The organism is Flavobacterium sp. RSSA_27 (genome assembly GCF_051547125.1).
In the GTDB taxonomy this organism is placed as follows: Bacteria; Bacteroidota; Bacteroidia; order Flavobacteriales; family Flavobacteriaceae; genus Flavobacterium.
This window is the reverse complement of sequence record NZ_JBPTTN010000003.1, coordinates 1-115343: the sequence shown is the minus strand read 5'-3', so window position 1 is coordinate 115343 and position 115343 is coordinate 1. Positions and strand designations below refer to the sequence as shown.

General features: G+C 35.7%; 98 protein-coding genes, 1 pseudogene and 2 riboswitches (1 of these 101 running past the window's edge). Of the genes and pseudogenes, 60 read left to right on the top strand and 39 right to left on the bottom strand.

All coding sequences use genetic code 11. From position 1 onward, the window contains the following. From ACSVH5_RS05480 to ACSVH5_RS05460, 5 genes are all read left to right on the top strand, one after another. Positions 1-943, top strand: partial view of a S9 family peptidase gene (locus ACSVH5_RS05480; protein ID WP_438060451.1) — the end only. Its footprint begins 1229 nt before the window's first position; only the last 943 of its 2172 coding nucleotides appear in the window; its start codon lies off the left edge, out of view; it ends in the stop codon at positions 941-943. 37 nt (positions 944-980) lie between these two features. After that, positions 981-2699, top strand: a complete 1719-nt coding sequence (locus tag ACSVH5_RS05475; RefSeq protein WP_438060450.1) for a peptide MFS transporter — start codon at positions 981-983, stop codon at positions 2697-2699. Between the two features lie 76 nt (positions 2700-2775). Beyond that, a complete protein-coding gene (locus tag ACSVH5_RS05470) occupies positions 2776-4434 on the top strand; it encodes a peptide MFS transporter (RefSeq protein ID WP_438060449.1) in 1659 nt (552 codons plus the stop codon). A 9-nt stretch (positions 4435-4443) separates the two neighbouring features. Further along, on the top strand, positions 4444-5955 hold the full coding sequence (locus ACSVH5_RS05465) for a peptide MFS transporter (RefSeq protein WP_438060448.1): 1512 nt from the start codon (positions 4444-4446) through the stop codon (positions 5953-5955). A 53-nt stretch (positions 5956-6008) separates the two neighbouring features. Next, a complete protein-coding gene (locus tag ACSVH5_RS05460; protein WP_438060447.1) occupies positions 6009-6476 on the top strand; it encodes a thioredoxin family protein in 468 nt (155 codons plus the stop codon). Positions 6477-6488: 12 nt separating this feature from the next. Here ACSVH5_RS05460 and ACSVH5_RS05455 read toward each other — a convergent pair whose 3' ends face one another. The 4 genes from ACSVH5_RS05455 to surE form a co-directional block, all read right to left on the bottom strand. Beyond that, entirely contained in the window at positions 6489-8429 is a 1941-nt protein-coding gene (locus ACSVH5_RS05455; protein ID WP_438060446.1) for a ComEC/Rec2 family competence protein, read from the bottom strand. 142 nt (positions 8430-8571) lie between these two features. Further along, a complete protein-coding gene (gene lpxB, locus ACSVH5_RS05450; RefSeq protein ID WP_438060445.1) occupies positions 8572-9684 on the bottom strand; it encodes a lipid-A-disaccharide synthase in 1113 nt (370 codons plus the stop codon). 42 nt (positions 9685-9726) lie between these two features. After that, positions 9727-10002, bottom strand: a complete 276-nt coding sequence (locus ACSVH5_RS05445) for a hypothetical protein (protein WP_438060444.1) — start codon at positions 10000-10002, stop codon at positions 9727-9729. After that, positions 9995-10774: a 5'/3'-nucleotidase SurE gene (gene surE / locus ACSVH5_RS05440; RefSeq protein ID WP_438060443.1), complete on the bottom strand. Its 780-nt coding sequence runs from the start codon at positions 10772-10774 to the stop codon at positions 9995-9997. The genes ACSVH5_RS05445 and surE overlap by 8 nt, the downstream gene beginning before the upstream one ends. 181 nt (positions 10775-10955) lie before the next feature. Here surE and ACSVH5_RS05435 point away from each other — a divergent pair, with 181 nt between their 5' ends. Then, entirely contained in the window at positions 10956-13208 is a 2253-nt protein-coding gene (locus ACSVH5_RS05435) for a carboxy terminal-processing peptidase (protein WP_438060442.1), read from the top strand. Positions 13209-13992: 784 nt separating this feature from the next. Here the strand turns inward: ACSVH5_RS05435 and rodA are convergent. From rodA to purH, 6 genes are all read right to left on the bottom strand, one after another. Beyond that, the gene (gene rodA, locus ACSVH5_RS05430; RefSeq protein ID WP_438060441.1) at positions 13993-15228 is read right to left on the bottom strand and encodes a rod shape-determining protein RodA; all 1236 of its coding nucleotides are present in this window, start codon (positions 15226-15228) and stop codon (positions 13993-13995) included. 18 nt (positions 15229-15246) lie between these two features. After that, complete coding sequence (gene mrdA / locus ACSVH5_RS05425; protein ID WP_438060440.1) at positions 15247-17199, bottom strand: penicillin-binding protein 2; 1953 nt, start codon at positions 17197-17199, stop codon at positions 15247-15249. Continuing rightward, positions 17196-17702 (bottom strand): rod shape-determining protein MreD, encoded by a 507-nt coding sequence (locus ACSVH5_RS05420; RefSeq protein WP_438060439.1) that lies wholly within the window; start codon positions 17700-17702, stop codon positions 17196-17198. The genes mrdA and ACSVH5_RS05420 overlap by 4 nt, the downstream gene beginning before the upstream one ends. Beyond that, a complete protein-coding gene (gene mreC, locus ACSVH5_RS05415; RefSeq protein WP_438060438.1) occupies positions 17695-18522 on the bottom strand; it encodes a rod shape-determining protein MreC in 828 nt (275 codons plus the stop codon). Before mreC ends, ACSVH5_RS05420 begins: the two co-directional genes overlap by 8 nt. A gap of 64 nt (positions 18523-18586) precedes the next feature. Continuing rightward, on the bottom strand, positions 18587-19615 hold the full coding sequence (locus tag ACSVH5_RS05410; protein WP_438060437.1) for a rod shape-determining protein: 1029 nt from the start codon (positions 19613-19615) through the stop codon (positions 18587-18589). Between the two features lie 44 nt (positions 19616-19659). Continuing rightward, entirely contained in the window at positions 19660-21186 is a 1527-nt protein-coding gene (gene purH, locus ACSVH5_RS05405; protein ID WP_438060436.1) for a bifunctional phosphoribosylaminoimidazolecarboxamide formyltransferase/IMP cyclohydrolase, read from the bottom strand. Between the two features lie 163 nt (positions 21187-21349). Between purH and ACSVH5_RS05400 the strand changes: the two genes are divergently transcribed. Continuing rightward, positions 21350-22597: an ABC transporter permease gene (locus ACSVH5_RS05400; protein ID WP_438060435.1), complete on the top strand. Its 1248-nt coding sequence runs from the start codon at positions 21350-21352 to the stop codon at positions 22595-22597. A gap of 125 nt (positions 22598-22722) precedes the next feature. On the opposite strand, the gene accD is transcribed toward ACSVH5_RS05400, so the two are convergent. From accD to ACSVH5_RS05385, 3 genes are all read right to left on the bottom strand, one after another. Beyond that, the gene (gene accD / locus ACSVH5_RS05395) at positions 22723-23577 is read right to left on the bottom strand and encodes an acetyl-CoA carboxylase, carboxyltransferase subunit beta (protein WP_438060434.1); all 855 of its coding nucleotides are present in this window, start codon (positions 23575-23577) and stop codon (positions 22723-22725) included. A gap of 94 nt (positions 23578-23671) precedes the next feature. Beyond that, positions 23672-24739: a class II fructose-bisphosphate aldolase gene (gene fbaA / locus ACSVH5_RS05390; RefSeq protein WP_438060433.1), complete on the bottom strand. Its 1068-nt coding sequence runs from the start codon at positions 24737-24739 to the stop codon at positions 23672-23674. Between the two features lie 63 nt (positions 24740-24802). Beyond that, positions 24803-27385: a BamA/TamA family outer membrane protein gene (locus ACSVH5_RS05385; protein ID WP_438060432.1), complete on the bottom strand. Its 2583-nt coding sequence runs from the start codon at positions 27383-27385 to the stop codon at positions 24803-24805. Between the two features lie 14 nt (positions 27386-27399). On the opposite strand from ACSVH5_RS05385, the gene ACSVH5_RS05380 reads away from it, so the two are divergent. Then, on the top strand, positions 27400-28131 hold the full coding sequence (locus tag ACSVH5_RS05380) for a TrmH family RNA methyltransferase (protein ID WP_438060431.1): 732 nt from the start codon (positions 27400-27402) through the stop codon (positions 28129-28131). Here ACSVH5_RS05380 and ACSVH5_RS05375 read toward each other — a convergent pair. After that, on the bottom strand, positions 28128-28847 hold the full coding sequence (locus ACSVH5_RS05375; RefSeq protein WP_438060430.1) for a porin family protein: 720 nt from the start codon (positions 28845-28847) through the stop codon (positions 28128-28130). The genes ACSVH5_RS05380 and ACSVH5_RS05375 overlap by 4 nt on opposite strands. Positions 28848-28868: 21 nt before the next feature. After that, positions 28869-29600: a bifunctional demethylmenaquinone methyltransferase/2-methoxy-6-polyprenyl-1,4-benzoquinol methylase UbiE gene (gene ubiE / locus ACSVH5_RS05370; protein ID WP_438060429.1), complete on the bottom strand. Its 732-nt coding sequence runs from the start codon at positions 29598-29600 to the stop codon at positions 28869-28871. A gap of 138 nt (positions 29601-29738) precedes the next feature. Between ubiE and ACSVH5_RS05365 the strand changes: the two genes are divergently transcribed. Continuing rightward, entirely contained in the window at positions 29739-30113 is a 375-nt protein-coding gene (locus ACSVH5_RS05365; protein ID WP_438060428.1) for a hypothetical protein, read from the top strand. Positions 30114-30185: 72 nt separating this feature from the next. Here the strand turns inward: ACSVH5_RS05365 and ACSVH5_RS05360 are convergent, their stop codons facing one another. Together ACSVH5_RS05360 and ACSVH5_RS05355 are read right to left on the bottom strand one after the other, a co-directional pair. Further along, the gene (locus ACSVH5_RS05360; protein WP_438060427.1) at positions 30186-30671 is read right to left on the bottom strand and encodes a dihydrofolate reductase; all 486 of its coding nucleotides are present in this window, start codon (positions 30669-30671) and stop codon (positions 30186-30188) included. Positions 30672-30677: 6 nt separating this feature from the next. Further along, positions 30678-31007, bottom strand: coding sequence for a 2TM domain-containing protein (locus ACSVH5_RS05355; RefSeq protein WP_438060426.1), 330 nt, complete (start codon positions 31005-31007; stop codon positions 30678-30680). A 233-nt stretch (positions 31008-31240) separates the two neighbouring features. Here ACSVH5_RS05355 and ACSVH5_RS05350 point away from each other — a divergent pair, with 233 nt between their 5' ends. Next, positions 31241-31537, top strand: coding sequence for an isoamylase early set domain-containing protein (locus ACSVH5_RS05350; RefSeq protein WP_438060425.1), 297 nt, complete (start codon positions 31241-31243; stop codon positions 31535-31537). Between the two features lie 24 nt (positions 31538-31561). On the opposite strand, the gene ACSVH5_RS05345 is transcribed toward ACSVH5_RS05350, so the two are convergent. The 5 genes from ACSVH5_RS05345 to ACSVH5_RS05325 all read right to left on the bottom strand — a co-directional run bounded on the left by ACSVH5_RS05345 (position 31562) and on the right by ACSVH5_RS05325 (position 36467). Continuing rightward, the gene (locus tag ACSVH5_RS05345; RefSeq protein ID WP_438060424.1) at positions 31562-32386 is read right to left on the bottom strand and encodes a thymidylate synthase; all 825 of its coding nucleotides are present in this window, start codon (positions 32384-32386) and stop codon (positions 31562-31564) included. 17 nt (positions 32387-32403) lie between these two features. Then, positions 32404-33690 carry an amidohydrolase family protein gene (locus tag ACSVH5_RS05340; RefSeq protein ID WP_438060423.1) on the bottom strand — a complete coding sequence of 429 codons (1287 nt, stop codon included), beginning with the start codon at positions 33688-33690 and terminating at the stop codon, positions 32404-32406. 72 nt (positions 33691-33762) lie between these two features. Continuing rightward, the gene (locus ACSVH5_RS05335; RefSeq protein ID WP_438060422.1) at positions 33763-34386 is read right to left on the bottom strand and encodes a bifunctional nuclease domain-containing protein; all 624 of its coding nucleotides are present in this window, start codon (positions 34384-34386) and stop codon (positions 33763-33765) included. A 246-nt stretch (positions 34387-34632) separates the two neighbouring features. Further along, positions 34633-35601, bottom strand: coding sequence for an electron transfer flavoprotein subunit alpha/FixB family protein (locus ACSVH5_RS05330; RefSeq protein ID WP_438060421.1), 969 nt, complete (start codon positions 35599-35601; stop codon positions 34633-34635). 119 nt (positions 35602-35720) lie between these two features. Further along, entirely contained in the window at positions 35721-36467 is a 747-nt protein-coding gene (locus ACSVH5_RS05325) for an electron transfer flavoprotein subunit beta/FixA family protein (protein ID WP_159687800.1), read from the bottom strand. Between the two features lie 407 nt (positions 36468-36874). Between ACSVH5_RS05325 and ACSVH5_RS05320 the strand changes: the two genes are divergently transcribed. From ACSVH5_RS05320 to ACSVH5_RS05300, 5 genes are all read left to right on the top strand, one after another. Continuing rightward, a complete protein-coding gene (locus tag ACSVH5_RS05320) occupies positions 36875-37855 on the top strand; it encodes a pyruvate dehydrogenase complex E1 component subunit beta (RefSeq protein WP_438060420.1) in 981 nt (326 codons plus the stop codon). 127 nt (positions 37856-37982) lie between these two features. Continuing rightward, complete coding sequence (locus ACSVH5_RS05315; RefSeq protein ID WP_438060419.1) at positions 37983-40484, top strand: DUF5686 family protein; 2502 nt, start codon at positions 37983-37985, stop codon at positions 40482-40484. Between the two features lie 87 nt (positions 40485-40571). Beyond that, entirely contained in the window at positions 40572-41180 is a 609-nt protein-coding gene (locus ACSVH5_RS05310; protein ID WP_438060418.1) for a DNA-3-methyladenine glycosylase family protein, read from the top strand. Positions 41181-41284: 104 nt separating this feature from the next. Further along, positions 41285-41815: an inorganic diphosphatase gene (locus tag ACSVH5_RS05305; RefSeq protein WP_438060417.1), complete on the top strand. Its 531-nt coding sequence runs from the start codon at positions 41285-41287 to the stop codon at positions 41813-41815. A 112-nt stretch (positions 41816-41927) separates the two neighbouring features. Continuing rightward, a complete protein-coding gene (locus ACSVH5_RS05300; RefSeq protein ID WP_438060416.1) occupies positions 41928-44477 on the top strand; it encodes a sodium-translocating pyrophosphatase in 2550 nt (849 codons plus the stop codon). Positions 44478-44637: 160 nt separating this feature from the next. Here the strand turns inward: ACSVH5_RS05300 and ACSVH5_RS05295 are convergent, their stop codons facing one another. Both ACSVH5_RS05295 and ACSVH5_RS05290 read right to left on the bottom strand, forming a co-directional pair. After that, a complete protein-coding gene (locus ACSVH5_RS05295) occupies positions 44638-45252 on the bottom strand; it encodes a deoxynucleoside kinase (protein WP_438060415.1) in 615 nt (204 codons plus the stop codon). Further along, positions 45252-46052 carry a hypothetical protein gene (locus ACSVH5_RS05290; protein ID WP_438060414.1) on the bottom strand — a complete coding sequence of 267 codons (801 nt, stop codon included), beginning with the start codon at positions 46050-46052 and terminating at the stop codon, positions 45252-45254. Before ACSVH5_RS05290 ends, ACSVH5_RS05295 begins: the two co-directional genes overlap by 1 nt. A 113-nt stretch (positions 46053-46165) precedes the next feature. Here ACSVH5_RS05290 and ACSVH5_RS05285 point away from each other — a divergent pair, with 113 nt between their 5' ends. Both ACSVH5_RS05285 and ACSVH5_RS05280 read left to right on the top strand, forming a co-directional pair. Then, entirely contained in the window at positions 46166-47080 is a 915-nt protein-coding gene (locus tag ACSVH5_RS05285) for a GLPGLI family protein (protein WP_438060413.1), read from the top strand. A gap of 213 nt (positions 47081-47293) precedes the next feature. Next, positions 47294-49996: a carboxypeptidase regulatory-like domain-containing protein gene (locus ACSVH5_RS05280; RefSeq protein WP_438060412.1), complete on the top strand. Its 2703-nt coding sequence runs from the start codon at positions 47294-47296 to the stop codon at positions 49994-49996. Between the two features lie 15 nt (positions 49997-50011). Here the strand turns inward: ACSVH5_RS05280 and ACSVH5_RS05275 are convergent, their stop codons facing one another. Further along, positions 50012-51775 (bottom strand): DUF4153 domain-containing protein, encoded by a 1764-nt coding sequence (locus ACSVH5_RS05275; RefSeq protein ID WP_438060411.1) that lies wholly within the window; start codon positions 51773-51775, stop codon positions 50012-50014. A 128-nt stretch (positions 51776-51903) separates the two neighbouring features. Next, complete coding sequence (metK, locus tag ACSVH5_RS05270) at positions 51904-53154, bottom strand: methionine adenosyltransferase (protein WP_438060410.1); 1251 nt, start codon at positions 53152-53154, stop codon at positions 51904-51906. 726 nt (positions 53155-53880) lie between these two features. Between metK and ACSVH5_RS05265 the strand changes: the two genes are divergently transcribed. From ACSVH5_RS05265 to ACSVH5_RS05240, 6 genes are all read left to right on the top strand, one after another. Next, positions 53881-54090, top strand: a complete 210-nt coding sequence (locus ACSVH5_RS05265) for a hypothetical protein (protein WP_438060409.1) — start codon at positions 53881-53883, stop codon at positions 54088-54090. A gap of 132 nt (positions 54091-54222) precedes the next feature. After that, positions 54223-54328: riboswitch (SAM riboswitch) on the top strand. A gap of 76 nt (positions 54329-54404) precedes the next feature. Further along, positions 54405-55382 carry an alpha/beta fold hydrolase gene (locus ACSVH5_RS05260; protein WP_438060408.1) on the top strand — a complete coding sequence of 326 codons (978 nt, stop codon included), beginning with the start codon at positions 54405-54407 and terminating at the stop codon, positions 55380-55382. 213 nt (positions 55383-55595) lie between these two features. Then, positions 55596-58007 (top strand): bifunctional aspartate kinase/homoserine dehydrogenase I, encoded by a 2412-nt coding sequence (thrA, locus tag ACSVH5_RS05255; RefSeq protein ID WP_438060407.1) that lies wholly within the window; start codon positions 55596-55598, stop codon positions 58005-58007. An 81-nt stretch (positions 58008-58088) separates the two neighbouring features. Next, positions 58089-58514, top strand: coding sequence for an OsmC family protein (locus ACSVH5_RS05250; protein ID WP_159687694.1), 426 nt, complete (start codon positions 58089-58091; stop codon positions 58512-58514). A 124-nt stretch (positions 58515-58638) separates the two neighbouring features. Then, a complete protein-coding gene (locus tag ACSVH5_RS05245) occupies positions 58639-59811 on the top strand; it encodes a trans-sulfuration enzyme family protein (RefSeq protein ID WP_438060406.1) in 1173 nt (390 codons plus the stop codon). A 153-nt stretch (positions 59812-59964) separates the two neighbouring features. Next, complete coding sequence (locus ACSVH5_RS05240; protein ID WP_159687688.1) at positions 59965-60375, top strand: RrF2 family transcriptional regulator; 411 nt, start codon at positions 59965-59967, stop codon at positions 60373-60375. Between the two features lie 59 nt (positions 60376-60434). Here the strand turns inward: ACSVH5_RS05240 and ACSVH5_RS05235 are convergent, their stop codons facing one another. From ACSVH5_RS05235 to ACSVH5_RS05225, 3 genes are all read right to left on the bottom strand, one after another. After that, a complete protein-coding gene (locus ACSVH5_RS05235; protein ID WP_438060405.1) occupies positions 60435-60809 on the bottom strand; it encodes a TM2 domain-containing protein in 375 nt (124 codons plus the stop codon). 188 nt (positions 60810-60997) lie between these two features. Further along, the gene (locus tag ACSVH5_RS05230; RefSeq protein ID WP_438060404.1) at positions 60998-61312 is read right to left on the bottom strand and encodes a DUF2752 domain-containing protein; all 315 of its coding nucleotides are present in this window, start codon (positions 61310-61312) and stop codon (positions 60998-61000) included. 2 nt (positions 61313-61314) lie between these two features. Next, positions 61315-61686, bottom strand: coding sequence for a TM2 domain-containing protein (locus ACSVH5_RS05225; protein WP_438060403.1), 372 nt, complete (start codon positions 61684-61686; stop codon positions 61315-61317). Positions 61687-61740: 54 nt separating this feature from the next. On the opposite strand from ACSVH5_RS05225, the gene ACSVH5_RS05220 reads away from it, so the two are divergent. Beyond that, positions 61741-62616, top strand: coding sequence for a hypothetical protein (locus ACSVH5_RS05220; RefSeq protein ID WP_438060402.1), 876 nt, complete (start codon positions 61741-61743; stop codon positions 62614-62616). Between the two features lie 306 nt (positions 62617-62922). Here ACSVH5_RS05220 and ACSVH5_RS05215 read toward each other — a convergent pair whose 3' ends face one another. After that, positions 62923-63705: a sulfite exporter TauE/SafE family protein gene (locus ACSVH5_RS05215; RefSeq protein ID WP_438060401.1), complete on the bottom strand. Its 783-nt coding sequence runs from the start codon at positions 63703-63705 to the stop codon at positions 62923-62925. A gap of 374 nt (positions 63706-64079) precedes the next feature. On the opposite strand from ACSVH5_RS05215, the gene ACSVH5_RS05210 reads away from it, so the two are divergent. The 11 genes from ACSVH5_RS05210 (at position 64080) to ACSVH5_RS05160 (ending at position 79129) form a co-directional block, all read left to right on the top strand. Next, complete coding sequence (locus ACSVH5_RS05210) at positions 64080-64781, top strand: phosphoadenylyl-sulfate reductase (protein WP_438060400.1); 702 nt, start codon at positions 64080-64082, stop codon at positions 64779-64781. A 92-nt stretch (positions 64782-64873) separates the two neighbouring features. Continuing rightward, positions 64874-65773: a sulfate adenylyltransferase subunit CysD gene (cysD, locus tag ACSVH5_RS05205; protein ID WP_159687674.1), complete on the top strand. Its 900-nt coding sequence runs from the start codon at positions 64874-64876 to the stop codon at positions 65771-65773. A gap of 91 nt (positions 65774-65864) precedes the next feature. Continuing rightward, complete coding sequence (locus ACSVH5_RS05200) at positions 65865-67109, top strand: sulfate adenylyltransferase subunit 1 (RefSeq protein WP_438060399.1); 1245 nt, start codon at positions 65865-65867, stop codon at positions 67107-67109. A 151-nt stretch (positions 67110-67260) separates the two neighbouring features. Next, positions 67261-69351 (top strand): nitrite reductase, encoded by a 2091-nt coding sequence (locus tag ACSVH5_RS05195; RefSeq protein ID WP_438060398.1) that lies wholly within the window; start codon positions 67261-67263, stop codon positions 69349-69351. Positions 69352-69363: 12 nt separating this feature from the next. Beyond that, a complete protein-coding gene (gene cobA, locus ACSVH5_RS05190; RefSeq protein WP_438060397.1) occupies positions 69364-70194 on the top strand; it encodes a uroporphyrinogen-III C-methyltransferase in 831 nt (276 codons plus the stop codon). 47 nt (positions 70195-70241) lie between these two features. Continuing rightward, positions 70242-70823: a precorrin-2 dehydrogenase/sirohydrochlorin ferrochelatase family protein gene (locus ACSVH5_RS05185; protein WP_438060396.1), complete on the top strand. Its 582-nt coding sequence runs from the start codon at positions 70242-70244 to the stop codon at positions 70821-70823. 195 nt (positions 70824-71018) lie between these two features. Further along, entirely contained in the window at positions 71019-72071 is a 1053-nt protein-coding gene (locus tag ACSVH5_RS05180) for an NAD(P)/FAD-dependent oxidoreductase (protein ID WP_438060395.1), read from the top strand. Positions 72072-72244: 173 nt separating this feature from the next. After that, positions 72245-72352: riboswitch (SAM riboswitch) on the top strand. Between the two features lie 314 nt (positions 72353-72666). Continuing rightward, positions 72667-73704, top strand: coding sequence for a homocysteine S-methyltransferase family protein (locus ACSVH5_RS05175; RefSeq protein ID WP_438060394.1), 1038 nt, complete (start codon positions 72667-72669; stop codon positions 73702-73704). A 485-nt stretch (positions 73705-74189) separates the two neighbouring features. After that, the gene (metH, locus tag ACSVH5_RS05170) at positions 74190-76865 is read left to right on the top strand and encodes a methionine synthase (RefSeq protein WP_438060393.1); all 2676 of its coding nucleotides are present in this window, start codon (positions 74190-74192) and stop codon (positions 76863-76865) included. Positions 76866-76952: 87 nt separating this feature from the next. Continuing rightward, positions 76953-77909, top strand: coding sequence for a methylenetetrahydrofolate reductase [NAD(P)H] (gene metF / locus ACSVH5_RS05165; protein WP_438060392.1), 957 nt, complete (start codon positions 76953-76955; stop codon positions 77907-77909). 176 nt (positions 77910-78085) lie between these two features. After that, on the top strand, positions 78086-79129 hold the full coding sequence (locus tag ACSVH5_RS05160; protein WP_438060391.1) for a glycosyltransferase family 9 protein: 1044 nt from the start codon (positions 78086-78088) through the stop codon (positions 79127-79129). A gap of 82 nt (positions 79130-79211) precedes the next feature. Here ACSVH5_RS05160 and gldA read toward each other — a convergent pair whose 3' ends face one another. Beyond that, complete coding sequence (gldA, locus tag ACSVH5_RS05155) at positions 79212-80108, bottom strand: gliding motility-associated ABC transporter ATP-binding subunit GldA (protein WP_438060390.1); 897 nt, start codon at positions 80106-80108, stop codon at positions 79212-79214. A gap of 179 nt (positions 80109-80287) precedes the next feature. On the opposite strand from gldA, the gene ACSVH5_RS05150 reads away from it, so the two are divergent. The 13 genes from ACSVH5_RS05150 to kynU all read left to right on the top strand — a co-directional run bounded on the left by ACSVH5_RS05150 (position 80288) and on the right by kynU (position 94118). Beyond that, positions 80288-81538: a dicarboxylate/amino acid:cation symporter gene (locus ACSVH5_RS05150; protein WP_438060389.1), complete on the top strand. Its 1251-nt coding sequence runs from the start codon at positions 80288-80290 to the stop codon at positions 81536-81538. Positions 81539-81549: 11 nt separating this feature from the next. Beyond that, a complete protein-coding gene (locus ACSVH5_RS05145) occupies positions 81550-82476 on the top strand; it encodes a M28 family peptidase (protein ID WP_438060388.1) in 927 nt (308 codons plus the stop codon). A 341-nt stretch (positions 82477-82817) separates the two neighbouring features. After that, positions 82818-83663 (top strand): prephenate dehydratase, encoded by an 846-nt coding sequence (locus ACSVH5_RS05140; RefSeq protein ID WP_438060387.1) that lies wholly within the window; start codon positions 82818-82820, stop codon positions 83661-83663. Between the two features lie 39 nt (positions 83664-83702). After that, positions 83703-84848: a pyridoxal phosphate-dependent aminotransferase gene (locus ACSVH5_RS05135; RefSeq protein WP_438060386.1), complete on the top strand. Its 1146-nt coding sequence runs from the start codon at positions 83703-83705 to the stop codon at positions 84846-84848. Between the two features lie 100 nt (positions 84849-84948). Beyond that, complete coding sequence (locus ACSVH5_RS05130; protein WP_438060385.1) at positions 84949-85806, top strand: prephenate dehydrogenase; 858 nt, start codon at positions 84949-84951, stop codon at positions 85804-85806. 64 nt (positions 85807-85870) lie between these two features. Then, positions 85871-86953 (top strand): chorismate mutase, encoded by a 1083-nt coding sequence (locus ACSVH5_RS05125; RefSeq protein WP_438060384.1) that lies wholly within the window; start codon positions 85871-85873, stop codon positions 86951-86953. Between the two features lie 152 nt (positions 86954-87105). Further along, positions 87106-88083 (top strand): ribosome small subunit-dependent GTPase A, encoded by a 978-nt coding sequence (gene rsgA, locus ACSVH5_RS05120; RefSeq protein ID WP_438060383.1) that lies wholly within the window; start codon positions 87106-87108, stop codon positions 88081-88083. After that, positions 88083-88535 (top strand): D-aminoacyl-tRNA deacylase, encoded by a 453-nt coding sequence (gene dtd / locus ACSVH5_RS05115; protein WP_438060382.1) that lies wholly within the window; start codon positions 88083-88085, stop codon positions 88533-88535. Before rsgA ends, dtd begins: the two co-directional genes overlap by 1 nt. Positions 88536-88735: 200 nt before the next feature. After that, on the top strand, positions 88736-89350 hold the full coding sequence (locus ACSVH5_RS05110) for a transposase (RefSeq protein ID WP_438060381.1): 615 nt from the start codon (positions 88736-88738) through the stop codon (positions 89348-89350). A gap of 59 nt (positions 89351-89409) precedes the next feature. Next, a complete protein-coding gene (locus tag ACSVH5_RS05105) occupies positions 89410-89736 on the top strand; it encodes a nucleotide pyrophosphohydrolase (protein ID WP_064714216.1) in 327 nt (108 codons plus the stop codon). Between the two features lie 106 nt (positions 89737-89842). Continuing rightward, entirely contained in the window at positions 89843-91087 is a 1245-nt protein-coding gene (gene aroA / locus ACSVH5_RS05100) for a 3-phosphoshikimate 1-carboxyvinyltransferase (protein ID WP_438060380.1), read from the top strand. Between the two features lie 196 nt (positions 91088-91283). Then, positions 91284-92333, top strand: a complete 1050-nt coding sequence (gene queA / locus ACSVH5_RS05095; RefSeq protein WP_438060379.1) for a tRNA preQ1(34) S-adenosylmethionine ribosyltransferase-isomerase QueA — start codon at positions 91284-91286, stop codon at positions 92331-92333. 489 nt (positions 92334-92822) lie between these two features. Further along, complete coding sequence (gene kynU / locus ACSVH5_RS05090) at positions 92823-94118, top strand: kynureninase (RefSeq protein WP_438060378.1); 1296 nt, start codon at positions 92823-92825, stop codon at positions 94116-94118. A gap of 91 nt (positions 94119-94209) precedes the next feature. Here kynU and ACSVH5_RS05085 read toward each other — a convergent pair whose 3' ends face one another. Further along, positions 94210-96000 (bottom strand): hypothetical protein, encoded by a 1791-nt coding sequence (locus tag ACSVH5_RS05085; protein ID WP_438060377.1) that lies wholly within the window; start codon positions 95998-96000, stop codon positions 94210-94212. A 140-nt stretch (positions 96001-96140) separates the two neighbouring features. Continuing rightward, the gene (locus tag ACSVH5_RS05080) at positions 96141-96791 is read right to left on the bottom strand and encodes a flavin reductase family protein (RefSeq protein ID WP_438060376.1); all 651 of its coding nucleotides are present in this window, start codon (positions 96789-96791) and stop codon (positions 96141-96143) included. A 246-nt stretch (positions 96792-97037) separates the two neighbouring features. On the opposite strand from ACSVH5_RS05080, the gene ACSVH5_RS05075 reads away from it, so the two are divergent. Both ACSVH5_RS05075 and ACSVH5_RS05070 read left to right on the top strand, forming a co-directional pair. Beyond that, positions 97038-99428, top strand: coding sequence for a penicillin acylase family protein (locus ACSVH5_RS05075; RefSeq protein WP_438060375.1), 2391 nt, complete (start codon positions 97038-97040; stop codon positions 99426-99428). Between the two features lie 62 nt (positions 99429-99490). Beyond that, the gene (locus ACSVH5_RS05070) at positions 99491-100837 is read left to right on the top strand and encodes an FAD-dependent oxidoreductase (protein ID WP_438060374.1); all 1347 of its coding nucleotides are present in this window, start codon (positions 99491-99493) and stop codon (positions 100835-100837) included. Between the two features lie 43 nt (positions 100838-100880). On the opposite strand, the gene ACSVH5_RS05065 is transcribed toward ACSVH5_RS05070, so the two are convergent. The 4 genes from ACSVH5_RS05065 to ACSVH5_RS05050 form a co-directional block, all read right to left on the bottom strand. Then, on the bottom strand, positions 100881-101240 hold the full coding sequence (locus tag ACSVH5_RS05065) for a cupin domain-containing protein (RefSeq protein WP_438060373.1): 360 nt from the start codon (positions 101238-101240) through the stop codon (positions 100881-100883). Between the two features lie 52 nt (positions 101241-101292). Next, positions 101293-102252 (bottom strand): quinone oxidoreductase family protein, encoded by a 960-nt coding sequence (locus ACSVH5_RS05060; RefSeq protein ID WP_438060372.1) that lies wholly within the window; start codon positions 102250-102252, stop codon positions 101293-101295. A gap of 205 nt (positions 102253-102457) precedes the next feature. Further along, positions 102458-102826 (bottom strand): DMT family protein, encoded by a 369-nt coding sequence (locus ACSVH5_RS05055; protein WP_438060371.1) that lies wholly within the window; start codon positions 102824-102826, stop codon positions 102458-102460. A 3-nt stretch (positions 102827-102829) separates the two neighbouring features. Continuing rightward, positions 102830-104347: a helicase HerA-like domain-containing protein gene (locus ACSVH5_RS05050; RefSeq protein ID WP_438060370.1), complete on the bottom strand. Its 1518-nt coding sequence runs from the start codon at positions 104345-104347 to the stop codon at positions 102830-102832. A gap of 366 nt (positions 104348-104713) precedes the next feature. On the opposite strand from ACSVH5_RS05050, the gene ACSVH5_RS05045 reads away from it, so the two are divergent. From ACSVH5_RS05045 to ACSVH5_RS05010, 8 genes are all read left to right on the top strand, one after another. Then, on the top strand, positions 104714-105541 hold the full coding sequence (locus ACSVH5_RS05045; protein ID WP_438060369.1) for a MotA/TolQ/ExbB proton channel family protein: 828 nt from the start codon (positions 104714-104716) through the stop codon (positions 105539-105541). A gap of 63 nt (positions 105542-105604) precedes the next feature. Continuing rightward, positions 105605-106222 carry an ExbD/TolR family protein gene (locus ACSVH5_RS05040; protein ID WP_438060368.1) on the top strand — a complete coding sequence of 206 codons (618 nt, stop codon included), beginning with the start codon at positions 105605-105607 and terminating at the stop codon, positions 106220-106222. 20 nt (positions 106223-106242) lie between these two features. Beyond that, the gene (locus ACSVH5_RS05035) at positions 106243-106800 is read left to right on the top strand and encodes an ExbD/TolR family protein (protein ID WP_438060367.1); all 558 of its coding nucleotides are present in this window, start codon (positions 106243-106245) and stop codon (positions 106798-106800) included. 37 nt (positions 106801-106837) lie between these two features. After that, positions 106838-107635, top strand: a complete 798-nt coding sequence (locus ACSVH5_RS05030) for an energy transducer TonB (RefSeq protein WP_438060366.1) — start codon at positions 106838-106840, stop codon at positions 107633-107635. Between the two features lie 231 nt (positions 107636-107866). Continuing rightward, positions 107867-108772, top strand: a complete 906-nt coding sequence (locus tag ACSVH5_RS05025; RefSeq protein ID WP_438060365.1) for a PstS family phosphate ABC transporter substrate-binding protein — start codon at positions 107867-107869, stop codon at positions 108770-108772. Positions 108773-108794: 22 nt separating this feature from the next. After that, positions 108795-110456, top strand: coding sequence for a tetratricopeptide repeat protein (locus tag ACSVH5_RS05020; RefSeq protein WP_438060364.1), 1662 nt, complete (start codon positions 108795-108797; stop codon positions 110454-110456). A gap of 139 nt (positions 110457-110595) precedes the next feature. Continuing rightward, positions 110596-111228 carry a 7-carboxy-7-deazaguanine synthase QueE gene (locus ACSVH5_RS05015; RefSeq protein WP_438060363.1) on the top strand — a complete coding sequence of 211 codons (633 nt, stop codon included), beginning with the start codon at positions 110596-110598 and terminating at the stop codon, positions 111226-111228. Between the two features lie 232 nt (positions 111229-111460). Next, a complete protein-coding gene (locus ACSVH5_RS05010; RefSeq protein WP_438060362.1) occupies positions 111461-111856 on the top strand; it encodes an energy transducer TonB in 396 nt (131 codons plus the stop codon). An 18-nt stretch (positions 111857-111874) separates the two neighbouring features. On the opposite strand, the pseudogene ACSVH5_RS05005 reads toward ACSVH5_RS05010, so the two are convergent. Next, positions 111875-112417, bottom strand: a pseudogene (locus tag ACSVH5_RS05005) (YfiT family bacillithiol transferase). A gap of 3 nt (positions 112418-112420) precedes the next feature. Further along, on the bottom strand, positions 112421-113125 hold the full coding sequence (locus ACSVH5_RS05000; protein ID WP_438060361.1) for a class I SAM-dependent methyltransferase: 705 nt from the start codon (positions 113123-113125) through the stop codon (positions 112421-112423). A 53-nt stretch (positions 113126-113178) separates the two neighbouring features. On the opposite strand from ACSVH5_RS05000, the gene ACSVH5_RS04995 reads away from it, so the two are divergent. After that, a complete protein-coding gene (locus ACSVH5_RS04995) occupies positions 113179-113679 on the top strand; it encodes a YkgJ family cysteine cluster protein (protein ID WP_438060360.1) in 501 nt (166 codons plus the stop codon). Positions 113680-113721: 42 nt separating this feature from the next. Further along, on the top strand, positions 113722-114948 hold the full coding sequence (locus ACSVH5_RS04990; RefSeq protein ID WP_438060359.1) for an ABC transporter permease: 1227 nt from the start codon (positions 113722-113724) through the stop codon (positions 114946-114948). Positions 114949-115343: the final 395 nt, after the last annotated feature.

Sequence of the window (115343 nt, the reverse complement as noted above, 5' to 3'; positions counted from 1 at the left end):
TTCTAAGGTTGGAACAAGTGCAGCTACTTTTAGTCCAAATTTCCAATATTTTATTACTACATTTTCAAGCGCAACTCAGCCTCCAGTTTATACTTTGAATGAAGCCAAAGCTGGAAAGCAATTGCAAATGATTGAGGAGAATCAAACCTTATCCAATAATTTAAAAGGCTTCAATTTGCCTACAAAAGAGTTCTCTGTTTTGAAAACAGAAAAAGGAATTGAACTCAATATGTGGATGATGAAACCTAAAGATTTTGATCCGAACAAAAAGTATCCTGTTTTTATGTTTCAATATTCAGGGCCTGGCTCACAACAAGTCAATAATGATTGGAACAGTGCCGATGATTATTGGTTTGCATCGCTTACGCAAAAAGGATACATTGTGGCCTGTGTTGACGGAAGAGGAACCGGTTTTAAAGGAGCGGCATTCAAAAAAGTAACTCAAAAAGAATTGGGAAAATACGAAGTAATCGACCAAATTGATGCTGCTAAAGTATTGGGTTCTTATTCTTTTGTAGACAAATCAAGAATAGGGATTTTTGGTTGGTCGTTTGGTGGATTTATGGCATCGAATTGTATTTTGAAAGGAAATGATGTTTTCAAAATGGCTATCGCAGTGGCTCCAGTAACCAATTGGCGTTTTTATGATAGTATTTATACAGAGCGTTATATGCAAACCCCACAAGAAAACCCAACAGGTTACGATGATAACTCACCAATTAATCACGTACAAAAATTAAAAGGCAAGTTTTTATTAATACACGGTTCGGCAGATGATAATGTGCACGTTCAGAATTCAATGCAAATGATGGAAGCTTTGATTCAGGCCAATAAACAGTTCGATTCACAAATTTATCCAGACAAAAATCACGGTATTTTTGGAGGCTATACCCGAATTCAACTTTACAATAAAATGACTAACTTTATCCTTGAAAATTTATAATAACTAACCTCAATCATCTAATTTAAACTAATACATTATGGTAAAAACACAAGAGAAAACAGGACATCCAAAAGGGCTTTGGGTATTGTTTGGAACCGAAATGTGGGAACGATTCAATTTCTACGGAATGAGAGCGTTACTTACATTATTCATGGTAAATTCTCTCTTAATCAAAGAAGCTGACGCAGCAATTATTTATGGAGGTTTCCTAGCGTTGTGTTATTTAACGCCACTTTTAGGAGGTTTTATTTCCGATAGATTTTTTGGTAACCGAAACTGTATTATGCTTGGTGGTCTAATGATGGCATTAGGTCAGTTTTTACTTTTTTTAAGTGCCTCAACTTTTTCTTCCAATTTAAGTGGTGCTAAAATTTTCATGTGGCTTGCTTTGTTCATTATCATTTTTGGAAATGGTTTTTTCAAGCCAAATATTTCTTCAATGGTGGGTAGTTTGTATCCAAAACAAGAAAAAACTAAGTTAGATTCAGCATTCACCATTTTTTACATGGGAATCAATATTGGTGCCTTTTTAGGGCAGTTTATTTGTCCTTATTTAGGAGATGTGATTGATCCAGAAACTGGAGTTAGAAATATTTATGCTTTCAAATGGGGATTCTTAGCGGCTTCTTTAGCAATGATTATTGGAACAATAACTTTTTATTTTCTTAAAAATAAATACGTTGTTACCCCAGAAGGTAGGCCAATTGGTGGTTTGCCAAAAAACAACGAAGCCAGCGATTTTGAAGAAGGCGAAACACAAACGGCAAATTTTTCAAGCAAATCAATTGGTATTGCTATTGCATTATTTGTGGCTTTGTTTTTTGTTTTTAGATATTTACTGGTTGGTGAATTTGGAGTTACTTCTTTAGAAATGGGTCAGTTGATAAAGGGGCTTATTTATCCTTTTATTTATGCTGCTGGTATTGCATTAGCCTTTTTGATTATGAGCTCTGCTGAAAATAAAGTAGAAAGACAAAGAATTTGGGTTATTTACATTGTTTCTTTCTTTATTATTTTCTTTTGGGCAGCTTTTGAGCAAGCGGGTTCATCATTGACTTTTATTGCGGACAATCAAACGGACAGACATATTTTTGGGTGGAACATGCCGCCTTCAATGGTTCAAATTTTTAATGGACTATTTGTAGTAGCATTGGCTTTGCCGTTTAGTATTTTATGGGATAAACTAAGAGCTAATGGGAAAGAACCAGTTTCGCCTTTGAAACAAGCAATAGGGTTGGGATTGATCGCTTTAAGTTATTTTATTATTGCTCACAATGTAAAAGATTTAGGGAACTCAGGTTTATTAGCTATCAAATGGTTAATGCTCCTATACTTAATTCAAACAATGGGAGAACTATGCTTATCTCCAATTGGATTGTCATTGGTTGGTAAATTAGCGCCTAAACGTTTTGCTTCCTTGCTCTATGGTGTTTTCTTTATTTCTAATGCAGCAGGTTATGCATTAGCTGGTTCGCTTGGGGCAATTATACCTGCAACAGGGGATAAATTTCAAAAAGCAGAAAAATTAGGAATTAACCTTCAAGATGTTTTGGATAAGAAAATAACGTTGAATGCAGAGCAAATTGCTATGTTTGAAAAAGAACAATTGCCAATAGCAAACACTTCATTCGCCGGTTTTGAAATACATAACTTATACGAGTTTTTCATGGTTTTTGTTATTCTTTGTGGTATCGCAGCTATAATTTTAGCAGTTTTATCCCCAAGATTAAAGAAAATGATGAACGGCGTAGGCTAATAGCATTTAATTTTATTTTTATATCTTTCAAACCTACATGTACTACTTGTAGGTTTATTTTTTAAAATGACTTCTTATGTGGAAAAATCATCCTAAAGCCCTGCCTTATTTGTTTTTGTCTGAAATGTGGGAACGTTTCGGTTATTATTTAATGATTGGAATTTTTACGCTTTATCTGAAAGATGTAGAAGCTGGATTTTCAATGACCGAAAAAGAAGCTTCGGATTTGTATGGAACTTTTATCGCCTTGGTATTCTTGACTCCCTTTATTGGGGGATTAATTGCCGATAGATATTTGGGTTATAAAAAATCCATTATAATTGGTGGATTAATGATGGGAGTGGGGTACCTGATTATGGGAGTGCACAGCATTCCAATGTTGTACACCGCGATGACGTTGGTCATTGTAGGGAATGGTTTCTTTAAGCCCAATATTTCTACGTTGTTGGGGAATTTTTATAACGATGAGCAATACAAAGACCGAAAAGATGAAGGGTACAACATTTTCTATATGGGAATCAATGTTGGGGCTTTCATTTGTAATTTCTTTGGTGCGGCTTTAAAAATTCTTTTTGGTTGGCAAGAAGCTTTTATGGCTGCTGGTGTGGGGATGTTTATTGGTGTTTTGGTATTTATGTTGGGCACCAAACATTATGGAGATAAAACTGAGAAAAAAGGCGTACAAGAAGGCGATATGCCTTTTTATAAAATTGTTCTTTTTATTTTATTGCCTTCATTGATTTTTGGAGTAATTGGTTGGTTGATCAAAGGAATTGCTTCGGATAGTAATATCGACAGTTCTATTTTTGGTTCGGATAGTACCGATGCTTTTGTGTTCGCTTGTATTCCAGTTGTCTTCTTTTACGGAAGCCTTTATTTTAAAGCTAAAGTTGAAGATAAACGTCCCATTGGGGCTTTGCTTTCAATTTTTGCAGTCGTGATTTTATTTTGGGCGGTTTTTAAATTGAATGGTTCTGCACTCAACAATTGGGGTGATAAATATACTGATAGAGAATTAACGGGTGTGGCACAACAAATAGGTTCAAAGTTGGTACTAACTGACACGCTAACCTATAAAAAGGACTCTGTTGCCTTGTACGATGCCGCTTTTAGAATTCAGAAAGAAGACGGAAAAGTCATCAAAGTGGTCGATTATCCTTTGTATTTTAGAAATGTAGCCAAAGAAAAATTGCCTAAAGAAGAAAGTAAAATCTATACTTGGTCGGCAAACTTGAGCCAATCGATTAATCCGGGTTGGGTAATTCTTTTGACGCCTTTGGTGGTGGCATTTTTTACTTTTTTGCGTAGCAGAAAAAAAGAACCCTCAACACCTACCAAAATTGCTTTCGGTTTGTTGATTTCAGCTTTATCGGTCTTGGTTATGGTGGCTGCGGTTCATATTGGTAATAATGGTGCAGAAAAAGTTTCCGTATGGTGGTTGGTGGCCAATTATGGAGTCATTACCATCGGTGAATTATTCTTAAGTCCGATGGGATTATCTGTTGTCTCAAAATTAAGTCCAAAAAACATTACTTCCTTAATGATGGGTGGTTGGTTTTTGGCCACTTCAATCGGTAATAAATTAAGCGGCGTTTTAGCCAGTATGTGGGATTCTTATGAAAACAAAGCTAATTTTTTCTGGATTAATTTTAGTCTTTTACTCTTTGCAACATTACTGATGTTCGCTTTGGTAAAGGAATTGAATAAGGTTATGAAAGAAAAAGGAATTAATTAAATCAAGTACATGGAATCAACTATAACATTAGAACAAATTCAGAATTTTAAAGGGAAATACCCAAAACAGTTGTGGTATTTGTTCTTTAGTGAAATGTGGGAGCGATTTTGTTTTTACGGAATGCGCGGTATGTTGGTGGTCTTTATGGTGAGTCATCTTGGGATGAACGAAAAGGTTGCCAATTTACAATACGGAGCGACTCAAGCTTGGGTATATGCGTTTACTTTTATTGGAGGTTTGTTTGCCGATAAGATTTTAGGTTTACGAAAATCACTTTTTTGGGGTGGCATTTTAATGATTATTGGTAGTGTTATTTTGTCTATAGATCCTAAAAACTTTTTCTTCATTGGTCTCGGTTTTACGATTGTAGGAACTGGTTTTTTTAAACCTAATATTTCATCGATGGTAGGGCAGTTGTACCCTGAAGGTGATCCAAGACGAGATGCTGGTTTTTCTTTCTTTTATATGGGGGTAAATCTCGGTGCTTTGATTGGTGGTTATATCTGTATCGCTGTTGCCGAAGGATCCATGTGGCAATCCATAGTTCCTGAACATTTGCGTTGGAATGTTGGTTTTGGTTTCGCTGCGATTGTAATGATTATTAGTTTATTGACTTTTACCCAAACCCAAAAAAGTTTAGGTCCAATTGGTCTTTCTCCATTAAAAGAGATGATGGTCTCTAAACGCAAGCAATTAGAAATAGTAACTTATGTAGGATCATTACTTGTTATTCCTTTGATTATTGTAATGGTCGCCAATACAGTATATACGGATTATTTTATGATTTGTATCGGACCGGCTTCGGTTTTGTATTTATTGTATGAAATGAAGAATTTTTCTTTAGCCGAAAACAAGAAGCTATTTGCAGCATTGATTTTCATTATTTTCTCCATTTTCTTCTGGGCTTTTTTCGAACAAAGTGGAGGGTCTTTAAGTTTGTTTGCTGTAAATAATTTGAATAATACTATTGCTGGTGTAGAATTGAGTCCTAATGGAGTGAACAATTCTGCGAATTCCTTTTTCGTAATTGGTTTTGCAGCTTTGGTTGGCTTGGTTTGGCTTTGGTTAGATAAAAGAAAAATAGAACCTAACACTGTAATTAAGTTTGGCCTTGCCTTTTTATTCTTAGCTGGTGGCTTTTGGGTATTTTATTATACGAAGTTTTTTGCTGATGGTTTTGGGAGAACTTCTTTGGGGATTTTTACTTTTGGATGGTTTGTAATCACTTTGGGTGAATTGTGTTTGTCCCCTATCGGGATGTCTGCAATGACGAAACTGTCACCTTCCAAAACGCAAGCCGTAATTATGGGGATGTGGTTCTTGGCTAGTGCCTACGGGCAGTATTTTGCAGGTATTTTGGGTGCTAACATTGCAGAAGCTTCGGAGCAATCGAGCAATATAGAGAAACTCAATGTTTATGCCGATGGTTATTTGCAATTAGCTATTTATGCTTTAATTGCTGGTGTGGTTTTGATTGTACTTTCACCATTGGTTAGAAAATTAATGCAAGAAGTAAAATAGCCGACATTTAAACATTATAATTTTATATATTTTTGTCAAAAATAATTCATCGTATGAAAAAAATAATTGTATTTCTGTTGTTTACATTTTGTGTTATCGAAGGACAATCGCAAGAACTGAAATGGTTTACCGATGTGAAAGAAGCTGTTGCCATTGGTAACAAAGAGAAAAAACCACTTATGCTTTTTTTTACAGGTAGTGATTGGTGTGGCTGGTGTATCCGTTTGCAAAAAGAAGTTTTAAAAACGCCTGAGTTTGCTAAGTGGGCTAAAGAAAATGTTATTTTAGTTGAATTGGATTATCCTAGAAAGCAATATCAAACCGCTGAAATTAGAAGGCAAAATGCTGAATTACAACAAGCATTTGGTGTTCAGGGTTATCCAACGGTGTTTTTTGCTAAAGGAGTAACGAAGAATGGCAAAACCAATTTTGAAGGTTTAGGAAGTACGGGTTATGTAGCCGGAGGTCCATCCGCTTGGTTGGCTGTAGCCAATGGTTTTTTAGCGCAAAAGAAAAAATAGCTTTTTAGATAATTACTCTTTAATGTAAAAATATCCCTTTTCACGAGTGGAGTGGAAAGGGATTTTTTGTTGATTACAGGTTTGTTCCCACAAGTTTACCAATGATTTGTAATTGGAAGCATCTGCCACGACTATCTTTGGCTTATTGGTTTTTATGATGCGTTCTAAATTTACTTTTGGTGATGCTGTTAGTAGTAAAATATCTGTTGCTTTATTTGGAAAATAGACGCTGCTACTGTCTAAAATGAGAATTCGATTTCTGTTAAAATAAGCCACATTTTTTAAAGGACTTTCTTTTGTAATCGCACTAAATGTCCCTGTTGCATAATTTTGTAAGATCCTATTTTTTTGAACTTCTTCACTTTGGAGGCCATTCGAAATGACTTCTATTTCATTTCCTATTCGTTGACAAATAATCGTTTTTTTTGGAGCATTCAGTACAACCCATTCCTTACTGCTGCCATAGTCTAATTTGTTTTTTATTAAAATTATTTGAACCACAATTATTGCTGAAAATACAAGTACAGTTCTCTTAAAGGATTTCTTTTTCCACCATACAACTAGTGCAATTAGTAAACAGTAAGAAGCAATCATTAAGTTAAAAGTACTTGGAATATTGGTAAAAATGAAGCTTTCAAACGAAGCGACCCAATGAATGATTGCATTCATTACTGAAATACCCCATTCTAAAGGTTTGATACACCAAATGGGTAAAGATGTGAAAGTGGCTATAGTTATCACCAACACTCCAAGAAGCATAATGACACTTAATAGCGGTAACACTAATAGATTGGTTACAAAAAATAACCCAGGAAATTGATGAAAATAATAAACACTTAACGGTAATGTTCCTAGTTGTGCGGCAAAAGAAACCGTAATAATATCCCAGAAGAATTGTAGCATTTTGTTTTTAGGGGTCCAATATTTTGCCAACATTGGTTGCAGCCAAACAATAAAAAACAAAGCCGCATAACTCAATTGAAAGCCCACATCGAATAGAAAATAGGGTTGGAACAATAGTATTAAAAATATTGAAACAACTAGAGTATGATAAATATTCGTGCTTCGTCTCCAATAGTGTCCTACGGCTACAAAAGAAAACATAGTGATAGAACGAACAACAGAGGGAGCCAATCCTGCTAAAATACCAAAAAGCGCTAAGCTAAGTAAAGAGATGGATAGCTTAAGGAATCTTCCTTTTTGGGTATTGGGTATTGGGCGCATCAAAAAATTGATAAGCAGTACTATAAAGCCAATATGCAATCCCGAAACCGAAAGTATATGTACAGCACCCGCGTATTGATAATCCTTTGTAATGTCGGGGTCTATATCTTGTTGTTGCCCCAATAGTAATGCCATCGCTACTGGCAAAGCTTTTTTGTCAAACCCACTTTGCTCAAGATGAGTTATAATGGTAGTTCTCAATTTCGAAGTATAGAACCAAATATCTTGAACGTTCTTTTTATGATAAAAAATAGCTTCAGGATTTACATAGGCTTGGGCGTAAATCTGCTTGTTTTTGAGATAAGCCGAGTAATCAAATTGATTGGGGTTTTTGGGTATTTCAGTTTTTATCAATTTGGTTTTAAATCTTAGTCTATGCCCAACTACAATTTCTTTGGCATTGTTGCTTTTTGGTATTGTAATTAAAATTTTGCCTTCAAGACTTTGATGGTTTACTTTTTGAATGTAAGCAATATACCTGTTGTTTTGAGGTGAACTTTTGAGTTTCTCTCTGACAACAACTTCTATCCAATTTGCTTTTTCATAAACTGTCGGATGATTGGAATAATTGTTTTTGCGATTACTATCGGTATGAGTTACTAAAACAACTATTCCTACAGCAAATGAAAGCAACAGAATTGCCGTTTCAAATACAAAGTTCTTCTTTGTTGTAGAAGTAGTGAATTTATTTGCTAATAGTGCAATGCCAAACGCAATTAGTATAAACACAAATGCAAAATTTGCGGATATACTTATGTAATAAGCCGCAATAAGGCCTATAATAAATCCAATAGTAATTTTAATAAGTGGGAATTGTAACACATTCATATTACTAAAATACAAATTTTAGTAAGAAATAGTGCTTATTAAATTATTTTAAGTCGGCTACAATTAATTTTGCGGTAACACTACTTGCTCCTTTTCCACCCAATTTTTCTTCCAATATTCTATAGTTTTCTAGTACAATTTTTCGATGTTCAGGCTCAAGAATTTTTTGTAATTCTGAAGCAATTCGTTTGGTGTTGCAATCGTCTTGAATCAGCTCAGTAACGACCTCTTTGTCCATAATCAAGTTGACAAGCGAAATGTATTTTAGAGTGATGATGCGTTTAGCTATTTGGTATGAAATCCAATTTCCTTTATAACAAACCACTTCAGGTACTTTAAACAATGCGGTTTCAAGTGTTGCTGTTCCAGAGGTAACAAGTGCTGCCGTAGCGTGTTGCAACAAATCATAGGTTTTGTTCGATAAAAATTTAATATTCTCTGAAGTGATGAATTGTTGGTAAAAAGAATACTCCTGACTTGGCGCTCCTGCGATTACAAATTGATATCCTTTAAATTTATCGGCTACGCTAAGCATAACACTGAGCATTTTGGTGATTTCTTGTTTGCGGCTACCTGGCAATAGCGCAATAATTGGTAAATCGTTCAATTGGTTTTCTTTCCTGAAAGTAGCATCATCGATTATGGGATGCGCTTGTATGGCATCTATAAGTGGATGTCCAACAAAAGAAACTGGAAAATGATGCTTGTCTTCGTAAAATGTTTTTTCAAACGGAAGAATCACATACATTTTGTCAATGTCTCGTTTGATTTCCTTGATTCTGCTTTCTTTCCAAGCCCAAATTTGTGGCGAAATATAATAGTGATTTTTGAAGCCTAAGCCTTTGGACCATTTTGCAATTCTCAAATTAAAACCGGGATAATCAATAAAAACGATAACGTCAGGTTGAAAGGCTAGAATATCGGTTTTGCATATCTTGATGTTGTTGAGAATGGTTTTTAAATTCATAACCACTTCAGCAAATCCCATAAAGGCTAAATCGCGGTAGTGTTTTACTAAAGTGCCACCCACTTTTTGCATTAAGTCGCCACCCCAAAAACGAATTTCGGCAGTTGGGTCTTCTTGGTAAATGGATTTCATCAAGTTAGAACCGTGCAAGTCTCCTGAAGCTTCTCCTGCAATAATGTAGTATTTCATGGTTGATGGGATGTTGATTGAGTTACAAAGATAGAAAACCTTTTAGAGCGTAAAAATTGTTGCAATGGTCAGTACAAAAACAGCTAACACTACTCCCCGTGCCATCAATTCTTTATTCATTTTTAGTAAAATCCCAAATGCTGCCAAATCTAATAATGAACCAACGGTAATTAGTTTTCCTAAATAGCCTTGTGATTTTAATATTCTGACTCCTTCAATAAATTCATAGTCCGTGAAAAAAGTCATAAACAAAAAAGAGCCGAGCAGTGAAGCAGCTAATCCGATAATGAAGCCGTATAATAAATCTATCTTATTCATTCCAATTCCAAGTGTTGAGTTGTTGTATGGTGTGATGTGCTGTCAAATCAAATTGAACAGGTACTACCGAAATATATCCATTTTCTAAAGCCCATTCATCTGTATCCTCGCCTTTATCTTGATTGATGAATGCACCACTTAACCAATAATATTCTTTTCCGAAAGGTGTTTTTCTTTTATCGAATTTTTCTACCCATTGTGCTTTGGCTTGTCGACAAATTTTGATGCCTTTAATTTCTTTTTCTTCTAATTTTGGAAAATTCACATTCAAAACAACCCCTGCTGGAAGCCCTTTCTCTAGTGTTTCGAGGGCTATTTTTTTTACAAAAGACAATATGGGCGAAAAATCAGCATCCCAATTATAATCCAAAAGCGAAAATCCAATGGCAGGAATACCTTCGATACCAGCTTCAACAGCCGCACTCATAGTTCCAGAATAAATGACATTAATCGATGAATTCGACCCGTGATTGATGCCCGAAACACACAAATCAGGTTTTTGCTTCAAGATTTCGTTAGTCGCCATTTTTACACAATCTACAGGAGTTCCAGAACAGCTGTATTGGGTGATAGCATCGCCTTCTTTCGAGAGTTTATTCAAATACAAAGTGCTGTTGATGGTAATGGCGTGTCCCATCGCGCTCTGAGGTTTATCGGGAGCAACAACGATAACATTTCCAATTTGAGTCATCACACTAATCAAGGCTTGGATTCCAGGGGCTGAAATTCCGTCGTCATTAGTGATTAATAGTAAAGGTTTTTTGGAGGCCATTTCTTTGATTTTAGATACACAAATATACTAGCGCTTTGTCTTAAAAAGTAGCTCAAGCCTTTTTTTTGTTAACTTTTTTTAGAAAAATTAAATCGTATCAACATTTTTATATCTTTAACAAAAATTTATAAAGAGACAATGTTTCTTGGCTTTATCTTTACATAAATTACACTTTTGATTGATGAATGCAATTATTACTTATATGAAAAAGAATTTTAAAATTGTACTTGCCATTTTGTGCTTGTCAGGTGCCTTGTTTGCTTTTAAAATAAATGGTTCGAAGCTGAACACCGAGGATCCCGAAAAAGATAGACTTTTGTTGGAGTTGTTGACTTTTGTAATCGAAAAAGGGCATTACGATCCTGCGGTTATGGATGACGAATTTTCAAAAGGAGTGTATAAAGATTATATCGAAGCCTTAGATCCTTCTAAGCGCTTTTTCTTGCAATCAGATATCGATGAATTTGCTAAATACGAATTGGATTTAGACGATCAAATCAACAATAAAGAATTAACCTTTTTCGAGTTAACGTATTCTCGTTTAATGGTTCGTATGGAGGAAAGCAAAAAAATCTATAAAGGCTTGTTGGAAAAGCCTAATGATTTCACCATAGATGAAAGCTTTGATACGGATTATGATAAAATGCCCTATGCCAAAAACAACAAAGAGCTAGTGGACAGATGGCGTAAGCAAATGAAGTTATCTGCTCTGTCTTCAATTACTGAACGTTTGCGTATGCAAGAAGCTAAAACCAAATCAACTGAAACTACTGAAGCCACAAAAGCGGAAGAATTAAGTTCAGACTTGGGTATGGATGCAAATTTAAAAGCAGATAAAAACATCAAAATAAAGACTTTTGCAGAGTTAGAAGTAGAAAGTAGAACCAATATTGGTAAGTCTTTAGATGAATCTTTTGGTTTTATTAAAGAATTGACAAGAGATGATTGGTTTACGGTGTATATCAATTCAATTATGACTCGTTTTGATCCGCATACAAGCTATTTTGCTCCTGAAGAAAAAGAACGTTTTGATGTAAGTATGAGTGGTAAACTTGAAGGTATTGGAGCGCGTTTGCAAAAGAAAAATGACTTCACTGAAATTAGCGAATTGATTTCTGGTGGTCCTGCTTGGAGAGGCCGTCAACTTGAAGCGGGTGATGTTGTATTGAAAGTAGGTCAAGGTAGCGCAGAGCCAGTGGATGTGGTAGGAATGCGTTTAGATGATGTAGTAAAAAAAATAAAAGGACCGAAAGGAACCATTGTTCGTTTAACGGTAAAAAAAGTAGATGGTACAATTAAAAATATTTCTATTGTTCGTGATATCGTTGAAATTGAAGAAACGTATGCAAAATCTAGTGTAGTTGAGAAAAACGGATTGCGTTATGGAGTAATCTATTTGCCTAAGTTTTATATTGATTTTGAAAATCGTGACGGACGTGATGCAGGTAAAGATATAGCTCTTGAAGTGGAACGTTTAAAACAAGCTAAAGTAAACGGAATTGTTTTAGATGTCAGAGACGATGGAGGAGGTTCTCTATCTACTGTTGTTGACATTGCAGGTCTTTTTATTCATGAAGGTCCAATTGTTCAAGTTAAGTCTTCTGGGAAGAAAAAGGAGATTTTGTATGATACAGATCCAAAAATAGAGTGGGATGGCCCATTAGTAATTATGGTGAATAGTTTTTCTGCATCAGCATCAGAGATTTTAGCAGCTGCTATTCAAGATTACAAACGCGGAATTATTATTGGAAGCAAGCAAACCTACGGAAAAGGAACAGTTCAAAATGTGATCGATTTAAATCAATTTGTACGCAACAGTTCTGTGGGGGATTTGGGCGCTTTAAAAACGACTACTCAAAAATTCTATAGAATCAATGGTGGTTCTACACAACGTGAAGGAGTGAGTAGTGATGTAGTAATGCCAGATCGTTATGCCTATTTAAAAATGGGAGAACGCGATGTCGATAACGCTATGCCATGGGATAAAATTGATGCCGCACCTTATACACCATGGAAGGTGACTCAAAATTTTGAAAAAGCCATTGCCAATAGCAAAGCTAGAATTGCTAGAAATCCTCAATTTAATTTGATTGAAGAAAATGCAAAATGGATTGATAGCAAAAGTAATGAGAACAGCTATAGTTTAAATATTGATAAATTTAGATCTGTGCAAAATGGTGTAGAAGAAACGGCTAAAAAATATAAGCCTATTTTTGAATATAAAAACCAGTTGAAGTTCACTTCTTTACCTTATGAAGCGGAGGAATACAAGAAAGATCCAACGCTAAAAGAAAAGAGAGAAAGATGGCATGAAAGTTTGTCCAAAGATATTTATGTAGAAGAAGCACTGAATATTTTAGATGACTTACAATCTAAATCGATTGTTAAAACAATGCCTACCAAAAACATGAATGGAAAATTAGTAAAATCATAAATAGTGAATATTTTCCAACGAAAAAAAGACTCGAATCACCCTTGTTTTGAGTCTTTTTTTTTGCATCATATTTGATTGCTCAAAACACCAAATTTTTTGTTGAAGAAATCCCTAAAGATGGAAATAAAGGCTTTTTGTTTCCAAATGAAAGGTCTTAAAGACCTTTGCATAAAAGGGTTGTTTTGATTTAATACCAATAACTTATTTAAACCCAGATTCCGCATTAGAAATCTACTACAACTAAATTACTTCACCATTTTTTTATTTTTTAGCGGAGTTCAGTGAATGAATTTCTTCTTCAAAACCAAGAACTTACTCCTATTTTTAAATTCAAAATACAAAAGTAGTAGCTCATTGGTTTATATTTATATAGGTATTCGCTGAACGTTGTTTCCTTCTTCAAAAATAGTCCGTGAGCCCTTAGTTTTATTGAATAATTCATTTTCGCTACGAAGTCTAATGCGGATTCTGGGTTAAAATAGTCTATGTTGTCTGTTCGAGCTGTAATTTTTACAAAAAAAAGCCATATAAATGACATTTGCTTTGTCAGGTTGAGCGCAGTCGAAACCCCTCTTAAACAAAAACGTCAATAGTAGCGCATTCGAGTATCCTTGTTACATGTCTACTGCGCTCGATATGATAAGAATACATTTGGACTAGGTTGAAAAGTGTTTGTAATAAAAAAACGAACAAGTAACAGGGATTGAATTCTTTTACGATTTTTGTAAACAATTGATAGACAATTGTAAAATAAGTAGTAAATAGGATTGGAGTAATAATTGATTTACCACTCATTCACTTTGTTTGCATCCATTTTAATGAAAATAAATAGCAAAATAGTAAATCCCCACAATCCAGAACCTCCGTACGAAAAGAAAGGCAATGGTATACCAATAGTAGGAAAAATTCCTGCCACCATAGCAATGTTTACAAAAAAGTGTAAGAACAAAACAGCTGCAACAGAGTAGCCATAAACACGACTAAATTTTGTTTTTTGTCTTTCTGCTAAATAAATAATTCTCAGCAAGAGGATGACAAAGAGTGAAATAACAACCGTCGCACCCAAAAAACCCCATTCTTCTCCAACAGTGGTAAAAATATAATCGGTATGCTGTTCCGGTACAAAGCCTCCTTTGGTTTGAGTGCCTTCTAAGAATCCTTTTCCAAGCCATCCCCCAGAACCAATGGCAATTTCGGATTGATTGGTATTGTATCCAATTCCTTTCATGTCTACTGCCTTTCCTAGCAAGATATTAAAACGATCCCTATGATGTTGTTTGAATACATGATCAAAAACATAACTCACAGAAAGGACAAATCCCGAAATAAAGGCTAATAAAATACCACTTCTTAAAATATTTCGGTCGGCAAGGCGCGACTTGAAATGAATTAAAGCTAAAACTACAGCAGCTAAAAGAATCACAACATAGGATTCTAAAACTAAGGTTAGTACAAAAAGTAGGATCGTTGAAAAACCAGTCCAAACATACCAAGCAGGAAGCCCTTCTCTATAGAGTACTATTACAAAGATGCTATACACCATTGCACTTCCAGGGTCCGGCTGTGGTAGAATTAGTAAAACGGGCAAAAACACAATAGCTAAAGCTTGAAATTGCCTGTTTAAATCTTTAAGGTTTATTTGTGGATCACTTAGGTATTTTGCAAGCGCAAGAGCAGTGGCTGCTTTTGCAAACTCAGAGGGTTGTAGTGTGAAGCTGCCTATGGCATACCAACAACGCTGTCCTGCAATAGTTTTTCCGACAGCAAACAATCCAATTAACGATAGTAGTGATACTACAAAAATCACTGAGGCATATTTTTCATAAAATTTTCCATCAACAGCTAAGACTGTAAAAATTAAAGGAATTGCACAAATGATAAAAATTAATTGCTTGGTTGAGGTTCCTTCCTCCGAAGAAAGGGAGGATGAATAAATGTTCAACCAACCTAAAATAACTAATAGGATGTATATAATTACACAGATCCAATCAATATTGCTAGTTATACTTTGGTTTTTCATTTTTAGAAAACTATGTGGTTAGGTTCTTTTGGTGCTATCTTTTTTTGTTCCAGTAGTTGATGATAGGACTTTTTTAGCAATTTTGGCTTGCTCAATAGAATCTTTAATTCTTAATTCTCTTCGTACATCCTCATTTAATCCCCCTAATTTCGCGTATTGACCTTGTAAGCTTGTGTTGAGTATTCTAGTCTCTAAATCCGTTCTAGTGATTTTTTTCTTTAAATATTTTTCAATCATCAAACTTGCAATTGGTCCTGCGATAGTAGAACCAAATCCACCGTTTTCTATCATAATGGCGATGGCAATTTTAGGATTGTCTTTTGGAGCAAAAGCTACAAAAATAGAGTGGTCTTTTAACTGAGTTCTAACCCCATTAATTTTGGCAAAATTTTCTGCAGTACCTGTTTTTCCACAAATATCAATGCCTTCCACTCTCAATCCAGCAGCTGTTCCCATATTATATACGTCAAATAAACCGCTGATAATGGGTTTAAAATGACTTTTATCTATGGTAGTAACATGTTTGGTAGTAAACTTTTTATCTATGGTTGTTCCTGCAATTTTTTTAATAATGTGAGGGGTGTAATAATACCCTTGGTTGGCTACAGTTGCCATCATATTAGCTAACTGAATTGGAGTCATTAAAACTTCTCCTTGACCAATTGCATTGGAAACAATTGCGGTACTTCTCCAGCCTCCATTTGGATACATTCTTTTATAAGTGGCTGAGGTGGGAATTTTCCCTTTACGACCAGTTGGTAAGTCATATCCCATAAACTGTCCCAAGCCAAAACTTTTTACGTGCTTACTCCATATATCTACAGCTTCACTAGGTTTGGCATATTTGTTAATGGTTTTCATATAAGCTGTTCCAAAAAAAGCATTACAAGATTCATAGATTCCGCGGTGTAATTGCAATAATCCACCTCTACAATGGCATCTCATGAAACGCCCTCTAGCATAGCTAAATCCATGATTACAAGCTACCGTAGTATTCTCATCGATTACTTGTTCTTGCAAAGCAACAAGTCCAGTCATAATTTTGAAAGGCGAACCAGGAGGGTATTCTGCTAGCAATCCTCGATCGTACAATGGCTTTGCTATAGAATCGTGGTACAATTTGGTGTAATTTTTAGAGCGTTGTCTTCCAACTAAAATACCTGGATCATAAGATGGAGCAGTGATTAAAGCAAGAATTTCTCCGGTTTTTGGTTCTAGAGCTACAATACCCCCTCTTTTATTTTTCATTAACTCTTCACCATATTTTTGGATTTCGGCATCAATGGTTAAGGTAATGTCTTTTCCCGGAATGGCAATGGTATCGAATCGACCTTCTTTATAGGAACCAATTTCACGATTGTATTTGTCTTTTTGTATGTAAGTGACTCCTTTTACTCCTCTTAAAATTTCCTCATAGCTCTCTTCAACTCCTTGTTTTCCAATCAAATCGCCACTTTTGTAATATGGGTTTTTCTTTATTAAATTCTCATTAACCTGAGTAATGAATCCAAAAATGTTGGCTCCATAATTGACTTCATAATCTCTTAGAGATCGCTTTTGGAAATAAAACCCTTCGTAATTGGTGATTTTTTCTTGAAATGCCGCAAATTCCTCTTTATTCAATTGTGATAAAAATACGGAAGGAAGTCTCGGGCTATACACTTTTGCTTTTTCAATGATTTTGATAAAATCTTCTTTTTGAATATTTAAAAGTTGACAAAATTCGAGAGTGTCTAAGTTCTTAATTTCTCTAGGGATTACCATAATATCATAAGAAGCTTGGTTGGCTACCAATAATTTTCCAAAACGGTCATAGATATAGCCACGCTCCGGATAATCATATTTTATCTTTATAGCATTGTTCTCAGATTTTAATTTTAAAGAATCATCAATGATTTGAAGATAAAAAATGCGAATTACAAGCAGAGAGGCCGCAATAATAATTAAAGCAGGCAACAAGACTTTTCTCATCGTTTATTTGGCTTAATAAGGTATATGATGGTAATTGATAGCAATAAGGTAAATGCTGTGCTTAACAAGGTTCGTAATAACACTTCTAAAATAAAGCTAAATTCAAATGCTTCGAGTGTGAACAATACTAAATGATGCAATAGTGTTGCAATTAAAAGAAAAGAGAATCGTTCGGGTGTCAATATATCATTTAGTTTAACCGTTTGATATTCATAACTCAATCCAAAAGAAAACTTGAAAATATAAGGTCTAAAGTAAGCTAAGATTAGACAAGCAGTTGCATGAACTCCTCCAGAATTGGAAAACATGTCTAAAACCAATCCTAGTAAAAAACTTGAAACAACCAAAGCGGTTTTGTTTCCATTCACCGGAAAAAGAATGATGTAAAGAATATAAGGAAAGGTACTAACATAACCGTAGAAGTTCATATTATTAAAAACAACTACTTGAATTGCTAGTAATAATATAAAGCGAAAAACATTGACAATTAAGGTACTATTCATCCTTTTTTCTTTGGTTTTCTAATTTTGTCATTTCTTCGTTTCCTTTGTTTTTTAGGATATAGACGTGACCCAAATTAGTCATGTCATTAAATAATTTTATGTTTAAAGTATAATAATTGGTTTGTTTATCAATGTAGATTTTGTCTATTGTTCCAATATTTATATTTTCAGGAAAAATTACTGATTGTCCGCCCGTTACTATGGTATCTCCTTTTCGAATAGCTGCTAATCGAGGTAAATCTATCAGTTGTACAAAACCTGTACTTTTTCCATCCCAAACTAATGATCCAAAATGATCGGATTTTTTAATCTTGGCATTAATTCTAGATTTTTTGTTTAAGATACTGGCAACTGTGGCGTAATTTTCAGAAGTATCATCAATAATTCCTATAATTCCTAGGCTATTAATTACGCCCATATCCGGTTTTATGCCTTGTTTTGTGCCTGCGTTTATGGTTAAGTAATTTTCATAAACATTATAGGAATTTTTGATTACTTTGGTCACTACAATATCCGAAGGTTTAACTCCCTTGATGCTGTCTAGTTTAGACATAAAAGAAGAGTCTTTAACTTGGAAAAGAAGGCTTCGTAACATGGCGTTTTCTAAGGCTAAATCGTCGTTCTCTTTTCTTAAATTTAGATATTCTTGAGCGTCATGTATTTCTTTATAAACTCCACCACTGATAACATTAGCCGAGCTTATAAGCTTACTCCTATGGTAAGAATGAAATTGAATAGTAAGTGTTAATGATATACCCAAAAGCAACAAAAACAGAATTCTATCACTGTTTCTAGAAATAAAATTAAATATTTGCTGCATTTTGTATTGGTATAATTAAGTGGTTATTAGCGAATGGTTTTTAATAGGTAACTTTAGAAAACGCTTACTTAATCAAGATACTTTTAAATTTAGTAATATTTTTTAAAGCCATTCCAGTACCGCGTACTACTGCTCTTAAAGGATCTTCAGCAATGTATACGGGCAAATCAGTTTTTTGAGAAATTCGTTTATCAAGACCTCTCAACATAGATCCACCACCTGCAAGATAGATACCAGTGTTGTAAATATCAGCAGCTAATTCAGGTGGGGTTTGAGACAAAGTCTCCATCACCGCATCCTCAATTCTTTGAATGGATTTGTCAAGAGCTTTTGCGATTTCACGGTAAGAAACCTCTACTTGCTTGGGTTTACCGGTTAATAAATCACGACCTTGTACAGACATGTCTTCTGGTGGACTATCTAAATCTTCTATTGCTGCGCCAATTTGAATTTTTATTTTCTCAGCGGTACTTTCTCCAACAAAAAGGTTGTGTTGGGTACGCATATAATATACGATGTCATTGGTGAAAACATCTCCAGCAATTTTTACTGACTTGTCGCAAACAATTCCACCCAACGCAATTACTGCAATTTCAGTGGTACCTCCACCAATATCAACAATCATGTTTCCTTTTGGTTGCATAATGTCGATGCCAATACCAATTGCAGCAGCCATTGGCTCGTGAATTAGATATACTTCTTTACCGTTTACTCGCTCACAAGATTCTTTCACAGCACGCATCTCTACTTCTGTAATTCCTGATGGGATACACACAATCATTCGTAAAGCTGGAGTGAACATTTTTTTGTTCAGTGCAGGGATACTTTTTATGAACATGCTGATCATTTTTTCAGAAGCATCAAAATCTGCAATTACACCATCTTTCAATGGCCTAATTGTTTTGATATTTTCATGTGTCTTTCCTTGCATCATGTTGGCTTCTTTACCAACGGCAATAATTTTGCCTGATATTCTGTCTCTAGCAACAATCGAAGGACTATCAATAACTACTTTATCATTGTGAATGATTAAAGTGTTTGCGGTACCAAGGTCTATCGCGATATCCTCAGTCATGAAATCAAAAAATCCCATATGTTTTTATGTATTGTAAAAATTATTTAACAAAGTTAAACAAATTAATGTTTAAAATGACGTGTCCCTGTAAATACCATTGCCAAATTGTTTTCGTTGCAATAATTGATGCTTAGTTCGTCTTTTATAGATCCACCTGGCTGAATTACAGCAGTTATTCCGGCTTTTTTGGCAAGTTCTACACAATCTGGAAATGGAAAAAAAGCATCACTTGCCATTGAAGCTCCATCAAGACTAAATCCAAAGGCTTTGGCTTTATCTACCGCTTGCATTAAGGCATCAACTCTAGAGGTTTGTCCAGTACCTGATGCAATAAGAGTACCGTTTTTTGCAAAAACAATGGTGTTCGATTTGGTATTCTTACATATTTTGGAAGCAAAAATTAAATCCTTTATTTCTTGTTCTGTCGGTGCGGTTTTAGTTACCGTTTTTAAATCTGATGCTTGATCAGTAATGTTGTTTCGGTCTTGAATCAATAATCCGTTTAAGCAAGTACGTACTTGTCTTTCTGGTAAGGCTACCTCGTTTTGAACCAAAATAATTCTGTTTTTCTTTTCTTGTAAAATAGTTAATGCCTCTGTATCATAAGCTGGAGCAATCACAACCTCACAGAAAAGTTTGTTGATTTCTATAGCAGTAGCAACATCTATTTTTGTGTTAGAAATAAGAACGCCACCAAAAGCAGAAGTAGGGTCGCAGGCCAAAGCAGCAGTATATGCTTCACGGATTGTGGTTCTAGTTGCTAGGCCACATGCATTATTATGTTTTAAAATGGCAAATGTCGGTCCATCAGTTTTGAACTCATTGATTAAGTTTACTGCTGCGTCAACGTCTAATAAATTGTTGTAGGACAATTCTTTTCCGTGAACTTTATCAAACATTGCTTCAAAATCACCAAAGAAGAATCCTTTTTGATGGGGGTTTTCTCCATATCGAAGCACTTGGCCATTGGCAATGCTTTCTTTGTAAATGGTTTCGTCTGTGTTGAAATAATTGAAAATGGCCCCATCATAATGAGAAGAAACATGAAAGGCTTTGGTAGCCAAAAGTTTTCGATCCTCAAGTGTGGTGGTTCCATTTTGGTTCGTAATCATATCTAAAAATAAACCGTATTGATCCATTGAAGAAACAATTACAGTGTCTTTAAAATTCTTGGCTCCAGCACGAATCAATGAAATTCCGCCAATGTCAATTTTTTCGATGATGTCTGCCTCACTAGCTCCAGAAGCAACGGTTTTTTCAAAAGGATACAAATCAACAATTACTAAATCTATTTGTGGAATCTTATATTCTTGCATCTGCTGCACATCACCTTCATGGTCTTGACGATTTAAAATTCCACCAAAAACTTTTGGATGTAGTGTTTTTACTCTACCACCTAAAATAGAAGGGTAAGAGGTTACATCTTCAACTGGGATAACGGGAATTCCTAGGTTTTTAATGAATTCTTCTGTTCCTCCTGTGGAATAAAATACGACATTTTGTTCGTGTAATTTTCTAACAATCGGCTCAAGTCCTTCTTTTGAAAATACTGAGATTAAGGCAGATTGTATTTTTTTAGTAGTGTTCATTTGTAGTAGTTTTTTGAAAGTGCAAAAATAGTTAATTTTTATAAATAAATTCATCTGAAATGATGTAACATTTTTATTTAAATTCGTACTTATTGCAGTATAATTTTCATTAGGTTTTTGACATATATTTAATCAATTTTAGCCTAACATAATATTTAAGTCTATGCTAGTATATCTTCGGTTGTTGAAAGAGAGTTTTAGTTTTGCAATGAATGCTTTGCTGGCTAATAAATTAAGGACTTTGCTTTCCTTGTTGGGTGTGACTATTGGTATTTTTTCCATCATTGCCGTGTTGGCCGCTGTGGATTCCTTGGACCGAAAAATTTCTAAAGATTTAAGTAGTTTAGATAAGAACACTATTTATTTGATGAAATTTTCTTTTGGACCCACCGATATTCCACAATGGAAAAGAGAGCAATTCCCTAATGTAAAATATGATGAATACATTTACATGAAGGAAGCAATGACCAATACGGAACAAATGGGCTATCAGATTTTTACCAAAAGAGAATCCATTAAGCATGAATCTAAAACGATAAGTGATGTAAATATTGTACCAGTTTCCCATGAATTTATCGATATCCAAGGATTAGAGTTTGAGCGTGGTCGATTTTATAATGAGTCGGAGGCTAATTCTGGTGCTGCAGTGATTGTTTTAGGTGATGAAGTTGCTTCATCCTTATTCGAAGGTAGTGATCCAATTGGTAAAACGGTACGTTTGTATGGTAAGCGTTTTACAGTAATTGGGGTGTTAAAGAAAAAAGGTTCTGGTATTTTTGACGAAGACGATACTTCTGCTTTTATCCCTGTGAATTTTGTGCGCCAATTGTATGGTGATAATAATGATGGTTTAACGAATGTTATTATTCTTAAGCCTGTGAGTGGAGTAGATATGGAGGCGTATAAAGGGGAAATTACTCAAAAATTAAGGGCTTTTCGAGGTTTAAAAGCGGGTGAAATTGATAACTTTTTCATCAATGTTTTTTCTGGGTTTACAGATTTTATCGACGGAATTATCGGGCAAATGAATGTTGTTGGCTGGATAATAAGTGGATTTTCGTTATTGGTTGGTGGATTTGGAATTGCTAATATTATGTTCGTTTCGGTAAAAGAACGAACCAATTTAATCGGAATACAAAAATCTTTAGGAGCTAAAAATCGATTTATATTATTTCAGTTTTTATTCGAAGCGATTATTCTTTCGTTAATAGGTGGAATTATAGGTTTGCTCTTTGTTTGGATTATTGCCATAGTCTTGACAAAAGCACTTGATTTTGAATTTGTTTTAGGGTTTGGAAATATTCTTTTAGGTACCAGTTTGGCAGCCTTTATTGGGTTGCTTTCTGGGATTTTACCAGCGATTTCTGCTGCTAATTTAGATCCAGTAGAGGCTATTCGAACAGGAATGTAGTTTGGATTAGTATACCAAATACACTACTTTTTAGTTCAAAAAGTTCGATAAGTTTTGATTTCAAACATAAAAAAATCCCAAGAATATAGTATTTCTTGGGATTTTGTATTTAAAAGTAGAGCGACTTATCGAATATCGTTGTTTTGGATTAAATCGATATACAAGTTGATTTTGTCTTTCAATTCTTTTCTTGGAGTAATGAAATCTAAGAAACCATGTTCTAATAAAAATTCTGCAGTTTGGAAGCCTTCTGGTAAGTCTTTTCCGGTTGTATCACGAACTACTCGTGGTCCTGCAAATCCGATTAGCGCACCAGGTTCAGAGATGTTGATGTCACCTAACATTGCATAAGAAGCTGTGGTTCCTCCAGTGGTTGGGTCTGTACATAACGAAATGTAAGGCAAGCCCGCTTCAGCTAATTGTGCTAATTTTACGGATGTTTTAGCTAATTGCATTAATGAATACGCTGCTTCCATCATACGTGCTCCTCCAGATTTTGAAATCATTACAAAAGGTAATTTGTTTTTGATGGCATAATCGATTCCTCTTGCAATTTTCTCCCCTACAACGGCTCCCATAGATCCGCCAATAAATGCAAAATCCATGCAGCAAATAACCAACTCCTTACCTTTGGATTTTCCAACACCTGTTCTTACAGCATCTTTGAGTTGTGTTTTATCCATCACATCTTTTAAACGTTCAGAATATTTTTTGGAGTCTACAAAATGCAATGGGTCTTTTGAGGTCATGTTTTTGTCCAACTCCATGAATTCGTTGTTGTCAAACAAAATTTCAAAATAGGTAGCACTACCAATTCGAACATGAAAATCATCTTCAGGACTTACAAATAAGTTTCTTGCAAGCTCATCCGCATCGATAATTTTTCCAGTAGGTGATTTGTACCAAAGTCCTTTTGGAACATCCATTTTGTCTTCGGTAGCAGTAGTAATTCCTTTTTCTTTTCTTTTAAACCAAGCCATTTATATAGTATTCAGTGTTCAGTAATCAAGTGTTCAATGTTCAAAATTCGCTTTACTATGCCTATTTAGAATAGTAAAGCGAAAAAAGAATCACTTATAGTGTATTTACATTATTTAAGTCAGCAAATGCTTGTTCTAATCTTGCATTAAAAGTCACTTCGCTTTCTCTTAACCATTTTCTTGGATCATAGTATTTTTTGTTTGGAGCATCAGCGCCGTCTGGGTTTCCAATTTGAGTTTTTAAGTACTCTAAATTGTTAACCATATAATCGCGAATTCCTTCTGTGAAAGCAAACTGTAAATCCGTATCGATGTTCATTTTAATTACACCGTATCCAATTGCTTCTCTGATTTCTTCTAAAGTAGAGCCAGAACCACCGTGGAATACAAAATCAACTGGATTGTGTCCTGTGTTGAATTTTTCTTGTACATAGTCTTGAGAGTTTTTCAAGATTTTTGGAGTTAATTTTACGTTTCCTGGTTTGTAAACACCGTGAACGTTTCCAAAAGAAGCTGCAATAGTAAAACGTGGGCTTACTTTTGACAATTCTTCATAAGCATAAGATACTTCAGAAGGTTGAGTGTATAGTTTTGAGCTATCAACATCAGAGTTGTCTACACCATCTTCTTCTCCACCTGTAATTCCTAATTCAATTTCAAGGGTCATTCCCATTTTGCTCATACGAGCTAAATAGCCTTTGCAGATTTCGATATTTTCTTCAATTGGTTCTTCAGACAGGTCAATCATGTGAGAAGAAAATAATGGTTTTCCAGTTGCTGCAAAATGAGCTTCAGATGCGTCTAATAAACCGTCAATCCAAGGTAATAATTTTTTTGCACAGTGATCAGTATGTAAAATTACAGTAGCTCCATAGGCTTCTGCTAAAGTGTGAATGTGTTTTGCACCAGCGATTGCACCAGCGATTGCTGCTTTCTCACCTGCATTTGAAAGTCCTTTTCCAGCGTTAAATTGTGCTCCACCATTAGAAAATTGAATGATAACGGGTGCGTTTAATTTTGCAGCTGTTTCTAATACTCCATTGATAGTATTTGATCCAGTTACGTTCACTGCAGGAAGCGCAAAGCCTTTTTCTTTCGCATATTTAAATATCTCCTGTACTTGGTCTCCTGTAGCAACTCCTGGTTTGATGTTATGTGCCATTTTACTTAATTTTTAAGTTATTTATTTTTTTATATCAGTTTGCAAAATTAATCATTTCTAACATTAGAAAGGGTAATTAATTCCAAAATTTAAGACTGATTTTGTGAAATTTAAATCTTTAAACCAACGACTTCCAGATGAGTAGGCAGGATTGTAGGTTTTGAACCCTAGGTCAAATCGTACAACAAAGAAATCAAGATCGTATCGAATCCCAAATCCAGTACCCAATGCCATTTCTTCTAAATCTTTAAGACTTGTAAACGATGCTTGTTCGAACTTAGTTGCATCAAGTACATTCCATATATTTCCAGCATCTGCAAAAAAGGCTCCTTTTACACTACCAGCTATCTTAAAGCGAAATTCAGCACTCAAAGCAATTTTCATATTGGCTTCATTGAAATCTAGAATTGAACCCGTACTTCCTGGCCCCAAGCTATAGGGTTGCCATGCTCTATTGTCATTGGTTCCTCCAGAAAAATAACTTCTAGAAAAAGGCACATAGTCTGCATTGCCAAAAGGAATTGCAATTCCGAAGAAGCTTCTAAAAGCGAGAATATTTTCTTTAGAAAAATCCCAATGCTTAATATAGTCTAACTCAAGTTTTACATACTCTGAATAGGGCAGGTTGAAAATTTCATAGTTTCCATTGGCATTTTTGGGGAGGTTAGTTGCTTTGGCTAGCACACTCAATAATGTTCCTGCAGATTCAATTCTTGTTTTAAATTGATAAAATGCATTGTCTTGTAAATCTTTTTTGGTGGTTTGAGTAAAAGTGTAACTAGTGCCAAGAATAAAGTCGTTTTCTGTTAAGCGTTGTCTACGTTCTTCAATACTCAAAACTTCTTTATACTCTTTGGAGTTGGGAAGAATAGTGGTTTGTGCAGTTAAAACATCGTATGTAAAACCTGTAGTTCCTGAATTTATAATTAAGTTTTGGGTCTTACTGTCTACATATGCTGGATTTGTATTGAAATTTTTTGCAATTTCATTTAAAGCTTTGTAAGAAGAACCATATACATTAAAGTAGTTGTCGGGATTTAAATTTCGAACAAATTGAATGTTTAATAAATCTAATCTAACGTTGTTATTTCGAATGGGATTCCAATTATAAGTCATCAACCCCGTAAAATTTTCTTTGTCTAAACCAATATTTCTTTGTTTATTAAAACCCGATGAGATTTGGGTATAGGGAATCATTCTTTTCGGAATAATTTTGTCCGTATTAATTGGGGAAAGTATGCGAGGAAAATTGAGTTTCAAATTAATCCCGTATTCCGTAACATTAAAAAAAGCATCATTTGGATTCGCAAAATCTTTTGAGGAACCCACATTGCCTCTTAGACCAATTTCTAATGTTTCGGCTTTGTTGAAAACGTTTCTAATGGTTTCTGTTACACTTGCTCCAATTCCAATATCTTGAATATTGGAATGGGTTAAGTCTAAAGTGGTGCTAAAACTATATTTTTTCCTTGGAGTAAGATATATTTTTGCAATGAGAGACCTTGCTGTACTGTCTCTTTTGTCTACTTCGTATTGTATAGTTGGATAACCAAAAATTTTCAAGTTATTCAAGGATCGATTCGTTAATACGGTTTTATTATCAGCAAAGATATTTCCTTTTGTAATAAAAACAGCGTCAGTAATTGCCGAGGGTTTGTATTTCAATTTCCCATGACTATACAGCTTAAAGTCTTTATATTCAGTGCTGTCAGTAACGGTTTCAGGAGGGTTTGCCTGTGAAAAATCAGTGTATATTTTTACATCACTTATTTTGAATAGTTTAAAAGGCACAGTATACGTACTATCATTTTCTTGATAACTATAATTTTTTATTTGCATATTCACATTGGCTCTGTTTTTTTTGCCAATAGTATCAATTTCAAAATTGATATTATTGGGTTGAAATTGAAAGGCGCCATTGTTTCTAAAAAGAGAAGTGATTCTGTTCTTTTCTTCTTCAAAATCACTTGTTTTGTATGGCTTTCCAGATTGAATTAAGCTGCTGGCAATTGCGGTATTGTATAACGAATCTAATTCAGGCGAAGTGATTGACTTTGAAATGGTGTCTAAAATGAATGGATCTGAAAGCATAATTTTGTAGTACACTTTTGCTTTTTTTGTGCCTACTGTATCAATCGAGTAAGTAGTTTTGGCGTTAAAATAACCCCTATTGAAATATAAATTATCCAATCTGTTGGCTGTTTTTTTTGTTTTTATCGTATCTATAATTACAGGAGGTTCCCCAATTTTTTTTAGAAATTGATGAATACCTTTGTAATAAAAAGATTCCCCAAGACGATCTACTTGTTTTGCAGACAACCACTTGGACATTTTTTCATATTTGCCTGGTTTTGAATCAAATTTTGCTTTATAGGTAGAGTCAGGATTCAAATTGGCAAGGTTGTATAAGGCAAGTCTAAGTTTGAATCCTCCAAAAGTTCCATTTGGGTTTTGATACATTTGATCCAATACAGTTTGATCCTTGATGGCTTTTTCATTTACTAGAATTTGGTTTTTGGTTAGTAAAAATTTGCCTTCAGGAACTCGCTTTACAGCATTACAAGCTGAAATAAATATTGCAATTAGAAGAAATGCAACTACTTTTGTGGAATTCTTTTTCAAGTGATCTTTATAAATATAATTCAAAAGTACATTTTTTTATGGTTAGTAAAAACCAAATAAAACTTATATCGAGTTTGCATCAAAAAAAACATAGAATAGCACATCAATTGTTTATTGCCGAAGGGGTAAAAGGGATTCATGAGTTGTTGAATTCTAATTTTGAATTAGAACATTTATATGTAACTGTTGATGATTTTGTAACTGTTGCTTCAACGAAAAAAACGGTAATTTCTGATGTAGATTTAAAAAAAATTAGTGCTTTAACTACACCTAATACTTGTTTGGCGGTATTCAAAATGCCAAAAGAAAGGGCTGTAGAGAAAGAAGGATTGATAGTGGCCTTAGATAGTATTCGGGACCCTGGAAATATGGGAACCATTTTAAGATTATGCGATTGGTTTGGGGTGAGTCAAGTGATTTGTTCCAAAGAAACCGTGGATTTGTATAATCCAAAAGTTGTGCAAGCTACGATGGGTTCTATAGCAAGAGTGACTGTAAATTATTTGGATTTAAAGGAGTTCTTGAGTACGACAGACTTACCTGTTTATGGTACTTTTATGGAGGGTGAAGTTGTTTACCAATCCAAACTTTCAACTTCTGGAATTGTTGTTTTAGGAAACGAAGCCAATGGGATTTCTCCTGAAATTGAAGCTTTAGTGACCCAACGAATTAGCATTCCTCGTTTTGGTGATTTACAACAAACCGAAAGCTTAAATGTTGCAACCGCAACTGCAATAGTCTTGAGTGAATTTAAAAGAAGGGTTTATTAATGAAAAGTAAAATTGATAAAAATAGCCCTGCTTTTTATCGATTCTATATTGCCAGTCCAAGGGCTATTGGGATCTTTGTCTCGAATTAATTCGTCATTGATTCCAAAAACCCCACGAACAGAGGGCGAAAAAATAAAGTACTCCGAGAAAATATCTATACCAAATCCTACTTCATAATTAGGTGTCCAAGTTTTCATTCTGAATCTTCCTTCAGCATTGTCTTCCAAAGATTTCGCATTACTTGATAAATTTAGAGTATAGGAGCCTCCTCCAACCAAATAAGGTCTTACATTTCCAGTTCGTAATGCAGAGAATTTTACTAATAGGGGAAAATGAATATAGGTGCTGTTTACTTCTCTTAAGAGATCATTTGTGTTTGGAGTGGAAGGGAAATAACTATTAGGAAAGTACAAGTCTCTTTTAGTATGATACAGCCCAGGTTCAAATCTCAAATGAATATATTCTTGTAATCTTAAATCAGAAACAAGCCCTACATTAAACCCTGTTGATCGCTTTACAAGGATATCAGGGACATTGTTTCTATAGTCAATTTTAAAATCATATCCGTTAAAGCCTAAATAGAATCCAAAATGAATTTTTTGTTTTTGGAAGTTTTCTAGGTTAATAATGGGGTCTTTGCTAAATAGATGTTTGTTGCTTTGAGCATTCAAGAAAATGGTGCAAAGTAAAAAAAAGATAACGGTTGTTTTTTTCATAGGAAACAGAGAAGTTGCTTATTATTTTTTAGAAGCACTATAAATAGTGGCCACACCGAATGTTTGTGGCATGTTCTTTACTTCTATAAACCCAGTTTCTTTCAAAATATTGTTTAAACGTTCGCCATATGGAAAAACTGCGGATGATTCCGATAAATAACCATATGCAGTGGTGTCTTTAGAAAATAATTTACCTATTAGCGGTAAAATATTTTGGCTGTAAAAACGATATCCTTGTTTGTAAGGCGTCTTTTCAGGCACTGAAGTTTCTAAAATAACAAAGGTCCCGCCAGGTTTCAAAACTCTGAGAATTTCCCCCAAACCTTTTTCAAGGTTTTCAAAGTTTCTTACTCCAAATGCTACAGTAATAGCGTCAAAATAATTATCTTCAAAAGGCATATTTTCGGAGTCGCCCAAAATCATTTCAATACGGTCTGATAATTTTTTTTCAGCTATTTTTTGAATCCCTATTGCAAGCATTCCTTCTGAAATGTCTAATCCAACGATTTTTTGGGCTTTTGTTTGAGCCATCAAAATAGCCAAATCCCCTGTTCCTGTTGCTATATCAAGAATTTTTTCAGGTTTTGATTTTGCAACAAGATCCAAGACTTTTTTGCGCCATTTGATGTCAATACCAAAAGAAATCACACGGTTTAAATTGTCATAATTACCAGAAATGGTATTGAACATAGTAGCCACTTGTTCTTTTTTACTTAATGGAGAATTTTTATAGGGAGTAACTTTTTCAGACATTGTTTTTTAGTTTTTACAAATATACTATAAAGTCGTTTAACACAGCAATTGATTTGGTTTTGAACCTATTTTTTTGTTTTGGGAGTTTTTTTGTGTTTGTTTTTAATTTTAACAAAAAAAAACAAAATATCACTAAAAGTGGGTATTGTACAGTATCAAAATATTATTCAATTTTGCCTTGTAAAAGAAGAAAAAATGGTTAGTATTACCTTAAAGACTCAAATCAAATGGTTTATTATTGCGCTGATAGTCGCATTTGTTCTTGTAAGTAGTTTTGAAAACATCGCTTTCACAAGCGGTACTTTTTTTGAAGCGCATACTACGTTCTTAGGATTAAATTTGTTTTTGGAAATAATAATTTTTTCCGTCTTTAGTATCTTTGTGGTATTTGGTATTAAAGGCTATTTTGAGTTGTACTCAAAAAAAATATCAAACATTATAATTTCAGTCTCTGGATCGATTTTGTTTCTTGGTATTTTATTATTGTTGTCTCAAATACTATTGCAAGAGTAAGTCGTCAACTAACCCTCTTTTACAAAAGAAAACATCCTGAAAAGGATGTTTTTTTGTTTGGAATCATTACTATTATTTAATTTTCAAATATGTTTCAAAACTATAATCATAGAGGTGTTTTTCGTCTTTCAAATGTTTTTCGGAAGCTGATAATTGCCAAATTTTGGGATCAATTTCTGGGAAAAAAGTATCGGCTTCAAAATGATGGTGTACTCTTGTTATGTCGAGTTGATCCGCAAATGCCAAAGCCAAGTTGTATATTTCTCCTCCCCCTATCACATAAATAGTTTCTGTTTTAGGACAGGCTTCAATGGCTTTTTCAATAGAATCTACTACAATACAGCCTTCGGGCTGGTAGTTTTTTTGCCTAGTAATGATTACATGAGTTCTATTTGGCAAGGGTTTTGGAAAACTTTCGAAAGTTTTTCGCCCCATGATAATGTGGTGTCCTGAGGTAATTGCTTTGAATCGTTTAAAATCATTAGGGAGGTGCCAAATTAAATCATTGTTTTTGCCTAAGGCAAGATTATCAGCCACAGCTGCAATAAGTGTAATCATGAGTTTTTATTTGTTTTCTTTTTCGATTTGGCGTTCCAATTGACTTATTTTTTTTTGCTGCAAAGCCATCAAGCGGTCAATTTGATCTCTTTCCCAATTTTTATCCATAAAACGATCCGTAATAAATACTTTTATAAAATGAAGGACGAATAAAAAAGCCCAAAAAGTAATGACCCATATGCACCAATTATTTTCTACGCCAATAGAAAAGAAGCGATGAGCTATAAATAAAAAAATACTAGTCAATGCAAAAAGGACAAAGTGAAAATACAATCTCTTTTTTTGCTTGATTCTGCGTCTGGCATATTCGTATTGTTCGTGATTGGCTTGGTCCATATTTTTTTGTAGATAAAGATAAAATTTATTTTGTAAATGTGATAATCTATATAATGATTTGGCTGCTATTGAGGATTTTTAAATTTTGAATTTGAATTTTTATGTACCCTAAAATTATGGTTTTATTTATTTTTTAACATTGATTGGCGTTAAGTTGTAAAAATGAATATACGGTATTTGTCTTTGTGTATTAAATACTTAACTTGGTATAAAATTATAAAAATCATAGCATTATGGCAATTAAAAAACAATTCGTAAAGACAAAACCAGTGTGTAAAGTTACCTTTTCTATTTTGGCAAAAGATGCTGTTTCTGCGGCAGTAGTAGGGGATTTTAACAACTGGAATATAGAAGAAGGTTCAATGGCAAAATTAAAAAACGGTACTTTTAAAGGTGTATTTGATCTACCAAAAGATGCTACCTATGAATTCAAGTATTTGGTTGATGGTAATTATTTAAATGACCCGGAAGCCGATGGTTTAAAATGGAATGATTTCGCTGCTGCTGAAAATTCTGTGATAGCAGTATAAAAAAAACCGCAATTGCGGTTTTTTTTATACTGCTACGCTCCCTTTTATAGTAGGATGCGGATCGTAATCTTCTAGAGTGAAATCTTCATAAGTGAAATCAAAGATGTTTTTTACATTGGGATTTAGTTTCATTTTTGGCAAAGGTCTTGGCTCTCTCGAGAGTTGCAATTCAATTTGTTCAAAATGATTGTTATAGATGTGAGCATCACCAAATGTATGAATGAACTCACCTGGAGCTAAGTCACAGACTTGTGCAATCATAAGTGTTAGTAATGCGTAGGAGGCAATATTGAAAGGCACTCCTAAGAAAATATCAGCACTGCGTTGGTACAATTGACAGGATAGTTTTCCATCAGCTACATAAAATTGAAAAAAAGCATGACATGGAGGTAATGCAGCTTTGTTGTTGGCTACATTTTCTTCAAAGGATTTCTTAGTATCTGGTAATACCGATGGATTCCATGCCGAAACTAATAGTCTTCGGCTATTGGGATTGGTTTTTAGTTCCGTAATTAAATCGGAGATTTGATCAATTTCTTCACTGTTCCAATTGCGCCATTGGTGGCCGTAAACTGGCCCTAAATCTCCATTGCTGTCTGCCCAAGCATCCCATATTTTCACACCGTGCTCTTGTAGGTAAGCAATGTTGGTTTCTCCTTTTAAAAACCATAGTAACTCATGTATAATGGATTTCAAATGGAGCTTTTTGGTGGTTACCATTGGAAATCCTTCGGCTAAATCAAAACGCATTTGATACCCAAAAACACTTTTGGTACCCGTTCCAGTGCGATCGCCTTTTTGTGTGCCGTTTTCCAAAACGTGCTTAACTAAGTCATGGTATTGTTTCATAGTATGGACCGCTTGTTTTATTGATTTTTATAAATTTTTCCGTCTTTCATTACAAAAGAAACGTCTTCTAATGTTTTAATATTTTTGAGAGGGTTATCATTTACAGCGATAATGTCTGCCCAAAAAGATTCTTTTAGTTGACCAGCTTCTTTATCGATTCCAAGTAATTGAGCATTAGTGATAGTTGCAGCTTGAATAGCTTCTATTTCAGGCATTCCTGCTTCTACCATGTATCCAAATTCTTTACCATTTATACCATGTGGAAATACACCGGCATCGGTTCCAAAGGCAATTTTCACCCCTTTTTTGTAAGCTTTGGCAAAAGTTGCTTTAATTTGTGGACCTACTTCACGTGCCTTTGGTACAACAATTTCAGGGTAGAATCCTGGTACTTCAGCGTTCTTTTCCACTTCTTTTCCAGCAGTAAGCGTTGGTACTAAATATGCATCATGTTTTTTCATTAAATCCATGGTTTCTTCACTCATAAAAGTGCCGTGTTCGATGGTTTTTATTCCTCCTAAAATGGCTCTTTGCATGCCTTCGTCACCATGAGCATGTGCAGCGGTTAGCATGTTGTAATCTTTGGCAGTAGCTGTAATGGCTTTTATTTCTTCAATAGAGAATTGTGGGTTCTTACCGCTTTTGGCTACACTTAAAACACCCCCAGTTGCAGTGATTTTTATTACATCTGCTCCTTCTTTATAGCGTTCCCTAACAGCTTTAACAGCATCTTCGGGTGAATTGATTACGCCTTCATGTGGTCCTGGGTCGCCTACTAATTTTCTATTACTTCCGTTTGTTGGGTCGGCATGACCTCCAGTTGTGGCAATAGCTTTTCCTGCGGTATAAACTCTAGGGCCTTTGATTAATCCTTTGTTGATGGCATTTCGTAAAGAAACATTAACTCCCGTTCCTCCTAAGTCTCTAACTGTAGTAAAACCAGCCAGTAAAGTGATTTCTGCACAATTCACGGATTGAAAAGCGATATCGGCCTCATTGTCAATATATTTTGAAACGTAACTTTTGGAATTAAGCTCTCCTTCAATATGAACATGAAGATCAATCAATCCAGGCAATACGTATTTATTTTTTAAGTCAACTTCAATATCATTTGGATTGGCTTTTGTGACAAAACCTTCTTGAATTTTTACGATTTTATTTTTGGAAACAACAATGGTTTTGTTGGAATGTATTTTGCCTGATTGGGTGTCTAGTAGGGATCCACAATGCAAATAATAGTCTTGGGCCATTACAACTTGAGAAAGTAGCATGGCAAAGCCAAAAAGTAGTTGTTTTAGTTGCATAGGGATACAGTTAGAGGAGCACGATTCATGATATTTCATTGGAATTTTTCCTATGTAGATACAGAGTGATGTTTACCGTTTGGAAATTTCATCTCTTATTTTAGCAGCTTTTTCATAGTCTTCATTGTTTACTGCTTGGTCTAAAAGATCATTTAGTTCTTGTAGGCTATAATTGGCATAAGTTGGTCCCGAAAGATTGGTTTCTTCTTCATGACCAAAAGTTTGAGGATTAGACAAAATACTGTCGATTTCTTCTGCCCCTGGATCGGTAGGGTTTGGGTTGGATTTTAAGTAGATACCTGCCTTATCTAAAATATTTTTATAGGTGAAAATTGGTGCATGAAATCGAAGTGCCAAAGCGATAGCATCCGAAGTTCTAGCATCAATAATTTCTTCAATTTTATCGCGCTCACAGATGATACTAGAATAAAACACACCATCAACCAACTTGTGAATGATAACTTGCTTCACTACTATATCAAAACGTTCTGCAAAGTTTTTAAATAAATCATGTGTTAACGGACGAGGTGGTTTGATTTCTTTTTCTAAAGCAATAGCGATAGATTGAGCTTCAAAAGCACCAATAACAATGGGTAACTTTCGATCGCCATCTACTTCATTCAAAATCAAAGCATACGCTCCATTTTGTGTTTGACTGTAGGATATTCCTTTTATGGTTAATTTTACTAAACTCATTTATTTTTTATAGAAAAAACAACTATTGATTTTGGTAGCTATTTGGTTTTTAAAGGTGCAATTTTAAACAAAAAAAGGCATAAAAAAAAGCTACCTAAAGCAAAGATACGATTATCTTGTTTTTGGGTAGCTTTATTGTGATTTAAATTTGCACTTAGTTACTGTTCCTTAGTGTTTCGTTATTTTTATAAGTGGTATACAATAACAAATTTATAAAGCTAAGAACTTAAAGTTGGCTACTAAGAACTATGAATGTTGTGCTTTGAAAGCTTTGAATTTTTCAATTAATTGAGGTACAATTTCAAACGCATCACCAACAATTCCATAATCAGCCACTTTAAAGAAAGGTGCTTCTGGATCGCTATTGATAACTACTTTTACTTTTGAAGAGTTAATACCTGCAATGTGTTGAATCGCTCCAGAAATACCTACCGCAATGTATAAATTAGTAGCAACTGGTTTTCCTGTTTGCCCTACGTGTTCTCCGTGTGGTCTCCATCCTAAGTCGGAAACTGGTTTTGAACAAGCTGTTGCAGCGCCTAAAACTCCTGCTAATTCTTCGATCATTCCCCAATTTTCTGGACCTTTCATTCCGCGTCCTGCTGATACTACAATATCAGCATCGGCAATAGCAATTTTTCCTGAACTTTTTTCAACTGAAGTCACTTTTACACCAAAATCGTTTGCATCGATTGTTGGATTAAAAGCTTCTTCTGTTAACGAACTTGCATTTTCAAAAATACCATAAGAATTTTTAGCAATTCCTAATACTTTTACTTCAGTGCTAATTTCGGTTGTATTGAAAGCTTTGTTTGAAAAAGCAGTTCTTTTTACTTGAAAAGGAGCTGTACTTACTGGCAAGCCAACAACGTTCGAAGCAAAACCTGCTTCTAAACCTACAGCTACTAATGAAGACAAATAGATGCTATCTGTTGTAGATGAAAGAATAACCACTTTTGAACCTTCTTTTTGAGCGGCTTGCTTGATTACATCGGCATAGGCTTTTGCTGAAAAAGTTGCTAATTGGTCATTAGTCACTTTTAAAACTTTATCTACACCATAATTTGACAATTCAGAAACATCCCCAGCATTTACAGTTACAGCTGTTACTGTAGTACTTAACGTTTCTGCTACTTTTTTAGCATAAGATGCAAGCTCGAATGCTACTTTTTTGAATTTTCCTTCTGCAGATTCTGCGTATATTAATATTGACATGATTTTTTTGTTTAAGAGTTTAAAGCTTAAGATTTAAAGTTTTGCAACTTAAAAACAGATACTAAAAACTGAATTATTTTAGATTTTTAAACTGAACACTAAAAACTGATAACTGAATACTAAATTACTTTAGCTTCGTTATGTAATAAACTGATTAGTTCATCCAAGTTATCAGCTGCTACCAATTTAACTGCAGATTTTGGAGCTGGTTTATCAAATTTTACTGCTTTAGTAGCTACATTAGCATCTACAGGCTCTAAAATAGTTAACGCTTTTGTTCTTGCTGTCATAATTCCTCTCATGTTTGGAATACGCAAGTCTTTCTCCTCAACTAATCCTTTTTGACCTCCAATGATTAATGGTAAAGTTGTAGCTACAGTTTCTTTACCTCCGTCGATTTCTCTAGAAGCAGTAACGGCATTTCCGTCTACGGTTAAGCTAACGCAAGAGTTTAAAAAGTTGTACCCTAAGATTCCAGCAATCATTCCAGGAACCATTCCACCGTTGTAATCTAATGATTCTTTTCCAGCGATTACTAAATCGTATCCGCCATTTTTAATTACTTCTGCCAATTGTTTGGCTACGAAGAAACCATCCGTTGGATTAGCATTTACACGAATTGCTTCGTTGGCTCCAATAGCTAATGCTTTTCTTAAAGTAGGTTCTGTGTCTGGCCCACCAACATTTACAACAGTTACCGTTGCGCCTTGTTGTTCTTGAAACCAGATGGCTCTTGTTAATCCAAATTCGTCATTTGGATTGATTACGTACTGAACGCCATTGGTGTCGAATTCTGAATCACCGTTAACGAAATTGATTTTTGAAGTAGTATCAGGAACATGACTGATGCAAACTAATATTTTCATAAGACTTATTTTTTTTGATAAAGCTTGACAAATTTAAAATAATAATTGGATTATTTACTATGCGTGCATAATATTTTTTCAAAACTATTTCGATTTCGCTGAATACGGAAAATTCTCTTGTTAAACTTAAATAAAAACAATTCTTATGGATTTATAGTTGAATGCTTATGGTTTGAATTTCACTTTTTTGGGTTAAATAGCTTTTTGTTTCGAAAGCAAAATGTGTCTTTTGACCCCATTGCCTTAGCCCAGATAGGAGCGGCATCCTCCAGTGGCGGGGTTCGCCACTAGAGATATAGCGGATAGCTGGAACTAGCTCCTAATAATTTTAAACCTATTTTATGCTTTAAAGTAGTTTAAAATATTTATTTTTGCTGTTCGAAAAAAACACACTTAGATATTATAATATGAGAACGATACAATTTAGAGAGGCGATTTGCGAAGCGATGAGTGAAGAAATGCGTCGCGATGAGTCCATATACTTAATGGGTGAAGAAGTTGCTGAATACAATGGTGCCTACAAAGCATCGAAAGGAATGTTGGCCGAATTTGGTGAAAAACGAGTAATTGATACTCCTATTGCTGAGCTAGGTTTTACAGGTATTGCAGTAGGTTCAGCCATGAATGGATGCCGTCCGATTGTAGAATACATGACCTTCAACTTTTGTATGGTAGGTATTGATCAAATTATAAATAATGCTGCCAAGATGCGTCAAATGTCTGGTGGGCAATTCAATATTCCAATTGTTTTTAGAGGACCAACAGCTTCTGCGGGACAACTAGGAGCAACGCACTCTCAAGCTATCGAGAATTGGTTTGCGAATACTCCAGGTCTAAAAGTTGTAGTACCTTCGAATGTATATGATGCCAAAGGATTGTTGAAATCAGCCATTCGTGATAACGATCCAGTTATCTTTATGGAATCAGAGCAAATGTATGGCGATAAAGGCGAAGTGCCAGATGGAGAATACACTATTCCGTTGGGAGTAGCTGATGTGGTGAGAGAAGGAACTGATGTAACAATTGTTTCTTTTGGTAAAATTATCAAAGAAGCTTTTAAAGCAGCAGATGAATTGGCTAAAGAAGGAGTTTCTTGTGAAGTAATCGATTTGAGAACCGTTCGTCCAATGGATACAGAAGCGATTTTGAATTCGGTTAAGAAAACGAATCGTTTGGTAATTTTAGAAGAAGCTTGGCCTTTTGCTAGTGTTTCTTCAGAGATTACCTATTTGGTACAAGAGCAAGCCTTTGATTACTTGGATGCTCCAATTCAGCGAATCACTACAGCTGATACACCAGCACCTTATTCTCCAGTTCTACTTAAAGAATGGTTACCTAACGCTGATGATGTAGTAAAAGCAGTTAAAAAAGTATTGTATAAAAAGTAACAGATGTTAAAAAGCATAAAATAGCTTTTTTTAACATTCGTAGTAGGGGTTTAAGGCTCCAACTTATCTTCTAATTATTATATTTGGGGCTTCATCGATACGCATTCGATGGAGCCCTTTTTTTATTATGAAAAAATCAATTTTATATCTCTTTATACATCTATTTATATTAGTCACTGTCACAAAAGCGCAAACCAAGGTTAGCGGTATAGTGGTAGACAAATCCAATCAGCCCATTCCGTATGCCAATGTTGTTTTTAAAAATTCCAATATTGGAATCGTAACCAATGAAGATGGTCGATTTTATCTGGAGTCGCCAAAAACATATACGGTCTTAGTAGTTACTTCTGTTGGCTTTACGGATAAAGAAATTATCTTAGAAAAAGCGGTGAATTACAATTTTAAAATTGTACTGAAGGACATGCTTGAATTGAGCGAAGTGGTAGTTTTTGCAGGTAAAACGTCAAAGAAAAACAATCCTGCCTTAGATATTTTGCGCAAAATTTGGGAGCGAAAGCGAAAGAACGGGCTGTATCAATTCAATCAATACCAAATGGAGAAGTATGAGAAGATAGAATTTGATATGAACACTATCGACAGTGCTTTTATGAAAAATAAAATTTTCAAAGGCATGGAATTTATTTTCAAGCAGGTAGATACCTCAAAGATTACGGGAAAAACCTATTTGCCCATTTTTATCAACGAAGCGTTGTATGATGTGTATGGAGACAACACCATCAAGAAAGTCAAAGAAATCAATAAAGCCAATAAAACCTCTGGATTTAATGGAAATCAGCAAATCTTAGCTTTTGTCAAAGATTTGTATTCTGATTACAATATCTATGACAACCACTTGACTTTTTTTGACAAAAGTTTTACCAGTCCCCTTTCTAGAACAGGGATAGATGTCTATAATTATGTATTGCGTGATAGCGCATTAATCGATAACAAATGGTGCTTTAATATTGTTTTCTATCCAAGACGTAAAAACGAATTGACCTTCAAAGGAGATTTTTGGGTAAACGATACCACTTTTGCCATCAAAAAAATCAATATGGCGGTTACCAAAAGCGCCAATATTAACTGGGTAAAAGACATTTATATCGAGCAAGAATTTGAGGTGATGAACGACTCTGTTTTTCTCTTGACTAGAGATTATTTAATGTCGGATTTTGCTTTGAACAAAAAAGAAAAATCAAAAGGAGTGTATGGCAAAAGAACCTCTTTTTATCGCAATCACGAGTTCAATAAACCCAAACCCACAGCTTTTTACAAAGACGAAGTCAATTTTATAGACAACGAAGTCTACAACAAATCCGAAGAATATTGGGAAGAGAATCGTTTTGAAAAACTCTCCAAAGACGAAAAAGGCGTTTACAAAATGCTAGATACTTTGCAAACCGTCAAAAAATTCAAGCAGTTGTATAGCTTGGTTTCCATCTTAGGAAGTGGCTATGTAGAGTTCAATAATTTTGATTTTGGAAATATTTTTTCAACTTTTGGTTTTAACGAAGTTGAAGGTATTCGACTTCGTTTGGGTGGGAGAACGTATTTTGGGCCTAACGATCCTTGGCGTGTCCAAGCTTTTACGGCTTATGGTTTTGAGGATCAAAAATTCAAATATGGCGTTTCAGGGAAATGGATGGTCGATAAGAAAAACCGAATCATCCTTTCGGGAGGAAATCGACGGGACATTGAGCAAATCGGTGCCAGTTTGACCACAACCAATGATGTCTTGGGACGAAGTTTTGCGTCTTCAGCTTTGTTTACTACAGGAAGTAACGGAAAGCTCACGAATATCAACTTAACCAGTTTCTCCTTCGAGATCGAACCTTTTAAGAACTGGACCTTTCAAACCGGAATATCGCATCGCACCTTAGTTTCGGCTTCGCCAACCTTTAGTCTAGATTATTATACCACTTTGCCCACGGCTTCGAATCCTGCGGGTGTTATCAAGAGTGAGGTAAAACAGTCCGAAGCAAATCTTCAAATTGAGTACACTCCCAACCGAAAAACTATTGGTTTTGGGGTAGAACGCGATATTGTAGACAGTCCTTATAGTCGTGTTTTTGTAAATTTCAGCCACGGATTCAAAGGCGTTCTAAACAGCGATTTCAGGTATGATAAAATTCAGGTGTATTACAAACAGCCTTTCATTATCGGGCCACTCGGAAGAACCAATTTAATTTTAGAGGCAGGAAAAACATTTGGCACCATTCCTCTAGGCTTGATGAGTGTCATTCCTGGGAATCAAACGTATTTCAGTATTGAAAATACCTTCAATAATCTGAATTTCTACGAGTTTATAAGCGATCAATACGTAACCTTGCAATGGAATCACAACTTCCAAGGGCGTTTGTTTGCTCGTATCCCATTTATGCGAAAACTCAATTGGCGTGAGGTTATGGGGGTAAAAAGCGTTTACGGAACCATTTCGGATGCCAACAGAGCCATTAATGCTTCAGGATTGCCCTATGTTGCCCCAGAGAACATTTATTGGGAATACAGTGCCGGAATTGGGAATATTTTCAAAGTATTTAGAATAGATTTTGCGTGGCGCGGTAATTATCGCGATGTGCCTGATGCGCAAAATTTCACTGTAAAAGGAACTTTCGGGTTTAATTTTTAGGAGCCTTTTCCAGCTGTCCGCTGTATCTCCAGGGGTGAACCCCACCCCAGGAGGATGCCGCTCCCATCTGGGCTAATAAAATCGATTATGCAAGAACCTTTTTCGTTATTAATTCAGCAAGAACCCGTTTTCAAAACTATAGTTGAGAACTACGGTTTACCTACTATTCCACAACGCCCTGAAGGTTTTGAGACACTCGTGCTTTTAATTCTTGAACAACAAGTATCTATTGATTCGGCCAAAGCCACTTTTTTGCGACTAAAAGAACTTGTAAAATCCTTTTATCCTGAAACAGTTGCACAACTAAGTGACGAGCAAATAAAGGCAGTGGGTGTTAGTCGTCAAAAAACAACCTATATCAAAGCTTTGGCTGCTGCACTCCTTTCAAAAGAATTGGTTCTTGAAGAATTGTCCTCACTTTCTGCTGCCGAGGTTCGTGAACAATTAATCAAAATAAAAGGCATCGGTCATTGGACTATCGATATTTATTTGATGTTTTCTTTACAAGCACCTGATTTGTTACCTCTTGGCGACATTGCAGTAGTAACTACCTTCAAAGAACTCTTTAATTTACACGAAAAAGGAGAGATGGAAAGCCATGCTCAATCATGGAAACCTTACCGTTCTTATGCTACCTATCTGCTTTGGCACCATTATTTAAGGAAGCGCAACCGCAAAATAGAGTACAATCCATGATCATGAATAAAGATATCATGATATAAGGTCATTTTTTTCTTGTATAAACGTTCGGTTTGTCTACTTTTGCAAAAAATTTATAAAAAGCTAAGACTTAGTAAACAATGACTGCAGACAAATTAAAAACTTTCGATGTATTGATCGAAATACCAAGAGGAAGTAGAAACAAATACGAGTACGATTTTGACATCAAAAGAATGCGTTTCGACAGAATGTTATTTTCGTCTATGATGTATCCCGCAGACTACGGGTTCATCCCAGAAACGTTAGCTTTAGATGGAGACCCGTTAGATGTTTTGGTTTTGATTAATGAGCCAACTTTTCCTGGTTGTGTGATGGAAGTAAAGCCAATTGGTGTTTTTCACATGGCAGATGATAAAGGACCAGATGAAAAAATAATTTGCGTTCCTGTTTCGGATCCAATTTGGAATAAATTGAATGATCTTTCGGATGTAAACACTCATTTGATCAAAGAAATTGAACACTTTTTTCAAGTGTACAAAGATTTGGAGCACAAGCAAGTGGATGTAGAAGGTTGGGGAGACGTGAATGAAGCCTATGCGATCATCAGAGAATGCAGCAAGCGTTTTGACGATATCGAAAATAAGCCTGAGGGATTATTTAGTATTAAATAATTTTAACTATATAATTTTATAAAAAAAGCAATACTTGGTTATGAGTATTGCTTTTTTTGTTTAAATTCGTTTCCAACAAGTTTTTTATAATAATTAAAAAATAACATTTTTTATGAATACATTTATGATTTATGTGCCAATTGTTATGGCGCTTATTGGACTTCTGTTCATGTTCGCAAAACGAGCTTGGGTGCTCAAACAAGATGCTGGTGACGGCAAAATGAAAGAAATATCAGATTATATTTATGAAGGGGCTCTGGCCTTTTTAAAAGCAGAATATAGATTATTAGCTGTATTTGTCCTTTTAGCAAGTGCAGTATTGGCAGGGATAACTTTCTTGCCTGGTGTAAAAACCCATTTGTTAATAGTTATCGCCTTTATTTTTGGTGCTTTTTTCTCCGCTTTGGCTGGAAATATGGGAATGAAAATCGCCACTAAAACCAATGTAAGAACTACACAAGCTGCACGTACTAGTTTGCCTCAAGCTTTGAAAGTATCTTTTGGTGGAGGAACAGTAATGGGATTAGGTGTCGCCGGTTTAGCTGTTTTAGGGTTGACCGGTTTTTTTATTGTCTTTTTCAGAATCTTTATGAACGGAGCATGGACTTCTACTGAAGACATGACAGTTGTTTTGGAAACCTTAGCTGGATTTTCTTTAGGGGCTGAATCTATCGCTTTGTTTGCTCGTGTTGGTGGTGGAATTTACACCAAAGCAGCCGATGTAGGTGCCGATTTGGTTGGTAAAGTAGAAGCAGGAATCCCTGAAGATGATCCAAGAAACCCAGCTACAATCGCTGATAACGTTGGGGATAACGTAGGTGACGTTGCCGGTATGGGTGCGGATTTATTTGGGTCGTATGTGGCGACTGTATTGGCAGCAATGGTTCTTGGTAATTATGTAATTACAGATATGGGTGGTAAAATTGAGGATGCCTTTGGCGGAATCGGTCCAATTTTATTGCCGATGGCGATTGCTGGTTTTGGAATTTTGTTTTCTATTATCGGAACGATGTTGGTGAAAATTAGTAGTGATGATGCCAAAGAAGCTCAAGTGCAAAAAGCCCTAAACATCGGTAACTGGGTGTCTATTGTTTTAACCTTGGTGTCTTGCTACTTCTTAGTACAATATATGTTGCCTACGACCATGAAAATGGAGTTTTATGGCGAAGGAGTTAAAGACATCGATTCTATACGTGTTTTTTATGCTACAATTGTAGGATTGTTTGTGGGTGGAGCTATTTCTTCAGTTACTGAATATTATACTGGATTAGGCACAAAGCCAGTTTTAGCTATCGTACAAAAATCTTCTACTGGAGCTGGAACTAACGTAATCGCTGGTTTGGCAACGGGTATGATATCTACTTTTCCAACAGTATTGTTATTCGGTGGTGCCATTTGGGCTTCTTATGCTTTAGCTGGATTTTATGGTGTGGCTTTAGCTGCTTCTGCGATGATGGCGACTACTGCTATGCAATTAGCAATTGATGCATTTGGACCTATTTCAGACAATGCTGGTGGAATTGCTGAAATGAGTGAATTACCAAAAGAAGTGCGTACCAGAACCGATATTTTGGATTCAGTAGGAAATACAACTGCAGCAACTGGAAAAGGTTTTGCGATTGCTTCTGCAGCACTAACTTCGTTGGCTTTGTTTGCGGCTTATGTAACGTTTACAGGAATTGATGGCATCAATATTTTTAAAGCGCCTGTTTTAGCTATGTTATTTGTGGGTGGAATGATTCCAGTGGTTTTCTCGGCTTTAGCAATGAATTCTGTGGGTAAAGCAGCTATGGATATGGTGTACGAAGTACGTCGCCAATTCAAAGAGATTCCAGGTATTATGGAAGGAACCGGAAGACCAGAATACGGTAAATGTGTGGAAATTTCAACCAAAGCCGCTTTACGTGAAATGATGTTACCTGGTATTTTAACCATTGGTTTCCCAATTGCAATTGTGTTATTAGGAAAATTAGTTTACGGTGATAACAACCAATTGATTGCCGAAATGTTAGGTGGTTATATGGCTGGTGTGACAGTATCTGGTGTACTTTGGGCCGTTTTCCAAAATAATGCTGGAGGTGCTTGGGATAATGCTAAAAAATCTTTCGAAGCGGGTGTAATGATTAATGGAGAAATGACGTACAAAGGTTCTGACGCACACAAAGCGGCGGTTACTGGAGATACCGTGGGAGATCCTTTCAAAGATACTTCTGGACCATCTATGAATATTTTAATCAAATTAACTTGTTTGATTGGATTAGTAATTGCTCCGATTTTAGGAAGTGGACATGCTGATACCGCTGCTGCAGCTGCTTGTTGTAAAAACGGTGCTAAAACCGAAATGATGTGTGAAGCCAAAAAATGCGACCCAGCAAAAATGGCTACAATGACCAAAGACGAATGCGCTGCAATGTGCAAAGAAAATGGTTGTTCTGAAGAATGTACTGCCAAATGTTTGTCAATGTACGATGCCGATGGAAAATATGTTGGAGAGAAAACGGAGATTAAGTTGACTACCATGAAAGATATTCGTGTAGAAATGACTAACGAAAATGGTAAAGCTAAAGCTACGGTAACTACTACAGCTAATGGCGCTACTACTACCCAAACTTTCGAAGGAACTCCTGAAGAAGTAAAAGCTAAAGTGCAAGCTTTGAAATAATTGAATAGACTAGGTCAAAGTAATTACTTTGGCTCATGCACAAACCAAAAATACCTCACAACATTATTTTGTTGTGAGGTTTTTTTTAGAGTAAAACAAACAAAAAAGCCTTGCATCTGCAAAGCTTTTGTTTTTTATAAATCTGAGGTAATCTGTCTTTCTAAAACAATCCGTTCAATTCTGCGTCAATTCTGTTGATGATGTTTCCTAAGTCTTCTGGATTATCCACAAAATTGATGTTATCTACATCAATCACCAAAAGTTTTCCTTTGGTATAACTTTGAATCCATGCTTCGTAACGTTCGTTCAAACGGCTCAAATAGTCAATCGAAATGGAGTTTTCGTATTCACGGCCGCGTTTGTGTATCTGACCCACCAAATTGGGAATGGAACTTCTTAAATAAATCAACAAATCAGGGGCCTGTACCGTGGTTTCCATCAACTCAAACAAAGAAGAGTAGTTTTGGAAATCGCGATTAGTCATCAATCCCATGGCGTGTAAGTTGGGAGCGAAAATATGCGCATCCTCATAAATCGTGCGGTCTTGAATGATTTTTTTACCGCTTTGACGGATTTGCATGATTTGACGGAAGCGACTATTTAAAAAGTAAATCTGTAAATTAAAGGACCAACGTTCCATTTGGTGGTAAAAATCGTCCAAATAGGGATTGTCTACCACATCTTCGTAATGCGGTTCCCACTTAAAATGTTTTGACAATAATTGTGTTAAGGTAGTTTTTCCTGAACCTATGTTTCCTGCTACGGCTATGTGCATTACGGTAGTATGATTTTAAAATTATAAATTCCTTCGGTGGTAAAAATAGTTAAATTTTGGCCTTGATAATAGAATTTTTCAAACCTTTTTTCAGCTATGGATAGCTTCCTTTTCACCCATGAATTGTCTCTTTGTCGTGTGGCAATATATAATTCTTCTTTCTCAGAGAGCAACACTGTAGTAGTCGAGATAATTTGAAGTTGGTCACCCGTAGGATAGGCTCCTAAAGACGTGATGTTTCCAAAAATAGAACAAGAATAGCCTTGGTTGTTTTCGTCAATCCATGTAAAGGTGTTAAAGTCAGAGGTGTAGTGTTTTATTTTGGCCGTAAGTGGTGTACCCACAGTTTTGTAGGTGTTTTTTAGGTAATCATACAAGCCTAATTGTTGGTTAAGGGAATTGTAAATCCAAAGTTGATTTAATGAAGCTATACCAATAGCTGTGACATTAATCGGCGTTTTTTCTAGAGAAAAATCGATTCTTTGTGTTTCGTTTAATTGGTTGTCGAGTAAGATTACCGTGTTGAAATCTTCATAATACAGCAATAATTTTAGTGGATTTTGAATATCAACTTTGGTGATCTTGCCTAAAGATACGTTTTTGTATTCAAAGTATTCTTTATCGAGTGTTTTCCTAAAAACATGGGCTTGAACGGAATAACAATATTGAAAAGGATCCATAGCATAAAAAGAATAATTGCCCTTTAGTAGGGTACTTTGTTCAGTTGCTACACTGTTGATTTGACCTTGAACGAAGGGACAAACCAAAAAAAAAGGAATCCAAATCAAATAATGTTTCATTTTGCTAATTTACAATTAAACCTTTTCAATGTTCTATGGTCTTACATTATTTTTCTAACTACTTGTGTAACAAAAGGTGTTGTATTTAGTCTTATTACCAAAATCTAAAAATCATGTATAAAATTATTTTGTTGTTGACTGCGCTGGTTTTGACCAGTATTGGGCTTAAAGCTCAGGAATTTCAAGGTATGGCGGTGTACGAGTCCAAAACAAGTACAGCCGATTTTAAAACCCGAATGGAAGGGAATAAAAACATGACTCCCGAGATGATGAAAAACATTGAGGAAAGAATGAAAAAAATGTTTGAGAAAACATTTATACTGAATTTTGACAAGACAGCTTCTATTTACAAGGAAGAAGAGAAATTAGAAACACCCGGCCAAGGCGGAGGCGGCGGAATGCGAATGATGATGTCATTTTCTGGTGGTGGCGGAACGTATTATAAGAATGTGAAAGACAAAACCTATACGGTTGATAAAGAATTCATGGGTAAGGAGTTTTTGGTAAAAGACACCCTAACCCACATGAAATGGAAAATGGAAGGCGAAACCAGAGTAATTGGGGGGTACACTTGTTATAAAGCTACTGCAGTTGTACCAATAAATAAATCGGATTTTAGAAATTTTAGACCAAAAGTCGATAAGAAAACCAAAGAAGGAACGGATAAAGACAAGAAAGAAGCCTCGACGGAGAAGAAATCTAGCATTATGGATATGATCGAAATGCCAAAGGAACAAACCATCACAGCTTGGTACACTCCCGAAATTCCGGTAAACCAAGGTCCAGAAGGCTATTGGGGATTGCCGGGATTGATTTTGGAGGTAAACGATGGAAGAACGGTGATTTTATGTTCTAAAGTAGTGTTGAATCCAAAAGAGAAAGCCGCAATAAAACCAGCTACCAATGGGAAAGTGGTGACCCAAAAAGTGTTCGACGAAACGATGTTACAGAAAATGGAGGAGATGCGAGAAATGAATCGCGGTAGAGGCGGTAATGGTGGGCAATTCATCATTAGATCTGGAGGTTGATGATAAAATCACTTTTAGTTTCGGTTTTCGAACTGAAAATGTAAACTCATAAAAACAATGCCGCCTTCTAGCCCCGGTGGGAGCGGTATCCTTTGCCTTTTTTCTTTACAAAAGGCAAAGATATAGCGGACGACGGGACTTTGTTGTCTCAAAAAGCCTATTGTTGCTGCTCCAAAATCATGTACTACAACTAACCCATTCAATAACCATTGTATGAAAGCATTGCTTCGAATTGCTCTTTATCTTTTTTCCATGGTATCTTTTGCCCAAACCATCAAACTCGATGGTTTGATTACCGATTCTAAAAATGCAGGATTGGAAATGGCGAACGTAATGGCGGTGAATAAAAGCACCAAAGCCATGGATGCGTATGCCATAACGAATGACAAAGGAAAATTCAGCCTGAATTTGAAACCCAATACTACCTATTTAATCAAAGTGAGTTTTTTGGGGATGCAAAATAAAGAGGTCGAAGTTACAACAACGGCCGCCAATATTGTCAAAAATATTGCTTTGGATGCGGGTGGAATTGAACTGGATGGAGTAGAAATTGTTCGCGAAATGCCTGTTTCTATCAAAGGTGACACGATTGTGTACAATGCGGATTCGTTTAAATCCGGTACCGAACGAAAACTGGAAGATGTGTTGAAAAAATTACCGGGAGTGGAAGTCAATGCTGATGGAGAGATTGAAGTAGAAGGCAAAAAAGTAACCAAACTGATGGTGGAAGGGAAAGACTTTTTTGACGGTGACACCAAATTGGGCGTAAAAAATATCCCTGCTGATGCGATTGATAAGATTCAAGTATTGCGCAATTACAACGAGAACTCGATTCTGAAAGGTGTGGAAAACAATCAAGATAATATTGGAATGAATATTAAATTGAAATCTGGGAAGAAGAACTTTTGGTTTGGGGATGTCAACGCGGGTGTGGGTATTGCGCACAAAGAAAGCCGTTATGTCATCAATCCCAAGTTGTTTTATTACAATCCAAAATACAGTGTGAATTTTATTTCCAATTTTAATAATATTGGAGAATTGCCTTTGACCATTCAGGACTATTTTAAATTTACAGGTGGATTTAGAGGCTTAGGAGCCAAGGGAGGCTCTAGTTTTAATGTGGCTTCGAATGATTTAGGTTTATCTGGAGCCCGAAACAATAGAGCCAAAGAAATTGATACTAAGTTTGGTGCGACCAATTTTTCCTATAATGTGAACAAAGCCTGGAGTTTTAGTGGGTTTGGAATTGTTTCTTCTTCGATCACCGATTTAGAAACGATTTCGCAAAACAACATTCTGAAACCCAACTCTTCAGAGGTGTTCTCTACTGAAAACCGTAAAGAAGTAGTGCGTCAGAATAGCAATTTAGGATTGTTTAAGTTGAGTACATCTTATAAACCCAATGCTAATTTTCAATTGGATTATGATGTATTGACCAAACTCTCTAAGCAAGATGAAGACAATTCTTTGTTACGGGAATCCATCGTTAACGGAATTGCCAATCTTGAAACGATTGCTACCAATAAAAACCAAGAACCGATATCGGTCAATCAAAATTTGAGTGCCTATTTTACACTAAGCGAAAAGAACGTTTTTGCACTCGAAATGCAAAGTTTGTATCAAGAAGAAGATCCCTTTTATCAAGCCAATTTAAAGACACAACCTTTTAATTTAGCAGGATATATTGCTGGACAAAATAGAAACGATATCAATCAAGATCGTTTTGTAAAAACCAATAAAATTGATGCTAAAGTAGATTACTACTATATGCTAAATAACAAAAGCAATATTAACATCACTTTAGGTAACACCTATTCTTACCAAAATTTCAACTCGTCTATGTTTCAAATTTTGGACAATCAAACCGTAAATAATCTTACCGATAAAGCCAATACCAACGATGTGGATTACCGTTTTAATGATGTGTATTTGGGGTTGCATTACAAATTGCTTACAGGAAAGTTTACGTTTACACCAGGGGTGAGTCTGCATAGCTATGACATGACCAATACACAATTAGGGTCTAGTTTTAATTTGAAGTTTTTCAGAGTTTTACCCGATTTCTTGGCCATCTATCAAATCAAAAAGGCTGAGAATTTGACATACAACTATTCGTTAACCAATAATTTCACAGACATAAATCAATTGGTCGAAGGCTATGTTTTTTCAAATTATAATAGTTTGGTACAAGGAAATAGAACATTGGAGAATGCTACTGCTCAACAGCATTCCTTGCGATATTTTAAATACAACATGTTTAATCTTGAAAACATTGCAGCTTCCTTAAATTATACCAAGCGTCTTGATGCTGTCAAAACAAATGCCGTGTTTGATGGAGTAAATCAAACATCAAGTCCGTTTAATTCGCCTTTTGCTGACGAAACGATTTCTGGTTTTGGTTCATACGGCCGTTCGTTTCTCAAACGATACAAAGCTTCACTTAATGCGAGTGTGAATTGGTCAAAATTCAACAATATTCAAAATGGGGAATTTGCTGCGATAGAGAGTTTGACGCAAAGTTATACGCTTAGAGCTTCGACCAACTATAAAGATTTACCCAATCTAGAAGTCGGGTACAATATTGTCATCAATGATTTGAATAATAATACTTTTTATACCGATCGCCCTTTTGCTAAATTGGATTATTTTTTCCTTAAAAACTTTTCATTTGTGGCGGAGTACGAATTTTATCATTATTACAACACCAACAAAACAGTCGATAACGAATATGATTTCTTAAACGCGAGTATCATTTTTCAAAAAAAGGACAGCAAGTGGGAATACAAAGCAAGTGGCACCAATTTACTCAATACGACTTCGCTCAATGACGATAGTTTTACGCAATTTGCCACGCGCACCTCGCAATATACCGTACAGCCTCGTTATTTGATTTTCTCTGTTAAGTATAATTTGTAATCAAAAAACAGCTAATTATTTTATTTTAATCAATAGTTTAATCCTAAAGTTGTTGATTGTCTTTTTGTTGTCGCTAATTTTCCCGTCTATTTCTAGATAAATGATTGTGATTTGGTAGTTTTTTGAATCAATTGTTTGTGTGATTTTCTTTTGCTTTTCAATGGTGTTGTCAAATTGCTTTTGGTTGTTGACAAAATCATTTAGGAGTAAAGCAATGGTTTCATTATTGATGGTAAGGTCTATTCCGTAGTCTTTTTTTTCTGTGAGGAAGGAATAGTTTTTAGCGTTGAGGTTGAGGCAATTTTTACAGTTAATGACAGCGTCTTGGGTTACCACCATAGAAATATCATATCCCTGAATGTTATCTATGTATTTTGAATCCGAATCTGGATAGGCATAGTTAAAATAATTGGATGAGTTGTCATTCCACATATGGTATTGAACCCCTAGTGCTTTTAGAATTTCAGTTGAAGTGGGTTTTTTTTGGGAAGAATATAAAGCGGTTAGTTGGTCTTTGGCTACTGGAAGTACAATTTCTGCAGCATAATTAGTGAGAATAAAATCAACAATACTGCTCATGTTTTTTTCTTCAGCAGTAGTCAATTTTTGTGTTTTTAATTTTTGGACATAACTTGTTAATCGATTCATTTGACTCCATTTCGAAATGTTGTGTGCACTTTGTGGGCCTACAAGTGAAAATAACCCAGCAAAACATAAACTCATGGGAATAAACTTGATTTTCGGATTTTTGCTGCCTAAAAAATACAGTACCAAAAGGGTAAGCCAAACAGCTAAAAGCAGCACATAATAGCGTTCATGAGTAAAGCCATAGCTGTAAATTCGGTACAAAATTGCCCAAAACAACAAACCTAATAAAGGAATTAATAAGTAATAAAACCAGCGATTGAAGGTTTGCATCCACAAGTTACCCGCCGATGTTGCGATGGGCTGTACCAGTAAAAAAGATAAAATACCAATAATAGCAAAAACTAAAACCAAATACGAAACCCAGCCAATGGGTAGCGATAAAGTAAAAATGATTTTTGCCTCATAACAAAGTAGAATAATCAAATAAAGGCTGATTAAGGGCAGCAGTACATATTGTGTGAATTTCTTGAGACCAACAGGGTAACTAAGCGCTAATGTGTTTTTTGAGTTTTGGATTTCGGGAACACCATTCAAAAAAAACAGGGTATTGAATGGTCCGGCAATGGCAATAAAAAGGTACCCAAATATCTTTTCGTTCAGCTCAAGATCGAAAAGTTCTTTTACAGCGACTATGGCCAATGCCAGCCCTGCATAAAGGACATTGCTATACAAACCTGCGGTAATAATCCTTAAAAAAAGTTGTTTGTTGAACTCCCAAAACTCTTCTTGATGGTATTTTTTGGGGATAAATCCAGCAAATGCAACCAGTAAGTGTAGTGCAATACTAAGCACTACAAACTGTTGCGCTTCTACTTCAGAAATGTCATCCTCAAAACTATAGACAAAAGCAATAGCAAGTCCACCTAAAATGAAACTCGCAAGTAATCGGTACATGTAGCCCTTTCTGCTTGCTGAAAAATACAGACTTACTGAAAGGAAAGCTACTAAGCACAATAAACTTGAGAGAATGGCTTTGGTGTAAAATGCAGTGTTGGGGTCGCCATATTCCTTTGAGACAAGAAAGATGGCGAAAACAGATCCTGCCAAGGTTGCAATTGTCTCTAAAGGAAAACGTTGAATTGTATTTCGTGTAGCAGTAAATACGTTTTGAAGCGAAGGAAAATTTGCCATAGTATTGAATTGTTACTACTAATTAAAGAAAAAATACAATACAAAGCCAAAAGAAAAGCCCCGACTTCTTAAATCGGGGCTTAGAACTATACAATGATAATTATATTTTGAAAAGCAGTAATTTGATCTTACAATCCAAAAGCAGCTTTTACTTGATCTACAAAATCTAATTTTTCCCAAGTAAACAATTCCACTTCAACAGTTTTAGTTAAACCGCCTGGAGCAGCAAAGGTTTTGGTTACGGTTTCTGGAGTACGCCCCATGTGTCCGTAAGCCGCAGTTTCGCTATAAATAGGGTTTCTTAATTTCAAACGTTGTTCGATGAAGTATGGACGCATATCGAAAATTTCTTCTACTTTTTTAGCGATTTCACCATTTGTCAAATTCACTTTTGAAGTTCCGTAGGTTTCGATGAAAATCCCCATTGGTTTAGCTACACCAATCGCGTAAGAAACTTGTACTAAAATTTCATCAGCTACACCAGCAGCTACTAAGTTTTTAGCAATATGGCGCGTAGCATAAGCTGCACTACGGTCTACTTTACTTGGGTCTTTTCCTGAGAATGCACCACCACCGTGAGCGCCTTTTCCACCGTAAGTGTCTACAATGATTTTTCTTCCAGTTAAACCAGTATCACCGTGAGGTCCTCCAATAACGAATTTCCCAGTTGGGTTGATGTGGTATTGGATTTTATCATTGAACAAATGAGCGTGTTCTGGATTTTTAGCGATAATTCTAGGAATCAAAATGGCAACAATGTCTTTTTTGATTTTAGCTAACATAGCTGCTTCATCATCAAAATCATCATGTTGTGTAGAGATCACAATCGCATCGATACGTGTTGGTTTATTATCATCGCTGTATTCTAAAGTTACTTGAGATTTAGCATCAGGACGCAAATACGTGATTTCGTTGTTTTCACGTCTCAAAATCGCTAATTCTTGTAACAATTTGTGCGATAAATCTAGTGCCAAAGGCATGTAGTTTTCGGTTTCGTTGGTAGCGTAACCAAACATCATTCCTTGGTCCCCAGCTCCTTGCTCTTCCTTACTCGCTCTGTCAACGCCTTGATTAATATCAGCTGATTGTTCGTGAATAGCAGAAAGAATACCACAAGAATTGGCTTCAAACATGTATTCGCTTTTGGTGTATCCAATTTTTTTGATTACATCACGAGCAATTTGTTGTACATCTAGGTACGTATTTGATTTTACTTCACCAGCCAAAATTACTTGACCTGTAGTTACTAAAGTTTCACATGCTACTTTGGAGTCTGCATCAAAAGCTAAAAAGTTATCAATTAATGCGTCTGAAATTTGATCAGCAACTTTGTCTGGATGTCCTTCACTTACAGACTCTGACGTAAATAAATAAGCCATAATAAATAGTATTTTAAAATTAAGCGAGGAAAGAGAAATTGCTGTAAAAAACTAAAGGGAAGTGTTCCTGCTTTAGCATTTTTTTATATCGAAGTTTGTTTTCGATATTCACAATGAAATATTTCATTATGAAGAGGTTGCAATCAGTTCAAATTTTTCCTCTGTATTCGGGCGCAAAGGTATGAAACCATTTTTAATTTCAAATTAATCTTAACTTTTTTTTGGAATTATGTTAGGATAATCCGCTTATTATCGCGAATTTGTTATTTTTTGACTAAACATTTCTTAAATGCTTGCTAATTGTTTGTTTTTTTGGAATTTAGTTTGCACATTTGTGAAAACAAAACAGAAAAAAATGAATATAGTCTCTTGTAAGTTGATGAAAGCCATTCAGGTTACTACCTGAGGGATGCCTATTGCATGTATTTAAACTCACTCAAAATATAGCAAAAGCCTCCCGCTAAAAAACGGGAGGCTTTTTTATTTACAACAAAAGAAAACAATACAAAAAATTTGAATCTAATGATAAAAATCAATCAATCTCAGTCCAAATCTTTACATGTCAAGTCTAGTAAGAATGCCAAGGCAATGGTTATGGGTATGTGTATGATTGAGATGTGCTGATTCCGAAAGTAAGTTTATAAATAACTTTTTAAACCCTTTTGGATCTATTTCTAAAAGGGTTTTTTGTTACCAATTCGATAAAAATTATTAAAAACAATCACCATGAAAAAAAATAAAACCTTCCGCGCTTTAGTTTCTTTCTTTAGTAGAAAAAACATCAAAAATAAATTAGAAAAAGTAGATCAAACGGTTCATGAATTGATTCATCCGCGTTTTATTATGGATAAATCTTCAGAGACTACCAATAAAAGTACTAAGAAATCAATGTTGTTTCATTTGTATTCTAATGAAAACGATACACTTTTCATTTAAAGAATATCCTTTGCAAAGAACTAACAATAACCAAGTCTGCAATAGATTTGTGACTTGGTTGTTGTATTAAAAATTTGTGTGTTAAAAAAATAAATAGTTACTTTGCGGCTTTAAGTTCACAAACGTATTGAAATGTTATAAAGAAAGGCGGAGGGATTAGACCCAATGAAGCCTTAGCAACCCTTCGGAAATCGAAGAAGGTGCTACATTCTATTCGCCTCGGCGGAAAAGATAACGCAACAAATACCTCTAGTCTCCACTAGTTTTTCTTTCTAATATTCCAAATACAAATCAACAACATCAAAGATTTGAGATTGGAAAATAAACCCAACATTCTTACCCTTACAAATTTTACCACCGAAAGTGGTGCTTTTTATGCTACCCTAAACTTAAGTTATCAAGTTTTTGGACCTACTTTGCACACCGCTCCAATTGTGGTAGTAAATCACGCGTTGACAGGAAACTCACAAGTGATTGGCGCAACAGGTTGGTGGAACGATTTAATTGGACCTGCAAAAACTATCGATACTCAAAAATATACCATTCTCGCTTTTAATGTACCTGGCAATGGTTTTGATGGTAGTGTAATTGACTCCTATTTGGATTTTACCGCTCGCGATGTGGCGCAGCTTTTTAATTTAGGTTTGGAACAACTCGAGATTAAAAGTGTTTATGCTATTATTGGAGGCTCTGTTGGTGGAGGAATTGCTTGGGAAATGGTTGCTTTATCGCCACAACTCGCACAGCATTTAATTCCAATTGCAACGGACTGGAAGGCGACCGATTGGTTGATGGCCAATTGCTATTTGCAAGAACAAATTCTGAATCACTCTTCTCGCCCGATTGAAGATGCGCGAATACACGCTATGTTGTGTTACCGTACTCCAGAATCGTTTGAAGTTAAATTTAATCGAACAGTTAATGACAAATTGGGTGTTTTTAATATCGAAAGTTGGTTGGCACATCACGGAGAGAAATTGCAACAACGGTTTCAATTGGCTTCATATAAATTGATGAATCAGTTGTTGAAAACCATTGATATCACTCGTGGGAGAGGTTCTTTTGAAAGTGTGGTAGCACACATAACGGCCAATATTCATATTATAGGAATTAATACTGATTTGTTTTTTACCCCAACGGAAAACCGAAAAACATATTTAGAATTACAACAATTACAGCACCAAGTTTCGTATCAAGAAATTGAATCGATTCACGGACACGATGCTTTTTTAATAGAATTTCAACAGTTGAATCGTTTGCTTGCAACGGTTTTTGAATCGTTGAAGAAATGAGATTCCACTAAAAGTTCTTGTGGAATTTTGCGTGAGGGATAGCAGCTGGCTACCGAAGTAGCGCGTATAGCCCGACCCTGTTACAAAAAGGGGCTTTGTAAACGGCGCTGTAAATAAGCCCCTTTTTGTAACAGGGTCACGCCCTAATTAATGAGGGGAAACAGAAAAATAAAGTAAATAAAAGGAGTTGAATGACTCGTAAAATAGAATAAAATGAAGATAGTAAAATTCGGAGGAAAATCATTGGCCAATGGAGAAGGACTTCAAAAAGTTTTGGCAATCCTTACTGATAAAGTGTTGAAGGGAGAAGAATTTGCCGTTGTAGTTTCGGCAAGAGGCAATGCTACAGATGAATTGGAAGATTTGTTAGCGATTGCGTCTAAGAATGAAAATTACAAACCTTTGTTCGAGAAGTTTAAGGCCTATCAACAAGCGGATTATCCAACGGTGGATTTGTCAGAGGAATTTACCGTGCTCGAAAAATTGTTTGAAGGGGTAAGTTTGATTGGCGATTATAGCGAAAAAATCAAAGACCAAGTGTTGTCGCAAGGCGAATTACTGTCGGCCAAATTAATCACAGCTATTTTGAAGCAAAAAGGAATCAACGCCAATTTTGCTGACGCTAGAGAATTGATAAAAACCGATGGAAAATTTGGTGATGCGCAGCCTATTGACTCAGTTTCTAAGAAAAATGTGGTACAGTTTTTTAAACAACACAGCGATAAAGTCAATATAATTACAGGTTTTATTGGTTCTAATAACAAAAACGAGGCGACGACTTTGGGTAGAAACGGAAGTAACTACACAGCATCGCTATTTGCCAATTATTTGAATGCATCCGAATTGCAGAATTTTACGCACGTGGACGGAATTTATACCGCCAATCCCGAATTGGTTGAAGATGCTAAAAAAATAGACTTTCTATCGTTTAACGAAGCCAATGAGCTAGCCAATTTTGGTGCTACTATTTTGCACGCCAAAACCATTATTCCGCTTTTGGAAAAAAATATTCCGTTACGAATTTTAAATACGTTCAATCACGAAAACAAAGGAACTTTAATTACTTCGAATGCTGGAAAAGAAGGGATTAAAACGCTTTCGGTATTGGAGAATGTGGCGTTGGTGAATTTAGAAGGTCGTGGTTTGCTTGGAAAAACAGGTGTCGATGCGCGTATTTTTAAAGTGATGGGCGACAATGACATTAGTGTAAGTATAATTTCGCAAGGGTCTTCTGAGCGAGGCATTGGCTTGGTGGTGGCCGCAGACAAAGCCAGTAAAGCGATGATAGAATTGGAGAAAGAGTTCGAAAATGACTTTTATTCTAAAGATGTCAATAAGATTTCGGTTACCGACAATGTTGCTGTGATTTCGATTATCGGACAGGATTTGAGTACGTTTCACAAACCTTATACGGCTTTAATCAAAAACAAGATTGTTCCGATTTTGTTCAACAACACCGTGACGGGGAAAAACGTGAGTTTGGTGGTGCATAAGTCTGAATTGAACCGTGCCTTGAATGTTATCCACGGAGAAATTTTTGGTGTTTCGAAGAAAATTAATATCGCGATTTTCGGACACGGATTGGTAGGTGGAACCTTGATTAACCAAATTTTGGAATCGGCAGCTACCATTGAAAAACGTAAGGACATCCGATTGAATGTTTTTGCGATAGCCAATTCTAAAAATGTCTTGTTGAACAAAAATGGGGTGTCACCGAATTGGAGAAATGAGATTCAAACACACGGACATTCTTATACTATAGATGAGATTATCGCCTACGCGAAGGAGCATCATTTAGAGAATTTAATTGCTATCGATAATACGGCTAGTGCTGCTTTTGTTGAAAATTATATTCCATTGGTTGAAAGTAGTTTCGACTTGATTTCTTCGAATAAAGTGGCCAATACGTTGAGCTATAGTTTTTATAAAAAATTGAGAAAGGTTTTGGATGAGAATCAAAAAAGTTATTTGTACGAAACAAATGTGGGCGCAGGTTTGCCTTTGATTGATACCATCAAATTGTTGCATTTGTCAGGTGAAAACATCACTAAAATCAAAGGAGTGTTTTCAGGTACATTAAGTTATTTGTTCAATAATTTCTCGGCCAAAGACGTTCCTTTTAGTGAAATTTTGAAAGAAGCTATCGACAACGGTTATACCGAACCCGACCCAAGAGAAGATTTGTGTGGTAATGATGTAGGTAGAAAACTATTGATTTTGGCCAGAGAATTGGATTTGCAAAACGAATTTGATGAGATTGCTATTCAAAATTTAATTCCAGAGCATTTGCGTGAAGGCGATGTATCGACTTTCTTGAATAAACTAAAAGAGTTCGACCCTATTTATGCCAAAATAAAAGCAGAACAGCAACCCAACCACGTTTTGCGCTACATTGGAGAACTGTCTGGCGATTTGCAAAACGACAAAGGAAATCTAGAAGTAAAATTAGTTTCCGTACCTTCGGATACTGCTTTGGGAGGTTTGAAAGGTTCGGATTCGTTCTTCGAAATTTACACCGAATCCTACGGCGACCGACCTATTGTGATTCAAGGAGCAGGAGCAGGTTCGGCAGTAACGGCGAGAGGTGTGTTTGGAGATATTTTGAGGTTGTCGGATAAAGGATAAAATTAGTCATCAGTTGTCAGTTTTTAGTAATCAGTTTTTTTAAAATTAAATTCGCGTCATCCGCGTTCAAAAAAGACAGTAATGAAAGTAACATTAAACAGAGTAAACGAAAATTTCCATTTCGAGTTAAAAAATGACAGAGGTCATCTAGTAAATGTAGATGCGCGTCCTGAATTTGGTGGAAATGATATGGGACCAAGCCCAATGGAATTAGTATTGATGGGTGTGGCAGGTTGTAGTGGAATCGATATGATTTCGATTTTGAAGAAACAACGTCAAGAAATCACCTCTTTTAAAGCTGAGGTAGAAGGAGAACGTGTACAAGTGGGCGAAGCCAAACCCTTCAAAGACATTCATGTAGTGTTTTATTTGGAAGGTGACATTATCCCCGAAAAAGCGGCTCGTGCAGCACAACTTTCTTTTGAGAAATACTGTTCTGTTTCCAAAACATTAGAACCAACCGCAACCATTCACTACAAAGTGGTTTTGAACGGAGAGGAATTATAAATTATTCAAGCAAAAAAAATACAGATTGCACAGATTTACACAGATTTGTCAGTTTGTTTTTGAAATTTAAAACAATAAGAATTTGTGCAAATTCGTGCAATTCGTGTTAAAAACAAAATAATAAATGAACGAACAAGATTTTGGTTTTGAAACCCAAGCCATTCGAGGTCAGATAGAACGATCACAATATTTAGAGCATTCGGTGCCTTTATACTTAACGTCAAGTTTTGTGTTTGTGGATGCCGAAGATATGAGAGCTTCATTCGCAGAAGAAAAAGAGCGCAATGTGTACAGTCGCTACAGCAACCCCAACACCATTGAGTTTATTGATAAAATTTGCAAAATGGAAGGCGCTGAGTCGGGTTATGCTTTTGCATCAGGAATGGCGGCCATTTACTCTACGTTTGCAGCTTTACTGAAGTCGGGCGATCATATCGTTTCGTCGAGTAGTGTTTTTGGGGCATCGCATTCTTTGTTTATGAATTATTTCCCAAAGTGGAATATTCAAACGACTTATTTCGATATTAATCAACCCGAGACGATTGAGAGTTGTATTCAACCCAACACCAAAATTCTTTATGCGGAATCTCCAACAAATCCAGCCATCGATATTATTGATTTGGAAGTATTGGGGACAATTGCCAAAAAGCACAATTTGATTTTGATTATCGATAACTGTTTTGCTACACCCTATATCCAACAACCGATCAAATGGGGAGCGGATTTGGTGATACATTCAGCTACCAAATTAATCGATGGACAAGGCAGAGTGTTAGGAGGCATTACCGTTGGAAGATCGGATTTAATTAAAGATATCTATCTTTTTTCTCGTTTGACAGGACCTTCTTTGTCGCCATTTAACGCTTGGGTATTGTCTAAAAGTTTAGAAACTTTGGCGGTTCGTGTCGATAGACATTGTGAAAACGCTTTGAAAGTAGCCGAGTTTTTAGAAAATCATCCGCAAGTCAATAAAGTGAAATACCCTTTCTTGAAATCGCATCCGCAATACGAAATTGGCAAAAAACAAATGAAATTAGGAGGAAACATCGTAGCGTTCGAAATCAAAGGTGGACTAGAAGCAGGAAGAGCCTTTTTGGATAAAATAAAATTATGTTCGTTATCGCCTAATTTGGGAGATACTAGAACTATTGTAACGCATCCAGCTTCAACCACACATAGTAAATTGTCTGTAGAAGAGCGTTTGGCGGTGAGCATCACCGATGGTTTGGTACGTATTTCCGTAGGATTAGAAACCGTAGAAGATGTGATTGCCGATTTGAATCAGGCGTTAGCATAAAAAAGTTTAATTATTGATTCATATACAATAACCCACGGTTTCAACTGTGGGTTATGTGTTTATATTGTTAAAAAGTATATTTTTGTTACTATAATAAAGTAAAAATTGTTGTAGGTAAAAGCTACAATCGTTATACGTCAACCCAAATTCACTATGCTTTCAAAAAAAACGAAATACGGAATCAAAGCGCTTACTTTTTTGGCACGTCAAAAGGACAATACGCCTGTGCAAATTGCCGAAATTGCCAAAGCAGAACATATTTCTTTAAAGTTTTTGGAGAGCATTTTATTGCTTTTGCGTCATTCCGGTTTTTTGGGTGCCAAAAAAGGTAAAGGTGGCGGCTATTATTTGATTAAAGAGCCCAAAGACATCAATATGGCTAAGGTCTATCGCATACTTGAAGGCCCCATTGCCTTATTGCCTTGTGCCAGTCATAATTTTTATGAACCCTGCGATGACTGCAACGACGAAGCCACTTGCGCCGTTCGTAAACTGATGATGGAAGTGCGTGACAATACCTTAATGATTTTGGAGAATAACACCTTGGCAGACATTGCTTTTTGATAAAAAAAAAATGACTGCAGGCGCAGTCATTTTATGTATGTTTTCTAATTATTTAATTACTAGAAAGTTTTGGAATAACTTCCCCCTTTAGGCTGTAAATCACCAGTAATAATTCTGATAAGATCGATTAATGTCCAGATTCCAAATAATCCCAAGGTAAGTAATTGAACAATTCCTTGCCAAGTATAGCCTAGATAAAAACGATGAATACCTATTACTCCTACAAAAATACAAAGAAGTAAGGCTACAACTTGACTTTTCCCTGAACCTACTATCGCAGGTGAAGTAAGTTCTTCTTTTTCATTAGAATTTGTAATTGTGGTTTGAGTTGTTCCATTAGTTGTTGCTCTATTTTCAACAGGAAAAGAGGCGTAAGAGCTAAATGACGAAATGAAAAATAATGCAATCAAAGAAAGTAAAAAATGTTTTTTCATAAAGGTTTTGTTTAAGGTTAATTAATACATCTAATTAACAACAAATAACTTAGAAAAACAATTCTTTTTTTTTTCAAATAATTTTAAAATTTTGCTTCGAATTGAAAACTAAATTTCATTACTCAACTTTTTTTATATAAAAAAAAGCACCCTATTTCTAGAGTGCTAATTATGTTTTGAATGATATATTAAGTTAGTCTACCTAATACACCAGGCATTTTTTTACCCTGTATTTCATAAATAGCTTTTGCCCATAATGGGACTAACATTGGCACAACAATAAATACTAATTTATTGTAATCCCAAGCTTTTTCAAATTCAAAATGAATAAAATGCATAGTGGCTTTTGTTAATCCACAAGCATAACACTCATAGTTTAGAAGCATTTTGGACAAACAAATACTATCACCTTGATCAAAAAAATTAGCGGGTAATAAAAATAATACAAAAGGAGATAGAATTGTAATAATGACTCTAGTATAAAACACAGTAGCTTTTATCATTACTATAGGGTTTCGGTATAGTTACCATTTTTTGGTTGGAGGTCACCCGTGATGATTCGTATTAAGTCAATTAAAGACCAAATACCACAAGCTCCCAAAGTTAATAATTGAACAATTCCTTGCCAAGTGTAGCCTAGATAAAAACGGTGAATACCAATAGCGCCAACTAATAAAGCAAGAATTAAAGCGATAACTTGACTTTTGCCTGAGGCTGCAGCTGCTGGAGAGGTGAGTTCATCATCATTAGTAGATTTAGAAATGGTACTCTGAGTTGTGGCTCCTTTTGGTGCTTGTTGAACCGGAAATGAGGCATACATTGAGAGCGATGTTATACAAAACAAAGCAATCATTGATAATAAAAATTTTAGTTTCATTTTAATATTTAAAAATTAAGGTTATACTTGCAAATATAAATTTATTATTGAGTTATGAAAAAAATTTGTCTTTTAATTCTTTTATTATTTTGTTTTAAAAATTATTCCCAAAAGAAATTTGAATTTTTTGGTGGTTTGAAGTTAAATGGAAATGACAAAACTATTATTACTTATCGTTTAGTGTTTGAATGGGCGGGTACTACTATAAAAGGGTATTCGATAACTGATTTGGGTGGTGATAACGAAACTAAAAACTCTATTTCTGGAACTTTTGATAATAAAAACAAGATTTTAGTTTTTAAAGAAGATGATATCTTATACACGAAATCTACTTTTTCTGAAAAGAGTTTTTGTTTTGTCAATTTTAATGGAAGAGTAAAACTTAGTGATAAAACACCCAAGATAGACGGAAATTTTTCTGGTCTTTATAAAAATAAAAAAAAGTGTATTAATGGTACTATTACATTAGTCGGGTCAGAGAAAATCTATAAAGTTCTTAACAAAGTGAATGACAAAATACAGAAAAGTAAGAAGATTGATAATGAGACCAAATCCAAAGCTAATCCAATTAATTTGCTTGATAGTTTGAAAGTCAATAATTTAACCAAAGATCAAAATTTAAATGTGTTTGTTAAATCTGATGCAGTTGATATCGAAATTTTTGACTCTGAGACAGAAGATGGAGATAAAATAAATTTATACCATAATGATAGAATTATCTTGTCCAATTATACTATTTTGAATTCTAAGAAAAAAATAGCTGTAGTTATCGAAAAAGGGAATAACATTTTTAAAATAGAAGCTTTGAATCAAGGGGATAAAGGATTGAATACTGTAACCGTTAAAATTATTGATAATGAAAGAGTATTTGATTTGAAGACAAGCTTAAAGACAAATGAAAAAGCGGCGATAACATTTATAAAAAATTAGCGTAGCAGTTATTTATAATTCGAATGAGGCGGTATCGTCTAATCATTTTAGAGTGCTCTTTTTCAATGTTTTATGGATTTTTTTATCTAAATCATTCCATTGTAGTCGTTCTTTCAGTGATGATGGAAGTCCGTGACAATACCTTAATGATTCTGGAAAATAACACTTTGGCAGACATTGCTTTTTAAAAGTAACCGCAAATTCGCAAATTTTAAACTGGTTTTGAAATTTGCGAATTTGCGGTTCTTTGATATGCTTTCAGTTACCGTTTCGGTTTTAGAAAGTTTATTTAGTGGTGAGAGGGGATTAAAAAATCAATTTATATCCCACAAAAAACAACATCACTGCAATGGAGTTTCTAAGTAGTAAGTCGGGAACTTTACCGCTAAGGATGCTGCCGATGTAGATGCCAGGAAGTGAGCCCATAAGTAATTGGCAAAGTAATGGCCAATCCATATTACCCATCGATGCGTGCCCAAATCCAGCCACTAGCGTTAAAGGCACGGCGTGCGCAATTTCAGTCCCAACTAATTTTGGTGTGGGTAAAAGAGGGTACAAAAAAAATAAAGTTACAGTACCCAAAGCTCCAGCGCCGATAGAAGTAAGTGTAACCGTTGCTCCTAATACTACACCAATAGCAACCGTCAACAAATTTTGAGTTTTGCTTTCGCTGTGAAATTTATCTCCCGCGTGTTTTTGTGAAAATACCAATAATTTTTTTTTGAAAACAATAGCTATTGAGGTAACCAATAAAGCCCAGCCTAAACTGTATTTAATAATTGTATTCAATCCTGTTATATCTGCCTTAAAGCTTTCTAAAATCCATAGGGTTACAGTTGCGGCAGGCACACTTCCTAGCGAAAGCCAACCCACAATTGTCCAATTGATATTCCTCTTGTTTTGATGAACAAAAACACCTCCCATTTTGGTAAAAGCAGCATACAATAAATCGGTACCAACCGCTGTACTAGGAGGGATGCCAAACCATAACAAAATGGGAGTCATCAATGACCCACCGCCAACACCGGTCATTCCGACCACAAAACCTACGACCAAACCTGCAATTACAAATCCTATATGAAAATCCATTGAAACTTTTTCTTGCAAATGTAAAACAATTTTACAATAATCCTATGGATTAAGTAGAATTAAAATTTTTTGGAGCACAAATTGTTTTTTTTCCCTCAAGTTTCCTCCCGTGATTCGCTATATCTTTGTTGCCAACCCCGGCAACAAAGGATGCTGCTACTCCCGGGGCTATAATAGAAGTATTTTTTTTTCAATTCACTTTTTTAATTCTTTTTTGTCCTCTTCAATCGTTTAATTCCTTAATAGACTGTCATTTTTGATAAAAAAGGCACCACTGTTTTTTTAAAAATAAATTTTGTGCTTTAGAAAATAATAGTATTTTTGCAAAGTAATCTACAAAGCCGATAGGGTAATAGATTTTTAAATTAAAAAATATGAGTGCTTTACTAGTAGAGGAGTTACTACAAAAAACCGAAAACCTTTCCATTGAGGAAACCTTAGCTGTATTGGCTAATGAATTTCCAGAAAAAGTAGTTTTTTCGACTTCTTTCGGACAAGAAGACCAAGTAATTACGGCTTTAATTGCAATCGATGAATTGCCGATAAAAATATTTACCCTCGATACAGGAAGGTTGTTTCAAGAAACTTATGATGTTTTTCATAAGACGCTAAAGAAATACAAAGTGACTATTCAGACTTTCTATCCAGAAACGAGTCAAGTAGAAAATTTGTTGAATACCAAAGGGCCAAACAGTTTTTACGAATCGGTTGAAAATAGAAAAGAATGCTGTTTTATCCGAAAAGTGGTGCCATTAAAAAAAGCATTGTCAGGGAATCAAATTTGGATTACAGGATTGCGAGCGGAGCAGTCTGAGAATAGAAGTGACTTAGCCTTTTTTGAATACGATGCCCATTTTGATATCATTAAATTCAATCCTTTGTTGAAGTGGAGTTTAAAAGAAGTTCAAGACTATATTGATGCCAACAATGTGCCACAAAACGCATTGCATAAAAAAGGATTTGTGAGCATCGGTTGTGCGCCTTGCACGAGAGCGATCGTCGAGGGAGAAGACATCAGAGCCGGAAGATGGTCTTGGGAATCCAGTCACAAAGAATGTGGGTTGCACCAAAAATAGAAGGCAGATTTTAGAAAATAGAATAAAGAGAATAGATTTATAATTCAGAGAATTTTACAATCATTAAATCTTTCAATTTTTAAATAAAAAAAATGAGTTCAGTATTAAAAACAAATGCTTTAGAAAGTGAAGCTATTTACATATTCAGAGAAGTAATTGCTCAATTTGATCGACCAGTTTTGCTTTTTTCGGGCGGGAAAGATTCGATTACCTTAGTGCGTTTGGCACAAAAAGCCTTTTTTCCAGCCAAAATTCCTTTTCCGTTGTTGCACGTAGATACCGGACATAATTTTCCGGAAACCATTGAGTTTAGAGATAAATTGGTGGCCGAATTAGGTTTAGAATTAATCGTTCGCAATGTACAAGATGCCATTGACGAAGGTAAAGTTGTGGAAGAAACAGGAAAATATTCGAGTAGAAATACATTGCAAACTACTACACTTTTGGATGCTATCGAAGAATTCAAATTCGATGCTTGTATCGGTGGAGCCCGTAGAGACGAGGAAAAAGCCAGAGCCAAAGAGCGTATTTTCTCGGTTCGTGATGATTTTGGACAATGGGATGAAAAAAACCAACGTCCTGAATTGTTTGATTTGTTGAATGGTAAAATTGAAAATGGTCAAAACGTACGCGTTTTTCCAATTTCAAACTGGACCGAATTGGATGTTTGGAGTTATATCGAACAAGAACAAATCGAGATTCCATCGATTTATTTTTCACACAAAAGAAAAGTTTTTTTGAGAGACGGTTTAATTTGGTCACACTCTCCTTATGTGTACCAAGAAGAAGACGAACAAATCGAAGAACGAATTGTTCGCTTCCGAACCGTTGGTGATATGAGTTGTACCGCCGCAGTAGAGTCGTATGCCGCCACTATTGCTGAAGTAGTTGGAGAAATTCGTTCTTCCACCATTTCTGAAAGAGGCGCCAGAATCGATGACAAACGTTCGGAAGCCGCTATGGAAAAAAGAAAACAACAAGGGTACTTTTAGAATAGCAATTGAAAGATTAAGGATTTAAAAATTAAAAGATTTGAGGAAGAGATTAAACAACTTTAAACCTTAAACTTTAAACAAAAAATAAATGGAAGTTTTAAAAATAGCAACAGCAGGAAGTGTAGACGACGGAAAAAGTACGTTAATCGGAAGATTATTGTATGATACACAATCCTTGACGACTGATAAAATTGAAGCAATAGAAAAAAGCAGCAAGCAAAAAGGATACGATTACCTGGATTTTTCTTTGGCGACCGATGGTTTGGTGGCCGAGAGAGAGCAAGGAATTACAATAGATGTAGCGCATATTTATTTTTCTACTGCCAAAAAAAGTTACATCATTGCAGATACACCCGGTCACGTAGAATATACTCGTAATATGGTAACAGGCGCTTCGACTTCGCAAGTATCGATTATTTTGATTGATGCTCGAAAAGGAGTAATTGAGCAAACGTACCGTCACTTTTTTATCAATAATTTGTTGAGAGTAAAAGACGTGATTGTTGCCATTAACAAAATGGATTTGGTGGAGTATTCAGAGGAAGTTTTCAATAAAATTAAAGCTGACTTTCAAGCCTTGAACGCGAAAAGTGCATACAAGGAACAAAATGTAAGTTATATTCCGCTAAGTGCCATCAATGGTGGGAATGTGGCTCAAAAATCAGAAAATATGCCTTGGTACACTGGGCAAACCGTTTTGGAACATTTGGAGTCTTTGGAAACTAATGATATTTATGAAAATGGAATTACACGTTTTCCAGTGCAAACCGTTATTCGTCCAAAAACAGAGGAGTACCACGACTTTAGAGGATATGCTGGGAAATTATATGGGAATTCCATTAAAGTGGGCGATGCGGTAACCGTTTTACCTTCTTTAACAGAATCTAAAGTAACCAACATTCACTTTTTCGATAAGCAATACGATGAAGCCATTGCAGGTTCCTCTATCACAATCGAATTGGAAAATGACATCAATGTGACTCGCGGTGATATGATTGTTAAATCTAGCGAATTGCCTAAAATCGAAAAAGAAATAACCACAACCATTTGCTGGATGGACAGCAAAAAATTAGTAGGTGGCGCCAAATATTTAGTGCAGCATAACACCAACCGAGTTTTAGCCAAGATTGACAGTGTGAAAAATGTAATCGCTACTGATTATTCAGGGGTAACTCCAGCAAGTCAATTGGCTATAAATGAAATTGGTGAAGTAACCATCAAATTAAGTAAACCAATCTATTTTGATAGTTACACAGATAACAAATCAAATGGTGCCTTTATTTTGATTGATCCTGCTACTAATACCACCGCTGGAGTTGGATTTATAAAATAGGCAAGCCCCCTAACCCCCAAAGGGGGAATAAACTAGGGTATAACATTGCAATGTTATTTTTTCAAACAATAAACTATTAACTAACAATTTAAACTTAGCTGCTTTTCCTAGCTCCCCCTTTGGGGGCTGGGGGGCTATTGGAGAAAGGATTATGGAAAGTTTTAGAACCGAAATAGAAAACCCGATTGTCCAAAAGGACATTATCGATTTAGAAAGAAAAATTGCTTTATTCCGCGATGGAAAAATCGACGAGGAGCGTTTTCGTAGCTTGCGTTTAGCACGTGGTGTATACGGACAGCGTCAAGAAGGCGTGCAAATGATTCGTATCAAATTGCCTTTTGGTAAAGTGACAAGCGAACAATTGCACCGTATCTGTAAAGTGTCCGAAGAATATTCTACAGGACGCCTGCACATCACTACACGTCAGGATATTCAAATTCACTATGTGAGTTTAGACAGAACACCACAACTTTGGGCTGAGCTAGAGAAAGATGATGTTACGCTTAGAGAAGCTTGTGGGAATACAGTTAGAAATATTACGGCAAGTGAAACTGCGGGTATCGACCCAGACGAACCTTTTGATGTGTCTCCATATGCACACGCATTATTCGAATTTTTCTTGAGAAATCCAGTGTGTCAGGAAATGGGACGTAAATTCAAAATGTCTTTTTCTTCTTCTGATAAAGATACGGCTTTGAGCTATTTGCACGATTTAGGATTTATTCCAAAGATTGTTAATGGTCAAAAAGGATTCAAAGTGTTGTTTGGAGGCGGTTTAGGGTCACAACCTAGTCACGCCGAATTATTGTCTGAATTCATTCCAGCCAATCAAATTATTCCAACCACAGAAGGAATATTGAGAATTTTTGACCGTCACGGCGAAAGAGCCAAACGTTTGAAAGCGAGAATGAAGTTTTTGATTAAAGAAATTGGGAAAGAGGAGTTTTTACGATTGGTGGAAGAAGAGAAAAAAGCCTTATCGCATCAAGTAGTTGAAATTGATACTACTCCTTTCGAAAATGCCATTCCAACGCCAATATTGGATGCTCCACAAGTTGTGATTGATGATGTCGCTGCCTTCGAAGCTTGGAAAAAAGCCAATGTTATTCCACAGAAACAAGCGGGTTATGTGGCTATCGGAATTAAAGTAGCGCTTGGCGATTTTTATATTGATAAAGCCCGACAATTGGCCGATTTAATCAAAAATTACGCGACTAATGAATTGCGTTTTACGTTACGTCAAGATATTTTAATTCGTCATATTAAGGAAGAAGATTTGCCTTTCTTCTACCAAGAATTGGCCAAATTAGATTTTGTTACGTTGGGCTACAACAGCACTGCTGACATCACTGCTTGTCCAGGAACGGATACTTGTAATTTGGGAATCGCGAGTAGTACCGGAATTGCCGTAGAACTAGAAAGAGTGTTGGCGACAGAATATCCACACTATGCCAATTCAAACGAGATTACAATTAAAATTAGTGGTTGTATGAACGCTTGTGGCCAACACAATATGGCCGAAATTGGTTTCCAAGGAATGTCTATCAATGCGGGTAAACTGGTGGCACCAGCCTTACAAGTATTATTAGGTGGAGGAAATTTAGGAAACGGACAAGGACGTTTTTCGGATAAAGTAATCAAAATCCCAAGTCGTCGTGGTCCAGAAGCCCTACGATTAATCTTGAATGATTTTGAAGCCAATGCCAACGGACAGTCTTTCTTGAAGTATTATGATGCTAAAGGCGAGAAATATTTCTACGAATTTTTGAAACCCTTAGCCGATGTGACCAATTTAACCGAAGCTGATTTTGTAGATTGGGGCAACGCCGATAACTATGTAAAAGCAGTTGGAGTGGGTGAATGTGCGGGTGTAGTAATCGATTTGGTTGCAACCTTGTTGTTCGAAGCGAAAGAAAAATTAGGTTTTGCTCAAGAAGCTTACAACGATAAAAAATGGTCGGATGCGATTTACTTAGCTTACGCAGGATTAGTGAATGGAGCTAAAGCATTGTTATTGGCCGAAAACCAAAAAACAAATCATCACGCTGGAATCATCGATTTGTTTGACACTGTTTTTGTGGAAACGAATAAAATTCAATTAGCTAGTTCTTTTAAAGAATTGGTTTATCAAATCAGAGAAAACGAACCTTCTGAAACTTTTGCCAAAGCATACATTGCTACAGCAACTGCGTTTTTTGAAACGATTGAAACATACAGAGCACTAGATTTATCAAAAGCATAAAAGCGGAAGCGTATGAGCTATAAAATAACAGTTAATAGTTCCTCCTCCTTCCCTATTAATGAAGTGAGAAGTGGGGCTCCAAAAGTAACCTTAGTAGGTGCAGGTCCTGGTGATCCAGATTTGTTAACCATCAAAGGAGTAAAAGCTTTGGCCGAAGCGGATGTCGTTTTGTATGATGCTTTGGCTAACGAAGAGCTAATGGAGTTTGCGCCAAAATCTTCAATAAAAATATTTGTAGGCAAACGCAAAGGAAGTCACGCTTATTCGCAGGAGCAAATCAATCAACTAATTGTTGATAATGCCTTGACTTACGGTCACGTTGTTCGATTAAAAGGAGGTGACCCATTTATTTTTGGACGTGGAAGTGAAGAAATTGAGCACGCTGAAAGCTTTGGAATTCCTACCTTTGTAGTTCCAGGGATTTCATCATCAATTGCAGTTCCAGCTTATCAAGGGATTTCGTTGACAAAACGTGGGGTATCTGAAAGCTTTTGGGTAATTACTGGCACAACGTCCGCAAGAAAATTATCAAATGATGTTCAGCTAGCTGCAAAATCAACTGCTACGGTGGTGATTTTAATGGGAATGAGTAAATTGTCGCAAATTGTAACATTGTTTCAAAATGAAGGCAAAGGAGAAACACCGATTGCCATCATTCAAAACGGAACAACTCCACAAGAAAGAATTGGAGTAGGAACTATTGAAACGATAGAAGCTGTTGTAGCAACGCATAATTTGAGTAATCCAGCCATCATTGTTATTGGCGAAGTGGTAAAAGAAAGCAATAAATTAAAAGGATTTTACGAGGAATTCATCGTAGGGTCAGGTCGCGACCTGACCTAAATAAACAAAAACCCTCAGGTTTTAACCTGACCCCAACAAAATAAACAATGGAAAGAAACGAATTATATCCCGTGTTTTTAAAACTACATCAATTCAATGTTTTGATTGTAGGTGGCGGAAATGTGGGTTTAGAAAAGTTGTCTTTTATGTTGAAATCGAGCCCAAATGCGAATGTTGAAGTGGTCGCACCGCGATTTCTTCCCGAGTTGGAAGCTTTGGCTGAAAAACATCCTTCAGTAAAATTGACGCCCAAAAAATTCAATCGTTGGATGCTTCGAAAGCGTAATTTAGTAATAGCTTGCACGGATGACTTGAAGGTAAACAAGCGCGTGTATGATTTGTCCAGAAAGCGTTATTTGCTTTGTAATATTGCCGATACGCCCAATTTATGCGATTATTATTTGGGTGGGATTGTGACCAAAGGCAATGTGAAAATCGCCATTTCAACGAACGGGAAATCACCAACAACCGCCAAGCGATTGCGCGAATTTTTTGAAGAGGTAATTCCAGAAGATGTGAATACAATGGTCGAAAACCTGAATGAATATCGCAAGACGTTAAAAGGCAATTTTGAAGAAAAGGTGCAACGTATGAACGAAATCACCGAGGCATTAAAAAATAATAAATAATACACGTAGGGACAGGTCGCGACCTGTCCGTACACTGTCCATGCGCTGTCCGTACATAATAAAAAAAACACCCAAGTGATAATTATCACGAATCATTAAATGAATTAATCGTTTATTTGAACACCGTAGGGACAGGTCGCGATCTGTATGAACAAAATGAGTAAAAACAAGAAGTAGTAATTATAAATAAAAAAAATGGTTAAAACAGATATATTAATAATAGGAGCAGGACCCACAGGGCTTTTTGCGGTTTTCGAAGCGGGATTATTAAAATTAAAATGTCATATTTTGGATGCCTTGCCACAGCCAGGCGGACAATTATCAGAATTGTATCCTAAGAAACCTATTTATGATATTCCAGGATTTCCAGAAGTATTAGCTGGAGATTTGGTAGATAATTTAATGGAACAAATCAAGCAATTTGAGCCAGGTTTTACTTTGGGTGAGCGTGCAGAAACCATCGAAAAACAAGAAGATGGTACTTTCATTGTAACTTCTAACAAAGGGAAAAAATTCCACGCTCCAGTTATTGCTATTGCAGGAGGCTTAGGAAGTTTTGAACCCAGAAAACCTTTAATCGAAGACATCGAGTTTTACGAAGACAAGGGAATCAAATACTTTATCAAGAATCCAGAAAAATTCCGTGACAAGAGAGTGGTGATTGCTGGTGGTGGAGATTCTGCTCTAGACTGGAGTATTTTCCTGTCGAATGTTGCATCAGAGGTAACCTTGATTCACCGACGTAACGAATTCCGCGGCGCATTAGATTCGGTGGAGAAAGTGCAGGAACTGAAAAACGAAGGTAAAATCAAAATGATTACGCCAGGAGAAGTGGTTGGATTGAATGGAGCAGAGCGTTTAGAATCAGTAGATGTAGACATCGAAGGGGCTCACCGAAAAATTGAGTGCGATTATTTTATTCCACTTTTCGGATTGACACCCAAATTAGGACCTATCGGCGATTGGGGATTAGAAATCGAAAAAAACGCCATCAAAGTAAACAATGCTTTAGATTATCAAACCAACATTCCTGGGATTTTCGCCATTGGTGATGTAAACACCTATCCAGGAAAATTAAAATTGATTCTTTGCGGATTCCACGAAGCCACGTTAATGTGTCAAGCGGCTTACCAAATTATCAATCCAGGTAAAAAATATGTGATGAAATACACCACCGTTTCAGGTGTAGACGGCTTCGACGGTACTCGTAAAGAAGCGCCAAAAGCAGTAGTGAAAGCTATTGTGTAAAAAAAAGTTGCTGAGTCATCAAGGTTCTGAGTTGCTAAGTTCAATAAAAGCTTAGTAATTCAGAACCTTTTTCGCATAGAAACTTAGCCGCTTAGCTACTCAGAATCTTTAAAAAAAACACTTGCAATTGTTAGCCTTATGTCGTTACTTTGCACCGTTCCTATTTTTATTGAAAGTTATCACGAAAGGCGGAGGGAAAAGACCCGATGAACCCTTAGCAACCCTTTACTTTTCTAAAGAAGGTGCTACATTCTACCAAGCATAGCGCGGATAGATAACAACAAAATACAGACTCGTATTTTTTCAAACCCCTTTCCCGATACATTTTTAAATAATTGAATGAGCGAATCATTGGCGCATTTTTGCCATCAACGTTCCCGCTTTCCGCTATATCTTTTTTTATTTTACCCTGTCAGGGTTCAAAACCCTGACAGGGTAAAATAAAAAAAGGATGCCGCTGCAATCGGGGCTAAGGAGTTGGCAATAGGCTTATTTAGAAACAAAAAAAGCAATGTATTCCCTCAAACATTAGGAGTAACAGAAAATATAAATAAAAAAAGCTTTGTGCTCTAGTGCCTTAGCAGAAAATGAAATTATGTCAAAAGATTCAAAAATAGCAGTAGAAACTCCCCCTTCGGGGGTTTGGGGGGCTCTTAAAAAAAGAATTCTCGTACTCGATGGAGCGATGGGAACAATGTTGCAACGCTACAATTTCTCCGAAGAAGATTTTCGTGGCGAACGATTCAAAGATTTTCCGCATCCGTTAAAAGGGAACAATGATTTATTGTCCCTCACGCAACCACAGGCCATCAAAGCCGTGCACGCCGCCTATTTTGAGGCAGGAGCCGATATCGTAGAAACCAACACTTTCTCAGGAACCACCATCGGAATGGCAGATTATCATTTGGAGGATTTGGTATACGAACTCAACTACGAATCCGCTAAACTAGCCCGTGAAGTAGCAGATGAATTCACCGCCAAAAATCCGGACCAACCGCGTTTTGTAGCCGGTTCTATTGGACCCACGAACAGAACCGCAAGTATGTCACCCGATGTGAATGACCCAGGATACCGTGCCGTAACTTTTGATGATTTACGTATCGCTTACAAACAACAAGTCGAAGCCTTGTTGGACGGTGGTTGTGATATTCTTTTGGTAGAAACCATTTTCGATACGCTGAATGCCAAAGCCGCACTTTTTGCCATCGAAGAAGTCAAAGAAGAACGTAATATCGATGTGCCTATTATGGTTTCTGGAACCATCACCGATGCATCTGGAAGAACTCTTTCTGGACAAACCGTTGAGGCTTTCTTGATTTCGGTTTCGCACATTCCGTTGTTGAGTGTGGGATTCAATTGCGCTTTGGGTGCCGACTTGCTCAAACCGTATTTGCAAACTTTGTCGCATAACACCTCCTTCAATATCTCGGCGCATCCTAATGCAGGATTACCGAATGCCTTTGGAGAATACGACGAAACGCCTGAGGAAATGCAAGCGCAAATTCGTTCTTATTTAGAAGATAATTTAATCAACATCATAGGAGGCTGCTGCGGCACCACCCCAGAGCATATCAAATTAATTGCCGATATCGCTAAGGAGTATAAGCCGAGGGTTTCGACTGCGGTGATGTAAAATATTGTTCCTGTTTTTGTCATTCCGACGGAGGAGGAATCTCCAGCTAGCGCGAGCGTCACGCTCGTGCATATACTACAGGCAGGAAAAATATTTTAAGAAAGAAGAAGCACGAGCGGGACGCTCGCGCTAGCAGCATAAGTTCCATAGGAACGAATCATTTTGTAGCAACGGATTTTAATCCGTTGGATGTAAGAGGAAAATTCATTCCGTTGTGAAGTATAAAAACGGAACCGTTTCATTGAAACAAAAAGGTGTTGTATTGCACAATGCCCGCGTGAGGGATAGTAGTGGAGCTCTTTTTTCTTGATTTTTTTATCAAGAAAAAAAGCGGGAACGGATAGCCCGTTCGCCGCGGCGAACACGCCCAAAATAAAAAAAGAAAACCCAGTTTCGTTTTGAAGCACGAGCTGGATATAAATGATAGAATAGAAAATCACTTAGTGTCTAAGCCACTTAGCCACTGAGTAACTCAAAATAAAGAAATGGCAGAAAAAAGAAGAAACCTAGTATTATCAGGATTGGAACCCCTAATCATCACGCCCGATAGCGTATTTGTAAATGTAGGGGAACGAACCAATGTGACGGGTTCGCGAAAATTTCTTCGATTGATAAAGGAAGAGAAATACGATGAGGCATTGGATATTGCGCGCCAACAAGTAGAAGGTGGCGCACAGATTATCGATGTCAATATGGACGAAGGAATGTTGGATGGCGAATATGCTATGACCAAATTCCTGAATTTGATTGCAGCCGAACCGGATATTTCGCGTGTGCCGATTATGATTGACAGCTCGAAATGGGAAATCATTGAGGCGGGTTTGAAAGTGGTGCAAGGGAAATGTGTCGTGAATTCGATTTCTTTGAAAGAAGGCGAGGAGCGATTCATTCATCACGCGAACTTAATCAAACGGTATGGTGCGGCGGTGATTGTGATGGCTTTTGACGAAGTGGGTCAAGCTGATAATTACGAAAGACGTATCGAAATTTGCCAGCGTTCGTATGATATTTTGGTGAACAAAGTACATTTTCCACCACAAGATATCATCTTCGATTTGAATATTTTTCCAGTAGCAACAGGGATGGAAGAACACCGTTTGAATGCTTTGGATTTCTTTAGAGGGACTAAATGGGTTCGCGAAAATTTACCGCACGCGCACGTTAGTGGTGGGGTGAGTAATGTGTCGTTTTCGTTTAGAGGAAACGATGTGGTGCGAGAGGCGATGCACTCGGTTTTCTTGTACCACGGTATTCAACACGGAATGACGATGGGAATTGTTAATCCCGAAATGTTGACGATTTATGACGATATTCCAAAAGATTTATTAGAGCACGTAGAAGATGTGATTCTGGACCGACGTGATGATGCTACTGAGCGTTTGTTGGACTTTGCAGAAAATGTAAAAGGTGATGTAAAGAGCAACGAGAAAGCGGTACAAGAATGGCGTTCGGGTTCTTTACAAGACCGTATCACACACGCTTTGGTCAAAGGTATTGATGAATTTATAGAAGCCGATGTAGAAGAAGCACGTTTGGCCGCCGAAAAGCCCATCGAAGTAATCGAAATCAACTTGATGGCTGGAATGAATGTCGTGGGCGATTTGTTTGGTTCGGGAAAAATGTTTTTGCCACAAGTGGTAAAATCGGCACGTGTGATGAAAAAAGCAGTGGCGTATCTTTTACCTTTCATTGAAGCCGCCAAGCAAGTTGGCGATAAACAAGGTAATGGAAAAATTCTGATGGCTACCGTAAAAGGAGACGTTCACGATATTGGTAAAAATATTGTTTCAGTCGTATTGGCTTGTAATAATTATGAGATAGTTGATTTGGGTGTGATGGTGCCTCCAGAAAAAATTATCGCATCAGCTATTGAACACGAGGTAGATATTATTGGTTTGAGCGGTTTGATTACGCCGTCTTTGGACGAAATGGTGTATTTAGCCAAAGAGCTTGACAAACGCAATATGAAAATCCCTGTAATGATTGGTGGAGCCACTACTTCGCGCGCGCATACCGCCGTGAAAATTGCGCCTCAATACAGAGAAACGGTAATTCACGTCAACGATGCTTCGAGAGCAGTAACTGTAGCGGGTAATTTATTGGACCATAATCGAAAAATATATGCGGCAGATATTCGTGCAGAATACGATGCCTTTAGAGAAACGTTTTTGAATCGTTCACGAGATAAAAATTTCTTGTCTATCGAGGATGCTAGAAAAAACAAATTGCTATTGGATTGGGATAATTTTACACCAGTACAACCCAAAGTAATTGGCAAACAAATCGTAGAAGTCGATTTAGAAACATTAGTGCCTTATATCGATTGGACGCCTTTTTTCAGAACTTGGGAATTATTTGGCAAATATCCTGCAATTTTAACCGATGAGGTAGTGGGTGAACAAGCCGCTTCGGTTTTTGCAGATGCTCAAGCCATGCTGAAAGTCATTTTGGAGGAGAAAAAGTTAAAAGCAAAAGGCGTTTACGGAATTTTCCCTGCGAATCAAATCAACGACGACGATATCGAATTGAAAGATGAAAATGGAAATCCATTACAAACATTTTTGACTTTACGTCAGCAAGCTCAAAAAACCAAAGGGGCGCCAAATATCGCTTTGTCTGATTTTATTGCGCCAAAAGAAAGTGGGAAAGTGGATTATATGGGAGCGTTTTGCGTAACCACTGGTTTTGGAGTAGAGGAATGGGCTGCCGAATTTGAAGCCGCATTAGACGATTATAATTCGATTATGGTGAAGGCCTTGGCCGACCGTTTTGCAGAGGCATTTGCCGAATATTTACACGAGAAAGTGCGTAAAGAATTTTGGGGTTATGCCGCTGATGAGGACTTAAGTAAAGAGGACTTGATTGAAGAATCGTATAAAGGAATTCGACCAGCACCAGGATATCCAGCTTGTCCAGACCATTTAGAGAAACCGACTATCTGGAAATTATTAAACGTTGAAGAAGAAATCGGGGTGACTTTGACGGAAAGTATGGCGATGTGGCCTGCTTCATCTGTTTCTGGATACTATTTTGGAAATCCAGAAAGCAAGTATTTTGGACTTGGAAAAATAAAAGAAGACCAAGTAATTGATTACGCCAAACGAAGAAATGTTTCGACCGATGTAGCCATGAAATGGTTGAATCCGAATATAGCTGATTAAAAAATGTTTATAGTTGTTGGTTTATAGTTTATGGTTTTGGAATCAGAACTAACAACAACAACAAACAATGAACAATAAACTTGTAGTATGAAAGTAACACAACATATAGAAAACGCCAAAGGAGAAACTTTGTTTTCTTTTGAAATTATTCCGCCACAAAAAGGCAAAAGCATTCAGGAATTATATGACAACATCGATCCGTTGATGGAGTTCAAACCGCCATTTATTGATGTGACCACTTCTCGTGAGGAGTTTATTTACGTTGATAAAGGGAATGGATTATTAGAAAAGAAGTTGACAAGAATGCGCCCAGGAACTTTGGGAATTTGTGCATCTATTAAACATAAATACAACGTAGATACCGTGCCGCACGTACTTTGTGGAGGATTTACCAAAGAAGAAACCGAGTATTTGTTGGTGGATTGTCATTACTTAGGCATTGATAATGTGATGGCTTTGCGTGGCGATGCAATGAAAGACGAACAATCGTTTGTGCCCACCAAAGGAGGCAATAAATACGCTTCAGATTTAGTAAGCCAAATTTATCAATTGAACCAAGGGAAGTATTTGCACGAAGTAATGGATATTGATAACAAAGCCGATTTCTGTATTGGGGTGGCAGGTTATCCAGAAAAGCATTTGGAAGCACCTTCTTTGCAAACCGATTTGAAACGGCTTAAAGAAAAAGTAGATGCAGGCGCGGATTATGTCGTTACTCAAATGTTTTTTGATAATGCTAAATATTTCGAATTTGTAGCCAAAGCCCGAGAAATGGGCATTACAGTTCCGATTATTCCTGGGATAAAACCTATTGCGGTAGAAAGACATTTGCAAGTGTTGCCACAAATTTTCCGTATCGATTTGCCTGAGGATTTAATTGCTGCGGTAGAAAAATGTAAAAACAATGCCGAAATCCGCCAAGTTGGAATCGAATGGGCGATTCAACAATCTATTGAATTAAAAGCCGCTGGTGTACCCGTTTTGCATTACTATTCTATGGGGAAATCAGAAAACATCAGACAAATTGCTAGTCACATTTTTTAATTAAAGGATTATAGTATTTCAATTGAAAGTACTCGATGGGCTTTTTGCTTGTCGGGTATTTTTTTAGTATTTAAGTAACGGTTAATTTTTTATTTAATTCTAAATATTGTTAAGTAAGAGTTCTACATTTGCAGTTCCAAAAAGAGGTGTTCTTTTTGACTAAAACTTACTTTTCGATGAGTCTAAAAATAAAAATCAATAGGATAAGAAGAAGCGTTATGCAAAGCCTAACAAGTGGTCTTGGCAAATCTTCGAATGTAAATAAAGGAACAATTGATCCTCAACAAGTAAAAAGAGTCTTGATTTCGAGACCTAACCACCGTTTAGGGAATTTGTTGCTAATTACTCCTTTGGTTCAAGAAGTACAAACGCTTTTTCCAAATGCAACTATTGATATTTTTATCAAAGGGAATCTAGGTCCTATTGTTTTTGAAAATTTTACGGCAGTAAATCAGATTATTCGTTTGCCTAAAAAACATTTTGACGAATTAGGAAACTATATGAAGGGCTGGTTGAAACTGAAGAAAAACAAATACGATTTGGCCATCAATGCTGATAAAAACTCTTCGTCAGGTCGCTTATCTATTCAACTTGTAGACGCAAAATTTAAGTGTTTTGGTGAGCTAGAAACTGATCTTTCCAGTCAATTCTCTGACTATGCTCATATTGCAAAATATCCTGTGTATGATTTACGTCATTTTCTTGCTTCGGCAGGAATGAAAGTGCCGAACACACCAATTCCTAATTTGCTTTTGCAATTAAGTCCTGAAGAAATAGCCAAAGGTAAAGCACTTTTGGACGCCATTGTTCCCTCATCTAAAAAAACGATTTGTCTTTTCACTTTTGCTACGGGTGCGAAATGTTATTCGGTGGAATGGTGGGCGGTTTTTTATGAAAGAATCCTTAAAGAGTTTCCGGATTACAATATTTTGGAAGTGTTGCCTGTAGAAAACGTGTCGCAAATACATTTTGCTGCACCAACCTATTACAGTAAAGACATCAGAGAAATCACAGCATTTTTTAAAAACACAGCTGTTTTTGTGGGCGCTGATAGCGGAATGATGCACTTGGCTAGCGCCGCTCAATTACCAGTAGTAGGTTTGTTTTCGGTTACCAAAACAGATAAATATGCGCCTTATGGAGCAAAAAGTGTCGCAATCAATACCAACGAGACTACTATTGAGGATTGGATTCAAGCGATAAAAGATAGTTTGGAGTAACTAGTGAATAGTAATTAGTGATTAGTTCTTAGTTCTTAGTTTTTTTGCTATTCACTAATTACTAATCACTAGGGACTAACCACTACTTCGTAATCTCCCTAAATACCGCTTCTAAGTTTTTATTTTTCTGGTTGAGTTGCAAGGTTTTTAAACCATTGTCGTGGGCGAAATCAAATACGGTTGGACGCATATCTTGACTCGATAAAAAGGTCAATTCCCATAGGTAATCACTGTTTTTGATGAATGATTGTAAATGTGGAATGGTATTGATTTGGTCTTCGGTTACTTTTAAATCAAATTCTACTTCGATGACTTGTTCTTTGTCGGCTGCAATCAAAACTTCTAATTTTTTGTCAGCAACAATTTTTCCTTTATCAATAATAATGACACGGTCACAGATTGCTTCTACTTCTTGCATAATATGAGTAGATAGAAAAACAGTTTTGTCTTTACCTACGTTTTTAATCACATTTCGAATCTCAACCAATTGATTTGGATCTAGACCAGTAGTGGGTTCGTCAAGAATGAGTACTTCTGGATTGTGCAATAAGGCATTGGCTAATCCCACACGTTGGCGGTATCCTTTAGAGAGTTGCCCTATTTTTTTATGACTTTCGGGAGTTAGTCCCGTCAATTCAATCACTTCTTGAATGCGAGAGGAGGGTACTTTGTACACATCGGCATTAAAAGCCAGATACTCTCTAACATACAAATCCAAATACAAAGGATTGTGCTCTGGTAAATAACCAATGATTTTTTGGACTTCTTTGGTGTCTGAAATGACATTTTTATCATTTACCAATGCTACGCCTTCATCAGCCGCTAGATAAGTGGTTAATATTTTCATCAAAGTAGATTTTCCTGCTCCATTTGGGCCAAGAAAACCAACGATTTCTCCTTTTTTTACAGAAAAAGTAATCGAGTCTAATGCTTTTTGAGCACCATAGCTTTTGGATAAATTTGTAACTTCTATAGACATAAGAATGGTTTTGTTGCAAAAGTAAACAGAAAAACCAAGCTATGGAAGTTTCTATATTAGCTAAAAAAAATAAATAGGAATTGTTTAGGTTGCTTTGTAGCGAAATTATTTCTATTTATTTCAAATCAATGCGGTAAGATTTATATATTTACTTCTGAACTATAAGTAAACTATAATCAATGAAACCATTACAAACCTATTCTTTTTTAAAAAATTACAGCAGTATTTTATTGCTTTTGGGCGGAATCCTTTCAGGAAGCCTTGCTGGATTACTATTTGGTAAAGACGTAGCAGTAATCAAACCTTTGGGTGATATTTTTTTGAACCTTTTATTTACGGCAATTATTCCTTTGGTTATTTTTACTATAGCGGATTCGATTGCCAATTTAGAAAAGACCGAAAAATTAGGAAAGCTTTTCGGAATTGTTTTGTTGGTTTTTGTAACAACTGTTGTTATTTCGGCTGTGGTAATGGTAGTGGGGATGTTGCTTTTTCCTATTGATACTTCTGTTTTTGTATCTCAAAATCCTGTTACTTCTGTTCACGAAGTGGGTTCGGGTTCCGCTTTGACCCAATTGCTAACAGTAAATGATTTTTACGAGATTTTATCCCGAAAAAATATGCTGGCGCTAATTCTTTTTTCTTTTTTAATGGGTTTTGCCACTTTAAATGCAGGGGAAAAAGGAAAAGATTTTGCTCGATTTTTACGATCGGCTAATGAGGTGATGAAACAACTTTTGCACATCATTATGAAAGGTGCGCCCATTGGTTTAGGCGCTTACTTTGCTTATCAAGTGGGTATTTTTGGGCCACAACTTTTTGGTGCTTATGGCAAACCTTTGGCGGTTTATTATGGAGTAGGTGCCGTTTACTTTGTAGTTTTTTTTACGTTGTATGCCTTTTTTTCCAGTGGTAAATTAGGCGTACAAACATTTTGGAAAAATAATATTACGCCTGCATTTACAGCAGTGGGTACTTGTAGCAGCATTGCAACGATTCCAGCTAATCTTGAAGGAGCTGAGCAAATGAAAATTCCTGCCTATATTCGAAATGTCGTCATTCCGTTGGGTGCACCATTGCATAAAGACGGTTCGAGTATGTCTTCGATAGTTAAAATAGCCATTATGTTTGCTATTTTTGGAAAAGATTTTTCGGATCCATTGACAATCCTTACCGCCATTGGGATAACGATAGTGGTTTCGGTAGTGGAGGGAGGAATTCCAAATGGAGGGTTTATTGGTGAAATTTTGGCCATAACGGTGTATGGCTTTCCCATGGAACAAGCTTTGCCCGCGGCAATGATTATAGGAACACTAGTGGATCCAATGGCTACCTTGCTCAATGCCAATGGCGATTTGATATCGGCAATGATGGTCACGCGAATCGTAGAAGGTAAAAAATGGTTGTTACGACAAATTGAAATCAATTAAATCGAATAAGTATGAAAAGAATTAGTCTAGGATTGTTGGTGCTTTTCGGATTCACGGCTCAAGCTCAGAGTGGGATTCAACAAAGCGAGGTTACTCGAATAGAAACGGAATTGTCTTCGGATGCCATGGAAGGGCGTGCCTTGTTTACACCAGGTATTGAAAAAGCTTCAGCTTTTATCGAAGGAGAGTTCAAACGAATTGGATTGACTTATTATAAAGAGTTACAATCCTATCGTCAGGATTTTTTGATTAAAGGGAAAAATGCCAATAATGTGATTGGAATTATTCCTGGCAAATCAAAACCCAACGAGTATGTGATTTTTTCTGGTCATTACGATCATTTAGGAATGAAAGAGTCTGGCGATGACAAAGTTTTTAATGGAGCAAATGATGACGCTTCTGGAATTACAGCCGTAATTACTTTGGCTGAATATTTTAAAAAGAAAAACGATAACGCACGAACACTTATTTTTGTGGCATTTACGGGTGAAGAAACGGGAGGTTACGGTGCTGCTTTTTTCTCAAATTCTATCAATGCAGACGAAGTGGTAGCGATGTTCAATATAGAAATGATTGGAACCGATAGTAAATGGGGCAAAAATTCAGCATACATTACAGGATTCGAGCGCTCTGATTTTGGAACTATTTTGCAAAAGAATTTGGTAGGTTCAGGATTCAATTTCTATCAAGATCCGTATCCACAAGAACAATTGTTTTACCGATCAGATAATGCTAGGTTAGCGGCTTTAGGAGTTCCAGCACATACCATTTCTACCTCTAAAATGGATATAGAACCCAATTATCATAAATTAAGTGACGAAATAAGTACTTTGGATATGGATAATATGACGGAGATTATTAAGTCGATTGCCATCAGTTCACAAACTATAATTAGTGGAAAAGATACACCATCGCGAGTACCAAAAATGAAAAAATAGGCTTTTGGCTTTCAAAACAGAAGAAGTATCAATAAAAAAACAGACTTCACTATAGACTTTTTTATCGAATTGTTAATTGAAAATCAATTTCACAAAGAAATCCTTTTTTGTTAGGGATTAATGCTGTTTTTTTTGACACCTTTAAAATAAGTTTTTATCTTTGCCAAAGAATTTACTGAAAATCAGAACACAAAATGTTGAATAACCGTTTTTACTTTAGCTATACTTTTTATTTCTTCTTTGAGAAGTAAGGATTGTGCTATGGTTATTTGAAAGAAAAAAAAGAAACAAATAAAACTACAATACAATCCTGATGAAAATCAGGATTTTTTTTTGAATATATGAGAACAAAAATTGCAATTCAGGGGATAAAGGGGTCATTTCATCATCAGGTAGCCAAAGATTATTTCTACCAAAATGTGGCTGTAGATGAATGCTTGTCTTTTGAAGAATTAGTAGATAGCTTGTTGAAAGGAGATAGTGACCAAGCGGTAATGGCTATCGAGAACTCCATTGCTGGACCGATTATTCCAAATTATGCATTAATCGACAAGAATAATTTGCACATTATAGGGGAACATTACTTGGATATTATTCAAAATTTAATGGCCTTACCTGGACAGAAAATCGAGGATATTCAAGAAGTACATTCTCATCCGATGGCATTATTGCAATGTATGGATTTCTTGAAAAAATACCCTAACATCAAATTGGTTGAGGATAAAGATACGGCAGAAACCGCACGCAGAATCCACGAAAATCAAATCAAAGGAATTGCGGCAATCGCTAGTGAAACGGCTGCTGAGATGTATCATTTAGAGATTATTGCACCTTCGATTCAAACCATCGAGAACAATATGACTCGATTTGTGATACTCAAGAAAGAGAATTCTTTTGTTTCCGAAGACGAAATCAATAGAGCCTCCATTAAGTTTGAATTGGACCATAAACGCGGAAGTTTAGCCGCTGTTTTGAATGTGATGAGCGATTGTAAACTCAATTTAACCAAAATACAATCTTTGCCAAAAATAGAAACACCTTGGAAATATTCTTTTTTTGTAGATGTGACTTTTGACAAGTATGAAGATTACGCCAAGGCGAAAGCATTAGTTTCGATTATGGCGCATTATTTTAAAGTTTTGGGTGAATATAAAAATACAAAGCCATTACTTGAATCTCCAAACTAGAAAATAAAAAATTCCAATTTAGAATAAAGCTAAAAAAAAATGATAACAACTGCCCAACGTTTAGCGATAGTTGAAGAATATTACTTCTCCTCAAAGTTAAGAGAAGTGCGCCAATTGGCCGCCGAAGGAAAACCTGTAATCAATATGGGAATAGGTAGTCCTGATTTAAAACCTGCTCCTGCTGTGATTGCCGCAATGACTGCTGCGATGCAAGACGAAAATGCACATCAGTATCAAAGCTATCAAGGGTTGCCAGAATTAAGACAAGCTATGGCTGATTTTTATGAGCGTAATTATCAAGTGAGCCTAAATAGCACTACTGAAATTTTGCCTTTGATGGGTTCTAAAGAAGGAATTATGCACATTTCGTTAGCCTTTTTGAATGAAGGCGATGCTGTTTTGATTCCAAATCCTGGGTATCCGACCTATACTTCGGTGACGAATTTAGTAGGTGCGGTGCCACTATATTATGACTTGAAAGAAAGCACCAATTGGGAACCAGATTTTGAGGCTTTGGAAAAAATGGATTTGTCTAAAGTAAAATTAATGTGGATTGGTTATCCGCATATGCCTACAGGTGCCAGAGGAAATTTGGCTTTGTTTGAAAAACTGGTGGCTTTTGCTCAAAAACACAATATTCTTTTGGTCAATGATAATCCGTATAGTTTTGTTTTGAATGACCAACCTATGAGTTTGTTGCAAGTTGAAGGGGCAAAAGAAGTAGCGTTGGAGTTGAATTCGTTGTCCAAAACATTCAATATGGCAGGATGGCGTGTAGGAATGGTTTCTGGAAATGCTGCCTGCATTGATGCCGTATTGAAAGTAAAAAGTAATATGGATAGCGGAATGTTTTACGGCATTCAAAAAGGGGCTATTGCGGCTTTGCAGAGTGAGGCTTCTTGGTTCGACGAAATGAATGCGATTTACGCAAAACGCAGAATTTTAACCGAAGCATTGGCAGAGAAATTAGGTTGTGAGGTGTACAAAGAAGGCGTTGGATTGTTTGTTTGGGCGAAGCTTCCAGCAGGAATTACATCGGCGGAGGATTTTATTGATAAGATACTGTATGAGAAATACATCTTTATTACACCAGGAACTATTTTTGGTTCGAATGGTGAAGGGTACATCCGATTTGCTTTGTGTGTAAAAGAAGAAAAAATTGAAGAAGCGATTCGTCGTTTTTAGCAGATAATACCTAGCCCTGATAGTAGAGGCATCCTATTGTGGCGGGGTTCACCACAATAGATATAGCGGATAGCAGGATTAGCTAATAATAAAAATAATAATGAATATACACGTAATAGGAATAGGTTTGATTGGAGGTTCGATGGTGTTGGATATAAAAGCGGTACACCCAGAAGCGACTATTTACGGAATGGATAAAAATGAAACCCATTTGCAAGAGGCGATGGCGCTTGGGGTTGTGGAGAAAGTGGCTACGATGCAGGATTTGGCCGATGCGGATTATGTTATTGTTTCGGTTCCTGTGGATGTGGCGTTGCAAGTGTTGCCCGAAGTTTTAAATCATATTGGCGAAAATACCATTGTTTTTGAAGTGGGTTCTACCAAATTGCCTATTTGTGAGGCGGTAGCGAATCATCCAAGAAGAAGAAATTATATTGCCACGCATCCTATTGCAGGAACGGAATTTTCGGGACCATCAGCGGCTATTAAAGGATTGTTTCAAGGAAAAACAAATATCATTTGTGAGGTGGAGAAAACAACCTTTAAGCTGCAAGAAAAAGCCATCGAATTGTTCAAAGAGTTAGGAATGCGCATTCGCTATATGGACCCAAAGTCGCACGATAAACACATTGCTTACGTATCGCATTTGTCGCACATTAGTTCGTTTATGTTAGGAAAAACGGTTATCAATAAAGAGAAGGACGAACAAGATATTTTTGATATGGCGGGTTCTGGTTTTGAGAGCACCGTGCGTTTGGCCAAGAGTTCACCAGCGATGTGGACGCCAATTTTTAAACAAAACAAAAAGCACGTAGTGAAAAGTTTGGAAGAGTATATTGCTAATTTGACGCAGTTCAAAGACTTGTTGAAAAGCGAAGAATACGATGCGATTTTTGATGAAATGCAGAGTGTCAATAAAATTAAAGCCATTTTGAATGGAATGAATATCAAAAAATAGGTAGTGAAGTACAGAATTAACACAAGAAACTATAGAATAATTTTAAAGATTAAAAACTAAAAAAATGGAAAACAAGAAAGAAATGAGAAATTGGTTGGAAGCGTTCAATTTGACGCATCCATTGGTGATAGCAGGACCTTGTAGCGCCGAAACAGAAGAGCAAGTATTGAAAATTGCACACGAATTGAAAGATTCTGATGTAAGTGTGTTTAGAGCTGGAATTTGGAAACCAAGAACACGTCCAGGTGGATTTGAAGGTGTTGGAGAAATAGGATTGAAATGGTTGAAAAAAGCCAAAGCTGAAACAGGTTTGTTAATGGGAACCGAAGTAGCTACTGCTGCTCACTGTAAATTGGCTTTAGAAAATGATATTGATGTTTTATGGGTTGGGGCACGTACTACGGCCAATCCGTTTGCGGTTCAAGAAATTGCTGATACCTTGAAAGGCACAGATAAAATCGTTTTGATTAAGAATCCAGTGAACCCAGATTTAGCTTTGTGGTTAGGTGGTGTTGAGCGTTTGCATATGGCTGGCATTGAAAAATTAGGGGTGATTCACCGTGGTTTTTCTACTTACGAAAAAACAAAATACAGAAACATTCCAGAATGGCAAATCGCGATTGAATTGCAAAACAAATTTCCAGATTTGCCATTGATTATCGATCCTTCTCACATTACAGGGAATCGTGATATGATTCTTGAAGTGACGCAAGAAGCTTTGGATTTGAATTATGACGGAATGATTATTGAAACTCACACAGATCCTGATAACGCTTGGAGTGATGCTGCACAACAAGTAACGCCAGACGCTTTGAAACAAATTTTCAAAGACTTAAGAGTGAGAAAGCAAAGCGATGTTTCGGATGAGTTTATGACTAAAATGAGTAAGTTAAGAGCGAATATCGATGTGTTGGATGCTAATTTATTAGAGCTTTTGAGCAAAAGAATGAAAGTGGCCGTAGAAATTGGTCAGGTGAAAAAAGAAGCGAACGTAGCGGTTTTGCAAAACAATCGTTGGAACGAAATTTTAGGGAAAATGATTTTGGAAGGAGAAAAGAAAGGACTTTCGGAAGAGTTTGTTTTAAAAATGTTCAAAGCCATTCACCAAGAAAGTATCAACAAACAAGATAAAGTCTTGAATTCGTAAAGATTTCTGACTTTAGATTTTATTAAATCCCAAGACCTTTGTTTTGGGATTTTTTTGTTTTTTTCTAGTGTTCTAAAATCATAAATATAAAATCGTTACTCTTCAATCATAAATCATTTATCTTTGCAAACATTTAAAACTAAAATCTGAAAATGACAGGAACCGTTTATAAATCTACAGGAAGTTGGTACACTGTAAAATCCGAGCAAGGCGATTTTATGGAGTGCAGGATGAAAGGGAAGTTCCGAATGAAAGGCATTAAAAGTACCAATCCCATTGCAGTAGGCGATGTAGTAGATTATGAATTGGAACAAACCTCCGATACCGTTACGGGTACTATACATCATATTCACGACCGTAAGAATTACATTGTTAGAAAATCAGTGAATTTGTCGCATCAAATGCACATTATTGCCGCCAATATTGACCGTGTTTTTCTGTTGATTACCATCAACAATCCTCCAACTACGTTTAGTTTTATCGATAGATTTTTGGTTACTGCCGAAGCCTATGGTATTGAGACTATTTTGGTTTTTAATAAAATTGATACTTTAGACGATGTTACCTTAGATGAACAATTGTATATGCAGCACGTTTATCAGGAAATTGGGTATCAATGTTTGCGCGTTTCAGCAGCTGAAGGCAAGGGAGTTGAAGATTTGAAAGCATTAATGATTGGTAAAACGAGTATGTTCTCGGGGCATTCAGGTGTAGGTAAATCGACTTTGGTTAATGCTTTGGAGCCGAGCTTGGATTTGAAAACCAAGAATATCTCCGAGCAAAGTAAGCAAGGTCAGCATACCACCACTTTTGCAGAGATGTATGATTTGTCTTTTAATGCTAGTATTATTGACACGCCAGGTATCAAAGGATTTGGAATTGTAGATATGGAGCCTCAGGAAATTAGCGATTATTTCCCTGAATTTTTTAGATTAAAAGAACAATGCAAGTTCAACAATTGTTTGCATAAAGAAGAACCACATTGTGCTATAAAAGCAGCTTTGGAAAAAGATGAAATTGCTTGGTCGCGTTACAATAGTTACCTTAAAATCCTTGAAGGCGACGACGAACATTACCGCACGGATGTGTACGATGAAGATAGAAAAGCTAGCGATAAAACGAGGGAGTAATGAGAGTCGTAATCCAAAGAGTAGCGAATGCCTCAGTAACAGTTGAGAGCAAAGTAGTAGCCGAAATCCAAAATGGGCTGTTGGTTTTTGTGGGAATAGAAGAAGCCGATACCCAAGAAGATTTGGATTGGCTAGTGACCAAAATTACGCAGCTTAGAATATTTAATGATGAAAATGAGGTAATGAACCTTTCTGTTCAAGATATTGGTGGCGATGTGCTTGTGGTCAGTCAGTTTACACTTCACGCGGCAACCAAAAAAGGGAATCGCCCTTCGTATATAAAAGCCGCAAAACCCGATATCGCCATTCCTATGTATGAGCGTTTTGTAAAAGCCTTAGAGAGTAAATTAGGAAAAAAAGTGCCCACAGGTGTTTTTGGTGCGGATATGAAGGTTTTATTGTTAAATGATGGGCCAGTAACTATCCAAATTGATTCAAAAAATAGAGAATAATTTGTAGCTTTTCACGAAACGTTGTTTTCTTTTACAACAAGCAATTCTTTATATATGTTGAAAAGCTTCATCATGATTATACAAAATTACTTATTATATTCTGAGAATGTTGATAATGTAGTTGGGAAGATTCAATATGAAATTAACCCTGTCAGAGTTCAAAACTCTGACAGGGTTAAATAAATTATAAAAGTTGTATAATGGAAATAAAACAACCTATCCTTCATGGCAATTACTATCACATTTATAATCGTGGTAATAATGGAATTGATATATTTTTTGAAAACGAAAATTACTATCATTTTCTAAGGTTGTATGCTAAATATATAGAGCCGATTGCTGAAACATATGCCTGGTGTTTGTTAAAAAACCATTTTCATCTTTTGGTGCGAATCAAAGAAAAAGTTGAAATAGTGCAAAATGAATTAACGTATTCTACAACTGAAAAGCCAAAAACGATTGACCCTTCCAGGCAGTTTTCTCACTTGTTTAATGCCTATACACAGGCGGTAAATAAACGTCATAACAGAACTGGAAGTCTTTTTGAAACCACTTTTGAAAGAAAATTGGTTTCTTCTGAAAAGTATTTTCAACAATTAATTTTTTACATCCACAACAATCCAGTTCATCATGGTTTTGTGAACCAAATGAGTTTGTATCCTTGGTCTTCCTACGAGACCATAATTTCGAATAAACCAACAAAGCTGAAAAGATCAGAAGTGATTGAGTTATTCGGTGATGTAGAAAACTTTCTTTTTTATCACAATCAGCAACAAAATTCAAACGAAATTATTAATTTAATAATCGAATACTAATTTTTACACCATCCCTGACAGGGTTTAAAACCCTGTCAGGGTTAAATAAATAAAACCCAATGAACTTAAAAAACGCACAACTAGACGTAGATAACTGGATTAAAGAACACGGTGTTCGCTATTTCAACGAATTGACAAATATGGCGCAACTCACCGAAGAAGTAGGCGAGGTAGCCCGAATCATTGCTCGTCGTTATGGAGAACAATCCGAAAAAGAAAGCGATAAAAACAAAGACTTAGGCGAAGAATTGGCCGATGTAGTTTTTGTAGTCTTGTGTTTGGCCAATCAAACAGGAATTGATTTGCAAGCCGCTTTTGATAAAAAAATGGATTTGAAATCTGAGCGAGATAAAAATCGTCACAAAAACAACGAAAAACTCAAATAATTAGACAATTGTAAATTGTGAATTGTGAGTTGTGAATTGTAAATTGCAGCCCTTAATTATTGGAGCGGCAAGACAAAGCACGACTCACAACCTTTTTTATACAGCCATGAATTTACAACTACATACTGCAATTTCAACCCTTAATGCGACTATTTCAATTACTGGTTCCAAAAGTGAAACCAACAGATTGTTATTGTTGCAAGCATTGTATTCCAATCTAGTTCTAGAAAACACTTCCAACTCTGATGATTCGGAAGTGATGATCAAAGCATTGCAGAATACACAATTTTCAAATTCGGATTTCCAACTTATTGATATTCATCACGCTGGAACTGCCATGCGTTTCTTAACAGCTTTTTTTGCAGTAAGCGAAGGAAAAGAAGTGGTTTTGACAGGTTCTCAGCGCATGACGGAGCGCCCTATAAAAGTATTGGTTGAAGCCTTGCAACAATTAGGCGCCCAAATAGCTTACGAAAAAGAACCGGGATTCCCACCTATCCGAATCAAAGGCCAAAAAATAACGCAATCAAAAGTGAGTATTCCAGCCAATGTAAGTAGTCAATACATTTCGGCACTTTTGCTAGTAGCTCCAAAACTAGAAAACGGAATCGAATTGACATTGGTTGGCGAAATCACTTCTGTTCCTTATATCAAAATGACCTTGGCTTTGCTGAACGAAATTGGTGTCGAAACCAAATTCGAAGAAAATGTCATCACAGTCAAACCATTAACAACAAAATCAAAACAACAAACGCTAACAGTCGAATCCGATTGGAGTTCTGCGTCTTACTTTTTCAGTTTGGCTGCTTTGTCTAACGAAGCTGCTATCGTATTGAGCAGCTATAAAGAATCAAGTTTGCAAGGCGATTCGGCTTTGGTTGAAATCTACGCCAAAATGGGAGTCGAAGCTCGTTTTGAAGGAAACAACTTGACTTTGATGAAAAAACCTAATTTCGAGTATCAATCGGTTGCTTTCGATTTGAATAACACGCCGGATATTGCGCAAACCATCGTCGTTACTTGTTTAGGATTGGGTATAGGATGTCATTTAACGGGATTGCATACCCTAAAAATCAAAGAAACCGACCGCTTGGAAGCGCTACGAATTGAACTAACAAAATTAGGCGCAGCCATTACTGTTACTAACGATAGTTTGACCCTAGAACCAACTCAAGAAATACTTGAAAATATCGCAATAGATACCTATAACGACCATCGTATGGCTATGGCTTTTGCTCCTTTGGCTTTGCGTGTTCCAATTATCATCAACAACGCTGAGGTCGTTTCTAAATCGTATCCCGATTTTTGGACAGATTTAAAAAGTTTAGGATTTCAATCTGCTCAAATTTAGTTTCAACTCTATTTTCTTATTCTTTGTGTAAGCTTTGGTATAGATAAAAGGCTTGTAAACGCCCGTCGTTGTAGTAATAAACAAAATAAACACCAAAACACTTGACAACGCCTATCTCGTAATCGTATATTTGCAGCCAGTTTTTTAGTAAGGCAGCAAGTCTTACTATTTACTTCTAATATCTTAATACTCAAATATGAAATTATCCCACTTTAACTTCAATTTACCCAAAGAACTTTTAGCCGAATTTCCTGCAGAAAATAGAGACGAATCTCGTTTGATGGTAATCGATAGAAAAAAACAAACGATTGAGCATAAAATGTTCAAAGACGTAATTGATTATTTTGATGATGGCGATGTTTTAATCCTAAACAATACCAAAGTTTTTCCAGCACGTTTGTATGGTAACAAAGAAAAGACTGGTGCTAGAATCGAAGTTTTCTTGTTGAGAGAATTGAATGCTGAACAAAGATTATGGGATGTATTAGTAGACCCAGCGCGTAAAATCCGTATCGGAAACAAATTGTATTTTGGTGACGACGATTCTTTAGTGGCTGAGGTGATTGATAATACCACTTCTCGTGGTAGAACCCTTCGTTTTTTATATGACGGTTCTTACGAAGAATTCAGAAATAAATTGACAGAATTGGGAGAAACCCCAATCCCAAAATACATCAACAGAGAGGTAACTCCTGAAGATGCAGAGCGTTACCAAACCATTTACGCCAAAGAAGAAGGAGCTGTAGCTGCACCAACTGCAGGATTACACTTCTCAAAACACCTTTTAAAACGTTTGGAAATCAAAGGAGCTAAATTTGCCGAAGTTACTTTGCACGTAGGTTTAGGAACTTTCAATCCTGTTGAGGTAGAAGATTTATCCAAACACAAAATGGATTCTGAAGAGTTAAAAATTACTCAAGAAGCTTGCGATATTGTGAACGAAGCCAAAGCCAACAAGAAAAGAATTTGTGCTGTAGGAACCACTTCAATGCGAGCTATCGAAAGTTCAGTTTCTTCTCAAAATACTTTAAATCCTTACGATGGTTGGACCAATAAATTCATCTTTCCACCACACGATTTCAGTATTGCTACCTGTATGATTACCAATTTTCATACGCCAAAATCAACGTTGTTAATGATGATTTCTGCTTTTTGTGGTCACGATTTAATGCGCAAAGCCTATGACGAAGCCATCAAAGAAGGATACAAATTCTACTCGTACGGAGACGCAATGTTGATTCTCTAATTGAAACTTATAAAATTTTAATCTCGTCAGTAAAGGCGAGATTTTTTTTTTTTTGGGCGTATTACGGGCTGTACATTACAATAAAGAGCGCGGCACTAACTATTGCTCCTACTGCGGGTGCTTCCGTTGGTCGCTTCCTCGTTAGGGCAATACTAAAGTGCCAGCGCTCTTTATTTCCATTACCATCCCTAACACGACTCCTTTTCAAAACACTTTTTGGCTTTAAAAGTTTACTTTTTAAACACAGATTTTCACATATAAAAGATAATTAAATTTCCGCAGCTACATACAATAGCAACAACTTATAGGTTCTTTAATGCTTTATCTGGTTCCATAATTATCCAGTTAAAAAACTTCTATGGCTCATATGTTTAAATTTTCCAATCTAAAAGCACGTTCAATTTTAGCTAAAATCATTTTTATAGATTTTTTCACAAATATGTAATCGAACATAGGTTTTTATTACATTTACCCCTCAAAACAACTCTTATGAATTTCAAAAATACGCTCGAATTTGCGCAACAATTAGATGCACAAGATCCGTTGAGAAGCTATCAAAACGAATTTATTTTCCCGCAAGTCAATAACCAAAAAGTAATTTATTTTACCGGAAACTCTCTTGGACTACAGCCCAAAAGAACCAAAACCTATGTTGATGAAGTAATGAACGACTGGGCCAATCTTGCCGTTGAAGGTCATTTCTATGCCGACAAACCTTGGTGGGATTATCATGAACGCTTTGCAGCGCCATTGAGTAAAATTGTGGGCGCTTTGCCTAGCGAAGTTACGGTGATGAATACCTTGACGGTCAATCTTCACTTGTTGATGGTTTCTTTTTATAAGCCTACTTCCAAAAGGTATAAAATCATTTGCGAAGAAAAAGCCTTTCCTTCTGACCAATACATGTTTCAGAGTCAAGTGCAATTTCACGCTCAAAACAGCGGCATCAATGCAAGCGATGCCATAATTGAAATTAAACGTCGCGAAGGAGAACACAACATTCGCCTCGAAGACATTATTAGCAAAATAAACGAAGTAGGCGATGAGTTGGCGTTGGTTTTAATCGGAGGAGTAAACTATTACACCGGCCAAGTTTTTGATATCAAAACCATCACTGCTGCTGGTCATCGAGTAGGAGCAAAAGTAGGGTGGGACTTAGCACACGCTGCAGGAAATATCAAACTAGAACTACACGATTGGAATGTGGATTTTGCCGCTTGGTGCAGTTACAAATATATGAACTCAGGCCCAGGAAATGCTTCGGGTTGTTTTGTGCATCAAAAACATCACAACGATAGTAACTTGTCGAGATTCGCGGGTTGGTGGGGACATAACAAAGAAAGACGTTTCAAAATGGAACCTCAATTTGATCCTGTTCACGGAGCCGATGGTTGGCAAATCAGTAATTTACCTATTTTATCCTTAGCACCTTATTTGGCTTCGGTTCATTTATTTGACGAAGTGGGTATGGAGGCATTGATTAAAAAACGTGACCATATCACTTCTTATTTAGAATTTATATTGCACGAAATAGACAAAGAAGTAGACAGCACTTTTGAAATAATTACTCCGAGTAATCCTGAGGAGCGTGCTTCGCAGCTTTCCGTTTTTTTACACGGTGAAGGACGTAGTTTGTTCGATTACTTGATGAAAAACGGCGTAATCACCGATTGGAGAGAACCCAACGTGATTCGTTTAGCACCTGTTCCATTATACACTTCCTATGAAGATATGTACCATTTTGGACAAATTCTAAAACAGGGTATTTTGGAAAAAAAGAAGTAAAAATATATTCTATAAATCAAATAAGCCGACAAAAGTCGGCTTATTTGATTTACTAAATGAACGATAAAAAGTTGATTGTTTTTTACCCCTCTTATTCACAAGTATTTAACGCTATTTCGTACTTAAGCAAATACATTTGAATGTCTTCTCCTATAGATTCAAAGGCTGCTGCAAGAGGCAGTACACTTTGATAATAGTTAATTCCCTCTAATAAATTTTTCTTAAAAGTGGCAAGTTTTTTTAGTTGCGATTGTGACTGTTCTAAAGCTGCTTGCTTGATCTCGTTTTTATAATAATCCACATACATTTTGAGCTCATTGATGAAAACATTAGGACGGTAGCCTTTCAAAATGGTATCATTGCCATAAATGTGTTGGACCATTTTCTTTAGAGTAATTTCTTGATCAAAATAAGCTAAATTCGGTCCAGGACATACTACAATTCCTTGGTCTTGCCCTTTTATTGGGATATTGTTCTCCAAGTAAGATGCATTAGCTAACCCCACGCATAAGCAAGATTTTTCGGTGATGCTGTTTTTGCAATTTTCATATTGCTCTTGAGTAAGCGTTTGTTTTTTCTCCTCAAGAGTAGCCAATTTTTCATCTTGATATTTTTTAGAAGCCGTACAAATGCCTTTACCCTCTGCGTCCTTGTGTAAGGCCAAGAATTTTTTAGGACACGAACTGCCTGCTTTATTGGCTTGAATTCGTTTCTCTTTTACAATTTCATTTGTGGTTCCTCTTAAAGTATTAAATGGTACACCCAAAGGAGAAATATGACTCAAGTATAAATCATTTTCTTTGGCTTCAGCCAATAATTTTCGGGTAGTGTTGTCTACAGAAGTAGCCTCAGGGACCAATAAAAATGGGGAACCCCATCCAACAGAGTCTACCTGATAATGCTCTAATAAAAAGTTATGTTCTGCAGCTGTTCCTACACCTCCTTGAACCGTAATTTTTAGTTCTAAAGGAGATTCTGGAACAGGAAGTTCTTTTTGTTCTAAGGCTTTTACCATTAAGTCATGGGCTGATTGGATGAGTTGCTCTTTCTTTTGTTTGAATTCTTCCAAAATGGGGCCTAACAGAAAACCATCTGTTGCAAATGCATGTCCTCCGCAGTTCAACCCTGATTCTATACGATATTCTGAAACCCAAAGCCCTTTTTTAGCCAAAAAGTTACCTTGAATCATTGCGGATCTAAAGTCACTTACTTTTAATGTTATTTTCTTTTTTAGGGCACTTTTTGCATCAGGAAAGAAACATGAAAAATTTTCAAAATAGCTGTACAATCTTGGATTCATTCCTGCACTCAATACTACAGATGAAGATAATGTACTGTTCGCAAATCCTCTAAGTGCTGCATGTGCATCATTGAATTCAATAGGAAGAGGTTTTTTACCACTATAATTGTCCTTGTCTAATTTGGTCATGATGTTTACATCAATGGCACCAGGAGCCAATTGGTTTTCAAGGTAGTGTTGCAACTTTTCTTTGAAGACCAAGCCATCCTCCATCAATTGTAGAATGCCTTTTTTTAGATCGGAAGTATTGGGTAATTGAGCGATGTAGTTGTCCAATGCCTGTTTGCTTTCAACTAATTCTGTTTTGAAGTTTTCGAATTTTTGCTTTACAATACGATCTACTAAATTGAGATAGGAAGTAATTCGTTCGGCTCTATAATCATGGATTTTCTGAGTGATTTCTTTGTAAGGAATCTCAAATTTTTCGCTATAAAAAGCATTCATCTTTTCTATCAAATCATCATCAGCTATCGAAATTACAGATGAAATTCCATAATGTGCCACACGAATGGGGCTGTCTATGGTATAAGCTAATCCCATTACGGGTATGTGAAAGGTATGAGGGGATTTTTTGTTGGTCATATATTGCAGCTTTAAATATCTGCAAATGTTATGAATAGTATCGAGTAAAAACCTGATAAATATCATGTTACAACAAAAACATAGTCTTAACGTAACTCATTGATAGTTGTTAATCGTACTCCTTTTTAGGAATGGACGTACTAAAGCAGGGGTTGGTCAAGTAAAGAGTTTGTGGGTTGTTCTTTACGAGCATATTCAAAACGATCAATTAATGTTGGCAAACAATAGCCATCCAAACCATTCATTGCAAGAACTTTGGCTTTATCAAGTTGCAGCCAACTGTCTTTGTGTTGTAATTCTTCTTCAAAAAATAAATGTTCAATAGAAGCAATTACATGTATGGTATCATTTTCTTTGATAAAATATTCATTCACAAATTTGCAGTACAATTGAACGGGACTTCCTTTAACGAATGGAATCGGTAAATTGTTTTTGTATTCCTCGGTTAAATTTGTTTTATCAAATTCTGAAACCCCTGTGTCGTAGTTGGCTGATGTATGATGGGCGTCGGCCATCATGTCAACGGTGATGTGGTTTACAGTGAAATAGCCTGTCTCCATAATGTTTTTGTAAGTGTCTCTAGGAACTGTCGTCGGGCGCATGATGAAACCAAGTAGAGCCGGACTACTTCCTAAGTGGGTGATGCTGCTAAATACCGCTACATTTGTAGCGCCATCTATAGATTTAGTGGCAATTAAGTTGGCAGACTTATAACCAGTACAAGAATTGATAAGGTTTAGTTTCGAAATCTTATCCATTTGTACAATATTTTCTTTGCTTAAATGCTTCATGGCTTTTTTTGTCAAAGATAATTTTTGTTTATCTATTTAGAATATTTATTAAACAAAATTTGCATATATTTATGATTTTTTTGACAAAAGATTCCTTTGTTCGTTTGTTTCTTTGATGAATGTCATTAGGATTCCTTTATATTTGTTTTTCTTATTTGTTAAAAATGAATTGCGAATGTCTTTCTTGATGTTTGTAATCAATGATAATGATTCAATTAAATCATAGCCTAAAATAATAGTCACACCATGAGAGTAGTTAAAAAAATTACCCTATTTCTTTTCTTGTTTTTAATAGTGCTTGCATTGGCTTTACTAGGCTATGCTTTTTACACCAAACCTAAATATGAAGGAGAGTTGTCCTTGCAAAATTTAGATAAGACCACCACTGTTTATTTTGATGATTTTGGTGTACCTCATATATATGCCAGTAGTCAAAAAGATGCCATGGTAGCTTTGGGTTATGTGCATGCGCAAGATCGTTTATGGCAAATGGAATTGATGCGACGCATTGCACCAGGGCGATTATCTGAGATTTTCGGTTCTGTTGCTTTAAAAAATGATATGTTTTTTGCGGGTTTAGGTATCGAAGAAGCTTCTGAGATTGCCATTGCCAAATTGGATAAAAATGGAAAGGATTATCAATTGGCAATGGCTTATTTAGACGGTATTAATCAATATTTGGAAGAAGGTAAAACACCTATTGAGTTTCATTTAGTTGGGGTTAAAAAAGAAAAATTCACACTCAAAGATGTCTATAATATTTTTGGATACATGTCATTCAGCTTTGCTATGGCACAAAAAACAGACCCATTATTGACTGATATTCGTGATCAACTTGGAGCGGAGTATTTAAAAGATTTTGGTTTGGACGGTTCTTTGGGAACTACTAGAATCAAAAATGCGAAAGAAAAAATAAAGGAATATTCGGAAATCGCAAAATCAGTTACAGCATTGCTTGACCAATCTCCAATTCCACCTTTTATTGGAAGTAACAGTTGGGTTATTGCGCCGCCAAAAACTGAGAATGGTAAAGTTATTTTTGCTAACGACCCTCATATTGGATTTTCTCAGCCAGCTACTTGGTATGAAGCGCACATTGTCACACCTGATTTTGAATTGTATGGGTATTATTTAGCAGGAACACCTTATCCGCTTTTGGGACACAACAGGAAGTATGCTTATGGGTTAACGATGTTCGAAAATGATGATTTGGATTTGTATAAAGAAGAAAATAAAGTTGATGATGCCAATAGTTATTTAAGTCCAAAAGGGTATCAAAAATATACCTTTCAGAACAAAATTATCAAAGTCAAAGATTCCTCTTCGGTCAATTTGAAAGTGAAAATTAGCCGTCATGGTCCAATCGTAAATGATTTAATCCAAGGATTGAAAACTAAGCAGCCAATTGCACTTTCTTGGATTTATACGCAACAACCCATTCAGATTTTAGAAGCAGTGTATCGATTGTCTCACGCTCAAAATATAGCTGATTTTCAGAAAGGAGTTGGAATAATAGCCGCTCCTGGATTGAACGTTATGTATGGTGATGCCAAAGGGAATGTGGCTTGGTGGGCAACAGGTAAACTGTACAAACACCAACCTGGGGTAAATCCAAATTTTATCTTGAATGGCGCATCAGGGAAAGAAGATATTTCAGAATATTTGGATTTTTCTAAAAATCCATCCGCTGTAAACCCATCGTGGAATTATGTCTATTCGGCCAACAACCAACCCGAAGCTGTTGATGGTTTCCTATATCCAGGATATTATCTACCAGAAGATAGAGCCAAACGAATTACTACGCTTTTAGATGCCAAACAAAAATGGAACAAACAAGCCGTAAGTCAAATGATAGTTGACAATACTTCTTCAACAGTAACCGAGACGCTTAAAGTGATGTTGGCTTCTATTGCTTCGGAATCACTTTCAGAAAATCAAAAACAAGCTTTTACTATCTTAAAGGATTGGAAAGGTGATAGTAATCTCAATCAAGTGGCTCCAACAATTTACAACAAATGGCTCTATTTGTATTTAAAGAACACCTTTGAAGATGAATTAGGTAATGATAAATTCGAGCAGTTTTTAGGAACACATATCGGGAAACAAGTGGCTACAAAACTACTTGCCAATCCTAACTCGATTTGGTGGGATGATACCACTACAAAAGGAACCAAAGAAGCACAAGCTTTTATTTTGCAAAAGTCGTATAAAGAAGCTGTAGTGGCTCTCGAGAAGCAATTAGGGAATACTGTCGCATCTTGGACTTGGAACAAAGTACATACAGTAGAACACCAACATCCATTAGGTAAGGTCAGTGCATTGCAACCAATTTTCAATGTGGGTCCTTTTGAAATCGCGGGTACTAACGAAGTGATTAACAATTTGATGTTTAGTTTGAATGATTCTGGTAAATATAATGTTACTGCTGGGCCATCCACAAGAAGAATTATTGATTTTTCAGATGTAGAAAATAGTTGGAGTATTATCCCTACTGGCCAATCTGGTAATCCAATGAGTGCTCATTATGCTGACCAAACCCAATTGTATAATGAAGGCAAATTCAGGAAAATGAAAATGAATAAAGCAGAAATCGTTACAACTTCAACAAAATTAATCTTTAATCCCATTAAAAAATAGATTTTTATAAAGGGATACCCGTATTAATCCCTAATTTTGCTTAACTTTTTTATATTCTTTGAATGCAAACACCTCAAAAAATAGCCGTTGTAGGTTCTGGTTTAGTTGGAACTTTATTGGCAATTTACCTGAAAAAATTAGGGCACACAGTGCATGTCTACGACAGAAGTCCAGACATCAGAACTGTTGAGTTTTCTGGACGTTCTATTAATTTAGTGATGTCTAATCGCGGTTGGAAAACTCTTCAGGACATTGGACTTGAAGATGAAATTAAAAAAATCGGTATTCAGGTAGATAAAAGAGGAATTCATCTCAAAGATGGAACTTTTACGACGCAATTTTACGGAAAAGAAGGAGAATCTATCTTTTCACTCTCACGTGGCGTTCTCAACAGAAAAATGATTGATTTGGCGGAAGAAGCTGGAGCTGAATTCTTTTTTAATAGAAAAATTTGGGATGTTTCTTTGGCGAATGCTTCCCTTTATGAAGGAGAAACCGAACAAGGGGAATGGAAGGAATTAAAGTATGATATAGTTTTTGGAGCCGATGGTGCTTTTTCAAGAGTACGTCATCGTATGCAGCGTCAATCTCAATTTGATTATTCTCAAGAGTTCATGAAGATAGGTTATAAGGAATTGCATATTCCAGCGAATGAAGACGGAACTCATAAAATCGATAAAAACTCACTGCACATTTGGCCTCGTGGCAATTTTATGTTGATGGGCTTGGCCAATTTAGATGGAAGTTTTACTTGTACGTTGTTCATGCCTTTTGAAGGTGAAAATTCGTTTGAAAATTTAAAAGACGAAAGGGCTTTAGTTGATTTTTTTGCAGAATACTTTCCCGACACCAAAGATGTAATACCAGATTTAGTCGAAGATTTTTTTAGAAACCCAACTAGCTATTTGGTGATGACCAAATGTTTTCCTTGGACGCACAGCGATAAAGTGGCCTTAATTGGAGATGCTGCTCATGCGATAGTCCCTTTTTACGGTCATGGAATGAATGCAGGTTTTGAAGACATTACCACGCTGAATGAAATGATTTCGAAATATGGCGACGATTGGAAAACTATTTTTTCTGAATATCAAAAGTCAAGAAAACCCAATGCGGATGCAATTGCCGAACTTTCAAGACGAAATTTTGAAGAAATGAGCTCCAAAACTGCCAACCCCAAATTTTTACTGCAAAAGAAAATCGAGAAATGGTTTTCGGATAAGCATCCAGACAAATGGATGCCCTTGTACAGCCGTGTAACATTTAGTTTACAACCTTATGCTGAAGCTTTGGCTATTGGTGATTTTCAAAATAAAATTATGGAGGAAATCATGCAGTTTCCTGATATTGCCCAAAAATGGGACAGCCCAGAAGTAGAAGAAAAAATTATTCAGTTATTGAATCTAAAATAAAAAAATCCCAAATCTACTTGATGCTAGATTTGGGATTTTTGTTTTATTCGCGATGGACTTTATTGAAATCAAAAGCGGGAGTGCAAATAGCAATATACTCACAAGGCTCCTCAAATGGATTCGAATATTGAACACGCGTATTTTTTTGAATATGTATCGATTGTCCAGCTTCCAGAATTACCGTTTCTCCTTCGATTATAAATTGCTTTTTTCCTTTGATGATATAGGTGTATTCGTCAAACTCCGGGGTTTGAAAAGGTTCACTCCATTTAGGAGGCGCAATCATATGCGCAATAGAAACGTCTCTATTTTGTGTAGTTGGGATGCCGTGATGTTCTTCGATTAGTTTCCCGTCGGTCGTAGGGACAATAAAGGGTGATTTTTGTAAGGTGTATTTTTTCATTTTTTCAAAAGAATAATTTAGTGATGTATCGCTGTACTTGAATTTTGTTGGCTTAAGGAATCAATAATATTTTACTGGAACTTTTTCCTTTTTCTAAATAATCATGTGCTTCTTTACCTTGAGATAAAGGGAAGCGTACAGGTTCGGCAACAGTAATTGCCCCATTTACTATCCAATCAAATAATTGGCTTGATCTTGAGATTCGTTCTTCATGTGAATTAATATAACTCCAAAGATCGCCTCCCGTTAAGGTTTTACTGCTATCCATTAGCATTCTTGGGTCTATAGGATCGGGGTCGCCACCACTCATTCCATAAAAGACCACGGTTCCACATTCTTTAGTTACCTCAAAACTTTGTAATAAAGTAGCTCCAACACTATCAAAAACTACATCTACTCCTTTTTGGTTTGTGATTTCTAATACTTTAGTTGTCCAATTGTCATTTAGAGGTATCGCATAATCAGCTCTGTTACTTTGAATAATCGCTAATTTGTCTTCGTTTCTAGATAAACCAATAACAGTGGCCCCTTTCATTTTGCAAATCTGAGTCAGTAGTTGGCCAACCCCACCTGAAGCAGCATGGATTAACACGATATCATTATTTTTTACTTTATAACTATCGTTAGCCAAATAGTGTGCTGTCAAACCTTGAAGTAAAACAGAAGCGGCCAATTCAAAACTTATACTTTCATGAAGAGGAATAACATGTGCGGAGGGAACAGTTACCAATTCTGCATTAGCAAAAGGTACATCAGTAAAGGCTACACGGTCCCCAATTTTAATGGATGAAACGTTTGATTCGACCACAATTCCGGCTCCTTCGTAACCAGCAATATAAGGAGGATTTCCTTTCAAGTGGTAATTTCCTTTTCTGCGGTAAATGTCTGCATAGTTTAAACCAATAGCTTTCATTTTTACGAGTACTTCATTGTCTTTGATAGTTGGATTGGGAATTTCGATATATTCTAATACATCAGATGTGCCGAATTTGGAAAAGGTCAAGGCTTTCATGTTTTTATTTTATGAGATTTGTGTCGAGTAAATATTGTTTTTAGCCTGCAAATGTATTTTAAATTATGAAATAGAATACCGTGTTTTTTTGATACAATTTAAATTCATTGCAGCTTGAATCTCATAATTTAAAAAAGGAGATACTATAGTTTAATTATAGGTGATAATAAAAACACTCTTTTTTGGTATTTAAAGAACGAAAACGTTACTTTTTAAAAATAAAATAAACGGCTAGCACTAGAAACAAAAAGCCAACAGCATGATTCCATCGAAAGCTTTCATTTTTGAAAAAAAGCAAAGAGAACAAAACAAAAATGATCAAAGTGATGATTTCTTGAATTACTTTTAACTGTACCAAACTAAATGGTCCTCCGTTTTCTTGGTACCCAATTTTATTGGCAGGTACTTGAAAGAAATATTCAAAAAGAGCTAGTCCCCAACTAATGAAAATGATGGTGATAAGTCCTGCATTTTCAAACCATTTGAGTTCTTTGAATTTTAAATGTCCATACCAAGCTAAGGTCATAAATACATTGGACAAAATTAGCAAACCAATAGTTAGTGCACCTTTCATAGCCTATTTTTTGAATAATTTGGACAATATTCCAAAGGCTCCGCGAATGAAGGTAGCACTTGTTACTACTTTCAAAACAGATTTTGTGACTACTTCAGTTGTACTTGGTCCAGAAGAAGTTTTTTCTTCTTTAGCTTCCGTCGCTGCTTGTGTTGCTTGTTCTTGTGCGGCATTTATTTTTTGATTAAGCAATTCGTAAGCGCTTTCTCTATCGATGAGTTCGCTGTATTTTTTGACCAATTTGGATTTAGAATTTATAGCTTGTATTTCACTTTCGGTCAAAACATCCATTCTGCTTGTTGGAGTTCGCATCATCGTTGCTGCTAGTGGAGTAGGAATCCCTTTTTCGTTCAAAGCAGTGACCAAAGCTTCTCCAATTCCTAAACTGGTTAAGAGTTCTTCTGTAATGTAAAACTCGCTTGACGGATAATTATCAGCAGTTTGTTTGATGGATTTACGGTCATTGGCTGTAAAGGCTCTCAAAGCATGTTGAATTTTTAATCCTAATTGTGCCAAAACGCCACTTGGAATGTCCATTGGGTTTTGGGTGATAAAGTATATTCCTATTCCTTTAGAACGAATTAGTTTTACAATAGTTTCAATTTGATCCAAAAGTGCTTTACTGGCTTCATTGAAAATTAAATGTGCCTCGTCGATGAATAAAACCAATTCGGGTTGTTCTGAATCTCCTTTTTCGGGCATCTGTTGGTAAATTTCTGCCAAAAGACTAAGCATAAATGTGGAGAATAATTTGGGTTTATCCTGAATATCATTGAGGCGAAGGATGTTGATATACCCTTTTCCAGTTTCGTCAATTCGCATTAAATCATCAATCTCGAATGATTTTTCTCCAAAAAACAAATCAGCGCCTTGTTGTTCTAATTCGATAATTTTTCTGAGGATTGTACCAGTTGTAGCTGTCGAAATTTTCCCATAAGCATTGGCAATTTCTTCTTTTCCTTCTTCGGTAATGTAATTGATGACTTTTTTGATGTCTTTCAAATCCAAAAGTGGCATTTGATTGTCATCACAATATTTAAAAATTACCGAAACTACACCCGCTTGAGTGTCATTTAAATCCAGTATTCTAGAGAATAGCACTGGACCAAACTCAGAAATTGTTGCTCTTAGTCGAACCCCGCCTTGTTCAGACAGTGAAAGTAGTTCTACAGGGTAACTTGAGGGACTAAATGGAATGTTTATTTTTTGGTGACGTTCTGTTATGAAAGACTTTTCTTCACCAGGCATTGCTACACCACTAAAGTCACCTTTGATGTCCATCATTAATACTGGAATTCCTTTAGAAGATAATTGTTCAGAAAGTATTTGTATCGTCTTTGTTTTACCTGTTCCAGTCGCGCCAGCAATTAATCCATGCCGATTTAAAGTTTTTAAGGGAATTTTTACAAAAGTATCAACTAAGGGTTGCCCGTCTAAAATTGCTCCTCCTAATAGTATACTCTCACCTTTAGTGGTATAGCCCTCAATAATTGTGTTTTTAAAATCAATTTCTCGCTTCATTTTTGATAGGTTTTTGTAACTGCAAGTTATTGTTTTTTTGAAAACTTTCAATCTAGTTTTTTTAATAAAAAATGAGCATTAGTCATAAATTTGTAGGAATCCTGATTTTTTTAACGCTTTTTTAAAGTTAGTAAATTCTTATTTTTGAGTTGTTTTGAAGTTTATTTTTTGAGAATAAAATGTTAAAAAAGTCTTTTTACTAACAATTATGTGTAATTATGAATTAATGCACTAGTTTTTCAAATCAGAACATCAAATTTTACCACTAAAAAAGTTTTTTTATTTCAACTAAACATATAAATTTGCCATTCTACAAGTTTATTATAACGAAAAATAAATTATTTAAAATTTTTAAAATTAAAAAAAATGGCAAACGTTAAAGCAAAAAAAGAAAGCACTTCAAATGGTGGAGGAATGGTTTCAGGAATTATTATCTTATCATGTGTATTTGTAGGATGGTTAGTATGGACTTTTATTATGGGAGATGGTGCTAATTTTGAAGGAGGCGTAAACACAGGTCATCCACTACCAGGAAATTATTTAGCAATGGTTTATAAAGGTGGTCCTATCGTTCCAGTTTTGATGGGATTATTATTAATGGTGATCGTATTTTCTTTTGAAAGATACATGGTGATCACTAAAGCTGCTGGAAAAGGTAACTTAGATACTTTCATGAAAAAAGTACAAGGAGATATTAAAGAAGGTAAAATTGATGAAGCTATCGCTGCTTGTGACAAACAACAAGGTTCTGTAGCTAATGCAATTAAATCTGCTTTAGTGAAATACCAAGACGTTAAAAAAGAAGGATTCAATTCTGAAGAAGCTTCTGAAACGATCCACAAAGAAATCGAAGAGGCTACTTCATTAGAAATGCCAATGCTAGAGAAAAACATGACTATCATTTCTTCATTAGTATCTTTAGGAACTCTTGCTGGTTTGTTAGGAACAGTAACAGGGATGATTAAAGCATTTGGTGCGTTAGCAACTGCAGGTACTCCTGACCAAGCTGCTCTAGCAAATGGTATCTCTGAGGCACTTATCAATACAGCTACGGGTATCTCTACTTCTGTATTAGCAATTATCTCTTATAACTTCTTTACTTCTAAAATTGACGATTTAACTTACTCTATCGATGAGGCTGGTACTACTATCGTTAATACTTACAGAAAATTTAGAGGTAGCTTAAAACAATAATTAATATTAAATTAGAGTTGTAAAATTAAAACTCTAGGTTTAATTTAAAATAAAACAAAGAAAATGGCAGAATTAAATACTAAAGGAGGAAAAAAATCCACATCCATTGATATGACCGCGATGTGTGATGTTGCGTTCCTTTTGCTAACGTTCTTTATTTTGACTGCTACCGCTAAAGCTCCTGAAGTTTTACCAGTGGATACGCCACAGTCTACCGTGCAAACTAAATTGCCAACGGATAACTTGGCTACCATCACAATTGGTAAAGGAAAAGTGTTTTTTGATTTAAAAGGAAGAGAAGTTCGTAAAAAAACCCTTGAATTAATGGGGCAAAAGTACGATTTAGAATTTTCTGATGATGATACAAACAAGTTTGCGATCATGGAAAGTTTTGGTGTGCCAATTCAAAATCTAAAGCAAATATTAGATATGAAGGCAGCTGATAGAACGAGAGCAGGTCAACCAGGTATTCCTAAAGACTCTTTAGATAATCAATTGAAAGAATGGCTTTTAAATGCAAGACGTGCTAATATTGATATCAATGATAAAGAATTAGAGATAGCAATCAAAGGTGACGCTAAAGAAGAATACGGTACAATTAAACAAGTAATGGATATTTTGCAAGATCAAAAAATCAACAACTTTAGTTTGGTTACTGGTTTAAGAGGAAAGAATTTTTAATTAAATAAAGACACACTATAATGGCTGAATTAAATACCGGTGGTGGAGGCAAAAAAGGTGGTGGAAAAGTAAGAAGTAAAAAGCAAAATTCAAAAGTAGATTTAACTGCTATGGTGGATTTGGCCTTCTTATTAATTACCTTCTTTATGTTGACTACAACACTATCAAAACCTCAATCTATGAATTTGGGGTTGCCAGATAAAGAAGATAATCCCGAAAAGAAACAAGATATCAAAGTAGATGAAAATCGTACAATGACAATTTTGCTTGGGGAGAATGGAAAGTTAGTATCTTACATGGGTATGATCAGTGCGCCACTTGCTGCTCCTAAAGATTTTGCATATGGAAAAGAAGGTATTCGTAAAGAATTGCTTTCTAGAAGAAAATCAGTTTTAGAATATTCTGCTGCAAAAGGGAAACCTAAAAATGGAATCATTGTAATTATCAAACCAAGTAAAAAAGCAACTTACCGCAACTTAGTGGATATATTAGACGAAATGGCTATAGTAGAAGTGCCTACTTATGCTATAGTAAACGAGTTTACGCCAGAAGAAACAAAATTGTTAGCGGCAAAATAGTATAGCTAATTTGTCTATAACCTAATAATTAAGAAAAATGAAATTAGATATATTAAAAAATCAATGGCTTGATATCGTTTTTGAAGGACGTAACAAACTGTATGGTGCTTATGAATTGAGAAAATCAAATCGTAAGACTTCAATGAGAGCACTTGTTTTTGGTGCAATCGTTTTCAGTTTGGCAGTTAGTGCGCCACTTATTGCAAGTTTATTGCCTAGCTCTTCTGATGAAGATGAAAATCTGGATGTGAAAATCACAGCAGTTAAGTTGCCTCCAAAAAAACAAGAAGAGAAAAAACCAGATATTCCTCCACCACCTCCACCACCAAAAGTGGATCAAGTGAAGTTTGTGAAACCGGTTGTAGCAAAAGCAGAAGACGTTGTTGAGGAAATCGTGGAAGTAAAAGAAATCAAAGACAAGAAAATCGGAGCTGAAACTATAAAAGGTGATCCTGATGCAGTATTGACAGTTGATGAGCCAGTTGGCACCGGTACTGCAGCTGTTGTTGAAGAGGATAACACAGTATATAATACTGCAGGTATTGAGCAAAAACCTGAATTCCCAGGAGGTATGGATAAATTCTACAAATTCGTAGGTAATAATTATCAAACACCTGAAGAAGAAGGTTTAAAAGGTAAAGTTTATGTAACTTTTGTTGTTGAAAAAGATGGTTCGTTAACAGATATTAAGGTCTTAAGAGATATCGGTTACGGTACAGGAAAAGAAGCTATTCGAGTATTAAGCAAATGCCCAAAATGGATACCTGGAGAACAAAATGGTAAAAAAGTTAGGGTATTATACTCTCTTCCTATTACTATTCAATCAGCAGAATAATGAATGTAAATTTAGTTGATAATATGAAGAAGAAATCGCCTAAAGAGCGATTTCTTCTCGTTATAGGCTTGTTGTTTTTTCTAGTCTATCTGTTTTTAGGTTTAATGGTTATTTTTTGGAAAGATTTTCCATTGCAAATGGAATATAATTACCGAATCGCTTTGGGATTAGTATTGATTGTTTATTCCATTATCCGTTTTTTTAGATTTTTTCAATCGAATAAATAAAGTCATGAAATTAATTAATTTGGCACCCATTTTTTTTGCTTTTATCAGTTTGCAATCATGTAAATATGATAGAAATGAAGAGACTATTTTGAAGGGAAATGTTGAAGTTACTGTTGATGAAACTGTCTTGCCTTTGATTCAAGATCAGGCCGATGTTTTTCAAAGCAAGTATGATGCCACCATTAAGTTAACTCCAAAATCAGAGGGAGAAACTTTAAATGATTTATTTAAGGGTAAAACAGGTGTAGCCATTTTAACTAGGGATTTAAGTGATCAGGAAAAAAATAACTTTGCTCAAAAAAAAATTATACCAAAAATCACTAATTTTGCTATTGACGCAATTGCTTTTGTAGGTAATAAATCCTCCAACGATACATTACTTTCTTTAAAGGATGTTGTCGATTTTATGAAAGGAAATGGTAATAGTGCCATTAAAGGACTAGTGTTTGATAATCCTAATTCAAGTACAGTGAGTTGTATTAAAAATTTAGCAAAAGTTCACTCACTACCTGAAAAAGGCGTTTATTCCTTTCGATCCAATGAAGAAGTAATTAAGTTTGTTTCAGAAAATACTGGATTGATTGGTGTAATCGGGATGAATTGGATTTCGGAGCCTACTCCAAATATGATCAAATATTTGAATAATGTAAATGTTTTAAGTGTTAAAGGATTGAATAGTAAACAGTATATTAGTCCAACACAAAATAACATAGCGGAAGGAACTTATCCATTGGCACGTGATTTGTATATTGTAAATTGTCAAGGTTATAGTGGGCTAGGTATGGGATTTGCCTCATTTATTGCTGGTGACGTTGGTCAAAGAATCGTTCTTAAGGCTGGTTTGTTACCAGTGCGTGTACCTGGACGGAAAATAATCGTAAGAGATCAAATTGAGAATACAAAAGAATAGAAAATAAATAAATTTATAGAAGATGAATAAGTTAAAAATTTTTAGTGTTGCGTTTTTTGCTTCAACTGCTCTTGTTAATGCACAAGATATTGATCAGGCTAAAAAGGCAATTGATGCTGAACAGTTTGAAAAAGCTAAATCGATGTTGAAATCTGTTTTGCAAGCTAAACCTTCCAATGGAACTGCTTCCTTTTTATTAGGAAATGTTTATATGCAGCAAAAAGAAACGGATTCTGCAAAAATTTATTATCAAAAAGGAATTACAGGCTCTGAAGGTGCGAAGCTAAATTATATTGGTTTGGGACAAATTGATTTAGATGCTGACAATAAAAGTGCTGCACAAGCTAATTTCGATTTGGCAATTAAAGAAGCTAAACGAAAAGACGCTACTGTACCTACTTATATTGCCCGCGCATATATGAATAGTACCAAACCTGATACTAAAAGTGCGATTGCTATTTTAGAAAAGGCAAAATTAGATAGTCCTCAAAATGCAGATTTGTTTTTAGCGATTGGTGATGCTTATTATTTGGATAACAAACAAAATGAAGCTTACTCTGCTTATAGAAACGCATTCCAAATTGATCCTACAATGTTACGTGCTAAGATGCAATTGGGTGTTTTATTAAAAGGAGCTAAGTCATATGATTTAGCAATTAATGCATTTAATGAAGTTATTGCTATTAATCCTAATTATGGGCCTGTTTATAGAGAATTAGCTGAAACCTATTATAAATGGGGAAGAAATAAACCGTCAAAAGCAACAGAAAATATGCAATTGGCATTGACAAATTATGATAAGTATATGTCTTTGACCGATTACTCTTTGGCATCAAGAATGAGAAGAGCAGATTTTTTGGTATTACTTAAGAATTGGACAGAATTAGAAAAAGAAGGTAACAAAATGATTGAATTAAATAAAGTTAATCCAAGAATTTATCGTTACCTAGCTTATTCAGCATTTGAAAATGGGAATGTTGATTTAGCAATGAAATCTTTAGAAAGTTTTATGGCTAATCCAAATAGTAAAATTATCCCTAAAGATTATATTTATTACGCTGAGATTAAATTTAAAAAAGCAATTGCTGCTGATGGTTTGTCAATGGATCCAAACTTATACAATTCTGGTTTGGCAGATTTGAATAAAGCTCTTGTTTTAGAACCCTTAGCTACTGAAGACTTGAATGATATAGGTAAGAAATTATTCTCTAAGAAATTTTACAAAGAGGCAGCTGGTATTTTTGAACTAGGTACTAAAAAATCAGAAGACAAGAATTATGTAGATGATAATATTTATTACGGTTTGTCTATATTTTATGCAAATAGTAAAAAGGATACTAAACCAGATTTAGTACAGTTGCAAAGCGCCGAGACTGCTTTTGATAGAGTACTCGTAGCTGCTCCTTCTTACCAAGACGCTTTCCTTTATAAAGCACGCGTTAATAGATTGGCTGAGAAAGAGGATTTAATTATCAAAAATTATGAAGCTTATATTGCTAAATTAACTGAAAAAGGTGACTTAAATAATGCTACTCACAAAGCTAAAATAATTGAAAGTTACAACAATTTAGCAGCTAGCTATGCTAATAAAGATAAAACTAAAGCAATTGAATATTTTACTAAAACTTTGGCTGTTGATCCAACCAACGAATATGCAACCAAATCATTAGCTACATTAAAGTAATTCAATTAGTGTTATAAAAAGCGATAACTAATAAATGTTATCGCTTTTTTTTTAGTACATACTTCTATTACTAGTAACTTTTAAAGCAATTTTAGCCTTAGTTTTTAAAATAGTATCTTTGCATTTATAATAGAAAAAAATGTTATCAAAAGAAGTTCAGTTAGAAGTGAATAAAGGGGCAATGTTGCCACTGATGGAAGAATTTTATACCATTCAAGGTGAAGGCAGTCATACAGGTACTGCAGCTTATTTTATTCGTATTGGAGGCTGCGATGTTGGCTGTCATTGGTGCGATGTAAAGGAAAGTTGGAATGCAGAATTACATCCCCCCACTGCTGTTAATCGTATAGTTGAAAATGCGTCAAAATTTGCAGATACTGTCGTAGTTACTGGTGGAGAACCCTTAACTTGGGATATGACTTTACTAACTTCAAAGTTAAAAGAACGAAATTTGAAAATACATATTGAAACCTCTGGCGCTTATCCACTTTCTGGGACTTGGGATTGGATTTGTTTGTCACCAAAAAAAAACAAATTGCCTACTCAAACTGTATATGATAATGCAGATGAACTCAAAGTAATTATTTTTAATAAACATGATTTTATTTTTGCAGAAGAGCAAGCTCTGAAAGTTAATCATAAAGCGCTTCTTTTTCTTCAGCCAGAATGGAGTAAAAAAGAAGAAATGACACCTTTAATTGTAGAGTATGTCATGAACAATCCCAAGTGGCGTGTTTCTTTGCAAACCCATAAGTACTTAAACATACCTTAAGTTGTTTCTTTTCTTTAATAAAAGAAAGGCAATACATCTTTTTTAATCTTTCATATTTTTATGCTTGTTTTTTTAAGGCATTAGTATTTAATATGTTGCATTTTTTAATTGTTAAATTCTGAAAAACAATATTGCTTTTTTAGAGTATCTGTTTTTTTTTTTATTGATTTTGGGATATATTTACAATTCAGCTATACATAGTAGTTGATTTTTTTTATTAAATCCCCAAATGATGAAAAGAATTTTATTTATTGCAATGTGGTTTTTTATGTTTTGTACTGGTCATGCACAAGATCTTAGCATGGCCAACGATGAAATTGTTCCTTACAATGATGTTGAATTAAGACCTGAATTACCGGGTAATTATTCTAGTTTCATGGATTTTGTTTCAAAAAATTTTTCAATGCCTGAATATGAAGGCCCTACTGGTTATTTAAAAGTAGGTTTTGTTATAGAACCAAATGGATTAGTATCGAATGTAAAGGTTTTAAAATCTCTAGATTCAACTTCATCCGAAGTAATTAAAAAAGTGATGACTAAATGCCCGCAATGGAAACCAGGAGAGCATAATGGTAAGCCAGTGAGGGTTTATTATGAGTTTTCATTGAAGTTAATGAATCAGAGTTAATAAAAGAGGAAAAAATGATTACCATTTTTTCCTCTTTTTTAATTCAGTAATATGTGCAAGATGATGTTTGCAATGCCACGCATAGGTACATATTATTTCTTTTATAGAAATTGTCTTATCATATTCAGGGTGGATAAATGTCTTATTTAATTCCTCTTCATTCAGATTTCTTAACAGGTAGCCCAAACGAAAGTGAAGTCCTTTTAGTAATTCTAAAGTAGGTATAATTGGCATTGTTGTGTTGTCAAAACCTTCTCCCCATAAACTCTCTTCTTAATATTTAATAGTTGGTTTGTTTTCTGTTAACGCCCATTTAATTCTAATGAAGCAGTTCATATGACTGTCGGCACAATGATGAATTACCTGTCTAATTGTCCATCCTTGCGGGCGATAAGGGGTGTTCAATTGTTCATCATTTAATTCAGAGACTTCATTTTTTATTTGTTCTACAAAAAGTTCAATCTCTTCTATTTTTTCATTTAGAAAAGTTTTTGTGAATTGATCTGGAACTTTAAATTTTCCTATAGGATATTGAAGTTTTTCAATTTCTTTATGGTCCATGGCTTAAAGAGTTAGTTTGGCTAAATAATCAAAATGCTCTCCTTCTATTATTAATTCGCATTTTAATTCGTTGGCATGTGCAATATTTTGTAATGTATTGTAATCAAGGTAAAGCCAAGGAAATGCATCTTCAGTTTGGTTTTTGTAGCTTAATTTGAAAGTTAGTTCGCCATAGTAGTTCGAACCAGGTATCCATTTTCCTCCATCATCATCTTCATCGAACATATAAATGATGTCAGAGGAGTCTATAAGAATTTGTCCTCCAATAGAAAGGAGCTTTTTTAGTTTTGTTAAGTATTTAGGGGTTTCGTCTAGTGTGCCAAAAATACCTGTACCATTCATTATCAACAATATGGTGTCATATTTAGTGTTTTCCTCTAATTCTAAAATATGGCAAACTTTAGTTTGTTTGACGCCTCTGGCTTTGCATGTTGCTATGGCTTTTTTGGATATATCAACAGCCGTGATATCTAGATGATTTTTTTGTAAAGCTAAACTATGGCTTCCTGCACCACAACCCACATCGAGTACTTTTCCTCTAGATAAATCTAGTGCTTTTTGTTCAATTTTTGGCATGTTTTCATATGTTCTAAACAAATAACTTACATCCATTTCATCTTCTTCAGATATTGAGGTTTCGGTGATTATGTTTTCTGGAGAGTTATTGAAATAATAATCATATATAGCGTGTCCAAAAAGGTCTTTCATTTTTGTCGGTTTTTTAGTGATTTAAGTTTACTTTTGTGTTTTAACCTAAAGCTATGCAGTTAAAGCCTGATTTATCAGAAATAAAGAAACTCGCCAAAGATAAGCATAACGAAAACAAAAAGTATTTCGATAAGCTAAAAAAGAAAGCACCAAAAAATATTGATTATTTAATGCAAGAGATGCATGATGATGAATTTAAAAAAACCGATTGTTTGGATTGTGCCAATTGTTGTAAAACCACAGGTCCTTTGTTTACATCAGCCGATATAGAGAGGATTTCAAAACATTTGAGATTAAAGCCTCAGCAATTTATAGCTCAGTATCTTCGGATAGATGAAGAGCAAGATTATGTCTTGCAATCTGTGCCTTGTTTCTTTTTAGATCAAGATAATACTTGTTTTATTTATGATGTTCGTCCTAAAGCATGTAGGGAATTTCCACACACTGATCGAAAGAAGTTTCAACAAATCACTAATATTACTTTGAAAAACATTCCTATTTGTCCTGCAGTATATAATATTGTGGAGGAAATGAAAAAAAGAATCCCTTTGTAGCTTACAAATTCAATACTTGTTTTAATTTAAACCTTCTTTCTCTTGAAATTAGAATATTTTATCGCCAAACGTTTAGTTACTTCCAAGGATAATAAAAGTAGTATCTCTGCTCCTATAATTAACATTGCTATTGCAGCAATTGCTATCGGTATCATTATGATGATGGTTTCTGTGGCAACAGGAATTGGTTTGCAGCAAAAAATTAGGGAAAAAATTGCTGCTTTTAATGGGCATATTGTAATTGCTAATTTCGATAGTAATCAATCAGAAGCAACTCTAGTTCCAGTTGCTTTAAGACAGTCATTTTATCCAAATTTTAAAGAAATTCCTGAAGTAAATCATATTCAAGCGGTTGCAGTAAAAGCGGGTATAATTAGGACTGAAACTGCTTTTGAAGGGGTTATGTTCAAAGGAGTGGGTATGGATTATGATTGGAAATATATTCAAGAATACTTGGTAAAGGGTAGGTTGCCTATTGTTAGAGGTAATCTTAATCAAGAAGTGGTGGTTTCAGAATTTATTGCTTCAAGATTGCAATTAAAGTTAGGAGATTCTTTTCATGCTTATTTTATGAAATCCAACGGGTATAATGTTAGGAATTTTAAAATTGTTGGAATTTTTAATTCGGGCTTTCAAGAATTTGATGCGTCTTATATTATTGGTGATTTAAGACATGTACAGCGATTAAATAAATGGACGGCCAATCAAGTAGGTGCTTTTGAAGTATTCGTAAATAATTTTAATGAAATCGAAAGTATAGGTGAAAAAGTTTATCAAGAAACTTCATCAACCCTAGATAGCAAAACTATTGTAGAAAAGTATAGTTACATTTTTGATTGGTTAAAATTGTTTGATATTAATATTATTGTCATCTTGGTTGTTATGATTCTTGTTGCGACTATTAATATGGTAGTGGCTTTATTAGTGTTGATTTTAGAGCGTACCCAAATGATTGGTATATTAAAAGCGCTTGGTGCAGACAACTGGTCTATCAGGAAAATATTCCTTTATAACGCCTTGTATTTAATCATTAGGGGATTGTTCTGGGGTAATTTGATTGGTGTTGCTATACTTATTGTTCAGCACTATTTTGGGATTGTTAAACTTAATCCAGAAAATTATTATGTAAACCAAGCTCCGGTTTATTTTAACATGATGTATATAGTACTACTTAATATCATGACTGTTGTGGTTTGTTTCTTGGTTTTACTGTTGCCCTCATATATAATAACGCGTATTTTTCCAGTAAGAGCTATTCGTTATGAGTAGTATTTGGGCGTTCTCCTTATATATAGTAGACTATTTTTTCCTTAAACTTTAAAATGGGCTTTTCACTGTTGTCTCTAACGCATTTGAAGAATATATGGCAATATTTGGTTGTTTTGGGGTTTCAATTTTAATGAATTCCTATTTTGGCATGTGTTTTCTTTGGAAAATCATAAAAAGTGAAAGTATAAATAGCACACTATTAAAGCATTAAAAAATAAACTCCAAAAATAGCTAAAAAAAGCTTGTTAAAACGGAAAAAGGTGTTACTTTTGCACCCGCAATAGCGCAAGCGTTCTACTAAATACTGACAACGAATAGATATAATCGAAATTAGGTTTTCGAAAAAAAATATCAAAAAAAGTTTGTGAGAAATAAAAACGCTGCTTACCTTTGCG

What these genes read in the sequence shown, in the direction of transcription:
- ACSVH5_RS05475 (WP_438060450.1), top strand. Translation starts at nt 981, where the DNA reads ATGGTAAAAACACAAGAGAAAACAGGACATCCAAAAGGGCTTTGGGTA.
- ACSVH5_RS05470 (WP_438060449.1), top strand. Translation starts at nt 2,776, where the DNA reads ATGTGGAAAAATCATCCTAAAGCCCTGCCTTATTTGTTTTTGTCTGAA.
- ACSVH5_RS05465 (WP_438060448.1), top strand. Translation starts at nt 4,444, where the DNA reads ATGGAATCAACTATAACATTAGAACAAATTCAGAATTTTAAAGGGAAA.
- ACSVH5_RS05460 (WP_438060447.1), top strand. Translation starts at nt 6,009, where the DNA reads ATGAAAAAAATAATTGTATTTCTGTTGTTTACATTTTGTGTTATCGAA.
- lpxB (WP_438060445.1), bottom strand. Translation starts at nt 9,684, where the DNA reads ATGAAATACTACATTATTGCAGGAGAAGCTTCAGGAGACTTGCACGGT.
- ACSVH5_RS05445 (WP_438060444.1), bottom strand. Translation starts at nt 10,002, where the DNA reads ATGAATAAGATAGATTTATTATACGGCTTCATTATCGGATTAGCTGCT.
- surE (WP_438060443.1), bottom strand. Translation starts at nt 10,774, where the DNA reads ATGGCCTCCAAAAAACCTTTACTATTAATCACTAATGACGACGGAATT.
- ACSVH5_RS05435 (WP_438060442.1), top strand. Translation starts at nt 10,956, where the DNA reads ATGAATGCAATTATTACTTATATGAAAAAGAATTTTAAAATTGTACTT.
- rodA (WP_438060441.1), bottom strand. Translation starts at nt 15,228, where the DNA reads ATGAAAAACCAAAGTATAACTAGCAATATTGATTGGATCTGTGTAATT.
- mrdA (WP_438060440.1), bottom strand. Translation starts at nt 17,199, where the DNA reads ATGAGAAAAGTCTTGTTGCCTGCTTTAATTATTATTGCGGCCTCTCTG.
- ACSVH5_RS05420 (WP_438060439.1), bottom strand. Translation starts at nt 17,702, where the DNA reads ATGAATAGTACCTTAATTGTCAATGTTTTTCGCTTTATATTATTACTA.
- mreC (WP_438060438.1), bottom strand. Translation starts at nt 18,522, where the DNA reads ATGCAGCAAATATTTAATTTTATTTCTAGAAACAGTGATAGAATTCTG.
- ACSVH5_RS05410 (WP_438060437.1), bottom strand. Translation starts at nt 19,615, where the DNA reads ATGGGATTTTTTGATTTCATGACTGAGGATATCGCGATAGACCTTGGT.
- purH (WP_438060436.1), bottom strand. Translation starts at nt 21,186, where the DNA reads ATGAACACTACTAAAAAAATACAATCTGCCTTAATCTCAGTATTTTCA.
- ACSVH5_RS05400 (WP_438060435.1), top strand. Translation starts at nt 21,350, where the DNA reads ATGCTAGTATATCTTCGGTTGTTGAAAGAGAGTTTTAGTTTTGCAATG.
- accD (WP_438060434.1), bottom strand. Translation starts at nt 23,577, where the DNA reads ATGGCTTGGTTTAAAAGAAAAGAAAAAGGAATTACTACTGCTACCGAA.
- fbaA (WP_438060433.1), bottom strand. Translation starts at nt 24,739, where the DNA reads ATGGCACATAACATCAAACCAGGAGTTGCTACAGGAGACCAAGTACAG.
- ACSVH5_RS05380 (WP_438060431.1), top strand. Translation starts at nt 27,400, where the DNA reads ATGGTTAGTAAAAACCAAATAAAACTTATATCGAGTTTGCATCAAAAA.
- ACSVH5_RS05375 (WP_438060430.1), bottom strand. Translation starts at nt 28,847, where the DNA reads ATGAAAAAAACAACCGTTATCTTTTTTTTACTTTGCACCATTTTCTTG.
- ubiE (WP_438060429.1), bottom strand. Translation starts at nt 29,600, where the DNA reads ATGTCTGAAAAAGTTACTCCCTATAAAAATTCTCCATTAAGTAAAAAA.
- ACSVH5_RS05360 (WP_438060427.1), bottom strand. Translation starts at nt 30,671, where the DNA reads ATGATTACACTTATTGCAGCTGTGGCTGATAATCTTGCCTTAGGCAAA.
- ACSVH5_RS05355 (WP_438060426.1), bottom strand. Translation starts at nt 31,007, where the DNA reads ATGGACCAAGCCAATCACGAACAATACGAATATGCCAGACGCAGAATC.
- ACSVH5_RS05350 (WP_438060425.1), top strand. Translation starts at nt 31,241, where the DNA reads ATGGCAATTAAAAAACAATTCGTAAAGACAAAACCAGTGTGTAAAGTT.
- ACSVH5_RS05345 (WP_438060424.1), bottom strand. Translation starts at nt 32,386, where the DNA reads ATGAAACAATACCATGACTTAGTTAAGCACGTTTTGGAAAACGGCACA.
- ACSVH5_RS05340 (WP_438060423.1), bottom strand. Translation starts at nt 33,690, where the DNA reads ATGCAACTAAAACAACTACTTTTTGGCTTTGCCATGCTACTTTCTCAA.
- ACSVH5_RS05335 (WP_438060422.1), bottom strand. Translation starts at nt 34,386, where the DNA reads ATGAGTTTAGTAAAATTAACCATAAAAGGAATATCCTACAGTCAAACA.
- ACSVH5_RS05330 (WP_438060421.1), bottom strand. Translation starts at nt 35,601, where the DNA reads ATGTCAATATTAATATACGCAGAATCTGCAGAAGGAAAATTCAAAAAA.
- ACSVH5_RS05325 (WP_159687800.1), bottom strand. Translation starts at nt 36,467, where the DNA reads ATGAAAATATTAGTTTGCATCAGTCATGTTCCTGATACTACTTCAAAA.
- ACSVH5_RS05320 (WP_438060420.1), top strand. Translation starts at nt 36,875, where the DNA reads ATGAGAACGATACAATTTAGAGAGGCGATTTGCGAAGCGATGAGTGAA.
- ACSVH5_RS05315 (WP_438060419.1), top strand. Translation starts at nt 37,983, where the DNA reads ATGAAAAAATCAATTTTATATCTCTTTATACATCTATTTATATTAGTC.
- ACSVH5_RS05310 (WP_438060418.1), top strand. Translation starts at nt 40,572, where the DNA reads ATGCAAGAACCTTTTTCGTTATTAATTCAGCAAGAACCCGTTTTCAAA.
- ACSVH5_RS05305 (WP_438060417.1), top strand. Translation starts at nt 41,285, where the DNA reads ATGACTGCAGACAAATTAAAAACTTTCGATGTATTGATCGAAATACCA.
- ACSVH5_RS05300 (WP_438060416.1), top strand. Translation starts at nt 41,928, where the DNA reads ATGAATACATTTATGATTTATGTGCCAATTGTTATGGCGCTTATTGGA.
- ACSVH5_RS05295 (WP_438060415.1), bottom strand. Translation starts at nt 45,252, where the DNA reads ATGCACATAGCCGTAGCAGGAAACATAGGTTCAGGAAAAACTACCTTA.
- ACSVH5_RS05290 (WP_438060414.1), bottom strand. Translation starts at nt 46,052, where the DNA reads ATGAAACATTATTTGATTTGGATTCCTTTTTTTTTGGTTTGTCCCTTC.
- ACSVH5_RS05285 (WP_438060413.1), top strand. Translation starts at nt 46,166, where the DNA reads ATGTATAAAATTATTTTGTTGTTGACTGCGCTGGTTTTGACCAGTATT.
- ACSVH5_RS05280 (WP_438060412.1), top strand. Translation starts at nt 47,294, where the DNA reads ATGAAAGCATTGCTTCGAATTGCTCTTTATCTTTTTTCCATGGTATCT.
- ACSVH5_RS05275 (WP_438060411.1), bottom strand. Translation starts at nt 51,775, where the DNA reads ATGGCAAATTTTCCTTCGCTTCAAAACGTATTTACTGCTACACGAAAT.
- metK (WP_438060410.1), bottom strand. Translation starts at nt 53,154, where the DNA reads ATGGCTTATTTATTTACGTCAGAGTCTGTAAGTGAAGGACATCCAGAC.
- ACSVH5_RS05265 (WP_438060409.1), top strand. Translation starts at nt 53,881, where the DNA reads ATGAAAAAAAATAAAACCTTCCGCGCTTTAGTTTCTTTCTTTAGTAGA.
- thrA (WP_438060407.1), top strand. Translation starts at nt 55,596, where the DNA reads ATGAAGATAGTAAAATTCGGAGGAAAATCATTGGCCAATGGAGAAGGA.
- ACSVH5_RS05250 (WP_159687694.1), top strand. Translation starts at nt 58,089, where the DNA reads ATGAAAGTAACATTAAACAGAGTAAACGAAAATTTCCATTTCGAGTTA.
- ACSVH5_RS05245 (WP_438060406.1), top strand. Translation starts at nt 58,639, where the DNA reads ATGAACGAACAAGATTTTGGTTTTGAAACCCAAGCCATTCGAGGTCAG.
- ACSVH5_RS05240 (WP_159687688.1), top strand. Translation starts at nt 59,965, where the DNA reads ATGCTTTCAAAAAAAACGAAATACGGAATCAAAGCGCTTACTTTTTTG.
- ACSVH5_RS05235 (WP_438060405.1), bottom strand. Translation starts at nt 60,809, where the DNA reads ATGAAAAAACATTTTTTACTTTCTTTGATTGCATTATTTTTCATTTCG.
- ACSVH5_RS05230 (WP_438060404.1), bottom strand. Translation starts at nt 61,312, where the DNA reads ATGATAAAAGCTACTGTGTTTTATACTAGAGTCATTATTACAATTCTA.
- ACSVH5_RS05225 (WP_438060403.1), bottom strand. Translation starts at nt 61,686, where the DNA reads ATGAAACTAAAATTTTTATTATCAATGATTGCTTTGTTTTGTATAACA.
- ACSVH5_RS05220 (WP_438060402.1), top strand. Translation starts at nt 61,741, where the DNA reads ATGAAAAAAATTTGTCTTTTAATTCTTTTATTATTTTGTTTTAAAAAT.
- ACSVH5_RS05215 (WP_438060401.1), bottom strand. Translation starts at nt 63,705, where the DNA reads ATGGATTTTCATATAGGATTTGTAATTGCAGGTTTGGTCGTAGGTTTT.
- ACSVH5_RS05210 (WP_438060400.1), top strand. Translation starts at nt 64,080, where the DNA reads ATGAGTGCTTTACTAGTAGAGGAGTTACTACAAAAAACCGAAAACCTT.
- cysD (WP_159687674.1), top strand. Translation starts at nt 64,874, where the DNA reads ATGAGTTCAGTATTAAAAACAAATGCTTTAGAAAGTGAAGCTATTTAC.
- ACSVH5_RS05200 (WP_438060399.1), top strand. Translation starts at nt 65,865, where the DNA reads ATGGAAGTTTTAAAAATAGCAACAGCAGGAAGTGTAGACGACGGAAAA.
- ACSVH5_RS05195 (WP_438060398.1), top strand. Translation starts at nt 67,261, where the DNA reads ATGGAAAGTTTTAGAACCGAAATAGAAAACCCGATTGTCCAAAAGGAC.
- cobA (WP_438060397.1), top strand. Translation starts at nt 69,364, where the DNA reads ATGAGCTATAAAATAACAGTTAATAGTTCCTCCTCCTTCCCTATTAAT.
- ACSVH5_RS05185 (WP_438060396.1), top strand. Translation starts at nt 70,242, where the DNA reads ATGGAAAGAAACGAATTATATCCCGTGTTTTTAAAACTACATCAATTC.
- ACSVH5_RS05180 (WP_438060395.1), top strand. Translation starts at nt 71,019, where the DNA reads ATGGTTAAAACAGATATATTAATAATAGGAGCAGGACCCACAGGGCTT.
- ACSVH5_RS05175 (WP_438060394.1), top strand. Translation starts at nt 72,667, where the DNA reads ATGTCAAAAGATTCAAAAATAGCAGTAGAAACTCCCCCTTCGGGGGTT.
- metH (WP_438060393.1), top strand. Translation starts at nt 74,190, where the DNA reads ATGGCAGAAAAAAGAAGAAACCTAGTATTATCAGGATTGGAACCCCTA.
- metF (WP_438060392.1), top strand. Translation starts at nt 76,953, where the DNA reads ATGAAAGTAACACAACATATAGAAAACGCCAAAGGAGAAACTTTGTTT.
- ACSVH5_RS05160 (WP_438060391.1), top strand. Translation starts at nt 78,086, where the DNA reads ATGAGTCTAAAAATAAAAATCAATAGGATAAGAAGAAGCGTTATGCAA.
- gldA (WP_438060390.1), bottom strand. Translation starts at nt 80,108, where the DNA reads ATGTCTATAGAAGTTACAAATTTATCCAAAAGCTATGGTGCTCAAAAA.
- ACSVH5_RS05150 (WP_438060389.1), top strand. Translation starts at nt 80,288, where the DNA reads ATGAAACCATTACAAACCTATTCTTTTTTAAAAAATTACAGCAGTATT.
- ACSVH5_RS05145 (WP_438060388.1), top strand. Translation starts at nt 81,550, where the DNA reads ATGAAAAGAATTAGTCTAGGATTGTTGGTGCTTTTCGGATTCACGGCT.
- ACSVH5_RS05140 (WP_438060387.1), top strand. Translation starts at nt 82,818, where the DNA reads ATGAGAACAAAAATTGCAATTCAGGGGATAAAGGGGTCATTTCATCAT.
- ACSVH5_RS05135 (WP_438060386.1), top strand. Translation starts at nt 83,703, where the DNA reads ATGATAACAACTGCCCAACGTTTAGCGATAGTTGAAGAATATTACTTC.
- ACSVH5_RS05130 (WP_438060385.1), top strand. Translation starts at nt 84,949, where the DNA reads ATGAATATACACGTAATAGGAATAGGTTTGATTGGAGGTTCGATGGTG.
- ACSVH5_RS05125 (WP_438060384.1), top strand. Translation starts at nt 85,871, where the DNA reads ATGGAAAACAAGAAAGAAATGAGAAATTGGTTGGAAGCGTTCAATTTG.
- rsgA (WP_438060383.1), top strand. Translation starts at nt 87,106, where the DNA reads ATGACAGGAACCGTTTATAAATCTACAGGAAGTTGGTACACTGTAAAA.
- dtd (WP_438060382.1), top strand. Translation starts at nt 88,083, where the DNA reads ATGAGAGTCGTAATCCAAAGAGTAGCGAATGCCTCAGTAACAGTTGAG.
- ACSVH5_RS05110 (WP_438060381.1), top strand. Translation starts at nt 88,736, where the DNA reads ATGGAAATAAAACAACCTATCCTTCATGGCAATTACTATCACATTTAT.
- ACSVH5_RS05105 (WP_064714216.1), top strand. Translation starts at nt 89,410, where the DNA reads ATGAACTTAAAAAACGCACAACTAGACGTAGATAACTGGATTAAAGAA.
- aroA (WP_438060380.1), top strand. Translation starts at nt 89,843, where the DNA reads ATGAATTTACAACTACATACTGCAATTTCAACCCTTAATGCGACTATT.
- queA (WP_438060379.1), top strand. Translation starts at nt 91,284, where the DNA reads ATGAAATTATCCCACTTTAACTTCAATTTACCCAAAGAACTTTTAGCC.
- kynU (WP_438060378.1), top strand. Translation starts at nt 92,823, where the DNA reads ATGAATTTCAAAAATACGCTCGAATTTGCGCAACAATTAGATGCACAA.
- ACSVH5_RS05085 (WP_438060377.1), bottom strand. Translation starts at nt 96,000, where the DNA reads ATGACCAACAAAAAATCCCCTCATACCTTTCACATACCCGTAATGGGA.
- ACSVH5_RS05080 (WP_438060376.1), bottom strand. Translation starts at nt 96,791, where the DNA reads ATGAAGCATTTAAGCAAAGAAAATATTGTACAAATGGATAAGATTTCG.
- ACSVH5_RS05075 (WP_438060375.1), top strand. Translation starts at nt 97,038, where the DNA reads ATGAGAGTAGTTAAAAAAATTACCCTATTTCTTTTCTTGTTTTTAATA.
- ACSVH5_RS05070 (WP_438060374.1), top strand. Translation starts at nt 99,491, where the DNA reads ATGCAAACACCTCAAAAAATAGCCGTTGTAGGTTCTGGTTTAGTTGGA.
- ACSVH5_RS05065 (WP_438060373.1), bottom strand. Translation starts at nt 101,240, where the DNA reads ATGAAAAAATACACCTTACAAAAATCACCCTTTATTGTCCCTACGACC.
- ACSVH5_RS05060 (WP_438060372.1), bottom strand. Translation starts at nt 102,252, where the DNA reads ATGAAAGCCTTGACCTTTTCCAAATTCGGCACATCTGATGTATTAGAA.
- ACSVH5_RS05055 (WP_438060371.1), bottom strand. Translation starts at nt 102,826, where the DNA reads ATGAAAGGTGCACTAACTATTGGTTTGCTAATTTTGTCCAATGTATTT.
- ACSVH5_RS05050 (WP_438060370.1), bottom strand. Translation starts at nt 104,347, where the DNA reads ATGAAGCGAGAAATTGATTTTAAAAACACAATTATTGAGGGCTATACC.
- ACSVH5_RS05045 (WP_438060369.1), top strand. Translation starts at nt 104,714, where the DNA reads ATGGCAAACGTTAAAGCAAAAAAAGAAAGCACTTCAAATGGTGGAGGA.
- ACSVH5_RS05040 (WP_438060368.1), top strand. Translation starts at nt 105,605, where the DNA reads ATGGCAGAATTAAATACTAAAGGAGGAAAAAAATCCACATCCATTGAT.
- ACSVH5_RS05035 (WP_438060367.1), top strand. Translation starts at nt 106,243, where the DNA reads ATGGCTGAATTAAATACCGGTGGTGGAGGCAAAAAAGGTGGTGGAAAA.
- ACSVH5_RS05030 (WP_438060366.1), top strand. Translation starts at nt 106,838, where the DNA reads ATGAAATTAGATATATTAAAAAATCAATGGCTTGATATCGTTTTTGAA.
- ACSVH5_RS05025 (WP_438060365.1), top strand. Translation starts at nt 107,867, where the DNA reads ATGAAATTAATTAATTTGGCACCCATTTTTTTTGCTTTTATCAGTTTG.
- ACSVH5_RS05020 (WP_438060364.1), top strand. Translation starts at nt 108,795, where the DNA reads ATGAATAAGTTAAAAATTTTTAGTGTTGCGTTTTTTGCTTCAACTGCT.
- ACSVH5_RS05015 (WP_438060363.1), top strand. Translation starts at nt 110,596, where the DNA reads ATGTTATCAAAAGAAGTTCAGTTAGAAGTGAATAAAGGGGCAATGTTG.
- ACSVH5_RS05010 (WP_438060362.1), top strand. Translation starts at nt 111,461, where the DNA reads ATGAAAAGAATTTTATTTATTGCAATGTGGTTTTTTATGTTTTGTACT.
- ACSVH5_RS05000 (WP_438060361.1), bottom strand. Translation starts at nt 113,125, where the DNA reads ATGAAAGACCTTTTTGGACACGCTATATATGATTATTATTTCAATAAC.
- ACSVH5_RS04995 (WP_438060360.1), top strand. Translation starts at nt 113,179, where the DNA reads ATGCAGTTAAAGCCTGATTTATCAGAAATAAAGAAACTCGCCAAAGAT.